We start from the raw sequence: 102,366 nt of genomic DNA, 5'->3' as shown, positions 1-102,366 counted from the left end.
TTATGCACCGGCCTTTTTTTGTTTTTTAGTATTTGTAAAAGGCTTGTGAAAAACGATAATTAACATAGTCAGAATCTAGCATAAATTTAAAGAATAATGCTAAAATAAGATGATGCGAAAATGTATTTAATATAACAGCATTGAACCTTTGAAGGAGGAACCCCATTGGCTAAGGTATTAATAAAAGAAGTAATGGAAGAGTTTGATTTAGAACTAATCAGCGGTGAAGAAGGAATTAATAGACCGATTACGGTAAGCGATATATCTAGACCTGGACTGGAGCTTGCAGGTTATTTTGATTATTATCCTGCAGAAAGGGTGCAGCTTCTTGGCAAAACGGAGCTTACGTTTGCGGAAAAGCTAAGTGAAGAAGAGCGGGAAACAAGACTTACAAGACTGTGTAATGACATCACGCCGGGAATTATTATTACAAGAAATAAAGAGGTTCCGGCTGAACTAATTGAAGCATCGGAAAGAAATGCGGTGCCTGTTATGCGTTCAAAACAAAAAACATCTTTATTCTCAAGCAGACTGACTAATTTCTTAGAGCGCAAGCTTGCACCGACTACTGCCGTTCATGGCGTACTCGTTGACATCTATGGTGTGGGCGTACTGATAACTGGAAAAAGCGGTGTTGGTAAAAGTGAAACAGCTCTGGAACTTGTTAAAAGAGGACATCGCCTAGTAGCTGATGACTGTGTGGAAATCCGCCAGGAGGATGAAGGTGTAATTGTTGGAAGATCACCTGAGTTAATTGAGCATCTTCTAGAAATCCGCGGACTTGGTATCATTAATGTAATGACATTGTTTGGGGCTGGAGCAGTGCGAAGCGACAAAAAGATCTCCATCGTTATGTCACTTGAGCTGTGGGAACAGAACAAGCAGTATGACCGTTTAGGCTTGGATGAAGAGAAGATGAAAATCATTGATACAGATGTGACAAAGCTGACAATTCCTGTACGTCCTGGACGAAACTTGGCAGTTATCATTGAGGTTGCTGCGATGAATTTCCGCCTGAAACGAATGGGTGTTAATGCTGCACAGCAATTTACGAATAAGCTTGCAAACGTGATATCTCACGAAAATGAATGATAGCCTAATAGAGATAAATACACAGGGGAAAGGTGAGGAATAATAGTGGAGAATATACAGCCAATTGATCCTATTGCATTTTCAATAGGAGGCCTTGATGTCCGGTGGTATGGAGTAATCATCGGTACCGGACTCGTTCTGGCTTTGATTTTGGCCATTCGCGAAGGAAGCAGAAGAGGGCTTGGGAAGGATGATTTCCCTGACCTAATGCTATGGGCCATTCCAATTTCTATCATATCAGCACGTATTTATTATGTTATTTTTGAATGGGACTACTATAGTAACCATTTAGGCGATATACCGAAAATTTGGAATGGCGGTATTGCTATTCACGGTGCATTGATTGGAGCAGTTGTTACCACATACATATTTACAAAGAAAAGAGGCATTTCTTTCTGGAAAATGGCGGATATTGCAGCTCCAAGTATTATTTTAGGTCAAGCAATTGGCCGCTGGGGCAATTTTATGAACCAGGAAGCTCATGGTGGGGAAGTCAGCAGATCATTTTTAGAAGGACTTCATTTACCTCCATTCATCATTGATCAAATGTATATCAATGGTACGTATTACCATCCGACATTTTTGTATGAATCGCTATGGAATATCGTTGGATTTATCATTTTAATTGTTTTAAGAAGAGTTAACTTGCGAAGAGGCGAAATCTTCTTAAGCTATGTTATTTGGTATTCAATCGGCCGCTTCTTTATTGAAGGTATGAGAACAGACAGCTTAATGGTTGGCGACCTTAGAATGGCACAGCTTATTTCCCTGGCGCTCATTGTGTTGTCGGCACTTGTCATTGTTTACAGAAGAAAATCAGGATTAGCAAGCGAGCGTTATTTGGAGAATAGTAATTAGAAGTGAAGAAAGGAAGATAAGATGAACGGAAAAATTAATACACTGTTGTTTGATTTAGATGGAACACTTATCGACACAAATGAACTAATTATATCCTCCTTTTTGCATACATTGGATTTCTACTATCCTGGCAAATACATTCGTGAGGATGTTATTCCTTTCATGGGTCCAACGTTAATGGAAACGTTCGGAAGTATTGATGCCCAGAGAGCAGAAGAGATGGCAGCTAAATACAGGGCGTATAATTTAGAAAACCATGATAGAATCGTGACAATATTTGATGGTGTTTATGACACGATAAAGATTTTAAAGGAAAACGGCTATAAGATTGCGATTGTGACCACAAAGCTGTCTGATGTAGTTGATATGGGACTAAAATTGACGAAGCTGGATGAGTTTTTTGATGTGATTGTCGCACTTGACCATGTAACAAAAGCGAAGCCGGACCCAGAGCCTGTTTTAATGGCTTTGGAGAAGCTCGGTTCTTCTCCTGAAGAAGCAATTATGGTAGGTGACAATTCTCATGATATTCTGGCAGGGAAAAATGCCGGAACAAAAACGGCAGGGGTAGCATGGACATTAAAGGGAAGAGAGTTCTTGGCATCATTGGAGCCTGATTATCTTTTGGATAATATGAGAGATTTGCTCTCTATCGTTGAAGTGGAAGTAAAATGAGAAAAACGACGCGCTATCCGGTGAGCGGGCCGAACTCTTTATGGCATGTCTATAAGACAGTCCCTTTTCTGAAGGTAATTAAGAACTTTATCGTCATCCAGCTTGCTAGATACACTCCTTTTTTGAAAATGAAGAATTGGATGTATCGAAAATTATTGAAAATGACAGTTGGCAAAGAAACTTCCTTTGCCTTGATGGTTATGCTGGATATCATGTACCCGGAAAAGATAAAAGTGGGCAAAAATACGGTCATCGGTTATAACACCACGATTTTGGCACATGAGTATTTGATTGAGGAGTACCGGCTTGGCGAAGTCATTATTGGTGATGAAGTCATGATTGGTGCGAACACGACGATACTCCCCGGCGTGGAGATCGGCTCTCATGCTGTTGTTTCAGCAGGTACACTTGTACATAAAGATGTTCCTGCCGGCAGCTTTGTCGGCGGCAATCCGATGCAAATCATCTATACAGCAGAAGAGATGGAGCAACGGAAACAAAATAGTCCAAGCTATGTAGTAGAAGAATAATGCAGGGCGACTCTAATGATGAGTCTTATTTCAAAGATATTGGCTAACCGTCATGTTGTTTTGAAAAAGAATCATATGCTAGAGTTGCCTTTTTTATAAGCGGAAAAGTCAGAAAAAACGGCTTTTTTACTTGACCAAAAAGAAATGGAAGAGTAAACTACAAATAACCTTTAATTTGTTAGCATGTTAGCGAACTAAAGCATTCGGAATATTCTTCTTTATGAGGTGTATATAATGAGCAGCTTATTTATGTTTGAAAAGCCGTTAGGCATGAGAGACAGCTTACCTGAAATTTATGAAACGAAATATATGATAAAACAAAAAATGGATAAAGAGATTAAGCAATGGGGCTATCAATTCATTGAAACACCAACATTGGAATACTACGAAACAGTCGGTGCAGCCTCAGCCATTTTAGATCAGCAGCTTTTTAAACTGTTGGACCAGCAAGGGCATACATTAGTGCTGCGACCGGACATGACAGCACCGATTGCGAGGGTGGCTGCTTCAAAGCTGCTGAATGAAGACTTGCCGTTGCGCCTTGCGTATAACGCTTCGGTTTTCCGAGCACAGCAAAGAGAGGGCGGCAGACCGGCAGAGTTTGAACAGATTGGTGTTGAGTATATCGGCGACAAGACTGTAAGTGCAGATGGTGAAGGTATTGCCCTGATGATTTCTTCATTAGAAAAGGCAGGTCTGAAAAAATACCAACTGTCTGTCGGCCATGTTGGCTTTGTTCAAGCGTTCTTTGAACAAATTCTCGGAACGAAGGAAAGAGCCGATGCGTTGACTAAATACTTATATGAAAAGAATTATGTTGGCTATCGTCAGCATGTCGCAAGTCTTTCCTTATCCAGCATTGATAAGCAAAGGCTGAATGACTTTCTCAAGCTGAGGGGTGGAGAGGAAATTATCCCGCTTGCATACGATTTAATCGAAAATGGCAGTGGAAGCAAAGCGATTGATGACTTAAAGCAACTATGGGAAATTCTTGTAGACTACGGAGTGGAGAATCAAGTGAAGTTTGATTTGACGCTTGTCAGTCATATGAGCTATTACACGGGTATCCTTTATGAGGCTTATGCAGAAGGAGTCGGGTTTCCGATCGGAAGCGGAGGCAGATATGATCTTCTTCTTGCCAAGTTCGGCAAAAACACCGGTGCTACCGGATTTGCTATCCGCATGGATCACTTGCTCGAGGCTTTAGGCAGCCTTGTTAACAAAAGCGATATTCACTGCATTCTGTTTAGTGCGGACAGAAGAAAAGAAGCATTTGAATTAGCTAAACAAAAAAGAGCAGACGGTCTTAAAGTAATTACCCAAGATATAAATGGTGTCGGCAATGTGGATGCATGTACTAAGCAGTATGACGAAATTACTTTGCTTGTCGGGAAAGCAGGAATGGAGGTTGTCAAATGAACGATGTTTTAACAATTGCCATGCCAAAGGGCAGAATTTTTGAAGAAGCAGCAAAGCTGTTGCGGGAAGCAGGCTTCCAACTTCCTCAGGAATTTGACGACTCCAGAAAGCTGATCATCGACGTGGAGGAAGAAAATTTTAGGTTCATTTTGTCGAAACCAATGGATGTTCCGACATATGTTGAACATGGTGTAGCTGATTTGGGCATTGCAGGCAAGGACGTTATGCTCGAAGAGGAAAGAGATGTTTATGAGCTTTTAGATTTGCAAATAAGTGCCTGTTATTTGGCAGTGGCAGGCTTGCCGAATACGGAATTAAATGAAATTGCCCCAAGAATTGCAACGAAATATCCGAATGTGGCAGCAGCCTATTTTCGGGAACAAGGCTCACAAGTAGAAATCATTAAACTAAATGGCTCCATTGAGCTTGCTCCAATCATTGGCTTGTCAGACCGAATCGTCGATATCGTATCCACTGGCAAAACACTTGTGGAAAATGGGCTTGTCGAGTACGAGAAAATTGTTGATATCACCTCCCGTCTTATTGTCAATCCAGCAAGCTACCGGATGAAGGATAAGAGAATAAGCGAGTTAGTTGATCGTGTCAGCAAGGTAGTGAAAGCAACAGTGCAAAACTAGTATTTTTGGAGGGGAGACCCGAAGGTGAAAATAGTAAATGGTGTAGACAGTTCCTATTTAAAACGCTCAGTTGACGCAGGAACAGAGGAACAGCGACAGATTGTAAAAGACATAATAGCTACAGTGAAAAGCGAAGGCGATAGCGCATTAAAGGAGTATACACTCCAATTCGATAAAGCAGATTTATCTAACCTCCGAGTCAGCACAGAGGAATTAGAGGCTGCGTATGAAGATGTTGACAAAGACATGGTCCAGATCATCCAAGAGGCCGCCGAAAATATTCGTGCATATCATCAAAACCAGCTTAAAACATCTTGGATGATAACAAAGGAAGACGGCACCATTCTCGGTCAGAAAATAACATCTTTGGATTCTGTTGGTGTTTACGTTCCCGGCGGAACAGCAGCATATCCATCCTCTGTACTGATGAATGTTGTTCCTGCCCAAGTTGCCGGAGTCGACAGAATCGTGATGGTATCACCTCCAAATGCAGACGGCAAACTGCCAAGTGCAGTTTTAGTAGCTGCTCATATTGCCGGTGTGAAAGAGATTTATAAGGCAGGCGGAGCACAAGCAGTTGCTGCACTTGCGTATGGTACAGAAACGATTAAAAGTGTTGATAAAATTGTGGGACCTGGCAATATTTTTGTCGCATTAGCTAAACGAGAAGTATATGGCGATGTTGATATCGATATGATTGCAGGACCGAGTGAGATTGCTGTTCTTGCAGATGATACAGCAAATGCAAATGAAGTGGCTGCAGACTTATTATCACAGGCAGAGCATGATACAAGAGCATCTGCAGTGTTAGTGACAACCTCTCGTAAGCTTGCTGAACAAGTAGCAGCAGAAGTGGAAAAGCAGCTAAGTGACTTGCCGCGCAAGGAAATAGCTGAAAAATCAATCAATGATTATGGCTTAATTGTATTAACAGATACAATGGATCAAGCGATTGAATCTATTAATGCTATTGCCCCAGAGCATTTAGAAATTATCACAGACAATGCCTTTGAATTGCTTGGCAGAATCAAGCATGCAGGCGCTATTTTTATCGGCCGTTACAGTTCAGAGCCGGTTGGAGATTATTTTGCCGGTACAAACCATGTGTTGCCAACAAATGGAACGGCTAGGTTCTCCAGTCCGTTGAATGTCGACGATTTCCAGAAAAAATCCAGCATTATTTCATACAGTGAAAAAGCATTTGAACAAAATGGACATAAAATAGCTGCCTTTGCCCGTCTGGAAGGCTTAGAAGCGCATGCCAGAGCAATCGAAGCAAGAAATAAAAACAGGTAGCATCTTTTACAGGAGGGTTAAAAATGGGAAGAACAGCAGCGGTAAGCAGGAAAACAGGAGAAACAAATATCCAATTGTCCTACAATATTGATGGCGAAGGCATCTCCGAAATTGATTCAGGTGTACCTTTTATGAACCATATGCTTGATCTTTTTACGAAGCATGGCCAATTTAACTTGACCGTTCAGGCTAATGGAGACATAGAGGTCGATGATCACCACACAACAGAAGATATCGGCATATGCCTTGGGTTGGCACTAAAGGATGCACTTGGCGACAAGAAGGGCATTAAACGTTACGGTAACAGCTTTGTGCCGATGGATGAGACATTGGCTCAAGTAGTTGTCGATTTAAGCAATCGCCCGCATCTGGAGTTTCGGGCAGAATTCCCAAGCAATAAGGTAGGTACATTCGATACAGAGCTTGTCCATGAATTTCTGTGGAAGTTTGCATTAGAAGCACGTATCAATCTGCATGTTATCCTTCACTATGGCAAAAATACGCATCACATGATTGAAGCAATCTTTAAGGCGTTGGCAAGAGCCCTTGATGAGGCGACAACCATTGATCCTAGAGTAAAAGGAATTCCATCTACGAAAGGAATGCTGTAAATGCTTGGAATCATCGATTATGGCATGGGCAACTTATTTAGTGTGAGCAAAGCACTGGAAAGATTGGACATCCCTTACTTTATTTCTGAGGACAAAGAAAAGCTGATGGAAGCAGATGCTTTAATTCTTCCTGGTGTAGGGGCGTTTAAGGATGCGATGGTGAAGCTGAACGAAACTGGCCTGTCTGACATGATCCGTGAATATGCGAAAAGTGATAAACCGCTGCTCGGCATATGCCTTGGCATGCAGCTGCTTTTTGAAGAAAGTGAGGAGCATGGCCATGCAGAAGGATTGCACTTACTGCCAGGAAAAATCGTTCGTTTTCCAGGGGAATCGGCAGAAGGTGTGAAGTATAAAGTGCCTCATATGGGCTGGAATCGTCTCCATTTCAAAAAGAATTCTGATGCTACAACAGGTCTAGAAGATGACTATGTTTATTTTGTTCATTCTTATTATGCAGAAACAGATGATGAAATCATTATCGCCAGCAGTGAGTATGACAAGGAAGTACCAGCAGTTGTCGGAAAAGGCAATGTGTATGGCATGCAGTTCCACCCAGAAAAAAGCAGCAAGCTTGGGATGGAATTATTGAGCGGCTTTACGAAGCTTATAAAGAAAGGATGAACAATATGAGCTTTACCTTATATCCTGCCATTGATATGAGAGGCGGCAAGTGTGTCCGTCTCCTTCAAGGAGATTACGATAAGGAAACTGTTTACGGCGATTCTCCCTTTGATATGGCCAAAAGCTTCGCAGACCAAGGAGCAAAATGGATACATATGGTCGATTTGGATGGAGCAAAAGACGGCAAAAGAGTGAATGATTCCTTTGTAATAGAAGCAGCAAAAAAACTTGGTGTTTCTGTGCAAATCGGCGGAGGGATTCGGACTGAGGAGGATATTGTTCATTATTTGGATAATGGGGTTACACGTGTCATTATCGGCAGCATTGCTATCTCCAATCCTGATTTCGCAATAGAGATGATAAAGAAATACGGCAGTGCCATCGCCCTTGGCATTGATGCAAAGAATGGCTTTGTCGCCACACATGGCTGGATTGAAACCTCCGAAATAAGAGCAGTTGATTTAGGGAAAAGATTTGCCGATGCAGGTGCTGAAACCTTTATTTTTACAGACATTGCTACAGATGGAATGCTCAGTGGTCCTAATTTACTAGCAGTCAAAGAATTGGCGGCAGTGACGAAGAAGGATGTTATTGCTTCTGGAGGAGTCAGCAGCTTGGAGGATTTAGTTGCCCTAAAGCAATATTCCAAGGACGGTGTCGCTGGAGCAATTATTGGCAAAGCATTATATGAAGGGCGCTTTACATTGCGAGATGCGCTTAATGAGGTGGAAAGATAATGCTGACGAAAAGAATCATTCCATGCCTGGATGTTAAGGACGGGCGTGTCGTAAAGGGTGTGCAATTCGTGCAATTGCGAGATGCTGGCGATCCTGTTGAGCTTGCTCGGTTTTATGATGAACAGGGAGCAGACGAGCTGGTATTTCTCGACATTTCAGCATCACACGAAGGCCGCAAGACGATGGTTGAGGTGGTTAAGGAAGTTGCTTCTGAGCTTGCAATTCCCTTCACTGTCGGCGGAGGAATTAATTCTCTTGATGATATGAAAAGGACTTTGCGTGCAGGAGCTGATAAGGTTTCACTGAACACAGCAGCTGTTACAAATCCCAGCCTTATCAAAGAAGGAGCAAACTTTTTCGGTTCTCAATGCATCGTTGTTGCCATCGATGCAAAATATGATCAAGAATTGGGAACATGGAGAGTATACACACATGGCGGACGCACCCCTGTTGATAAAGATGTTATTTCATGGGCGAAAGAAGCGGTAGAGCTTGGAGCAGGCGAGATATTGCTGACGAGCATGGATTCAGATGGAGAGAAAAGGGGATTCGACTTAGCCTTAACGAAAGCCGTAAGTGATGCAGTTTCTGTTCCTGTTATTGCTTCTGGCGGTGCCGGTGATGCAGAGGATTTTCTTGATGTGTTCCAAGAAGCAAATGCAGATGCAGCACTTGCTGCTAGTATTTTCCATTATAAAGAAACCTCCGTGCATGAAGTCAAAGGATATTTACATGAAAGAGGAGTGCTTGTGAGATGACAGTAGACGAGCTGAAGTTTGATGAAAAAGGACTAATACCAGCAATTGTTCAAGATGCCGCAACAAAAGAAGTGTTAACTTTGGCATACATGAATAAAGAATCTTTGGAAAAATCATTAGCAACAGGAGAAACATGGTTTTACAGCAGATCAAGGAATGAGCTTTGGCATAAAGGAGCAACAAGCGGAAACACACAGCAAATTGCCGAAATTAAATTTGACTGTGACAAAGATGCCCTTGTAGTGCTAGTTAAACCAAATGGGCCTGCTTGCCATAATGGAACGGTTAGCTGCTTTGCTGAAAGTTTATATCAAAATAAGGAAGCCGCGATTGAGGAATTGGCAAACTATCAAATTTTGAAAGACTTGGAAGCTGTTATTCAAGAAAGAGAATTAAATCGTCCTGAAGGAGCATACACGACTTACCTGTTTGAAAAAGGGGTCGACAAGATCCTGAAGAAAGTCGGTGAAGAGGCAGCTGAGGTTATCATTGCAGCCAAAAACCGTGATACAGAGGAACTCAAATGGGAAGCGTCTGATCTTCTCTACCATCTGTTTGTATTGCTGAGGGAACAAAATCTTCCTTTTGCCGAAATACTGAAGGTTTTGGAAAATCGTCATCAAGAGAAATAATCATACAACTGTCTGATGGATTTTGAGCACTCAGCTTTATTCCTGAGGGCAGTTTTTTGTATGTTAGAATAATAATTGCTTCGGTATCATGGAAAGAAACATAGAAGTGTCATATTTCCAGTTATGTATATGTATTTTCTAGAAACAGCCTTCTCCGCATCCTTTGAAGTATGGTATACTACATAAGTTGAAGCAAAAGAATTGCTCTACGTGAGTTTAAATAGATTGTGGAGGATTATATGAATAAAGACTCAAATACTTTACAACCAATGGGTAAACTTATTACATTTAATCCTACAGGCGAATATTATTTTTCCAAAGGCATTAAAGCATATCATCAAAGAGATTATAATAAATCATTGAAATATTTGCAAAGAGCGATGCAGCTTGACCCAGGAGAACCGACAATTCTTTGTCAGCTTGCGATTGTTTATGCAGATATTGGAGAATATCAAAAATCCAATGAACTGCTTCATCTGATTATTGAAGAACTGGATGAAGAAATGGTGGAATGTTATTATTTCCTTGCAAATAATTATGCGCATTTAGGATTTTTCAAAGATGCTTATTATCACGCGAAATTATATTTAAAGCTGGAACCGGACGGAGAGTTCCGGGAAGATACAGAGGATTTGCTTGAGGTGCTAACATTAGAGTCTGATGATCTGGAAGAAGAGGAGCCTTATGAAGAGGAAGACCTAATCACCAGGCAGGAACAGGCAAGAGAACTTCTGGAATCAGGCAATTTCAACAGAGCTGTTGAAATGCTGAATAAAGTGATTTCTGATTACCCCGAATACTGGTCTGCTTATAATAACCTGGCACTGGCTTACTTTTATCTAGGTGAAGTAAAAAAGGCGAATGGCATTTTAGAGGATGTGCTCGAAAAGAATGCTGGAAATCTGCACGCCTTATGCAATAAGCTAGTATTTGCTTATTATGAAGGCAATAGTGAGAATATCAGTCAGCTTACGGAGATTTTGAAGAAAATCAAACCGATTTCTGTCGACCACCAATTTAAGCTTGGCACGACTTTTGCTCTTGTAGGGGAATATGAAGCAGCTTATTTCCTACTGAGAAAGCTGCAAAAACAAGGTTATACAGAAGATGCTACTTTTTATTATTGGCTGTCTGCCTCCGCTTACTTTGTCGGCAGGACGAAATTTGCACAAACGGTGTGGGCAAAAGTCCTTGAGCTGAATCCGGAAAAAGCGGGACATGAACCTTGGAAAGAAAAAGAAGACAGAGTTAACGGCTTCGAAGATCATATGCCTTCCATTTTAAAGAGATATTCCAGCATACACCAAGAGGAAAGACTGTTTGCTGTGTTCCTTACTTCCATTTCGAAAAATAAGGATGCAATCCTTTCTTCGGAACAAATGAAAGACAACAGTACGTTCACTTCATTAGAGAACGAGTATCTTTCATTTGTAAAGACAGGTGCAAGCACTAATCCTATCCTGCTGAATGCACACAATACTGCTGAGATTATTTACAGCAAGCACCGCCCGATTGGAACGATTGAGGCTGGCCTTTATTTAATGTGGTTTTCTGTTTTCATTCAAATCTTTCAAGCAGGTGAGAAAATGGATAACAGCAGTGCTTTGGCAGCGGCAATGGATTATATTTGGAGCAAGTACAGAAATGAAAAGACTTCCCAAAAAGAAATGGCAAGCCTTTACGGTCTGTCTACAGCAACGTTGCAAAAATATATTAAAATCATTAAAAAATATAATGATTGATAAAGAGAATTCCGCCATTGGAGAGACAATGGTGGAAGTTTTTCTTTTGTGAGCAAATATTTGGACTAAAGAGACTGTGTCTAATAGGATAGTATTAGATGGTAATACTACAAAGAGTGAGCTAGTATTTAAAGCGTGCGGTCCTGACGCGTGCGTTAATGAATATAGAGTGTTTAGATAAAGGAGTGTTTAAAAGTGGCGGAAGAAAAAATTTATGACGTAATTATTATTGGTGCCGGTCCAGCTGGTATGACAGCAGCTGTTTATACTTCCCGTGCCAACCTTTCCACATTGATGATTGAAAGAGGTATTCCAGGCGGACAAATGGCAAATACAGAAGAAGTAGAAAACTTCCCTGGATTTGAAAGCATTCTTGGCCCGGACCTTTCTAATAAAATGTTCAACCATGCAAAAAAATTCGGTGCAGAATATGCATATGGCGATATTAAGGAAATTATTGACGGGAAAGAATATAAAACAGTCAAAGCAGGTTCAAAGGAATATAAAGCAAGATCCATTATCATTTCGACTGGTGCTGAATACAAAAAAGTCGGTGTTCCTGGCGAAAAAGAATTGGGCGGCCGCGGAGTTTCCTATTGTGCAGTTTGTGACGGTGCATTCTTTAAAGAAAAAAGGCTGTTCGTCATCGGCGGAGGAGATTCAGCTGTAGAAGAGGGCGTTTATTTAACACGTTTTGCTTCACAAGTAACAATTGTTCATCGCCGCGATGAATTAAGAGCACAAAAAATTCTGCAAGACAGAGCGTTTGCTAACGATAAAGTTGATTTCATCTGGAATCACACAATTAAAGCAATTAATGAAAAAGACGGAAAAGTCGGCAGTGTAACACTTGTTTCTACAACGGACGGCACAGAGCAGGAACTTGCTGCTGACGGTGTGTTCATCTATATCGGAATGGTGCCTCTGTCTAAACCGTTTGAGAACTTAGGCATTACGAACGAAAATGGTTATATCGAAACAAATGACCGTATGGAAACGAAAGTACCAGGTATTTTCGCGGCAGGAGACATTCGTGAAAAAACACTTCGTCAAATCGTTACAGCTACGGGAGACGGCAGTATCGCTGCTCAAGCTGCACAGCATTATGTGGAAGAGCTTGCTGAATCATTACAACAAAAGGTGTAATGAAAAAGCTTTCAAAGTGTTACTCTCTTTTAATTGTACTGTAACAGTAGTGAAATATAATTCGGGTAACATAATAATAGAAATTGACCCCCTTTTAAGATATATATTTTGGTGCATAGGCATAAAGCCTATGCTTTTTTTTTGCGCTTTATTTAAAGAGAAATAGCAGAACTTATTTGAAGAAGGCATTTTATTGTGGGTGTTTCACAATAATAGTATAATATAAGAACTAAGCAGTAGTTTCATGCTACATAGAGATTACAGAATGTTTGAGGTGATAATAGTGCAGCGTGTGACGAACTGCCTGTTACTGAAGGATAATAAGGTGCTCCTTTTGCAAAAGCCAAGAAGAGGCTGGTGGGTTGCTCCAGGCGGTAAGATGGAGCCAGGGGAGTCTGTAAGAGACTCATGCATCAGAGAATTCCGAGAAGAAACAGGTATATACTTAAGAAATCCCAATATTAAAGGAATATTCACGTTCATTATCAAGGATGGCGACAAAATAACTTCTGAATGGATGATGTTCACCTTCTTCTCCACAAACGCTGACGGAGTTCATGTGGATGAGTCTGAAGAAGGAAAAATAGTTTGGCATGATATTGAAAATATCAAAAATCTGCCGATGGCAGAAGGAGACTATCACATCTTGGATTATATGATTCACGGCAATGGAATTATATATGGAACATTCACATATACGCCTGATTTTGAACTGATTAGCTACCGGTTGGATCCAAGCTAAAACATTAAAGGGGGAATGAGCATGGGTGCGAGTGTGGTGAACGAGCCGCAAGTTGTTATTATTACAGGTATGTCTGGGGCTGGTAAAACAGTGGCCATACAAAGCTTTGAGGACTTAGGGTTTTTCTGTGTAGACAACTTGCCGCCTACTCTTTTGCCAAAGTTTCTTGAACTTATGAAGGAATCAGAGAATAAGATGAATAAGGTTGCCCTTGTGATGGATTTGCGGGGCAGAGAGTTTTTTGACAATTTATTCAGTGCATTGGATGATTTGGCAAAATCCTGGGTAGTGCCGAAAGTGCTCTTTCTGGATGCAGATGACAGTACTTTAGTCAGAAGATATAAGGAAACAAGAAGATCGCATCCTCTTGCACCCTCAGGCCTTCCCCTTGAAGGAATTGAAATGGAGCGAGAATTGCTTGAGGAGCTAAAAGGCAGAGCACAAATCATTTACAATACATCGAAAAGCTCTCCAAGAGAATTGCGAGAAAAAATATTAATGGAGTTTTCAGCGAATAAAGATACGATTTTTACGGTGAATGTCATGAGCTTCGGCTTTAAGCATGGCATCCCGATTGATGCTGATTTAGTATTTGATGTTCGTTTCTTACCAAACCCTCATTACGTTGAGCATATGAGACCAAAAACAGGATTAGATGCTGATGTGTCCAGCTATGTATTGAAATGGACAGAAACAGGCCAATTTCTTGAAAAAGTCATTGATCTGCTTACCTTTATGCTTCCGCAGTATAAAAGGGAAGGGAAGTCCCAACTCGTTGTAGCAATTGGCTGCACTGGCGGCCAGCATCGTTCTGTTGCCTTATCGGAGTATATTGGCAAACATTTCGAAGGTGATTATCATGTCGAAATAACTCATCGTGACATGGAGAGGAGAAAGGACCAAAAAGCATGAATGAAGTGGAGCATCCGAGAATTGTAATTATCGGTGGCGGCACCGGCTTGTCTGTCCTTGTGAGAGGATTAAAGAAGTATCCTTTGGACATTACAGCTATTGTCACTGTTGCAGATGATGGAGGAAGTTCGGGCCGGCTGCGTGATGATTTGGACATTCCTGCACCAGGTGATATTAGAAATGTACTGGCTGCATTATCCGATGTCGAACCGTTGGTGGAGGAAATGTTTCAGCACCGGTTTTCGAACAGCAAGGATTTAAATGGACACTCTTTAGGCAACTTGATTATTGCAGCGATGACATCGATTACTGGTAATTTCACCTATGCCATTCAGGAAATGAGCAAAGTGCTTAATGTGCGCGGAAAAGTATTGCCGGCTACAAGCCACAGTGTAGTTTTAAATGCAAGAATGGAAGATGGTTCAATCGTTACAGGTGAGTCAAGAATTCCCGAGAGCGGGAAGAAAATAAAAGAGGTGTTTTTAACACCGGAACATGCGACGCCGCTGCCTGAAGCAATTCAGGCAATCCGTCATGCAGACTTGATTGTGATTGGACCGGGAAGTCTTTATACGAGCATCCTTCCAAATCTTGTTGTGCCTGAAATAAGCAGGGAAATCATGACAGCAGCTGCAAAGAAAGTTTATATTTGCAACATCATGACACAAGCCGGCGAAACTCTTGATTACTCAGCGAGCGATCATGTTAAGGCTATTTATGAGCATATGCCAGAGCCTTTTTTAAACACAATATTGGTAAATAAAGAAAATATCCCAGCGAACGTTCTGGAACGGTATAATGAAGAGAAAGCAAAACCTGTCTTTTTTGATACAGAGAAATTAGAGAAGCTTGGACTAGAAGTCATTCTTGGAGAAATTATCAGCCTGGAGGAAAAGGTCATCCGCCATAACACGTTGGAAGTGGCGAAAATCCTCTATTCTATGCTTGATCCAGAACTGAAAGCCGATCAATAACAGGGAATAGGGTTTGCGTTTTAAAATGGGGGTGAAGGTATGTCTTTCGCTTCAGAGACGAAAAAAGAATTAACGACTATTGAAGTTAAAGATTGCTGCGGCAGGGCAGAGCTGTCTGCCCTGATCCAGATGAATGGCACTTTATCCTTTTCCAACCAAAAGCTGGTGGTGGACATTCAGACAGAAAATGCCGCGATTGCAAGAAGAATATATACACTCATCAAAAAGTATTACGACATACCTGTCGAGCTGTTGGTGAGAAAGAAGATGCGACTCAAAAAAAACAATGTGTATATTGTAAGACTTTCCACGAAAGCGAAGGAAATTTTGGAAAGTTTGAGCATTTTAACAGAGGGCTTTATGTTTACACATGAAATTGCAGAAGACCTTGTTAAGAAAAAATGCTGCAAACGCTCCTATTTGAGAGGGGCCTTTCTTGCGGGAGGCTCTGTCAATAACCCGGAAACATCCTCCTATCATTTGGAAATAACATCACTTTACAAAGAGCATATTGTTGCATTGAGCAATCTGATGAATACTTTCGATTTAAACAGCAAAGTGCTGGAGAGAAAGAAAGGCTTCATCACATATTTGAAAGAAGCGGAAAAAATTACAGAATTCCTAAATATCATCGGTGCTCACGGAGCTTTGCTTCGCTTTGAGGATATCCGGATTGTCAGGGATATGAGAAATTCTGTTAACAGGCTTGTTAACTGTGAGACTGCCAACCTGAACAAAACAATTGGCGCCGCATTGAGACAGGTGGAAAATATCCGCTTTATTGAACGGACGGTTGGACTTCAAGTGCTCCCAGACAGGCTGCGTGAAATTGCCGAGCTGAGAGTAGCTTATCAGGATGTGACTTTAAAGGAGCTTGGCGAAATGGTTTCCTCCGGGAATATCAGTAAATCCGGTATTAACCACAGGCTGAGAAAAATAGATGAAATTGCTGATGCGCTACGCAGAGGAGAACAAGTATAATAAGTATAGAGGGATAATATATCTTAAAACTTTAAGTTGTAAGGGTATATTATCCTCCTTGTATATTTTAAATCGGGGAGGAGATTTCAGGTGGTAGAAAGAGATATTAAAGTAACATTGAAATCAGGCTTACAAGCAAGACCTGCAGCGATATTTGTTCAAGAAGCGACAAACTATGTTTCTGAAGTTTATATTGAGAAAGAAGGAAGAAGAGTAAACGCGAAGAGTATCATGGGAATTATGGGCCTGGCGATACACTCAGGTGCGGACATTAAACTTATTATTGATGGCAGCGATGAATTGGAAGCGCTTAAAACATTGGAAAAATTATTATAAAAACACCTCGCGCTTTATTGCGAGGTGTTCCTTTTTTTATTATTTATCTTTTTTGTCTGACAGTTCATTGCGAGTGATAATATTGTCAATTAAACCATACTCTTTCGCTCTTTCTGCTGTCATGAAATTATCACGCTCTGTGTCTTTTGCGATAATATCGATTGGCTGGCCAGTACGCTCTGCAAGGATACCATTCAGCTTGTCACGCAAGAACAGGATGCGTTTTGCAGCAATTTCGATTTCTGTAGCTTGACCTTGTGCTCCGCCAAGTGGCTGATGAATCATAACTTCAGCGTTTGGAAGGGCATAACGTTTGCCTTTTTCACCAGCTGCAAGCAAGAAAGCACCCATAGAAGCAGCCATACCGATGCAGATTGTTTGTACATTCGGCTTGATGAACTGCATTGTGTCATAAATAGCCATCCCAGCAGTAATGCTACCGCCAGGGCTGTTAATGTATAGGGAAACGTCCTTTTCAGGATTTTCAGCATCTAGGAACAAGAGCTGTGAAACGATAGAGTTAGCAACATTATCGTCAATCGCACTTCCAAGCATGATGATGCGGTCTTTTAACAGACGGGAATAAATATCATAAGCGCGTTCCCCTCTATTCGTTTGTTCGATAACTGTAGGGATTAAGTTCATAAAAAAATCCTCCTTTAAAAATAAATTTTGCTTTATAAGTATGTGTTTCTTCAGTAGTGAAATAAATTCATTACTGTATGTAATCCTAATGATACACGGATGGTCAATTAAGGTCAAACGTTTACGTTCGGATACAGCAAAATATCCTTCGACACTTTATGTCACTGTCATTCCATTCATGTTTTTACAATAAGATTTTATCCTTACCATGATACCCAGACTGGATATTTTTAAACAATTATTCCTTGCATTAAAGCGAAACATATCATATAATCAAAACGTTCTTTAAAAAATTCTGCCCTCGTGGTGTAATGGATAGCACGCAAGATTCCGGTTCTTGAAATAGGGGTTCGATTCCCTTCGAGGGCGCTATTTGAAAAAAAGACTGTTGACAATCTCTTTTTGGGATTTTCGACAGTCTTTTTTTGTTTGAATTCCTTTGAGAGTGAGGATATAGAATTCCGCTCCTATTACAGGGACGAGCTATCTAACCATTTCTAAATCTTTATCCTTTTTTGCTGCTGTTCCTGTTTATATAGAATGAAAGCAATGAAAACGTGATGAAATTCACATGCGAACCATCTTCGAATTTTCGTCAAATTTCTTGAAAAATGGACGTTTATAAGTTGAATTTGCTATTCGCTGGTGATAGAATGAGTTTGTAGCAGGAAATGATTTTTTTTGGAGATTGTGGGACATAATATGTCTATGCGGGACTTCAAATGACCACTGTAAGTGAAGGGGCACCAAGAATGAATTCATTTATCGAGATTCAAAAAAGATTATTGCCTGATTTACTCGTAATTATGCAAAAAAGATATTACATTCTTCATCACATCAGCAATATGCAGCCTGTCGGCAGAAGAAGCTTGGCGGGAAGCCTTGGATTGACGGAACGAGTGCTCAGGAGCGAAGTGGAGTTCTTAAAAGATCAGAAGCTTATACATATTACGAACATTGGCATGACACTCACTCCAATTGGCGAAGAAACTTTGGAAAGTCTTTCTAGTGTAATGAGGGAAGTAACGGGTATTAACGAAATGGAGAAAGAGCTTGAAAAGAAGCTGCATATCAAAAGGGTGATTATTGTAGCTGGAGACAGCGATCATTCTCCATGGTTGAAAAAAGAACTGGGACTTGCAACAGCTAATAGTATGAAATCACTATTAAAAGGCAATAATATCATCGCAGTTAATGGTGGAACCACGATGGCTGCAGTGGCAGAGATGCTTACGCCTAACATAGTGGACGGTGAATGGCTGTTTGTTCCGGCGCGTGGCGGCATTGGGGAAGATGTTAAAAACCAGGCCAATACGATCTGTTCCATGATGGCTGATCGCACAGACAGCAAGCATCGTGTCCTGTATGCTCCTGATGAAGTGAGCAAGGAGATGTACAAAAGCATTGTCAAAGATGCCCGCATCAATGAAGTTTTACAGTTGATTAAATCAGCTAGCCTGCTTATTCATGGAATTGGAGATGCCATTACAATGGCAGAACGCCGCAGTACAAGTGCAAGTGACCTGGAAAAAATCGTGCAGGCAAATGCTGTCGGTGAAGCATTTGGTTATTACTTTAATGAAGACGGAGAGGTTGTCCATAAGGTTCAGACGATCGGCCTTAGACTTGAAAATCTTTCTACTGTTCCAAATGTAATCGCAGTTGCCGGAGGATCGTCAAAATCAAAGGCTATTAGAGCCTATTTAAAAAAAGCGCCACCCTCTACCATTCTGATCACAGATGAAGGAGCGGCAAAAAACTTGATATAATGGGAAATCCCTTTATATATAATTATCTCTAAATTTAGAGGAGGAAATAATAATGACAGTAAAAGTTGGTATTAACGGATTTGGACGTATCGGACGTTTAGCATTCAGAAAAATCATGGAAAACCCAGAATTGGAAGTAGTGGCTATCAATGATTTAACTGATACTAAAATGCTGGCACATCTTTTAAAATATGATTCATCTCAAGGTACTTTCCAAGGTGAAATCGAAGTACACGAAGGTTACTTCCTAGTAAACGGTAAAAAAGTAGTAACTACTGCTGAAAGAAACCCAGCTGACCTTAAATGGGGCGAGCTTAACGTAGATACAGTTATCGAATCTACTGGTTTCTTCACAACTAAAGAAAGTGCTGAAGCTCATATCCAAGCTGGCGCTAAAAACGTTGTTATCTCTGCACCTGCAACTGGTGAAATGAAAACAATCGTTTACAACGTAAACCATGACATTCTTGATGGTACTGAAACAGTTATCTCTGGTGCTTCTTGTACTACAAACTGCCTAGCTCCAATGGCAAAAGCACTTCAAGACAACTTCGGTATCGTTGAAGGACTAATGACAACTATCCATGCTTACACTGGAGATCAAAACACTCTTGACGCTCCACATCCAAAAGGTGACTTCCGCCGCGCTCGTGCTGCTGCAGAAAACATCATCCCTAACTCAACTGGTGCTGCTAAAGCTATCGGTCTAGTATTGCCAGAACTTAACGGTAAATTAGACGGAGCTGCACAACGTGTACCTGTTAAAACTGGTTCATTAACTGAGCTTGTAACAGTTCTTGACAAAAAAGTAACAGTTGAAGAAGTTAACGCAGCAATGAAAGCAGCTGCTGACGAGTCTTACGGTTACACTGAAGACGAAATCGTTTCTTCTGACATCATCGGAATCAGCTATGGTTCATTGTTCGATGCAACTCAAACTAAAGTTATGACAGTTGGCGACAAGCAATTGGTTAAAACTGTTGCTTGGTATGACAACGAAATGTCTTACACAAACCAACTTGTAAGAACAGTTAAACACTTTGCACAATTAGCTACAAAATAATTTTGTTAAGCTAAAGCCCTTAATCAAACAGCGGAAACAGCTTTGTTTCCGCTCTTTTAAAAATAGCTTTGCAATCTTTAGTGGATACGGATTAAAAGCTTAAAATAATGCAAGTGGAGGGTCTCATTTAATGAACAAGAAAACGATTCGCGATATCGATTTAAAAGGCAAAAAAGTATTTGTTCGTGTTGACTTCAACGTTCCGATGAAGGATCAAAAAATCACGGATGAAACAAGAATTCAAGCAGCACTACCAACTATTAACGAGTTAGTAGAAAAAGGTGCTATCGTAATTTTAGCAAGTCACTTAGGCCGTCCAAATGGTGAAGTGGTAGAAGAATTGCGTTTAACTCCAGTTGCTGCACGTCTTTCTGAGCTACTTGGCAAAAATGTTGTAAAAACAGATGAGTCTTATGGTGAAGCTGTTAAAGCTGAAATCAGCAAGCTGTCTGAAGGCGATGTGCTATTGCTTGAAAACGTACGTTTCAATGCTGGTGAAGAGAAAAACGATGCAGAATTAGCAAAAAGCTATGCTGAACTAGCTGATGTATTCGTAAACGATGCATTTGGTGCAGCACACCGTGCACATGCTTCAACTGAAGGTATTGCACACCATATCCCAGCTGTATCTGGTCTATTAATGGAAAAAGAGCTTGATGTATTAGGAAAAGCACTTTCAAATCCAGACCGTCCATTCACAGCTATCGTCGGTGGAGCTAAAGTAAAAGACAAAATCGGCGTAATCGATAACCTTCTTGATAAAGTAGATAACTTGATCATCGGTGGCGGATTAGCTTATACATTCGTAAAAGCACTTGGCCATGAAATCGGATTGTCTCTTCTTGAAGAAGATAAAATCGAACTAGCGAAATCTTATATGGAAAAAGCGAAAGAAAAAGGTGTTAAATTCTACATGCCTGTAGATGTAACAGTTGCAGACGACTTCTCTAACGATGCTAACACACAAACTGTTTCCATCGAAGAAATCCCTTCTGATTGGGAAGCGTTGGACATCGGTCCAAAAACAAGAGAAATCTATGCAGATGTTATCAAAAACTCTAAATTGGTTATCTGGAACGGACCAATGGGTGTGTTTGAATTAGATACATTTGCTAAAGGAACAAAAGCAGTAGCAACAGCTCTTGCTGAATCACAAGATACATACTCTGTCATCGGTGGTGGAGATTCTGCAGCAGCAGTTGAGAAGTTTGACCTTGCAAACAAAATGAGCCATATTTCAACAGGTGGCGGTGCTTCGTTGGAATTCATGGAAGGCAAAGAACTTCCAGGTGTAGTAGCTCTTAACGATAAATAATAATTAACCAAGCATGAAAGGATGTTATACATGCGCAAACCTATTATCGCTGGAAACTGGAAGATGAACAAAACACTTCCTGAAGCAGTGGACTTTATCCAAGAAATTAAAGAATCAATTCCTTCTAGTGAACAGGTTGATGCAGTAGTTGTCGCTCCTGCTCTATTCATCGGTCAATTAGTAGAATTGACTGACGGCACAGAAGTGAAAATTGGTGCACAAAACATGCACTTCGAAAAAAATGGTGCTTTCACAGGTGAAATCAGCCCTGTAGCTTTGGAAAACATCGGTGCTAAATATGTTGTCCTTGGACACTCTGAACGCCGTGAGTTCTTCAATGAAACAGACGAAGCTGTTAACAAAAAAACGATTGCAGCTTTTGAAAACAACTTAACTCCAATCGTTTGCTGTGGTGAAACGCTTGAGCAAAGAGAAAACGGCGAAACAAACGAATTCGTTGCTTCTCAAGTTTCAAAAGCTCTAGCTGGTCTTACAGATGAGCAAGCTAAAGCAACAGTTGTAGCTTATGAGCCAATCTGGGCAATCGGAACAGGCAAATCTTCTACATCAGCTGATGCTAACGAAGTTTGCGCACATATCCGTAAAACAGTAAGCGAACAGTTTTCTCCAGAAGTGGCAGAAAGCATCCGCATTCAATACGGCGGCAGCGTTAAGCCTGAGAACATCAAAGAATATATGGCACAGCCTGATATCGATGGTGCTCTTGTAGGAGGAGCTAGCTTAGAAGCACAAAGCTTCCTGCAATTATTGGAGGAAGGTAAGGCATGAGTAAATCTCCTGTAGCATTGATCATTTTGGATGGCTTTGCATTGAGAGACGAACGTATGGGAAATGCTGTTGCTCAAGCAAAAAAGCCAAACTTTGATAAATACTGGAATCAATATCCTCACACAACACTTGTTGCGAGCGGTGAAGATGTAGGTCTTCCAGAAGGACAAATGGGTAACTCTGAAGTTGGCCATTTGAACATTGGAGCAGGACGTATTGTTTACCAAAGCTTGACAAGAGTGAATGTGGCAATCAGAGAAGGTCAGTTCGCTAAGAACGAAACTTTCGTAAATGCCATCAAGCATGTGAAGGAAAAAGGCAAGAATCTTCATCTGTTCGGTCTTTTATCAGATGGAGGGGTTCACAGCCATATTGAACATATGTATGCCCTTCTTCGCCTTGCAAAAGACGAGGGTGTAAAAAATGTATATATTCACGGAATTCTAGACGGCCGAGACGTCGGTCAAAAGACTGCGGAAAAATACATTAAGGCTACACAAGAAAAAATAGAAGAATACGGTGTAGGTGAATTTGCGACAATCTCAGGACGCTACTATTCTATGGATAGAGATAAGCGCTGGGACCGTGTTGAAAAATCCTACCGTGCAATGGCCTATGGTGAAGGACCTAGCTACTCCAACCCATTGGATGTTGTAGAAGATAACTACAGAAATGGTATCTTTGACGAATTCGTACTTCCGTCTGTTATTACTAAAGAAGACGGTAAGCCGGTTGCAACCATTCAAGACGAAGATGCAGTAATTTTCTATAACTTCCGTCCAGACCGTGCAATCCAAATCTCTAATGTATTCACAAATGAGGACTTCCGTTCATTCGATCGCGGAGAAAATCATCCGAAAGATTTATATTTCGTATGCTTAACTCATTTCAGTGAAACAGTAAAAGGGTATGTTGCTTTCAAGCCAACAAACTTGGATAACACATTAGGTGAAGTTATTTCCCAAAATGGATTAACTCAGCTCCGCATTGCGGAAACGGAAAAATACCCACACGTAACGTTCTTCATGAGCGGTGGACGTGAAGCGGAATTCCCTGGTGAAAAGCGTATTTTGATCAACTCTCCTAAAGTTGCAACATACGACTTGCAGCCAGAAATGAGCGCTTATGAAGTGACAGATGCACTTCTAAAAGAGATTGAAGCAGATAATTTTGATGCTATCATCTTAAACTTTGCAAACCCTGATATGGTTGGGCACTCCGGAATGCTTGAACCTACTATCAAGGCTATCGAGACTGTTGATGAATGCTTAGGCAAAATCATCACACTGATTGAAGAAAAAGGCGGCAAAGCTATCATTACAGCAGACCATGGTAACTCAGATGAAGTGGTAACACTTGATGGAAAACCAATGACTGCACATACAACAAACCCTGTGCCTGTCATTGTGACAGTGCCTGGTGTCGAGCTTCAAGAAGGAAAGCTTGGAGATTTGGCTCCAACTATGCTTGAGTTATTAGGACTTGAACAACCAGCAGAAATGACTGGTACATCTATCATTAAAAAATAATTGATTTATTAAAAGGAGAGAATTTATTATGCCATACATTCAACATGTATATGCTCGCGAAGTATTAGACTCACGCGGTAACCCAACAGTAGAAGTAGAAGTTTTAACAGAATCAGGTTTCTTCGGTCGTGCACTTGTTCCATCTGGTGCATCAACTGGTGAATACGAAGCAGTAGAATTGCGTGACGGCGACAAATCACGCTACCTTGGCAAAGGTGTTCTTAAAGCAGTAGAAAACGTAAACGAAGTTATCGCTGAAGCAATCATCGGTATGGACGTTACTGACCAAGCTGGAATCGACAGAACTATGATCGAGCTTGACGGAACTGAAAACAAAGGTAAATTAGGTGCTAACGCTATCCTTGGTGTATCTATGGCTGCAGCTCACGCTGCTTCTGAAGTTGTTGGTCTTCCATTGTACCGTTACCTTGGCGGATTCAATGCTAAGCAATTGCCAACTCCAATGATGAACATCATCAACGGTGGTTCTCACGCTGACAACAACGTGGACTTCCAAGAGTTCATGATCTTGCCAGTAGGTGCTCCAACATTCAAAGAAGCATTGCGTTATGGTGCTGAAGTGTTCCATGCACTTAAATCAGTTCTATCTGCAAAAGGCTTGAACACAGCTGTAGGTGACGAAGGTGGATTCGCTCCAAACCTTGGTTCAAACCGTGAAGCTCTTGAAGTTATCATCGAAGCAATCAAAAAAGCTGGCTATGAGCCTGGTAAAGACATCTTGCTTGGAATGGACGTTGCTTCTTCTGAGTTCTACAACAAAGAAACTGGTAAATACGATCTTGCTGGAGAAGGCCGCACTGGCTTAACTTCTGAAGAGCTAGTATCTTTCTACGAAGAGCTAGTTAACGAATTCCCAATCATCTCTATTGAAGATGGTCTTGACGAAAACGACTGGGAAGGTCACAAATTGTTGACTGACCGCATCGGTTCTAAAGTACAATTGGTTGGTGACGATCTATTCGTTACAAACACTAAAAAATTGGCTGAAGGTATCGAAAAAGGAATTGCTAACTCAATCCTTATCAAAGTTAACCAAATCGGTACTTTGACTGAAACTTTCGAAGCTATCGAAATGGCTAAACGTGCAGGTTACACTGCAGTAGTATCTCACCGTTCTGGTGAAACAGAAGATGCAACAATCGCTGACATCGCTGTTGCTACTAACGCTGGCCAAATCAAAACTGGTTCACTTTCTCGTACAGACCGTATTGCTAAGTACAACCAACTTCTTCGCATCGAAGACGAGCTTGGCGACCTAGCTGTATACGATGGTCTTAAATCTTTCTACAACCTTACTAAATAAGGTTTGAACTTCAAGCACCTGACATTTTTGTGTCAGGTGCTTTTTTGTTGCCACAACTTGGATAAAACCGTTGTAATGCTATTGTGGGACAAGATAAATTATGGTACATTAAGAGTAATGTATGTTCGTTTTAATGGAGGTGCTTGTATGTTACACACAATCTTATTAACATTACTGATTATTGTTGCTCTTGCTCTTATTGTAGTAGTGCTTCTGCAATCAGGAAAAAGTGCAGGTCTATCCGGGGCCATTTCAGGTGGGGCAGAACAGCTTTTCGGTAAACAAAAAGCTCGCGGTTTAGACTTAATACTTCATAATACAACAATCGTACTGTCAATTTTGTTCTTTGCTTTAACGATTGCAGTCAGCTATTTCGATATTTAATAGCTGAACGGTATAGATGAAAAACCTGGCCGGATGCGGTCAGGTTTTTTTTCTGCAAGAGGGGTTTTGGAATCTTTTTGCTGGATTCTTATCCTTTTTTCTGCCTAAAATAGGATGAGATTTACTAAAAAGAAAATCAGCTATACATATGTTAATCCGATGGAAATGGGAAAAGATAAGGCAAGGAGTGTTTTTAAAATGAAATTAGTGGAACAAAAGCCGTTGTATTTTGAAGGAAGTAATAAACGTGCTGTATTGCTGCTGCACGGCTTCACAGGCAACACATCAGATGTAAGAATGCTTGGACGCTATTTGAATACTAAAGGATACAGCTGCTATATTCCGTTGTATAAAGGCCATGGAGTGCCGCCAGAGGACCTTGTGCAGTATGGGCCAGAAGATTGGTGGAAAGATGTTCAGGCAGGCTATAATTTCTTGAAAGAAAAAGGTTATGAAGAAATTGCAGTGGGCGGACTTTCTCTAGGCGGGGTATTTTCTCTTAAGTTAGGTTACACTGTACCTGTAAAGGGTATCGTAACAATGTGTTCTCCAATGTATATTAAAAGCGAAGAAGTCATGTATGAGGGCGTCCTTGAATATGCTCGTAACTATAAGGTTAGGGAAGGAAAATCGGAGGAAGTCATTGAACAAGAAATGGCAGAATTCGCCCCGATGAATACGTTAAAAGAGCTGCAAGGCTTGATTGCAGATGTCCGTCAATCAGTGGATTTAATTTATTCCCCTGTTTTTGTTATACAAGCAAGACATGACCACATGATTAATACAGATAGTGCAAATATTATCTATAATGAAGTGGAAAGTGATGATAAAGAGATCAAATGGTATGAGAATTCTGGCCATGTTATTACACATGATAAAGAAAAGGACGAGGTTTTTGAGGACTTCTACCAGTTTATTGATCGATTAGATTGGATTAATTAATTAAAAGGAGGTTGTTTGTTTGGATATAATTCAAGAGCATATAGAAAAGCTGCTGCATTATATGAAGGACGAGGCGTATAAGCCCCTGACAGTACAGGAGCTGGAGGAAGCGTTTGGAATTGAGGATTCTTCTAACTTTAAGGAGTTCGTCAAGGCATTAGTGCAGATGGAAGAAAAAGGGTTGGTTGTAAGAACGAGAAGCAATCGTTACGGTCTGCCTGAAAAGATGAATTTAGTGAAAGGGAAGATATCCGGCCATGCAAAGGGTTTTGCCTTTGTTATTCCAGAGGAGCCTGGTCTAGACGATATCTTTATCCCGCCAAATGAAGTGAAGACAGCGATGAATGGCGATATCGTGCTTGCCCGTGTCACTTCAGAAAGCTCTGGTCAAAGACGGGAAGGAACCATCGTCCGTATTCTGGAACGAGGTGTGCAGCAAATTGTCGGTACATATTCCGAAAGCAAGAATTTTGGGTTTGTTATTCCCGATGATAAAAAAATTGCCACAGATGTGTTCATTCCTAAAGGCAGCACAAAGGGTGCTGTAGAAGGCCATAAAGTAGTTGTAAACTTAACTGCTTATCCAGAAGGAAGAAAGAATGCAGAAGGGGAGATTATCAAGATACTGGGCCATAAAAATGATCCTGGTGTGGATATTCTATCTGTTATTCATAAGCATGGACTGCCGCTTGCTTTTCCTGACGAAGTGATGGCACAGGCTGACAGTGTTCCAGATGAAATTGATGAAAGTGAAATCAAAAACAGACGTGATTTAAGGGATCAGCAGATTGTCACAATTGATGGTGCTGATGCAAAGGACTTGGACGATGCGGTAACCGTTACAAGGCTGGAAAATGGCAACTACAAGCTTGGGGTTCACATTGCAGACGTTTCTTATTATGTGACGGAAGATTCACCAATTGATGTAGAGGCACAAGACAGAGGCACAAGTGTTTATTTAGTAGACCGAGTTATTCCAATGATTCCACATCGCCTGTCAAATGGGATTTGCTCTTTGAATCCAAAAGTAAATCGTCTGACATTGTCTTGTGAAATGGAAATCAGCCCGAGCGGTGAAGTGGTTAGCCATGAGATATTCCAAAGTGTCATTAAGACAACAGAACGAATGACTTATGCCGATGTTAACTCAATCTTAAATGACAAAGATGAAGAGCTGCGAGAAAGATATGCTGAGCTTGTTCCAATGTTTGAGAGAATGGAAGAGCTTGCGCAGATTCTTCGCACAAAACGGATGGGCCGAGGAGCAATCGACTTTGATTTCAAAGAATCAAAGGTTCTTGTTGAAGAAAATGGAAAGCCAAAGGATGTTGTCCTTCGTGAACGTTCTGTTGCAGAACGCCTTATTGAAGAGTTCATGCTTGTTGCCAATGAAACAGTAGCAGAACATTTCCACTGGCTGCAAGTACCGTTTATTTATCGTATTCACGAAGACCCGAAAGAAGAAAAGCTGCGCAGGTTTTTTGAGTTTATTACAAACTTCGGCTATATCGTGAAAGGTACTGCGAATGAAGTTCATCCGAGAGCTCTTCAGGAAATTATTGAAGAGGTGCAAGGCACACCAGAAGAAATGGTTATTTCAACTGTTATGCTCCGCTCCATGCAGCAGGCAAAATATTATCCAGAAAGTCTAGGGCATTTCGGGTTGTCAACAGAGTTCTATACGCACTTCACGTCTCCAATCAGACGCTATCCCGATTTAATTGTGCACAGACTTATTCGCACATATCTAGTAGAAGGTGACATTAGCGCTCCTACTCAAGAGAAATGGAACAGCAAGCTGACAGACATAGCAGAGCATTCGTCCAATATGGAAAGACGCTCTGTTGAAGCAGAACGTGAGACTGACGAACTCAAAAAAGCAGAATATATGCTGGATAAAATCGGCGAAGAATATGACGGCATCATCAGCTCTGTCACAAACTTTGGAATGTTTGTGGAGCTTAAGAATACAATTGAAGGTCTTGTACATGTCAGCTATATGACAGACGACTATTATCGCTATGATGAACGCCATTTTGCGATGATTGGTGAAAGAACAGGCAAAGTATTCCGTATTGGTGATGAGATCACAGTTCGTGTTGTTAATGTTAATAAAGAAGAGCGTGCCATTGACTTCGAAATTGTCGGCATGAAAGGAACTCGCCGCAGAGATCCGAAAAAAGAGGGCAAAGTATTTTCAACTGGCAGCACATCTCGCGCGCCACGGAAAGGAAAGTCTGGGGCCGGCAAAGATGGACGCAATGGCAATGGCAATGGCAGCAACGGGGAAGGAAAACGCAAGGGCAAAAAAGAAAGAAAGTTTTATGAAAATGCCCCAAAAGCAAAAAGAAAGAAAAAGAAACGCTAAAATGTTTTTGAGAAAGGGAAGCATATCTTGCTTCCCTTTGATAAACTTCATCAAAATTGTCCGAACAGAGATAATTTGATACAATTAGGTTATAAAGGTAGGGGATTTTAATGCCAAAAGGTGAAGGGAAAGTAGTCGCTCAAAACAAAAAAGCGAACCACGATTATTTTATTGAGGAAACATATGAAGCAGGCATCGTGCTGCAAGGAACAGAGATTAAGGCAATCCGTGCTGGCAGGGTTAACCTGAAGGAATCATATGCCCGTGTTCATAACGGTGAAGTATTTTTGTATGGCATGCATATAAGCCCATATGAACAAGGAAACCGTTATAATCATGAGCCGCTGAGAACACGCAAGCTGCTGCTTCACAAAAAGCAGATAAACCAGCTGATTGGCGACACGAAGGAAATCGGTTATGCACTAGTTCCATTGAAGCTTTATATGAAAAACGGCTTTGCCAAGGTTTTAATCGGGCTCGGTAAGGGTAAGAAAAACTATGACAAGCGTGAGACATTAAAGCGCAAAGAAGCAAACCGCAGCATCGAGCGTGCCTTAAGAGATAGACAAAAAATGTAATCCAAAAACTTACAATTGAAATCTAGGATGTTTATGTTATAATAAATTATGTCGTTAAGACAAGCATAACTTAAAGCTCCTATTTTTGAGCTTCCTAACGTTAACGCAAATAGCGTGAATCCAGTGATGTAACAATCACTAGATTTTATCCTTATGGGGACGTTACGGATTCGACAGGGATAGTTCGAGCTTAGGTTGCGAGTCGAGGGGATCGGCCTCGTTAAAACGTCAAAGCCTATAACTGGCAAACAACAAAACAACTTCGCTTTAGCTGCTTAATAGCGCTTAGCGGTTCCTCCCTCCATCGCCCATGTGGTAGGGTAAGGGACTCACTTTAAGTGGGCTACGCCGGATTCCACCGTCTGAGGAAGAAGGAAGAGAACAACCAGGCTAGCTCATCGGACGCCCGTCAGCAGGCATAAGAATGAGCGAATCGCGAATATGTTGACTACACTCGTAGAAGCTTAAGTGCCGATGTTTCTGGACGTGGGTTCGACTCCCACCGTCTCCACCAAATACATATGTTTGGTGGTTTTTTACTACTTAGAGATATGAAGCATCAAATTCCCGGTTGGGGGTTTGGTGCTTTTTTATTTATGCTGCTGTCTTGCTTCTAAAAATAAACCGAGAAATATACATATAAATTGATTAACAATAATTGTAATTGTTATATTGTTAAATAAAGGGGATAAAAGGAGGAACGTCATTCACTTCCATAAAAGGAGGACTTTCATAATGAAAACTTTTGAGGTGATTTTCTCTTTAGTTGCGGTACTGATTTTGGCTGCTTGTAATAACTCATCCACAGAATCAAGCAATTCAGCAGATAAACAAGCTGAACATAACAGCAGTTCTCAAACAGCAAATGGTGAGGCACCTAAAGAAAATACTGGTACAAATAAAACGGAAAAAAACACAGCTGCTAATGATACTGCAGAGAGTCAAAAGGAAGTGTATCTCAAGAAATTAAATGATACAAAAAAAGAAATGGATGAACGGCGGAACAATCCAGAAGATGACTCAACATATGCCATGAAAAAGGTTGAAGGTGACAGATATGACACGTGGGATGGCTTAGTAAATGAAATTTATGGTGTCTTACAGAAGCAACTGCCTTCTGACGAAATGGAGCAGTTGAGAAATGAACAGCGTAAGTGGATTGAATACAGAGATAGTACTGCAAAAGCGGCTTCTTTAAAATATGAAGGCGGTACGATGGAAGAGTTGGAATACGTGGCTGTGCTAGGAAATCTTACGGAAGAAAGATGCTTTGAATTAGTGGAGAAGTATATGCAGTAATAAGATTATTATGTGAATGAAAGGGAGAGGCCTATTATTCGTTAATAGGTCTTTTCTCAATATGAACATATTTATAGGAATATGCTTTTAATTGCGGAAATAAATAGATATAAAGTAAAATACATGAAAATAGAATGAGGTATAAGAGGAGGGGCCATATGGGGCTTACGATAAGCGAGGTTGCTGAAAAAACAGGAATATCTCCGCACACACTGCGTTTTTATGAAAAAGAAGGACTTGTTCCTGCTGTTAATAGAGATCATAATGGAATTCGAATTTATGAGGATTATCACTTAGAGTGGCTAAGCTTTATGGTGTGTTTGCGTGCAACGAATATGCCGCTGAGTGAAATGAAGAAATATGTGGAATTAACACAGTATGGCAAGGCCTCTATTAGGGAAAGAAAAGAAATGATGCTTAAGCATAAGAAAAAAGTAGAAGAACAGCTGCAAGAAACTTATAGCTATCTGGAGAAAATAAATTATAAATTAGCTTTTTATGATATTCATGAAAAAGATTTAAAGATACTGCCATAATAAAAGGGCACTGCGTAAAAGAGTAGTGCCCATAAAAACTTACAGACTAAGATCCTTCATATTATTATCATCATAGCGATTTCCATAGACCGTATTTTTGGGATTTATACTGTCAAGACGTACTAAATCTTGAGGAGTTAATTCGACTTCTAAAGCGCCGACATTTTCCTCTAAGTATTTTTGACGCTTTGTCCCAGGGATTGGCAGGGCACCATTTGCAATTGTCCAAGCGATAGCTAATTGAGAAGGTGTAACATTCTTTTCTTTAGCCATATTCTGAATTTCACTGACTATATCAAGATTTTTTTGGAAGTTCTCCCCTTGGAACCGCGGCATAAATCTGCGCAAATCATCATCGCCAAAATCTTTGAAATTACTTATTTCTCCGGTTATAAACCCTCTGCTTAATGGACTGTAAGCTACATGTGTAATTCCTAGATATCTTACAACAGGTAAGATTTCCTCCTCAATATCTCTGCTCCACAAGGAGTATTCTGTTTGTAATGCAGAAATAGGATGTATGTTGTGTGCCCGTTTTATGGTATCAACTGATGCTTCGGATAATCCAATTGCTCGAACTTTTCCTGCCGTAACTAAATCGGACATTGCGCCGATTGTCTCCTCAATCGGAACATTTGGATCGACACGATGTTGATAATAAAGGTCAATATAGTCAATATTTAATCGGCGCAGACTGTCATCAACAGCTTTTTGGATATAATCAGGGTGACCGACGATTTTTTCATAATTTGTTGTATAAGCAAACTTAGTAGCAACAATTGCTTTATCTCGTTTACCTTGCAAAGCCTTGCCGAGCAAACTTTCATTATGACCATTTCCATAAACATCTGCCGTATCTAATAATGTCACACCCAATTCCATTGCAGTATGAATCGTTCTAATTGATTCCTCATCATTTGTCTGACCATATATTCCTGGTGACATCCCCATCAACCCTAGGCCAATGGATGATACTTCCAACTCACTATTTCCAAGTCTTCTTACTTTCATGTTCTTCACTCCAATAATAGATTTTTTTGTACTTTTTAATCATATGACTTAGAGTTTTCTTGAGGTCAAGCAAAAATTTATGTTCACGATTTTCCCGCTTATCATCCTTGATTTAGAGTTTAATGTAATATTTAGTTTAAAATTACACTTCGTTTTTTGAGTTTGAGCTTAATTTTAGTTAAAGTAGCTTTAACGAAATTGATATAATGAACATAGATTTTTTCTCTTGGCGTCTTTGACTAATTGATTGTCGTTCCCTGCTAATTACAGTAAGACAATATAAAAGTAAAATGAAATAACTATCCCGTTAACAGAATTAGCTGTAATGTGCTGATAGATAGAGAGGTGTAAATAAATATGACTGCAAATACTCGTATTAGAATACCGGATGGACTTTGGACTGGATTAAAAAAACTAGGATTTAATGCGCAGGATTTAGTTCGAAAAGCAAAAATGCCGCTGACTGTAATCAGTGAATCAGTTGTCACTGTTGAACAATATTATGCATTATGGCAAGCATATTCCGATATGATCGGTGATAGTGAAGCTGGCATGTTGCAGCTTCCGACAGTATTTGAAACAACACAGTATCCCCCATCTGTACTGGCTGCTTACCATGCCCGTGATTATCGGGATGCGCTTAACAGAATGGCGCGTTACAAAGAAATGTGCCCTCCTGAAAAATTACGCATTGTGGAACAAGATACAAATTGTGTAATTGAACTGAAATGGTTGGAAACCGAGCAAGCAGGACCAGCCCTGCTTGTCGGAACAACACTTGCGTTTTTACTGGAACTAGGACGAAGAGGCACCGGATATCCTATAAAAGCGAGCTTAGTAGAATTTACACATTATTTTGGTCAAGTCCAAGCACTGGAAGATTATTTTGGTTGCCCGATCCATATCGGAGCAAAACATAATAGACTGATATTGCAAAGAGAAGATCTTGATCGTCCTTTTACTTCCTATAATGCTGAATTACTGCAGATACTAACACCAGTATTGGAGCAAACATTGGAGGAGCAGCGCCACAGTCACTCAATAACGGAGATAGTTAAGTGGATTTTAAAACGCAATTTAACAGGAGAACGACTTGACATACAAGATGTTGCAAGTGAGTTGGGCATGAGCGAACGTACCTTACAGCGACGGCTTACTGATGAAAAAACCAGCTTTAAGGATCTCTTAAAGGAAGTCCGTCATGAACAGGCACGACAGTACTTGGCTGATCCTGACCTAGATATTAAAGAAGTCGCTTTTCTCGTTGGATATAAAGACCATAGCTCGTTCTATCGTGCCTTCCGTTGTTGGGAAGGTGACACTCCTTTAAATTGGCGTACTGAACATGCACTTATAGACGAACGACAAGGATAACCTACTTAAAGGAGAAATGTATCTTGGAAATGGAATTAGTAAATAAAACCGCTTTAGTTACAGGCTCAACAAAAGGAATCGGGAAAGCAATAGCAAAAGAATTGGCTAAAGAAGGAGTTAATGTTCTCATCAATGGCCGCAACTATGACGAGGTAGAACGAACTGTACAGGAAATTAAATCAGAATTCCCGTTAACTTCCCCTCAAAATGCTGCAGCTGATATTGTCGATGTGCAACAAAGAGAGGAACTATTTAGGAAATATCCTAATGTCGATATTTTAGTTAACAATATGGGGATATACGAAATCATGCAATACGAAGATGTTACAGATGAAGTCTGGCAAAAATACTTTGAAACGAATGTATTAGCTGCAAATGGGCTTTGTAAACATTATCTTCCAAAAATGCTGAATAAAAATGATGGCCGAATCATTTTTATTGCTAGTGAAGAAGCCGTAATGCCTTCTGGACAAATGCCACAGTATTGTATGACAAAATCAATGCTGCTATCATTAGCAAAAAGCTTGTCTTTTCTAACAAAAGGTACAGAAGTTACAGTCAATACCATTATGCCTGGACCAACACTTTCTGAAAATGTGCAAGCTATAATTGAGGGTATTTACAGTGATGAAAACATGACCTTTACAGAAAAAGAAACACAATTTATGGTCACTAATTTGCCTCAATCAGAAATACAGCGATTTATCAGACCGATTGAAATAGGACGATTAGCCACATTCCTATGCAGTCCCTATGCATCTGCATTTAGAGGATCACCAATCCGTATGGATGGCGGAATGGTTCCGACCATTTTTTAAACAAAAGAGCTGCCGTTTGGCGGCTCTTTTTTGCTAGATTTACATTTTTTAAGGGCAAAGGGAGCCTAGAATAAAACCTTCCGAAAAAGGAGGTCTTTGAGTTTATTAGATTTCGTGGTTTCAGTACGGATTATACCTATCAACAAAACACGCAAAAGCTGACCTAAGATCATCAGCTAAATACTCGTCTTCTTCTGTGGTTTTTCGTTCCTGACTGAGAGTTTCCATTAATTCCAGAGTGTCTCGATAAATTTGTTGATCGTGTTCGTCCGTTATTTCGGCTATCTTTTGGCCATAGTCATATTGGTAAAAACCATCATATACTTCACTGTTTGCTGCAGCTAAGGCAATCTTTCGTTGGAAGCAAGCTGTGCAAATGCCACAAGGAGTATTTGCAGCCGCTAATGCTGTTTTTCTTTTCATTCTCAAACATTCATTTGTATTTTTAATTTGTAATTTATGCTCTTTAGGCATTTCTTTGAGGACAGTTATCCTCGTTTTATGCAAGAGGGGTGTCTCAATCTGCATATCTGCAGAAATGCATTGATAAAGTGCATTCAGCAGTTGATATGTTTTCGGATGAGCAGTCTTAGCTAGGTTTAGAGAATCTGCATCTATCTTTTGGCTTTGATAATAATATACTTTTGTTCCGCCGTTAAAATAGGCTTTGGCAGCAGCTATCGCCAATACTAAGGAAATGGCCGCAGGAGTAGTTTTGGATTTTCTTTTGTTGAGTAATTTAATATCTATATTTATTATTTCGCTCGAATCGGATGCTGTCTTTCTTAAAAAAGCAGCTAGTTTCTGCTGTTTTGTTTTTTCATTATTTTTGTTGGGAATGCGTATATAATCACATACTAACTGGTGATTTATGCCGGCAATTGATTCGATATCATCATAGAACAATGCAATGTTTTGATAGGCTGGCAATGACAATAAGAATCCTTCTTCCGTATCTGGCGGAATGTTATTTGTAAATTGAAGTGACACATGCGTGTCTGTCATCCAGGAAAAAAACGCTTCTGCCGCAGCTTTTTCCTTCTCCCAAACAGAATAATGAAAAACGGGAATGGTAATGGAAAGATCTTTTTGGCCTTTTTTTATCTCTGGCGCAAATAAGAATAGACTGGTTGTAATCGTAATAATGTCTAGAAATTTCGTGCTGGTATCATCATAGTCAAAATACATTCCGTGAAGCAGTTCTTTATGTAAATGAGGCAATACATTGTTTACATTCATACAAAAACTCCTGTTATCTTGTCAAAATGAAAATAGCAATATATTAAATTATAGCATTTAATGAGCGTACAGGAGAATTTTAAATATGGAGGGCAGCTGACGTAATTAATTATAACTCGCGGGCTGCACTTACCTTTGAAGTAAACTTCCGAATTTGTCCAAGTCTTTCAAAGTTTTCGGCAAAGTTCGGAGCGTTTACTTTTATTAACCCTTCATTAAAGTCTTTTTTGAAGTGAAAAACTCCAGATGGAAGCATTGCGATTAGATGGATTTGATTCCATGCGGGATAATCAGCCTTATGGAATAATACTTCTGCCGTTTCAAGGGCGATAAATTCCTTGCACCACTTTTTTGATTGGATAATATGCTCCATAGCAGGGCCATTATTGTGAATCATTATTTCTTTAAATTCTGCTAGATAATCGGGTTGAACATGAACGTATTCAACGATATGTATGAAGCCGTTCTTTTCGTTAGAAGGGAGGAAGGAGCCTGGTGTTGGCAGCATGCTTTCTTGTCTGATTAACAGTGTATGATAGTCCTTGAAAACATTTTTAAAATGTTCATATTGCTTCCCATCTGCTGCTTTCATCATCACAAGGACATTCCATAGCTGACTCTTTTCTTCAGTGGAGAAAGTCAGTTTCCGCCGGTAAATTCTATTGAATAAGAACTGACTATTATATTGATGGAAGTATGTATGCAGTTTACTGATAAGTTCCTTAGATTCCTTTTTCGTTGCTGTGTATGTTTCAACGTAATACAAGTTAGCCACCTTCTCTTCAAATTATTTACAACAAACGTATCATAAATGAGAATTGTTTTCAATTAGAAGAGGAAGTCTGTATAAAGAAAAGATAGAGCACTACCTCTATCTTTTCTTTTCAATATTCTAAATCATACCGCCATTAACACGGATTGTTTGTCCTGTAATCCAGCGGGATTCGTCACTTACTAAAAAGGCTAATGCATCGGCGATATCGTTTGTTTCTCCGAATCTTCCGAAGGCGTTGTTTCCTTTTAATGCCTGCAATTGTTCGGGAGTTTTTCCTTCCAAGAATAGTTCTGTTGTTGTCGGACCTGGGGCGATTGTATTTATCGTTATATTCTTTGGTCCAAATTCTCTGGCCAGCTGTCTGCTGATTTGTTCAACAGCCCCTTTAGTAGCTGCATAAATGCTGTAGCCTGGGAACATTACTCCTGCAACAGAAGTAGAGAAATTAACGATTCGTCCGTTCGGTGCCATATGCTTAAAGGCTTGTTGGCAGGCGAAATAGGTGCCTTTAACATTAATCGCAAAATGTTGGTCAAATTGTTCCTCTGTCACTTCACTGATTGGAATGGTATGCATGATACCTGCATTATTCACAAGGATATCGACCTTGCCGAAATGGCTAATGGTCGTTTCAAATAAATACTCTATTTCCTTAAGGCTGCTCACATCTGCTTTAACAGCTATCGCCTGGCCGCCCTTTTCCATGATAGATGAGGTCACTGCCTCTGCTGCTTGTGGGCTGTTAGCATAATTAACAACAACCTTAGCTCCCAGTTCTGCTAATTTTATTGCACTTTGAGCGCCTATTCCTCTTGATGCGCCTGTAATTATTGCGACTTTATCCTGTAAGTTTGTCATCATTTATTCCTCCAAGCTCTATTTTCCTCTAAATTATAAATAAAGTTACGAATAACGAGATAGCTGAATCGTCTATTATTTTTGCCTATTTCTCCAAATAAACGTTAAAATATATAAAAAAGGCGGTGAATGGCATGAAAGACAGGCAGCAGCAGTTAGTGACTTTAATTGAAAAACATACAAATAGGGATGGGACATTTGATGCGGAAATTGATACATTGAGCTTTATCCGCTCATCGACTTTATCAGAGCCTCTTCATTCCTTGTTCGAGCCGTCTGTCTGCTTTATTGCCCAAGGCTCAAAAATCGTGATGCTGGAGGATGACATCTTTCATTATGACCCCAATCACTACCTTATTGCCTCTGTCCATCTGCCGATAACAGGGAAAATCATGAAGGCGACGAGTGACAGCCCCTATCTAGGAGTCAAACTCCGCTTCACAACAGAAGAGATTCTCGATGTTATTAAGATGAAGCAAGATCACTCATTTCCCGCACAAAGAGCCATCATGGTGAATAAGACAACATCCAATATACTCGATGCAGTTATCAGGCTGATAGGCTTGCTTGATACGCCCCAAGACATTTCAGCACTGGCACCTCTTTATAAAAAAGAAATTCTTTATAGAATTTGGAATAATGAAGACGGAGATCAAATGAGAGAGTTTGCAGTAATGGGAAGTCAAGCGCAGGCAATCAAAGAGGTAATCCGCATAATCAATGAGGAATATAACCAGCCGCTTCGGATAGATATGCTTGCAAAAATAGCTAAAATGAGTGTTTCCTCTTTCCATCATTATTTTAAACAAGTGACAGCAATGAGCCCATTAAAGTATCAAAAGATGATTCGGCTGCAGGAAGCACGGAAGCTTTTGTTATCTGAACCGATGGAAGCAGGTGAAGCGGCTTTTCAAGTCGGCTATGAAAGTCCATCCCAATTCAGCAGAGAATACAGCAGAATGTTTGGAGCTCCTCCAGTCAGTGATATAAAAAGATTTCGTGAATCAATTAACAGGCAGTAATGTAGGGGTCTAGGCTTAAATTTGAAACAGCTGCCCAAAAAGCTTGAATAAGTAGTATATAATATAACCATAAATACAATTATGAGGTTGGTAAATTAATGATTCGGACCATTGCGGATATTGCTAAAATCGCCGGAGTCGCCAAAAGCACGGTATCCCGCTACCTGAATGGAGGCTCTGTCGGAGAGGCAACAAGGAAGAAGATTGAAAAGGCAATTCGAGAGACTGGCTACACGCCAAACCCTTTTGCTCAAAGTTTAAAAGCAAAAAAGACAAATATCATTGGCACGATTGTTCCAAGGCTGGATTCTTTTGCGTCATCACAGACGTTGATTGGAATCGATGAGCGCTTGAAAGAACTGAACTATCAGATGTTAATATCCAATACGAGCCAAGATTTAGACAGGGAAATTGAGAGTATATACAGCCTGGCAAACCAGAAGATGGCGGGTATTATCTTGCTTGCGACCGTGATTACGGACAGGCATCTTCAAGCAATAGCTGATGTGAATATTCCAGTTTTATTAATAGGTCAGGAGCATGAGGAAATTCATAGTGTTATTCATGATGATTATCATGCCGGTATGGCAATAGGGCAATATGTGCTGGAAAAGGGGCATCGCAACATTGCTTACTTAGGAGTGACAGAGCTTGATATTGCTGTTGGAATAAAACGAAAACAAGGCTTTACAAAAGCATTGGAGGGGAAGGAAGATATTGATGTCCATTATTATGAGACAGAATTTAATATTCCTGCTGCCCAAGCTGCCGCCATGGAAATCTTAAGAAATTCCAACCAGAGTATTGTCGTTTGTGCTACAGACAATATTGCCCTTGGCTGTCTGAAGGCAGCATACAAACTGGGGATAGCTGTACCAGATACTTTGTCTGTTACTGGCTTTGGCGGTTATGATGTCACGGAAGCCATTCATCCTGGCATTACAACAGCAAAATTTCATTATAAAGAAGCAGGGAAAAAGGCCGCAGTTAATATGGTGGAGCTAGTACATGAGCGGCCAGTAGAAATACTGACAACAATGAATTTTGAAATAATTAAAAGAGAAAGCGTTGACACAATCTAGCATGATGAATTATAATTCTAATGAAATCGATTCCAATGAAATTTATAATCGGTTTCGTTAGAATCATATTTTTTTAAGCTTTTATTTGGAACCGGTTCCTTAAACGGTTTTACTTTTTGTGTAATTTTGGAACCGGTTCTATATTGCCGGATATAATAGGGAGGAACGTAAAATGAACCATAAAAAAATCGCAGAAGAAATTCTCGCGGCAATCGGCGGAAAAGAGAATGTGTCTGCAGCAGCTCACTGTGCAACACGGCTTCGTTTAGTACTGCATGATGAATCAGCAGTTAATCAAGATGTGCTTGATAAGATGGATGTGGTGAAGGGAACATTCTCTACAGGCGGTCAATATCAAATTATTTTAGGATCAGGCACTGTTAATGAAGTGTATAAGCATTTTGCAGGGATGACAGGTCTTTCAGAAATGTCGACGAAGGAAGTAAAAGAGGCTGGAGCAAAGAAGCTTAATCCGATTCAGCGATTTGTGAAAATGCTGTCTGATATTTTTGTGCCGATTATTCCAGCTATTGTTGCCGGCGGTTTACTAATGGGACTAAATAATGTCCTGACTGCTCAAGATTTATTTATAGAGAGCAAATCATTGGTTGATGCATATCCAAACATGGCAGATTTAGCTGCACTTATTAATACTTTTGCAAACGCTGCCTTTGTATTTCTGCCAATTCTGATTGGCTTTTCTGCTACCCAGCGGTTTGGAGGAAATCCTTATCTCGGAGCAGCACTTGGTATGCTGATGGTTCATCCGGATTTGCTGAATGGCTATAATTATGCAGATGCCATGCTGAAAAATGAAGTGCCTGTCTGGAATATATTCGGTTTGGAGATTGAGAAGGTAGCTTACCAAGGAACAGTGCTGCCTGTACTTGCAGCATCGTTTATTTTGGCTAAGATTGAAACATATCTCAGAAGGATTGTGCCCTCGGCTTTGGATAACTTATTGACACCGCTTTTATCTATTTTTATTACTGGTTTTTTGACATTTACGTTAGTCGGCCCGTTAACAAGAACGGCTGGAAATCTTCTTACTGATGGCATTGTCTGGATGTATGACACAACAGGAGTAATCGGCGGGTTAATTTTCGGCCTCTTGTATGCACCGATCGTTATCACTGGCATGCATCACAGCTTTATTGCTGTTGAAACTCAACTGTTAGCAGATATCGCAAAAACAGGCGGCTCCTTCTTGTTTGCGATTGCTACCATGTCTAACATCGCTCAAGGTGCAGCAACATTGGCTGTCTTGAAGCTAACAAAGGATGCAAAAGTTAAGGGAACAGCTTCTGCTGCGGGCATCTCTGCATTGCTTGGTATTACAGAGCCGGCGATGTTTGGGGTAAACCTGAAATTAAGGTATCCGTTTATTGGTGCTATCGTAGGGTCTGCAGTTGGTTCTGGTTTTGTTACTTTGTTTAAAGTGAAGGCAGTCGCATTAGGTGCTGCTGGATTGCCTGGCATCATCTCCATTCGTCCAGATAAAATTGTGCCTTATATTATTGGAATGGCAGTCGCATTTGTAGTCGGATTTACGGTAACCATCGTATTGGCGAAAAGAGCGGCTAAAAAGGAAGCGAGTGTAAAAAAAGAAGGCATCGTTGCATAAAAAATCGATAAGCATAGGAGGGGACTCTTGTCTCCTTTCTTTTTAGGGAGTGAAGCATCAATGAATTGGAGCAGAGAACAACGGTACAGAAGATGGGAGGATGCCTCAAAGACAGAACGGAGGAAACTTGAAAATCTCGTCAAGCAGTGTAACTGGAGACAAACCTTTCATATTCAGCCTGTGACAGGGCTTCTCAATGATCCAAACGGTTTCTCCTATTATAATGGTGAATATCATTTGTTCTATCAATGGTTTCCCCTTGGTCCTGTTCATGGATTAAAGAACTGGTATCATACTAAATCAAAGGACCTCGTTCACTGGGAAAATGTCGGCGTTGCGCTTGAGCCGACAAATGAGTTTGACAGTCACGGTGTTTACTCAGGCAGCGGAATCGAGCATAACGGCGAATTATTCCTTATGTATACTGGAAACAACCGTGACGAGAACTGGGTAAGACATCCTTATCAGATATTAGCTGTCATGAATAAGGAGGGACAAATTAAAAAGCTTGAAAAACCAGTGATTCCTGCAGTTCCTAACGGGTATACGGATCATTACCGTGATCCTAAGGTTTGGAAAGATAATGATTGTTTTTTTGCTGTGATTGGAGCACAGCGTAAAAACGAGACAGGTACAATTATGCTGTATCGTTCGCAGAATTTGCTGGAATGGGACTTAGAAGGCGAAGTAGATATAGGCCTTAATGAATTCGGATATATGTGGGAGTGTCCGGATTATTTCGAATTAGATAATCATGGTGTGCTGCTGTTTTGTCCACAGGGCTTGGAGAGAGACAGAGACAGCTATCATAATATTTATCAATCAGGCTATGTGCTCGGCAGCAGGCTGAATGTTCAAGAGCGGACGCTTGTGCACAGTGGGTTTCGTGAATTAGACAGAGGGTTTGACTTTTATGCACCACAGACAATGGAAGCACCTGACGGCAGAAGAATATTAGTAGGGTGGATGGGTCTGCCTGAAATAGAGTATCCGACAGACAGTAACGGCTGGGCCCATTGTTTAACATTGCCGCGCGAACTGACTGTTAAGAACGGGCGACTATGGCAAAATCCAGTTAAGGAATTGGAGCTGCTTAGAGGGGAAGAAACAGAAGCTCATATAACAATAGATAACGAGACGAAGGGGATAGAAGGATTTGCTGGTGATGTCTATGAATTATCTGCAGAGTTTTCCAATTTTACGGCAGAGCAGTTCGGTATAGAGCTTCGAGCTAGTGACAAGGAGAAAACAGTCCTGAAATATGACATGCAGGAGAAAAAAGTGATTTTTGACAGAAGCGAGTCTGGGCAAGCAGCAGGCATACAATATGGAGCGGTCCGAAAATGTTTAGTAGAAACAGACAAAATTTCCTTCCGAATATTTGTGGATGTTTCTTCTGTTGAGGTATTTGTGAACGACGGAGCAGAAGTGTTCACTGCAAGAATATTCCCAGATCAAAACAGTCAGGATATCCGTTTTTTTGCTTATAACGGGAAAACAGACATACAGGCTGTAAAATATAAACTAACTAGCAAAGAAAGAGCCAGTTCATGATGACTGGCTCTTTTCTGCGATATTTTTCACCATCAACACGTGAGCGATGCCATCTTCCATAAATACATCGGAAGAAGTTTCGTAGCCTAGCTTATTATAAAAGCCCTCTGCGTGTGTTTGGCCATGCAGCTTTACCTTTAAATCTCCTCGGTCTGCGGCGATTTCTTCAAGCTTGGCAATAATAACTTTCCCAAGACCAAATTTACGGTATTCCTGTAAGATACAGATTCTTTCTAGTTTGCCGTAGCCTTCAACCGATCTAACCCGTCCAGTGCCGACTGGCTCATTATGATAATAAACAAGAATATGCTCACATTTACCATCAAGTTTATCGAATTCATCGTATTCGTCGTCTAACGGAACACCCTGTTCCTCCACAAATACTGTCCTTCTTATATGTAATGCCTGCTCTAGTTCGTCTGTTGTTGTAATTTTTTTTGCTTCCATCGCTATTCATTCCTTTCTGGATTTATTATGAGAAACAAGTCATAATTTATTTATCATCTTTAAACAGTGTATAGGAAAAATATATTGTTGTAAATACAACAATTATTGGAGGTTTATTATTTTTATGAAGGAAATTCTTCGTGAAGTTGGCATGATTGCCAGAGCACTTGATTCTATCAGCAATATTGAATTTAAGGAATACGATTTGACGAAGGGCCAATATTTATACCTTGTCCGAATATACGAGAATCCGGGAATCATTCAAGAAAAGCTGGCAGAAATGATAAAAGTTGACCGCACGACTGCAGCCAGAGCTATTAAAAAGCTTGAAATGAACGGCTTTATAGAAAAAAGACAGGATGAGACAAATAAAAAAAACAAGCTGCTGTTTCCTACAGAAAAAGGAATGGAGGTATATCCATTTCTAAAAAGGGAGGCAGATCATTCAGACAAAACTGCACTTGCTGGATTGTCTCATGAACAAACAGAGGTTCTTTATGAACTCCTGAAAAAGGTCAGAGAAAATATTGAGGTAGATTGGGAGAACGTCAAAAAAGGAAATCGACGCGGCTACTAAATTTAACTTATAAAGCAAATAAAAAAAGAATTAACGTTATTTCGTGACAGGTTAATTCTTTTTTTATGAGATATTCATTAGCGGTTTCTCGGCGGAGGACCTTGCAGTCTTCCTGTACTGTTATTGCTGTTGTTTGTTTCTTTCATCAGTCTGTCTAAATGCTTTATTGCTTCATCAAATTCTGGTCTTGTTATTTGTCTAGTAGCCAATAAGGAACATAGCATTGCGTAGGCAATCGGGTTTGTATTAACCTCAACATTTACATAAACATCTACATCTGAGTTTCCGCTTTCCCCAATTTGCGCCGCATTCGCATCAAGCTCTGTATGACCGTTGTTGCGAAACTCATAGTTCATGTTATCTCTGCCTCTTGGCTTGCGGTTTGGATACATGATTACCCCTCCTTTACTGCGAAAGAACGAGAATGGGCTTGACCATTCTCGTCTCACAATTATTAATCTTCGTCTTGATCTTGGCTGTTGTCTTGATCGTTGTCCTGATCCTGATCAGAATCAGCATTCGCTTTTGAACGAGAACGAACGCGAGCTTTTGAATCAGATTCAACATCGATGCAAAGATCAATTTTTGCATTGCCAGAACGGCTGACTTTAGCGACATTCGTATTTTTGTCGATGTTTTTTAAATCATTGTCGTTGTCTACATTTGTGTCTGATTTTAAGCGATTGTCACTTTCGAAATCCACATTCGCATCAGAGCGGCTGTCACTGTCACCAGAACGAGATTTGGATTTATTGCTTTGGTCATTATCCCCTTCACCTGGATACCATACTTTGCTCATAAGAAATCCTCCTTTTTCATTATTCACTTATCATTTTATTCAAGTAATAAAGAATGACATGGGTAGCTGTAGGAGGACAAGCATGGATTTTATGTTAAAAAACCGCATCCCAATAAGGAGGCGGCTAGGTTATCCAGGATAGTATATAGTCATGCTGAGCTTTGTCAGCTTATCTCCTGAGTTATGATACGTATGAGGTTTGTCTGCATTAAACTGGATGGAGTCACCGGCAGATATTAAGTAATCATTGTCATTTACCCGAACTGTCAGCTCTCCATCAAAAACGGTAATATACTCTACCGTACCTTCCTGATGTGCCTCGGCACTTATATAGCCGCCCTTTTTGATTTCTACTGAGTAAATCTCAAAGCGTTTATCTTCTTCAAATGGAAAGTAAGGATAGATGTTGTACTTGCCATCATCCTCTGATAGGACTTGCACTTCGTCTCTTTTCACAACCTTTGCTTCAGGCTGCTGGTGCTGAATAAGAGAGGTGAAGGAGATTTTTAAGCCATTGGCGATTTTCCAAATAGTATTAAGTGTTGGACTAGATTCCCCTCTTTCAATCTGGCCAATCATCGTTTTGCTTACTCCGGTCAAGTCTGCGGTTTTTTCAAGACTAAGCTTTTTCTTTTCCCGAATCGCTTTTAAGTTTTTTGCCAAAATAAGCTGAATTTCTTCCATAAAAAACACTCCTGTCATATGTACAATATAGCGACCGTATTGTACAATAAAACGTAAATCGTTATATTGTCTAATATGTACATTATAACATACATATAAAGGGGGAGAAAAAGTATGCCGTTGTTATCGTTTTTGCTGTACGTGACTGTAACTAGTTTTACTCCTGGCCCTAATAATATAATGGCAATGGCTTTTGCCAACAAATATGGGCTGAAGAAAACCATTGGCTTCTGTGCAGGTGTAAGTGCCGGTTTCTTTGTGATTATGCTTATCTGCAGCTATTTTAATTTAATGCTGAAAAGCTTTATGCCTAAGATTGAGTTTGTAATGACGATACTTGGTGCAGTCTATATGTTGTATCTAGCCTATAAAATTGTTTCCAGCAAGGATAATGGAGGTGAAAAGGAAGAAGACAAGAATAACAGCTTCCTGGCAGGAATGCTGCTGCAGTTCATTAACCCAAAAGGGATACTGTACGGGATAACGGTCATCGCAACATTTATTCTTCCATACTATCAATCTCAGCTTAGTTTGCTGCTGTTTGCTGTGATACTTGCTTTTGTTGGGTTTTTAAGCACATTCAGCTGGAGTTTGTTTGGCAGCATGTTTCAAAGGTTCTTGTCCAAATATAAGAGCCAGTTCAATATCGTGATGGCATTGCTGCTTGTTTACAGTGCTATTTCCATCTTTTTTTAAAAGAGAACGCTTTGCAGCGTTCTCTAGTCTTCTGACATTGTAATAACAACTTTTCCCTTGGCGTGACCTTCTGCAAAATACCGAAATGCTTCAGGTACTTCGCTCAGCTTAAATTGTTTATCAATAATCGGTTGCAGCTTTTCCTCTTCAAGAAGCTCCTTGAGTAAATGCAAATCTTCCTGGTTTGCCCGCTGCAGCATATTGCCCAGCTTTTTACTGCTTGTGACGGAAAGACAAGGACCAAGCATCATGGCTTCACTCATCTGTTTCCCTTGGCCGCCGACCATAATATATCTTCCATGGTCCTTCAATGCCCGCATATAAGAAAGAATTGGCTGATATCCATTTACTGCAAGGATAAGATCATATTTGTCGGAGCTTTGAGTAAAATCTTCCTTGTTATAATCAATAACATGATCTGCACCAATTGCTTGGAGTATCTCCACATTTCCAGTGCTGCATACACCTGTAACTTCTGCACCAAATGCTTTGGCGATTTGCACAGCAAAGGTGCCTACACCGCCAGATGCCCCATTAATTAACACCTTTTGCCCTGGCTGAATTACTCCCTTATGTCGCAACGCCTGTAATGCGGTCGTTCCTGCCATCGGAACAGCAGCAGCCTCCGCAAAGGAGATATTTGCTGGCTTATGTACCAATGCTTTGACTGGAACTGAGACATATTCTGCAAAGCCGCCCCAACCACTTTGAGAAAGATCGCCGAATACTTCATCTCCCTTCTTAAATTGTGTAACTCCCATGCCAACAGCTTCCACAATCCCTGCAATATCTCCCCCAGGAATCGTATATTTTGGTTTAAACAAACCGAAGGCGAAGCGGGCAAGAAAGGGAGTGCCACTCAGTAAAACAAGATTGCCGTAATTGAGAGAGGCAGCTTGAATCTTTACAAGCACTTCCCCTTCCTTAGGAACAGCTCGTTCTACTTCTAATAATTGGAGACTATCTGGTGTACCATATTTGTTTGAAACAATAGCTTTCATTCATTTCCCTCCCTTAGACATAATCAATTAAAGATATGAACAGGATTGGAAGGAAAGACACAAAAAAACCGCATCTTTTAGATAGATGCAGTTTGTTAGCCTTCAATCAACCAAATATATTTCATCTCCAACATGAATTTTTCCTGTTTTAATTACAGAAGCATAGATGCCAAAATTATTTTTTCTTTCCTTATAAACGGTTTTAAGAAGAGAAGGAGCTTTTTCTGAACTGTCAGGGTCCACTGTAATAATCATGCATCTTTCACAATGCCTGTTCAATCTCAGTACGACCTCTGAGCCGATTTTTATCTGTTTGCCGAACCAGCTTTCTTCAATGAACGGAATCTTGTCCTTCAAAGAAAGTACAAGATTAGGACGGAAGCGGCGCTGATCAACTGATTCTCCCCATAGCTCATGGAGTTTATCAAGGGAGGCGTCTGTCACAAGCTGAACATGCTCCTCTTCAATGGCTCCTAGTGGGACATTCTCAGGTGTATAGGATAAAAAAGAAACCTTTCGTTTGGATTTCTCCTCCAGTTCAGAGAGAAGAGCTGGGTCTCCCCATTCCAACACTTTTCCTTCAGGTGTTGTTATTTCCACTTTTGGGTACTCTTGAGTCGATTCCACGCCTGCAAATTTGGCTGCATAACGGACCATCTCTGGAAATTGCGTGATGGTTAAATATTTGTCGTTTCTTGTGTCATCTCTAAAAGTGTGACTCCTGTCCCCATACAAGCCGTATTCCATCACATTTGTTGCTTGTACACTTTCGCCACGAAAGGATTTGACAGGATGACGGACAATTTCTTCAATATGACCTATTAACATGGACTTAACCTCCATTTAAGAATTTTTATCCTAAAAGCCTGTTATTATGTCTTATTCGCCGACTGGATTATTTGGTCCTGGCAGGTGTAATTGATAGAAAGCAAGATCCAGCCATCTATCGAATTTAAAACCAGCTTTCTCAATCGTGCCTGAGTGGACAAAACCGAAATGCTCATGCAATGCTATGCTTTTATCGTTCGCTGCATCTATACCCGCAATCAATGTGGCATATTCCTTTTCAGTAGCAATTGAGATAATCTCCTTCAATAGTGCTGCGCCAATACCCTTTCTTCGATAATTATTGTCAACATATACCGAATGTTCGATAGAGTACTTATAAGCAGGCCAAGCTCGGAATGGTCCAAAGGTTGCGAAACCAACTGCCTTATCGTCAAGTTCATACACAATCACCGGATAGCCGTCTTTCATCTTTTGTTCGTACCATATGCGTCTGTTTTCTAAAGTATCTGGTTTATATGTATACACTGCAGTTGTATTAAGGATTGCATCATTATAGATGTTTAGAATCTGGGGCAAATCCTTTTCTTGAATAGGTCTTATCACGATTTGTTACCCTCCTGTATTAAGCTATTAAAAAGTTTATTTCATTAACTATAACAAAAAAACAGGATTATAAGAAAAAAAGTTAGTTGTAGGTCTTTTTATTCAGGAGTTTATAACTAGCTTAAGGGAATTTTAAGATTTCTCTTCTATAGTAAGTCCTATAACAAACCGACAATAAAAAGATTAGGGGAAATTACTGTGAAAAAGATATCTACAAAAATTATTATATTATCATTAATTAATTCGATGTTTGTGGCAGCGATCAATGTTTGTGCCTCACTCTTTATGAGCAGCAGCCAAGGAAGCAATACAGAGGGAACAGGTGCTGAGCAAGCGCAAAGCGGGCTGCTTGGCCATTTGCCGCCAACGCAAGTACTCATAGGACTTGCCGTTTCTATCGTGCTTGGTGTTATCTTGTCTTACTTCTTTGGGAAATTGATTTCGAAGCCAATTGTCCAACTGACAGAAATAGCCCAAAAAACATCAGAGCTTGAATTGAGTGAGGATGAAAGTATTTTTGGCCGTACACTTGCATCAAAGGATGAAACCGGAGAAATGGCAAGAGCCCTGCTTGAAACCAGAAATTCGCTAAAGTCAATGGCAACTCAATTGAAGTATGTTTCGTCAACAGTTGCAGCTCATTCGAGCAGTCTTACGAAAAACACAGAGGAAAATGCGAGAAATATTAATCAAGTAGTAGCAACTATTGAAGAAATTGCAGTTGGAAACAATAGTCAAGCTCAAACAATAAGTGAAGTGAACTCGACATTGCTTGAGGTGGTCGGTCTGATGGAAACTATAACGACGGAGGCTTCTGCAGGTGCCGATAAGGCAGCAGCATCCATTGATTCAATTGTCGAAGGTCAAAACACTGTTGAACTGCAAGGCAATAAGATGGATGAAAATATCTCTGTGTCAGCAGAAGCAACATCCTCTATCCATGAATTAAGCACAATGATTGGACAAGTTGGCAATTTCGTAGCAGTCATTAAGAATATTGCGGAACAGACGAACTTGCTTGCATTGAATGCAGCCATTGAAGCAGCAAGAGCAGGAGAAGCTGGCAGAGGGTTTGGTGTGGTAGCCGAGGAAATCAGAAATCTAGCCGAGGAATCCTCAAGAGCAGCGAAGGAAATTACAGGTATTATTCATGATACAACAGAAAAAACAAACGAAGCTGTTTCACATATTAATAAAGCACATACTTTAATTGATGAGCAAAAAGATGCATTAAAGATAACGGAAGAAGCATTCACTAACATTAAAATCACCTATGACGGGATTGTTCATAACTTCAAGCAGACAGCTGCTCATATAAATTCAATAAATAGCAAATCGAGAGGTATTTCAGAGCAAATCCAGCAGATGACGGACTCAGCCGAGGAATTTGCTGCTAATACAGAAGAAATATCTGCTTCAGGTCAAGAACAGCTAGCATCCACAGAGCTGATTGCTGCCTCTTCAAAAGACTTGCAAATGCTCGCAGAAGAATTAACTGCAGAGGTAAATAAATTTAAAGTTAAGAGTAAAGACAATTAATGATTAGAGCGGCTCCTAAAAGCCGTTCTTTTATATTGTACATAAATTGTTACTATTAATAACCATTATTAAAAAAGTGACTTAAACGGAAACTATGTTAGAAAGCAGCTTCATTTTGCAGAAAAAAACTTCCTTTAATTTCTAATGGGAATTATTTGTTAATATTACTTGATAAGTAAGCAATATCTTACCAAGAATGAGGAAGTGTCCGTTTGGGGAAAATACTTCGCGTAGCGAAGTTGTTGTAATTGACATGAAAAACTAACAGGCTTATTATTGTTATGATAAATAACTAAGGTAATAAAAAGTAACTCATATAACCAATCAATGGTTTTAGATATGGAGGTTTAAGTGATGGAATCAATGACATTTGTGTTGTTTGGTGCGACAGGTGATCTTGCGAAGAGAAAAATATATCCTGCACTTTTCAATTTATATTTAGACAATAAGCTGCCGCAGGCCATCTCCGTTTTCGGATTAGGAAGAAAAGAATTCACGGATGCTACTTTCCAAGAGCATGTGCGAAACTCAATCGAAACTTTTTCGAGAAGAAAAGCTGCGGACGAAGAACAATTGGAGGCATTTATTGAAAGCTTCCGTTACAGCATCCTGGATGCAACGAAAATAGAGGATTATCAAACACTGTTGGAAAAGGTGGAAAAGCGGGAAGCTGAACTGAACATACCACAAAATCGCATGTTCTATCTGTCTGTTGGGCCAGAGTTCTTTGATCTCATCGCCTTAAACCTGAAGGAAAGCGGTTTGGGTAATACGGCTGGATGGAAGAAATTGATTATTGAAAAGCCATTCGGTCATGACCTTGCGTCAGCTAGAGAGTTGAATGAGAGATTGAGTAAAGCATTCCAAGAGGAAGAAATCTATCGCATTGACCATTATTTAGGGAAGCCTATGGTTCAAAATCTTGAAGCATTGGAATTTGCGAATCCTGTTTTGCAGGCATTATGGAATAAACAGCATATTGCAAATGTCCAAATAACAGCAAGTGAGATGGTAGGAGTAGAAGAAAGGGCTGGCTATTACGATCATGTCGGTGCTCTTCGTGATATGGTGCAAAACCATATGCTGCAAATGCTGATGATGACTGCTATGCATACTCCAGAAAAGGTAGGTCCAGAGCAAATTCGTGCAGAGAAGCGAAAAGTAATGGAAGCTCTTCGTCCAGTCAAGGGAGAGGATATTGCCGAAAATATTGTCAGGGGACAATACAGCAGTGGCGAAGTGAATGGCCAAGCTTCTGTGAGCTATCGAGATGAGCCGAATATTAAAGAAAATTCTCATACAGATACATTTATAGCAGCGCGGATTTGGATTGACAATGAGATGTGGGAAGGGGTCCCATTCTATATTAGAACAGGGAAGAAGATGCAGGAAAAATCAACCCGTATTGTCATTGAATTCAAGGATACCCTTAAAAATCTCTATGAAGAGAAAAAGGATCAAGTTGCACCTAATCTGTTGATTATTGAAATCAGCCCGAATGAAAATATTAAATTAACACTTAACAGCAAGAGCCCATTCGAAAATGGAAAAATGGATCAGGTTGAAATTGATCTCTCAGATGTTCCAAAAGACGTTCCAGAGGCATATGAACGGTTGATTTTTGATGCAATTAAGGGAGATTCTACTTTCTTTGCTCATTGGAATGAAGTGGAATTATCTTGGGAATGGGTACAGCCGATTTTAGATGCATTTGAACAAAATGAGGTTCCGCTTCATTTCTATCCAGCTGGCTCAAATGGACCAGAAGCATCTGATAAACTGCTTGCCGAAAATGGATATAAATGGTGGTTGGACAGCAAGCCGGAAAGCTTAAGTAAATTAGTTTCGATGACATAACATAGCGGCATTGGAATTGGAACATGATATAGGTATTATCAACTGTCTCACATTGTTCGTATAAGGTTTCAAACATTGCCAATATGTTAGGCTTCGTAATAATACATTTTTTTCACAGTTAATCAGGAGGGGTTTAATAATGAAAGTTGGTTTAATTGGTTTAGGGAAGATGGGTCTAAATTTAGGGAAAAATTTATTGGATAATAAACATCAAGTTTCAGCCTTCGATTTAAATCCAAGCGCTGTATCCGAAATGAAGGAATATGGTGCGGATGGAACGACTAGCTTAACAGAGCTTGTTCAATCATTGGAAACACCGAGAGTGCTTTGGATTATGGTACCTCATAATGTGGTCGATTCTGTAATAGGTGAGATGGCTCCATTATTAGCTAAAGGAGATATTGTAATTGAGGCTGGAAATTCCCATTACAAAGAATCAATCCGCAGATATAATGAGCTGAAGGAATTTGGTGTGCACTTTATGGATGTTGGTACATCCGGCGGTATGGCAGGAGCAAGAAACGGCGCATGCTACATGATTGGCGGCGATCAAGCTGCATGGGATGTAGTTGAACCGATATTCCGTGATACTGCTGTTGAAAATGGCTATTTCTTTGCTGGTAAAGCCGGCAGCGGACACTTCTTGAAAATGGTCCATAATGGAATTGAATACGGCATGATGGCAGCTATCGGAGAAGGATTTGAAGTACTGGAGAAAAGTGAATTCGACTACGATTATGAAAAGGTTGCAAAGGTTTGGAACAACGGTTCTGTTATTCGCTCATGGCTGATGGAATTGACAGAGAATGCATTCTCTAAAGATGCTAAATTAGATGAGATTAAAGGGATTATGCATTCTTCAGGAGAAGGAAAATGGACAGTTGAAACAGCACTTGATTTACAAGCAGCAACTCCTGTTATTGCCATGTCGCTTCTAATGCGCTACCGTTCACTTGAGAACGATACATTTACAGGTAAAGTTGTAGCGGCACTTCGCAATGAGTTCGGCGGGCATGCGGTCGAAAAGAAATAAGAAAAAGTTTAAACCTTTAAGCAGGCTTGCTTAAGGGTTTTTTTACATGAGCACGTTTTAAGTATATCCCTGCAAATCAGTTTATAATAATAGAAGCAAATAAAAGTTGATCGGAGGAGCAGGGAGATTGAGATTAAGTGTATTAGATCAATCCGTGATCAGCAGTGGGTCGACAGCTCATACTGCCTTAAAGAATACAGCAGCATTAGCACAAATAACGGAAGAACTAGGATTTGAACGTTTTTGGGTGGCAGAGCATCATAATGCGAACGGCATTGCAGGCACCTCACCAGAAGTGCTGATTTCCCATATAGCCGCAAAGACAAAGCGTATTAAAGTAGGCTCAGGCGGTGTACTGCTGCCCCAATACAGTCCTTATAAAGTAGCAGAGAACTTTATGGTGCTCGAAGCTTTGTATCCAAATCGTATCGATTTAGGAATTGGCAGGTCCCCAGGAGGATCTCCTGAGACACGGCTAGCCTTAACGGATGGCATTCGGAAAAGCTTAAATGAATTCCCAAGGCAAGTGCAGGATTTGCAGAAATTCATTGTCGGCAATCAACAGGATAAGCATACTGTTACTGCTTACCCTGTTCATGAAAGCTTTCCTGAAATGTGGATGCTTGGAGTGTCCCATCGCGGTGCAAGACTAGCAGCAGAACTGGGGTTAGCTTTTACCTTTGGTCATTTCATTGCACCATTGAATGGAAGAAGGGCAATGGATTATTATTACAAATATTTTCAGCCGTCTGTTCATGCAAGCAAGCCGAAAGCCAATATTTGCACTTTTGTTATATGTGCAGATACTACTGAAAAAGCAGAACAAATGGCTGCGAGTCTAGATTTATGGCTGCTGGCACTTGGTAAAGGGGAAGCGAATGCAGAAATTCTCAGTCCGGAACAGGTTAACCGCAAAGTTCTGTCACCAGACGATAAAAAAGCGATAAAGGAAAATCGCCGGAGAATGATTATCGGTACTAAAGAAACTGTTCGGTCAGAGCTTCTTCGTCTTAGTGAGCTTTATAACACAGAGGAATTTATGGTTTTGACTAATGTTTACGAGTTTGAAGATAAGGTGAGATCTTATGAACTGTTGGCAGAAATAGACTTTTAAGGGAGTAAAAAACCTGAAAGAAAAATTTTTTCAGGTTTTTTCTGTCTGTAAGAAGAAAAAGTTGACATTATTTTCTAGAGTGTTATAATAATTTTATCTTGAAGTAGAGATATGTTATGTTGAGATATCTCGCTGAGTAATTATGAATGATAACCGTTATTTACATTTACATAGTTAAAGGTAGTAACGAAATAACTTTTGGAGGGTAATCAAAATGAGTATTTTAGAAACAATTAAAAACCGCCGTTCTTATTATGCAATCAGCAAAGAACAGGTTGTATCTGATGAAAAAATTCAACAAATTGTGAATGAAGCAGTACTTCATACTCCTTCTTCTTTCAATTCTCAAAGCACAAGAGTGGTTGTTCTTTTGAACGATAATCATGATAAAGTTTGGGATATTACAGCAGCAGAGCTAAAGAAAATTGTACCTGCAGAGAACTTTGCATCAACAGAAGAAAAGCTGAACAGCTTTAAGGCTGGCTACGGAACAGTATTGTTCTTCGAAGACCAAGAAGTTATTGAAGGCTTGCAAAAAGCATTTGAATTGTATGCAGAAAACTTCCCAGTATGGGCAAACCAAACAAATGCAATGCATCAATTAGTAATTTGGACAGCGCTTGAAGAGGTTGGATTTGGTGCATCCTTGCAGCACTACAACCCATTGATTGACGAAGCTGTTGCAGCAGAGTGGAATATACCTTCTACATGGAAGCTTATCGCTCAAATGCCATTCGGTAAACCAACTGCACAACCAGGTGAAAAAGAATTCAAGCCATTAGAAGATCGTGTGAAATTCTACAAATAATAAAAGAAGAGTGTGCAGAGTCTCTGCACACTTTTTTGCTTCTTACTTTAAGATGATATCGGGTGATGAATGAAAAAAGAGGTCCAATTCTCGTCAGACTTACAATAAATAGTGCCGCCGATTTTTTCAATAATTTGTTTACATACGAATAAGCCAATCCCTGTCCCAAGCTCTTTTGTTGTGTAGAACGGTTCGAAAATAGTCTTTGTGTTTTCCTCTTCAATCATCGGGCCATTATTGGAAATAACAAAGATTACTTCTTTAGCATTCTTTGTGGTGCTTATCCTTAATTCTCTGCTGGAGGACCTTTGCTTTAATGCATCAATTGAATTCATTATCAGGTTGAGCAACACCTGTTTTAATTCGTCTTTAAACGTATAAAGGAAGAGCGGCTTCGCTTTATCGATTGTCAGATTAATTTTGTTATCAACTGTGCTCGCATAGCAAAGCTGCTTTAAATTATCAAAAAGCAGATCAATCGCAACATTCTCCTTCCCTTTTTTAACGATTTCCGTTTTGGAGGTATGAAGAAATTGTGTAATTCTGAAATTCAATTCGTTCAGTTCATGTTGAATAATATCCAAGTATTTTAAATCAGGGTATTCATCGCGCAAGATTTTATTGAACCCGATTATGGCTGTAAGGGGGTTTCTAAATTCATGAACAAAGCTGGAGGAAATTTGTCCAAGAATCGCAAGCTTATCCATATGGTTTTCATTGATATATTTAGTTTTCGTATGCAGTTCCCGATTTTTTAGCTGGGTGTACCTTTTCACTGCATGATAGCAGAAAGAATCAAATAGACTGTTTAGATTGTTGACGAAAGATTCTAATTCATGGTGCGGCAGCTGTGCTTGAAAGCAATATTTAATCAGAATGCTTCTGCCTGTATTTACGTTAAAGATGAAATCGCCAATATTAATGCCGGCTTCAAGCCGTTGTTTGCCAACCTTATAGGCAAACTCTTGGAGCTCAGCTTCGGAATAAGTATCTGACAATGCCTTTATGAGAAGTCCATACATCGTCACAGCATTTTTCTCAATTTCCGCCTTATGAGGATCATCGTTTTCAAAGACGGACATATTAATCCATTCATTGATAAATGTAGACTGGTGTTCTATTAGAAATAACATAAGCTTATTTTGTTGGTCGTTTATTAGCAAAACAAACCCTCACTTTGCTTTTTTTTAAGGATAATGATTGTTTTAAGTAACTTATTCGACGCACCAAAAGAAATACCTTTTTGAAATTCTTTTTGCGTTCTTCTAAATGATTAGTGGAATAATTTAGAAGGGAAAAAGCGGTTTTTTCTAGTAATATTGATGCATAATATTCTTGCAATAGAAAACGTTATCATCTATAATAGGTTTAGTAAGGATTGTTACTGTTAGGCAGGCAAAACCTGAATCAACTAAACTTATGGAGCAAAGCAGTTTATCTATGAGTTTATTTGGTTCGGGTTTTTTTATGATAAAATTCGAAGGAAAAGTGATTAGAATGAAAATTTTAAAAGTATTTAATAATAACGTCGCTTTGACTAGAGACCTTAATTCTACGGAAATGGTAGTGATGGGCAAGGGACTTGCATTTCAGAAAAAGGTCGGAGATGAAATAGATGAAGAGAAAGTGCAAAAGGTATTTGTCTCGCCTTCGGAAAACTTCGCGGCCAAGCTTTCTGAGCTTTTAAATGAAATTCCTTATGAGATTATGTCACTTTCAAAAGACATTATTGAGCTTGCAGAGAGGGAATTGCATACAGAGCTGAACGATTCGTTGTATTTATCGTTATCGGATCATATCCACTTTGCCATTACGAGAATTAAAAATGACATCCCCATCAAAAACGCATTAATGTGGGAAGTGAAGAAGTTTTATAAAGCCGAATATCATGTTGCCCGCATTGCTCTTGGACTGATTAAGGAAAGAACAGGTATGGAGCTCCCGGAAGATGAGGTTGCCTCCATCGCACTGCATATCTTTAATGCAAGGCAAGATAATACTGGCTTGGAAGAAACCGTAACGATGACAAATATCGTTAAAGATGTGACGAATATCGTTAAATATCATTATGGAATAGACTTTAATGAGGAATCAGTCAATTACAGCCGGTTCGTTACACATTTGCGCTATTTTGCCTACCGTATGCTGCGCGGAGAAATAAATGATGAGCATAATGACGCTCTTTATAACCAAGTCAAAAGACAATATGCCGAAGCATATAAATGTACAATGAAGGTTGCCGATTACTTGGAAAAGGAATATTCCATGAAAATGACGAAGGATGAGCTTGCCTACTTCATGATTCATATCCACCGAGTGTCAATAAGAGAGAAAAAGATTTAACAGCAAAAGGACCACTGTTTCTGTACAGTGGTCCCTTTCTGCTTTTTAGCCTTGTTGATTTAATTTCGAATCGGTAATTTTTTCTTTGCTCATGAACAGGATAAACACAAATGACAGCAGCAGGGGAACAAAGGTCCACAGGAAAGTTGTGCTGATTGAGTCTGCGAGTACATCTGTAATCTGCTTCAGAATATCTTCAGGGATATGTGCTCTTGCTTCAGGTGAGAGAATACTTCCGCTTTCTGCGCTGCCTGCTCCTTCCTGTATTGCTGCCGGAAGTCCGTCTGTAAAGCTGTTTCTTTGAATTACTCCGAAAACAGTAATTCCCAGTGTCATGCCAAGTGACCGGAGAAAATTGCTTGTCGAGCTGGCAATTCCGCGCTGCTGCGGTAAAGCTTTCTGCAGCGCAGCCATCCCAAGCACCGAGAATGACGGTCCTACTCCAAGTCCAATTACCATCATATAGATAGTAACAGCTAAGCGTGGTGTGCTTGGTTCAAGGGTGCTTAACAAATATGTTCCGACAGCCATGATGATTCCGGAAGTAAGCATGATGGATCGATAGCTGAATTTATTGGCAAGTGATCCGCCAAGTGCTGCTGCAATACTTGATGTTACCATCATTGGCAAAAGAAGCAGCCCTGAGTTGGTAGCCGTTCCACCAGTTACTCCTTGGATATAAAGGGGGATATAGATAGTTGAGACCATAAATACACCGCCGTAAAACATGCCTGTTAATACAGTTGTTGTATAAAGACGTTCTTTAAATAAGTTGAATGGCAAAATCGGATCTTTCGCCAATCTTTCCACTACAAGAAAGATGATAAAGCAGACAGCAGATAGACAAAACAGGGAAATGATTTGCCATGAAATCCATGAATAGGATTCTCCGCCTAGTTCCAGTCCAAACATTAAAGCTATTGTAAAGCCGAGCAAAAATATGAATCCGAACCAATCAATGAATTGTTTCGTATGTGTTTTAGATTCTTTATAAAAAATAACGATTAATGCTAATGCGATAATTCCGATTGGAATGTTAATAAAGAAGATCCAGCGCCAATCGAATTGCTCTGTAATAAAGGATCCTAATAAAGGACCGGCGATGCTCGATAACCCAAAGACAGCTCCGAAAATACCGCTCATTTTACCGCGGACCTCACGAGGCACGACATCCCAGATAATAGTGAAAGCGATAGGCATCAAGGCGCTTCCGCCAATTCCTTGAATTGCCCTGTAAATACATAGCTGTATCATCGAGTCTGCCATTCCGCAAAGGACAGAGCCAGCTAGAAATAGGAGAATTCCAAATACAAAAAACTTCTTTCTGCCATACATATCTGATAATTTCCCGAATATCGGCATACCTGCCATCTCTGCAACTAAATAAGCGGAAGTAACCCAAACATATTTATCCATTCCGCCTAAGTCACCGATAATGGAACCCATGCTAGTGGCTACGATTGTGTTGTCAAGAGACGCAACAAAAATACCAAGCATTAAAGCAATCATAACAGGAACTAATTTTGTCTGATTAGAAGACATACAGTATAACCCTCTTTTCTTATTTAACAGTGTTAAATGAACAATATGCAGTTTAACATGGTTAAATAGGTTAGTAAAGAATTATTGCCACAAATAATATACAATATAAGTATAAGAGGTGACTTTCATGACGAGAAAAAATGTCAGCAAAGAAACGATAACAGATGCGGCCCTTGAGCTGCTTCATGAAAACGGCTTATCGCATGTGACGATGCGAAATGTTGCAGCTAAGCTGAAAATAAAGGCCCCAGCCTTATATTGGTATATAAAAAATAAACAGGAGCTATTGCAGCTGCTTGCTGAATACATATCAAGCCAATTTGAATTTCCGGAAGAATGCAAAAGCTGGGAGGAAGAAATTGAGTTATTCTCCCTTGAATTAAGGAGAGTATTATTGTCTGTTCCCGATGGAGCAGAAATAATGATGGATACATTGCCTGTAACAAGGCAGCGGTTGCTGCTGATTGACAGGACATTCGCCATTTTTCACCGAGCAGGCTTGCAAGAGGACAAAATTTTTCAGGCCGTTAACAATATCAATACATATGTGACGGCATACGTACTCGACGAGCAAAAACAGCAAAGACTGCTTGAAGAAATTGGATTTGAAGCAATCCAAGAGAAGTTCTCCCAAGCTATTGCCGAAATTTCAAAAGAAGAAGCTCCATATATTTATCACCATTTTCTTTCGCCAAATGAAGGTTTGAAGTCAAAGGATGACTTCCTATTAAGTTTACGGGTGATGATAAAAGGACTGCAGCAGATACAATAGGAAGAAAGAGAACTACAGAAGGTGCCATCTTGGCATCTTTTTTTTGTCTATTTTCAAATAATGAAAATGATTACATTTTATTTTTTAAATGTATAGACAAATAGTATTAAATGATTATAATAATAAATGTAAGCGGTTTTTGAAAACGATTTAGTGAAATAGAATATATAAAAGATAAAGGAGCATGATCGATATGAAAAAGATATTACTAGCTTGCAGTGCAGGAATGTCTACTAGTTTACTAGTTACAAAGATGGAAGAACATGCAAAATCAGTTGGAGCAGATGCAAAAATTTGGGCTGTCGGTCAGGACAAAGCTAAGCAAGATATGGCTGAAGCAGATGTAGTTTTGATTGGGCCGCAAATGAGCTTCTTGAAGGGTGAACTTCAAAAAGCAGCAGATCAATATGGAATTAAAGTAGATGTTATCGACATGATGGCATATGGCTTGGCAGACGGTAAAAAAGCGTATGAACAAGCACTTGCTTTAATGGGTGATAAGTAATGGAAAAGATTGATGTTAATACATTAACGGCAGAACAAATCAATTTCATGCTTATCCTTCACAGCGGCAATGCAAGAAGCAAAATCATTGAAGCACTCCGTGAGTATCGTTCTGGGAACCCGGAAGCAGCAGACGAGCTGCTTGTACAGGCAGAGGCAGATTTAAGTGTTGCTCATGAAATTCACTTTAAGCTTGTTCAGCAGGAGGCATCTGGAAACAAGGTGGAATTCGCTCTTCTTCTAATGCATGCAGAAGACCATTTAATGTCTACGCTTTCCATGAAGGAGCTTGTTAAGGAATTGCTGGAAATTTTTAAAGAAAAGAAATTATAAACATTACTGTATATCCAAAGGGGGAGAATCCTGTGTTTGAAAAATTAAGCAAATATTTGGTGCCAATAGCAGGGAAATTAAATAACAACCGTTATTTAACTGTTCTGCGTGACGCATTTATGCTGTCATTTCCGTTGACAATTTTCGGGTCCATTTTTGTCGTACTGACAAACCTGCCATTCTTGAAAAAATTCATGAGTGCTGATTCTATTGCAACCTTCCAATCATTATTTGGAATTGCCAACTCTGCAACAATGGGCATCATGTCTGTGTTCGTCGTGTTTGGTATCGGTTATTACCTGTCCAAAAGCTATAATGTGGAGGCTGTGTTTGGCGGTGCAATCGCACTTGTTTCTTTCTTATTATTAACGCCATTCGTCGTTCAGCCTGAGACAGGTGATGCTATTTCCGGGGTTATTCCTGTCGATCGCCTCGGTGCGAAGGGCATGTTCCTTGGTATGATTACAGCATTTATTGCCGGTGAAATTTATCGTACAATCGTGCAAAAGAATATCACTATTAAGATGCCTCCTGGTGTACCGCCAGCAGTGGCAAAATCGTTTGCAGCATTGATTCCTGCCGTTCTTACATTGACTTTCTTCTTGCTTGTGAATGTTATTGTAACAGCAGCTTTCGATACAAATCTGCATGATGTTATTTATAAAGCAATTCAAGCACCGCTTGTAGGCTTGGGCAGCGGCATCATTCCGACACTTATTGCCGTATTCTTCATTCAGATTCTATGGTTCTTTGGTCTTCATGGTCAAATTATCATCAACTCTGTAATGGATCCAATTTGGAACACACTTCAAGTGGAAAACTTGACTGCATATACGAGCGGACAAGAAATCCCTCATATCATTTCAAAACCGTTCATGGAGATTTATACAGTCGGCATGGGTGGTACAGGTATGACACTTGCAGTAGTATTTGCAATCCTTGTATTCATGAAGAGCAAGCAGATGAAGCAAGTAGCAAAACTTGGACTTGGACCTGGTATTTTCAACGTAAATGAACCGATTATCTTCGGTTTGCCAATAGTTATGAACCCATTGATTGTAGTGCCTTGGATTATTTCGCCAATGATTGTTACATTAGTAACCTATTTTGCAATGTCAACTGGAATTGTTCCGCCGCCTACTGGCGTTACCGTGCCATGGACTGTGCCATTCTTCATCAACGGCATCATGGCTACTAACTCCCTTGCAGGAGGACTGATGCAGCTTGTCAATATGGCGATTGTATTTGCAATCTGGTTCCCATTCCTGAAAGTCATTGACCGTGTCAATGTGAAGAAGGAAGAAGAAGAAATGAATAAAGCATCTTAATATAACTCAATTGTAGAAGGGAGGAAGCAGAGTATTGGCTTTAGCGGCAGCAAAGCGCAGTATTCCTGCTTTTTCCTATAAGCAATACATCTTAGATAGGTTTTTGAAAGGGGAATTACGCAATGACTGTAAATAATGAAGTGAAATATCGTTTTCCAGATAATTTTTGGTGGGGATCTGCTGCATCTGCAACACAAACAGAGGGAGCAGCTAATGTTGACGGAAAAGGACAAAATATATGGGATTACTGGTACGAACAACAGCCAGAACGTTTTTTTGATGGAGTTGGGCCATCAGATACATCACAATTTTATGTAAAGTATAAGGAAGATATTAAACTAATGAAGGAAATTGGCCATAACTCCTTCCGCATGTCTATTTCTTGGTCAAGGCTTTTCCCAGAGGGTAAAGGAGAAATAAACCCGAAAGCAGTTGAATTCTACAATAATGTTATTAATGAATTCATTGAAAATGGCGTAGAGCCATTTGTCGGCTTGTTTCACTTCGATATGCCAATGGAACTGCAGAAAATCGGAGGTTGGGCAAACCGAGAAGTGGTTGATGCATATGTAGCTTATACTGGCACTTGCTTCGAGCTGTTTGGGGACCGTGTGAAAAAATGGTTTACTCATAATGAACCAATCGTTCCAGTAGAAGGCGGTTATTTGTATGACTTCCACTATCCAAATGAAGTAGACTTTAAGAAGGCTGTCCAAGTCGGCTATCATACAATACTTGCAAGTGCAAAAGCAATTCAAGCCTATAAAAAACAAGGACAAGATGGAAAAATTGGTATCGTTCTAAACTTAACACCATCATATCCGCGCAGCCAAAATCCGGCAGATGTAAAAGCCTCTGTGCTTGCTGATGCCTTCTTTAACAGATCGTTTCTTGATCCGTCTGTGAAAGGGGAATTCCCGCAGGAGCTTGTTGATATTCTTAAAGAGGAAGGCTTTATGCCTGAAATAGAGGATGGAGATTTGGAAATCATCCGCAACAATACAGTCGACTTGCTTGGTGTCAATTACTACCAGCCAAGACGAGTGAAAGCAAAAGAGCATCTTCCAAATCCAGAAGCTCCGTTTATGCCAGATCGCTATTTTGATAACTATGTGATGCCAGGCAGAAAAATGAATCCTCACCGCGGCTGGGAAATCTATGAAAAAGGAATATATGATATTCTTATTAATTTGAAAGATAACTACGGCAATATTGAATGCTTTATCTCAGAAAATGGGATGGGTGTTGAAGGAGAAGAAAAGTTCCGTGATCCTAATGGAATCATTCAGGATGATTACCGGATTGAATTCATTTCAGGCCATCTTAAATGGGTTCATCAAGCAATCGAGGAAGGTTCTAACGTAAAAGGATATCATCTATGGACATTCATGGATAACTGGTCTTGGACAAATGCTTACAAGAACAGATATGGCTTTGTGTCTGTTAATCTTGAAAAAGACGGAGAACGCACAATTAAAAAGAGTGGACAATGGTTTAAAACAGTCGCAGAAAATAACGGCTTCTAATATGGTTGAAAAAAGTGGTTTCGTATAGAAATCACCTCGTATAGTAGAAAAGCCCCAGTCGAATTAAACATTCGACTGGGGCTTTTTAGCTTTAAGCCTAAAATACAAACAGGTGTATTATGTCATAAATGGAAGTTCTTTTAATCTTATTGAACGGTATTAAAATATAACATGTTAAAGTGATTAATTTATATCCAGCCTTGGTCTAAATTAATATGACTTATTTGTGAAACCAAGCTTACGAAACATTATGACCTTTTTGTGAACGCAAAGGATTTGGGTAGGGAGAGAAAGAAACTATTTGATATGAAAGAGTCAATAAGGAAATGGAAAAAAGCTATTAAAGTATTTCTTCTAATTAAAGTAACAAATAATTTTATAGGAGTTACTGATACTATTGAAAATAAGGCATACCGTGGAATCAATACATTGGTATCTAGTATGCCTAATTGGGTGGCAAACGGAAATTGCAAAAACGTTAACGATGGTTATTCTCATTTAATTTTTAATAAAATATAGTTTATTGGAAGGATTTGCATGGTGGAAAAATCTCCTTGGTATTTAAGAAAAAAATTTCTATATTGCATTTGCATTCTTACGCCACCAATTGGCTATATTGTATTGGTGACAAATTTAAAAAAATTGAAACAAGAGGAAAAAATTAATCTTCTAACCATATCTACTATTATGATGTCTATATGGGTATTGAAATTTTTGCCTAAAAATATTGAGTTATATGTTTGTAGTTTTATTCTAGCTATATTATTTGGAAATGATATTTTAGAGAGATTTAAAGGGAAAAAATAATAGAATGCACAATGAAGTAAAAAAGGCCCCTTGAAGCAGAAAGTTTGCCGAGAAGCGGTGCTTATCCGCGGAAAGCGAGCGTAGACTTCAGAGAACTTTCAACCGCTTTAAAATAAAAATAACTTAAAAACACTAGGTTTGTCGGCAGTCAGAAGTGATTTCACATAGAAATCACTTTTTTATTTTGCATTCTAGGAAACTTTCTCTCTATTGACGGTTAACTTCATAACGTTTTATAATTAAGTTATCGTTTAAGTTAAACAAAATGATAACGCATACATAAAATCGCGAAAAATAAAATGGAGGAATGCCTGATGAAATTCGATATGCCCTTGGATGCACTAAATCAATACAAAGGAATAAATCCAAAGCCAGCTGATTTTGATGCTTATTGGAACTTAGGCCTGCAAGAATTAAATGAGCACTCGTTAGAATACGAGTTAATCCCAGCTGCATTCGAAAGCAGGGTGGCAGAATGTTATCATTTATACTTTACAGGTATCAATGGTGCGAAAGTGCATTGCCAGCTTGTCCGACCAAAAGGGCAAACAGAGAAAGGTCCTGGTTTGCTTTGGTTTCATGGCTATCATGTGAACAGCGGTGACTGGATTGATAAAATCGGCTATGCTGCTGAAGGCTATACGATTCTGGCGATGGATTGCCGCGGACAAGGCGGGCTTTCTGAAGATACTCTTCAAGTAAAGGGCACAACATTAAAAGGGCATATCATCAGAGGGATAGACGAAGAGGATACAGCCAAACTGTATTACCGCAATGTTTATTTAGATACGGTTCAGGCAGCTAGAATTTTGTTTGCGATGGAGAAGGTTGATGAATCAAGAGTGGGCGCTTACGGTGCCTCACAAGGCGGAGCCCTGGCGGTTGCTTGTTCAAGTCTTGAGCCTCGAATCAGGAAAACAGCTGCTGTCTACCCGTTTCTTTCCGACTTTAAAAGGGCATGGGAGCTTGATATAGCGAGTTCTGCTTATGAAGAAATTCATTATTACTTCAAATTTATTGATCCTAATCATGAGCGGGAGGAAGCGGTATTCGAAAAATTAGGGTATATAGATATCCAGCATCTTGCTGACAGAATCAAGGCGGATGTATTGTGGGCAACAGGGATGGAGGATGAGATTTGTCCGCCTTCTACGCAATTTGCAGCCTACAATAAAATTCAATCAGATAAGAAGATGCTGATCTATTTTGAGTATGGCCATGAGTATATAAGGACATTAGGAGACAAAGTACATGCCTTTTTTGCGGATATGTAGTCTGCATGATTTGCTTTTGGATGTAGAAAATGCGAATCTTATAGTATAGTATTTCCATGAATGTATTATGTTGTTAGAACTATTTTATATCGGAGGAATTTTTGTGAGAAGCAATGTTACGATGCGTGACATCGCCAATAAATTAGGTGTCAGCAGTGTGACTGTCTCCAAAGCGCTAAATGATAAAGATGGGGTCAGTGAAGAATTAAAAGAGAAAATAAAGCAATTGGCAGATGAGATGGGCTACCGTTTTAATACACATGCAAAGTCAATCAAGGATGGGCTGTCTTACAATTTAGGTATTGTCATTCCAGAGCGCTTCACAGGGAAGACACAATCATTCTATCTGCAATTTTATCAAATGTTGACAAGAATCCTTGATGGCTATCATTACTCTGGCATCCTTTATATTTTGGGTCAGGAGGATGAGGACCAGCTAGTATTGCCGCGAATCTACAGTGAGAAAAAGGTCGACGGCTTCATTATTCTTGGGCAGATCGGCAACGATTATGTGAAAGAGATACAGAAGATTGACAGTCCTGTAATCTTTTTAGACTTTTACACAGATCAAAACGAAATTGATTCTGTGCTGACAGACAATTTCTTCGGCGGTTTTGAATTAACGAATTACCTTGTGGAAAACGGCCACAAAAAAATTGCCTATGTCGGCAACATATATGCGACTAGCAGCATACAAGACAGATTTCTAGGCTACTACAAGTCGCTGTTAGAGCATCGAATTGAATTGAGGCAGGATTATATTATTAATGATCGTGATGAGCGAGGCAGATATATTGATATAAGCTTTCCTGATGACATGCCGACAGCGTTTGTATGCAATAATGATGAGATTGCCTATAATCTGATTAACAACCTGCAAAAAAACGGCTATCAAGTACCGGATGACTGCTCAGTTGTCGGCTTTGATAATTCGATTTACGCTGCTTTAACGGAGCCGCTGCTCACAACGGTTGAGGTAAATATTAAAGAAATGTCAAAGGCTGCTGTAAAAATAATAATGGAAAAGCTTCATAATCCTAATGAAAAATACGGCAGAACCTTAATTAATGGCAAGATTATTCATCGCAATTCAGTGAAAAGCCTTAAGTAAACAAAAAGAGGGGAGTCTGTAAGCTATCGCTTATAAACCCCCTCTTTTTGTTATGCTTCCACCGATTCAGGTGCTTGGCATTGCAAATAGTGATATAGTGCTCCAAGCAGGTTAGCATCATTTTTAAATTGGCAGGACTCAATGATTGGTCTAATTTTTGCAGCCTGCACAGATTCGAGCAGAAGATCGATTTTTTTGTAGATTTGCTCAATCAAATCATCTCTATTGCTGATGGCTCCGCCGAGGATAATCTTTTCTGGATCGTACACATACTGGATATTATAAATACCTTGCGCCAAGCGGAGATAAAATTCATCAATTTCTTCTAGGCAAATCTCATCCCCTTCTGCAGCTTTCTCGAAGATTACTTTTCCATTCAGTTCACTTGGCTTCATGCCTTTGCGTTTGGCGACATTTTTAACTAAAGCGCCTGTGGCAGCTAGCTGGCTCCATGTTTGGAAGGCTGTTTTTCCGTCTTCCTTTACTACTTGCAGCACCATATAGCCTATTTCTCCGCCATGGAGATTGGCGCCTTTATGAATGCGGCGGTTTTTAATAATCGCTCCGCCTATCCCTGTGCCAATGATTGTAAACAGCACATTTTCGTTTTCCTTTGCCGCACCCTTCCAGACTTCTCCTAATGCAGCGCAATTCGCATCATTTTCCAGCTCAACAGGAAGTCCTGTCGCCTCACTGAAAATGGTTTTAAAATTAGGTCCGTGAATACAGGGAAGTGCGCTGGAACCGCCGATAATGCCTGTATCGCTTTCGACTCCACCTGGACAGCTGAAGGCAATCCCTGCAACGTGATGCTTTACCTTGTTCTCCAGCACTGTCTCAATGATTGTTTCCTGGAACAGGCTGAAATCTGAGTCGGAAACTGGCAGTTCGCCTTTTTCGATAAATTCGCCATCGTCCTTCATAACAGCGAATTTAATCATACTGCCTCCAACGTCGAAAACCATATAATTCGTCATGTGATGTCCTCCTAAAAATCGAGTTGTTTATTTTAAGCTTCAGTCAAGATAAACAAGCAGGAAGCAAAGTCGCTAGGCTTCTCCCGCTGCCAGTAGTCTTGTGCACGGTCAGTATAATCCTCGGAAAGCAGAATGCCGACATTCATGAGCTCATCCCCATAATGCTGTGTGTTTCTGCCTTCAATGGAATATAGTTTGTCAGGATCAAGTCCTGTCAGCTTAAGCCTGTGATAACGTTCGTTTGGCTTAGCGAGGATTTTATAATAGCCGACAATTGCTTTTTTCTTATCGTTTGCGACAACCATCCAAGATACCTCGTTGGAATCAAACGGTGATAATATACGGTGGAAATTTCCCTTTTGGATAAAATCTCTGTGTTCTTTCATGAAAGCAGTCTGCTGTTTGACTTTTTCTTTCTCTTCATCGTTAAGCTTGGTTATGTCCAATTCGTAACCAAATGTGCCAAAGTAAGCGACATTCGCCCGTGTGTCCAATGGTGTCATCCGTCCAACTTGGTGGTTTGGAACAGTAGACACATGGCTGCCAATGGAAGAGAGCGGATAGACGAAGCTTGTGCCATACTGAATTTTTAAACGCTCGACAGCGTCTGTATTATCGCTCGCCCAAGCTTGCGGTGCATAATAAAGCAAACCGGGATCAAATCGGGCGCCTCCGCCGGCACAAGATTCAAACAGGATTTTTGGGTATTTCGCCAGAAGCATCTCGTACAGTTTGTATACACCAAGGATGTAGCGATGGCTCACTTCTCCTTGCTGATCAATTGGCAGGTTAGTTGAGTAGGCTTCTGTCATGTATCTGTTCATATCCCATTTGATATAGCTAATTTCAGCATTTTCAATTATCTCATCCATGAGTTTGAAAATATGCTGCACCACTTCATCTCTGCTGAAATCTAGAATAAATTGGTTGCGCCCATGTGAAGACATGCGGCCAGGTGTTGCAATAATCCAGTCAGGATGTTCTTTAAACAGCTTAGTATCTTTACATACCATTTCTGGTTCGAACCATAAACCGAATTTCATTCCCAGTAGGTTAATTTTCTCAGACAATCCTTTAATACCGCCGGGAAGCTTCTGATCATTTGCAAACCAGTCACCAAGAGAGGAGGTATCGTCATTCCTGTTGCCAAACCACCCATCATCAAGGACAAACAGCTCAATACCCAACTTTTGGGCTGTTTCAGCTATAGAAAGAATCTTTTCTTCATTGAAATCAAAATAAGTAGCTTCCCAATTGTTAATAAGAATAGGTCTGGCACGATCCCGCCAATAACCTCTCGCCAGACGCTCGCGATATAACTGATGAAATGTTTGGCTCATTCCATTTAAGCCTTCATCTGTATATACCATAATACATTCTGGTGTCTGGAATGTTTCGCCAGGATTAAGCTTCCAGCTGAATTGGAACGGATTAATGCCCATCATAATACGGGAAACTCCATATGTATCAACCTCTGCTTGTGCAAGGAAATTACCGCTGTAACAAAGGCTGAAACCATAAACATCCCCTGTATGCTCTGTCGTGTCGAAGCGCTTAAATGCGGCAAAGGGATTATGGGCATGACTGCTTGCACCTCTTGAGCTGTACACCGATTGAATCCCGGGGGATAAAGGACGGATTTCCATATGTGCCTCTCTTGCCCATGCACCTGCAAGACTAATCATCTCGAATTGGTCATCAGGCAAATCGACAGATGCACTCATCGCTGAATCGAGAAAGAAGGGACTGCCAGATGTATTATGGAACCTCGCACTTCTGCAAATAACATTGCGATCACGAAATATCGTATAGCTGAGGAGGAGACTTGCCTGAAGCACGCTGTCGTAAAGAGTTATTTCTAATGTGTCTGCTTCGGCTTCTGCCTCTGTATACACAGCAGGGAGGTTTTCAAGTGCTGGTTTACCTTTGATAAGCTTATAGCTTTCATAACAAAAGTTTGTTACCTTGCTGCCGATGTTATCTGTAATCATATGGGCTGGCTGCCTGTAGTCAGTTGTCCCAAAGCTCGGATATTCCTGCTTAATATGCTCGAAGGAGGAAGTATGATCATGTTCAAATAAATTGCAGGATGGCCGTATCTCCCTTTCAATTAAATGCCTAAAAGACGCACGGTGACGAATTCTTTTTCCATAATACAAATGCTCAAGCTGGTTGGATTTCTCTAGCACTCTGAAAATATAGCTGATTTTGTCGTTACACAAATGAAATTCCTTCGTTTCTAGATTTACATGGATTGCCATTATCACTGCACCTCGCCATTTGGAATGAAAACCCTTACAACATTATATGTTTGATTGTATCAATTATAAATATGGAAGACAATAAGTATTTGAATTAATTTAAGTAATCGGTAATCTTATAGAAAGTATCATTAACTTAACTGTAGAAATTGGTTTAAGTGTATAGATAATCTCCTATATATAAAAGCTTTTTTGTTATAGGTATAAATACGCATGTTGGAGAAGTACGAGAGTTGTACTGACTATTTTAGGTTACTAAACTAATTTAATTACTTAATAAGTTTAAAAATTTTAGGTAAAATACTTTAAAAATATATTGATAATTTTGAATTAAGAAGTTAATATGTAATTGTAGTTGAAAAGGCTTACATAACTTTATTTGTAAGTTAAATAACTGACAAAAAGTAGTTACATGATGGTTAAAGTATTGCGTTTTTTAAGATAAAGAAAAAGGGGGGAGTGATTTAGCAAGCAAGAATTGCAGTTGGTGATTTTATCAAATGGAAGGTGAAGCAAATGAATAAATCGAGAACTTTATTGTTTTACTTATTTATTTTGCCATGGCTGATCGGCTTTTTCGTCTTTACGGCTGGCCCGATGGTGTATTCCCTATACATGTCCTTTACTGATTACTCAGGACTTGGGGCAGCGAATTGGGTCGGATTAGAAAACTATAAAAAGCTGTTTACTGAAGATCCGCTGTTTTGGCAGTCATTATGGAATACCTTCTTTTATACAATTGTCGGCGTTCCTCTTGGTTTAGTTGTCGGTTACATGCTTGCTGTCTTGCTGAACACAAAGGTGAGATTTATGGGGGTATTCCGGACAATCTTTTATCTACCTTCCTTAGTGCCAACAGTTGCCAGCTCGTTGCTATGGATATTAATCTTTCAGCCGGATTTCGGTATTGCGAACAGCATCCTGTCCTTTTTTCATTTGCCGACATCAAATTGGCTGTTAAGTGAAAGCATGGTAAAGCCGACACTGATTATTATGAGCTTATGGGGTGCTGGCGGCGGTATGGTTATTTATCTCGCAGGACTTCAAAGTGTTCCCGCATCTCTGTATGAAGCAGCCGAACTGGATGGGGCAGGTAAATTCCATAAGTTCTGGAATATTACCATCCCGATGACTTCTAATGTTATCTTCTTCAATCTGATTATGGGGCTGATTGGTTCTTTTCAGATATTCACACAAGCCTATGTTGTCAGCAGCGGCAATGGCGGACCAAACTATAAATCTCTGTTTTATGTATTCTATTTATACCAGGATGCCTTTAAGTTCTTTAAGATGGGGTATGCGTCTGCACTCGCCTGGATTTTATTCATTATCATTCTTATCTTCACATTAATTCAGTTTAAAGTATTTGGGAAAAAGGTGTATTACGAATACGATGAATAAGGAAAGTGAGGGGCAGTTATGGAAATAACACCTGCGAAGCCGACTGCTGCAATGAAAGCAAAGAAACTGCGCAGCATGAAGAAAGGAAGAAAAGCGGAAAAGGCACTTACTTACTTTTTACTTATTGCACTTTCTATTCTCTTTTTATTCCCTTTTTTGTGGCTGATTGGAACTTCTGTAAAACCGGAAAATGAAGCAATGGCATTTCCACCGACATTGCTGCCAAAGGAATGGGATTTAGCGAACTATAAAGAAGTATTTACACTAGTGGACTTTGGGCAGTATTACATGAACTCTATTATTGTCACTGTATGTGTAGTTATTGGGACAGTTGTTTCTTCTACAATCGTCGCATACGGTTTTGCAAGGATAAAAGGGAAAGGACGGAATTTCTGGTTTGTGCTTTTGCTTGGAACAATGATGCTTCCGCCACAAGTAACGATGATTCCTGTCTATATGATTTTTTCTAAGCTGGGGTGGGTTAATACGTTCCTGCCGCTAATTGTTCCATCTTTCTTTGGTAGCGCTTACTTCATCTTTTTACTGCGTCAATTTTTTAAGACAATCCCAAAGGAGCTAGAAGAGAGTGCCTATCTCGATGGCTGTGGTCCTTTCGGTATTTTCTGGAGAATTATCGTTCCGTTATCAGTTCCTTCTATTATTACTGTCGCTTTGTTGAGCTTTATGTGGACGTGGAATGACTTTCTTAATCCATTAATCTATTTAAATGATGATTCCAAATATACGCTTGCACTGGGAATTCTGCAATTTAAAGGGGCTCTCTTAATTCAATGGGGACCGATGATGGCAGCGAGCGTCTTTATTATCTTACCGCTTATTATCATTTTCTTTGTTGGTCAAAAGTACTTTGTCCAAGGAATTGCTACAACAGGCGGAAAGGGCTAATCTATGGTATCACTTGGATAAATGAATCTCATTTATCCGTTATCCATACAAAAACATTACCTAAGGGGGTAAATCACGTGAGAAAGAAAAAGAAATTAAGTGCTTTACTGTTAACTTTTGTATTAGCTCTATCTGCATTTTTAGCAGGCTGTTCTGGCTCAGATTCTGAGTCTGCTAGCGGGGAATCAGGAGATGTAACACTGCGCATTCTCGTATGGAATAATAATCCAGAAGGAACAAAGCTGGAAGGGGAAATTTTTAAGGAATTTGAAAAAGAGAACCCTGGAATTAAAGTAAAGCAAGTCTATGCACCATATGATAAATTCAATGATAAATTCCTGACAATGTCTGCTGGCGGCGATCAGCCTGATTTAGTTTGGCTTCAGCCTTCTGCATTCGGTCAATTTGTGGGTAAAGATGTGTTGATGGATTTATCTGATAAAGAAATCAATGAAGAAGAGTATATGCCAAATGTTCTTTCACTAGGCCAAGTGGATGGAAAACAGTATGCACTTATTCGTGATGCATCTGCCTTCATGCTTGGATACAACAAGGATATGTTTGATGCTGCTGGTCTTGAATATCCTAAGGATGACTGGACATGGGATGATTTCCTTGCAGCAGCTCAAAAGCTGACAGTCGAGAAAAACGGCAAAACAGTTCAGTTCGGTATGGAAAACTTCTATACAAATGAATTGCTTGTTGAAAATGGCGGAGGTTTTGTCAGCCAGGATGGCAAGGAAGTTATCGTTGATTCGCCTGAATCTATTGAGGCAATTAAATTTGGGGCAGACTTGATCAATAAATATCATGTGCAGCCAACTTCTGCTCAAAGCCAAGGTTTATCCAATATGTTCCTCGCTGGTCAAGCAGCAATGAAAATGATGGGACCATGGGATTGGTCTGATACATCGAAAAACGCTAACTTCAAATGGGATGTTGTTCCACTTCCGGCAGGAAAAGCAGGAAATGTAGCAGCAGCTTCTTATCTTCCAATCGGAATTGGCTCAAAGACGAAGCATCCTGACGAAGCATATAAGCTTCTTGAATTCTTGACTACTGGAAAAGGTCAAGACCTGCAGGTAGACACAATATCAGCAGTGCCTGTCGTAAAAAGGAATGCAGATAAAATTGAGTCAATGGCAAATGCGCCTGAAAATGCGAAAGCATTGTCAACAATTTTAGCAGAAGGCAGAACGGTTATGAACGCTCCTTACATTCCTGAGTATGCTGAAATTGTAAGTAAAATCCAGCCTGTCATTGATAACATCAATCTTAATGGCAGCAAGGATGCAGAGAAACAGCTGAAGGAAGTAGCAGATCAAATCCGCAAAGAATATGGCTTGAAATAACAATAAAGAGGCTGTCTGGAAATGCTTTGACCTAATACGGGAAACCTTGTATTGGTCGGCCTGGTTTCAGGCAGCCTTTTTTTATAAGGAGGGAGTATCTTGTATAAAAGCCGATTCATCGACAGCAAGTTTTTTTCTTTTATGGACATTACATACCGTTTAGTCAGGGCAAGTTTATTATTTTGGTTTTATGCAGGAAAAGGCTTTTTTGTATGCGGATTGATTTCTTCCACATCCACATTACTGGCGGTTATTGATGAGATATTCAAAGGAAACGGCACTTCTGTGCGCAAGCTGTTTCAAGAGATCAGCCCTAAATATGCCAACAATAAAAGACTGTCTGCGATTATGTTTGGTTTATTTATCTATATCGGAACCTTCATCATTCTGCCGTTTCCACAAACAATTGACTCGTTTGCGGCAGCAGTCCTTAAATTTGTGTGCATATATGCTTTTTTGCTATCCATTATTTTCTTTACTTACTTAGCTTGGAATTTAGTGCACCTGCAATTGCCAATAAAGAGCACTGTGCTGGTCAGTCTTTTTCTAGTTGTGAAGAAACCCTTTCGTTCCTTTATCTTGCTTTTAGTGATTTTAATTATCAATTTGTTGATTTATGTTAATTTCATTTTTTTCCTATTCTTCGCTCCTGCCATCTACGGGACGTGTGCGAGATTTATATTTACATTTAAATGGAAGAAAAAGAAAGCAGAGGTTGCTGTGTAATTTGGTCTATTAAAAAAATGATAGATTTTATTTGGAGGACATACATAGAAAGCAAGTAACGCTAATATGATTATTCGGTAATGTTTGTTTTAAGGGAGGGAGCTAAAAAATACATGCTGCTGTAAAGGAAAAAAAGATAGAAGGGGGAGCCGACTAGATGCATAGTCTGCGATGGATATGGGGGTTTCTACATACTTATCGTCTTAAGATAGCTATCGGCCTTTTTTGCGCAGTCATCGTATCAGCTTTAAGTGTGTTAAACCCTTATTTGGCTGGGAAGATGGTGGATGATGTTATGTATGGCAAGCAGCTTCATTTGCTGTGGCCGATACTTGGTATCATGATTGCTGGAACATTTATTAGGACGATAATCCGCTATACGTATCAGATGATTTTTGAGAATGTTTCACAAAATGTTATTTACAATATACGAGAACAATTGTATGACCGCCTGCACAGATTGGATTTCAGCTTTTACGACCGTACTAAAACAGGCGATATTATGGCAAGAATGACAGGGGATATGGAAGCGGTCAGGCATTTCACAGCATGGACGATTTACATGATTTTTGAAAACGCCACCATTTTACTGTTTGCAGTTGCCTTTATGTTTTATATACATCCGCCCTTGGCGCTTACTCTCCTGATTGTAACACCAGTGATTGGCTTCTTCGCTTTCAGGCTGACAAGGGATGTCCGGCCGACCTTTACGGAGATTCGCAACCAGTTTGCGAAATTAAATTCAGTCGTTCAAGAGAATATCAGTGGAAACAGGGTAGTAAAGGCTTTTGCGAAAGAAGATTATGAAATCGCTAAATTTTCGATTGCCAATGAAGGATTTAAAGATAAGAACTTAAAATCATCAAAAATTTGGGAAAAATATTTGCCGATTTTGGATTCCTTGGCTGGTGTGCTGACAGTGCTGATGATTTTTGCCGGTGGTGTGATGGTTATTAAAGGCACACTCACATTTGGAGAGCTAGTAATGTTTAATTCATTCATATGGGCGTTAAGCAACCCAATGAAAATGGCTGGCTGGCTGCTAAATGATGTACAGCGCTTTATAGCATCTGCCGAAAAGGTGGAGGATCTCCTAGAGACAAAGCCAAAAATAGCCAGTCTCGATAACGTTGTTCCAATTGGCGACTATAAAGGCGTCGTGGAGTTTAATAAGGTGTCCTTTAGCTATGGAGAGGAACCCATCTTGAAGGATATCAGCTTTAAAGTGAAGCCAGGTCAAACACTAGCCATCATTGGACCGACAGGAGCAGGCAAGTCAACAATGGTTAATTTGCTTAGCCGCTTTTATGATGCGACAAGCGGTGAGGTCAAGATTGACGGCAGAAATGTGAAGGACTGGGAGCTGCAGCAGCTCCGCACAGGAATGGCAATGGTTATGCAAGATATCTTCCTGTTTTCTGATACGATTGAAGGCAATATTGCTTACGGTGATCCCAATACATCTAATGAAGCAGTTAAACTTGCTGCAAAATTAGCAGATGCCCATGATTTTATTAAAGATTTGCCAGAAGGCTATGACACCATTGTCGGGGAAAGAGGTGTCGGACTGTCTGGCGGACAAAGGCAGCGGATTGCACTGGCAAGAGCTATCTTAAAAGATCCGTCCATCCTGATTCTTGATGATACAACATCAAGCCTTGACATGGAAACAGAGCACCGAATTCAGCAAACATTGAAATCTATTCAAAAAAACAAAACATGCTTTATCATTGCCCATAGAATTTCTTCTGTAAAAGATGCAGATCAAATACTGGTGATGAATAATGGCGCAATTATGGAGCGAGGCACACATGATGAACTCCTGCGGAAGAAGGGTTATTACTTTAATGTGTATAAAAATCAATATGGAAACTTCGAACAAAAGCACAGAGATGAGGATGTGATCTAGTGGCACGGAATAAGTTCGATGTGGATGAGGAGTTAGAAACCCCGTTTAGTTTTGCTCATCTAAAGCGCTTGTTTGGTTATATAAAGCCATATAAGAAAAAAATCATCGTCACGATTCTTATCATGCTTGTGGCAAGCGGTGCTAACCTAATTGGTCCTTATCTCATCAAGCAGGCAATCGATAAAGAAATTCCAGAAGGGAATATCGGCGGACTGTCGCTGCTTGCAGGTATATATTTAGGAGCGCTGATTATCACAGGAATTTGTATGAAGTACCGGATCAGGATGATGGCCCAGATTGGTCAGGATGTTATTAAGACCATTCGCAAGGACTTGTTTACACATATTCAATCACTGTCCTTTTCCTTTTATGATAATCGTCCCCACGGAAAAATATTGGTGCGGGTCGTCAATTATGTGAATTCACTTAGTGATCTTCTTTCTAATGGGCTTATCAACTTGATTACGGATATATTTAGCTTGATTGTCATTATCGGGTTTATGTTTGCCATCGACGTACGTTTGGCTATTTATGCAATGGTTGGTTTCCCTCTGTTAGCCATTGTTATCTTTTTTATAAAAAATGCTCAACGCAAGGCTTGGCAGGACTTAAGCAATAAACAGTCTAATATGAACGCCTATATCCATGAAAGCATCAATGGCATGAAGGTAACCCAAGCATTCGCAAGGGAGGAAGAGAACAAGAAAATCTTTGAAGATGTATCTAAAGGCTACAAAAAGTCATGGATGAAAGCTGTCTATATTCAGTTTCTTCTTTGGCCATCGATTGAAAACATCTCTGTTTTGACAGTATCTTTCATCTATGTTGCAGGGATTTCGATGATTGGGCAAGGAGTAACCGTCGGTGCTTTAGTAGCGTTCGTCGGATATATTTGGATGTTCTGGACGCCGATCTCCAATATCGGCAACTTCTATAATGCAATCATTAATGCAATGGCTTATTTGGAGCGAATTTTTGAAATGATGGATGAAAAGCCGACAGTGCGCAATAATCCAGATGGAAAAGTGCTTCAGCAAATTAACGGAAAAGTCGAGTTTGAGCATGTTGAGTTTGGTTATGAAGGAGAGGAAAGGGTTTTGAAGGATGTGCATTTCAGGGCTGAGCCTGGAGAGACGATTGCGCTTGTCGGGGCGACAGGATCTGGGAAAACATCCATTGTTAGTTTAATCAGCCGCTTCTATGACTTGAATGGAGGCAAAATTAAAATAGACGGGGTGGATATCAGCACAGTAACAATCCCTTCACTCAGAAGGCAAATGGGCATTATGCTTCAGGATCCGTTTATCTTTTCGGGAACAATTATGGATAATATCCGCTACGGACGTCTCGATGCAAGCGATGAGGAAGTAATAGAAGCAGCAAAAGCGGTTCAGGCCGATGCTTTCATTATGACATTAAAGGATGGCTATGAAACAGAGGTAAATGAGCGAGGAACAAGGCTTTCTGCAGGACAAAGGCAGCTTATTTCCTTTGCAAGAGCACTGCTGGCAGACCCAAGAATTTTAATATTAGATGAAGCAACTTCTTCCATTGATACAGAAACAGAGCTTGCTCTCCAAAAAGGCTTAGGAACACTGCTTGCAGGAAGAACGTCCTTCATTATTGCTCACCGCCTTTCTACCATTCAAAGTGCAACAAGAATTTTGTTCATTGATAAGGGACGAATTGCAGAGGAAGGCACACATGATGAATTAATGGAAAGAAAAGGACAATATTGGCATCTTTATACGTCTCAGCATACATCTTTGGAAGTAGGATGAAACTTAAATGTCTATTCTAATTTATATAAAGTATAGACATTTATTTTGAACCCTTTATAATATAATTGTAAGCGTTTCTAATTTGATGATCTAAAACTTTGTGGGAAGCTGTCACATTTGTGGCAGATTCTCACATAAGCATGGCTAAAAAAAACGAATAGGTTGGGTGATTAGAAATGAAGTACAGAAAACTAGGAAACTCTGGCTTAAGAGTAAGTGAAATTGGACTAGGCAGCTGGCTTACATATGGAAGCGCAGTGGAAAAGGAGCAGTCCATAGCTTGTATTCACAGGGCATATGATCTTGGCATCAACTTTTTCGATACGGCAAATGCTTATAATAAGGGAGCTGCAGAAACAGTCCTTGGGGAAGCATTAAAAGATTATTCCCGCTCAAGCTACGTGCTGGCAACAAAGGTTTTCTTCCCGATGGGAGATGGTCCGAATGACAGGGGACTGTCGAGAAAGCATATTATGGAGCAATGTGATGCAAGCTTGAAGAGATTAGGTGTAGACTATATAGATTTGTATCAATTCCATCGCTTTGACTCGGAAACTCCGGTAGAGGAGAGCTTAAGAGCACTCGATGATCTAACTGCACAAGGAAAGATTCTTTATGCAGGTGTAAGCGAATGGACGGCAGCGCAAATAACCGATGCTGCACATATTGCCAAAGAGAAGAATTTAAGACCGCTCATCTCTAATCAGCCAATCTACAATATGATGGTCCGCTATATTGAGAAAGAAGTGATTCCTGTCAGTGAGAAGGAGGGAATTGGCCAAGTTGTATTCTCCCCGCTTGCACAAGGTATTTTAACAGGAAAATACAAGCCGAACGAGCAAGTGCCATCTGAAAGCCGTGCAGCAAATGAAGAAACAAATAAATGGATTACAAGCTACTTGAATGACGAAGTGCTGACACGTGTTCAGAAACTTTCAGCCATTGCGAATGGTCTAGGAGTGGAATTATCACAGCTTGCATTAGCGTGGGTGTTAAGACAGCCTAATGTCAGCTCAGCCATTATAGGGGCAAGCAGACCTGGACAGGTAGAAGAAAATGTGAAGGCATCCGGCCTAGAGTTAAACGCTTCTGTTTTAGAGGAAATAGAAGCAGTGCTGGAAGAAATCAATACTTTTGTGCCAATCTGGTAAGTTAGCAGTTTCATATAAAAATAACTAGTAGGAAGAGGAGAGGTTAATATGACAAAGAAATCTGTTATTCCTGAAGGCTTTTTATGGGGTGGAGCGGTGACAAGCTTCCAGACAGAAGGTGCATGGGATGAGGGCGGAAAAGGTCCTTCCATTGTTGATGCAAGACCTGTGAAAGAGGGGCAGTCTGATTGGAAAACTGCAGTTGATTTTTATCACCGCTATAAGGAGGATATTGCTCTTTTTAAAGAAATGGGCTTTAATGCATATCGTACAAGCATTTCATGGGCAAGGATTTTCCCTGATGGAGAAGGAGAGCCGAACGAGGAAGGCTTGCAATTCTATGATGATTTATTTGATGAAATGATTGCAAACGGCATTCAGCCTGTTATTACTTTATATCATTTTGATCTTCCTCTAAAACTTGCACAAAAATACAACGGGTTTGCATCAAGGAAGGTTGTTGACCTGTTCGAAAAATATGCACGCACAGTCTTTGCCCGTTATGGGGAAAAGGTCAAATATTGGCTTACATTTAATGAGCAGAATCTTGTATTAACAAATCTTCAATTTTGGGGCGTTTCTACTGATGAAGCAGACAATGAAGAGGCGTTGCGCTATCAAGTTACACATAATTCCTTTATTGCACATGCAAAAGCAGTCAAAGCACTGCATGAACTTGTGCCAGGTGGTCAAATGGCAGGAATGGTCACGTATATGACGACATACCCGAACAGCTGTCTTCCAGAAGACGTTATTGCCAACATGAAAGCAAAAGAACTGCTGGTTGATTTCTATCTAGATGTGTTTGCAAACGGTGAATATCCAAGCTATGTGACAAGCAATCTTGAGCGAAAAGGCATTATGCCTCATTTTGAAGAAGGCGATGCAGAACTTCTTAAAGAAAATACTGTTGATTATATTAGTATCAGCTATTATCAAAGTCAGACTGTCAGCAGTGAGAAAGTCAAAGAGGATGCAATCATTTCAGGTATCACGCCTAACCCGAACTTAAAGGCGAATGAATGGGGCTGGGCGATCGACCCTATTGGTTTTAGAGTTAGTCTGAAGGATATGTACGCGCGATACAGGCTGCCGATTTTTATTACAGAAAACGGGATTGGCGTTAGAGAAGAATTGAATGAGCAAAACACAGTTGAAGATGATTACCGCATCGATTATTTGCGAGAACATATTAAACAGATGAAGCTAGCGATGGAAGAAGGAGTGGAAGTGTTCGGCTACCTGACATGGGGCTCGACAGACTTAATAAGCTCAGGCGGACAATTCGAGAAGCGCTATGGTTTTATATTCGTCAACAGAGGAGAGACAGATTTAAGAGACTTAAAACGCTACAAAAAGAAGAGCTTCAACTGGTACAAAGAAGTTATTGCAGCAAACGGCGAAAATCTGGAGGAATCAGAAACAGTCTCATTATCATAATGTAGTTGATGAATGGTTGGAAGAATAGTTGGACAGAAATAAGAAAGATGCCCTTTACTAGAATTTCTTACAGGAGGATTTACGCTGCTCGGGAGCAGTGAATCCCTGCAGCGTATCCCTTACATGTGTTTTCGCCATTCTGGACTATAAAGCCATCTTTCAAAAAAACACTGGGATAGCTAACAATTTCAAACCAATAAATTTATAATATAACTATCTATTTTTTAAGGTGGTTCCATCATGAACAAGTACGAAGCAATCTCAGCAGAAATGAAGAAAAGAATTAAAGAGTCCTACTATGCTTTCGATCAGCCAATTCCTGATGAAATAACTCTTTCGAAAGAGTTTTCCTGCAGCAGGATGACGATGAAAAGAGCGCTTGACACATTGGTCCTTGAAGGGCTTCTTTACCGGAAAAGAGGACATGGCACATTTATTGTCAAATCAGCCATTCAAGACAGCCGCGTAAATGTATTGAGCAATGAGGTCACAGGTTTGTCCAGACTGATGGAGGGGCAGCAGGTGACAAGCAAGGTCATTAAGTTTGAAGTTGGTTTTCCATCAGAAGACGTTGCTGAACATCTTGCTATCGACCTGAAAACACCTGTTTACTATTTGATTCGGTTAAGGCTTGTAAACGGGGAGCCTTACGTTATGGAGATAACGTATATGCCGACAACCCTTATTACAGGCATTACGGATGAGATATTGGACGGTTCCATTTATGAGCATATCACGAAAAGCTTAGGTCTCACGATTGCCGGCTCACATCGTAAGATACGGGCATGCAAGTCCAATGAGTTAGATCAAGCTCATCTTGTATGTATGAAGGATGACCCTATCTTGGAAGTAGAGCATGTGGGTTTTTTAAACAATGGAGTTCCGTTCGAGTATTCCTTTTCAAGGCATCGATATGATAAGTTTGAGGTAACAACAGTAAATATTAAGCGCTGAAATATTTAAAAGGCTTTGGAGGTTTCCGGCCTTTTTTTTTTGTGCCATAATAAAATAAAAATTATAATATTTTTTTCAAAATACCTATTTACATTAACGCTGCGTAAACCTTTAAGATGAAATAGTCAGGAGGAGATGCTTAGTGGAATACACGATTAAAAGCTTAAGTCAAATAGCTGGAATCAGCACCAGAACATTAAGGTATTATGATGAAATTGGTCTGCTTAAGCCGGCAAGGGTCAATTCATCAGGCTACCGTATATATGGAAAAAAAGAGGTAGAGCTGCTTCAACAAATCTTGATTTATCGAGAGCTTGAAGTCAGTTTAGAGGATATTAAACAAATTATTTCTTCCCCTTCCTTTGATATTAAAGGAGCGTTAGAGGAACATAGGGCGAATCTCCTGGCAAAACGAAACCGTATAGACATGATTATTCAAAATGTCGACAAAACGTTAGAAGAGACGAAAGGAAGAGTGAGAATGAGCGATAAAGACAGGTTTGAAGGTTTAAAGCAAAAAATGGTCGAAGAAAACGAACAGAAGTATGGCGAAGAGCTTCGACAAAAGTATGGGGAGGACACAATCGATCAGTCTAACAAGAAATTGCTGAAGATGACAGAAGCCGAATTCACAGAAGCAGAAAGGCTTGGGGAAGAGGTGTTGGAAAGATTAAAAGAAGCAATGAAAACAGGAGATCCACAAAGTGCGGCAGCACAAAGGACTGCAGAGCTTCATAAGCGCTGGCTCACGTTTTATTGGAATTCCTACAGCAAAGAAGCTCATGCTAATCTTGCCAGAATGTATGTGGACGATGAGCGGTTTACTGCCTATTACGATAAGGTTGAACAAGGTGCGGCTGTTTTTTTAAGAGATGCTATTCTCCACTATACTAGCTTATGAGGGGTAAACGAAAAGACCAGCGTGATTGAGGTATTTCAATCATCTGGTCTTTTTATACTTTTGTTAAGTAGGATGCCAGACTCAGCCAGTTTTCTTCCACAAGCTTTGAAAGCTCCTGGTGGTTTCCGTTTTCGAGACAGGCAATTATTTCGTTATGTTGGCGGATGGATGAAAGACCGTCCACCTTATTAAATTTAAGCAACTCAAGTCTTCTAATTTTCGGAAGAAGGCGCTCAAGCGCCATTTCAATCTCTGGATTATTGGATGCATGCAATAGCACAGAGTGAAATTGATCGTCTTTTTTAATTGCTTCATATTTATCTTCTTTCATTATTGCTTTTTCAAAATCTTCATTTAAGGTGATTAGTTCCTTGCAGTGTGCTTCCGTTAAATAAGGCAGAGCGAGTTTTGCAGCTAAAGCATTTAAGGCTGCAACGACTGTAAAGGCATGTTTAGCCTGTTCAATGTCAATCAAGCTAACCTTTGTTTCTGAACCAGGAGAAGATATGACTAGTCCCTCATCCTCCAATCTTTTCAACGCTTCTCTTACTGGTGTCCTGCTGACGCCGAATTGTTCAGCAAGAAGCTTGTCGCTGATCTTTTCGCCAGGGGCGAGTTCGAGATGAATTACGGCCTGCTTTAACTGTTGGTATACTTGATCTCTTAAGGAAATTCTGCTGATTTGAGAAATATTTTTCATACAAACAATATATCATAATTTTCAATTTGACACATAATAGGGTCAAGTAAATTTTAATTAAATAAGTGCATGTAAAAGAATATGGAAAAATTGAAATGCTGACACCAGTTGCTTTACAGAACAGCAACTTTATCTAGGAGACATATGCGATGAACATGGTAGTTTGTGTTTGTTGCGAAATTGCTTGTGATTGTTCATAATCTGCTCTTTTTTATCTCATACTAATTATGCATCACTATATCATTAGCATGGGAGGCAAAATCATGGCGAAGGAAAAAAAGACAAAAACAAATAATCAATGGGCTGCAGCTAATGCAGAAGTTACAAGTAAAAGAGAAGAAAAAACAGCTACTGATAACCAGTGGGCGTCTACGAACAAAAAATCAGTAGAATAGCAAAAAAAGAATGCAGCGGCTTTTTAGCCATTGCATTCTTTATTTTTATTGCTGCTGTAAGGCAGTTAATCTTTCAATATCATCAGGATCACCGAAAACACGTGAACCAGTATCAAGCTGCTCAATCGCTTTCATATCTTCATCAGTTAAAGTAAAGTCGAACAGATTGGCATTTTCAATAATGCGATGCTCATGAACAGACTTCGGAATGATGATTGTATCTCTTTGAAGATGCCATCTTAGCATAACTTGCGCTGTTGATTTTCCGTATTTATCTCCGATACCTTGCAATGTCGGATTTTCAAAAAGTCCATCTCTGCCTTGAGCTAACGGTGCCCATGCTTCATGTGCAATCCCATGCTTTTCCATATATTCGCGTAATTCTTTTTGCTGGAATAAAGGATGTGTTTCAATCTGATTCAGCATCGGTGTAATTCTTGCCGTTTCTGCAAGCTTTTCAAGATGGTGAATTTGGAAGTTACACACACCGATGGCCTTCACAAGTCCTTCCTCGTACAAATCCTCCATTGCCCGCCATGTTTCGGCATAGTTTGGAGCAGCCCAGTGAATAAGATAAAGATCAAGATATTCAAGCTGCATTTCTTGCAATGATCGGCGCAGTGCTTGTTTCGTTTCTTCATAGCCAAAGTCGCTCAGCCATACCTTTGTTGTAATGAATAATTCCTCCCTCGGCACATCAACTGCTTGTAGTGCATTGCCAACGAAGCTTTCGTTTTCATACCGGGTTGCCGTATCAATGGAACGGTAGCCGTTTTTAATCGCAGCTTTCACTGCATTTTCACATTCTGCAGGATCTTTCACAAGAAAGACTCCTAAGCCTAAATAAGGGATTTCTACACCATTGCTAAGTTTTTTTGTACTGCTAAGTGTTAATGACAATCTTATCAGCTCCTCTAAAGGTTTAAATTGGCCATGTTAAAAGCCCTTACATATTTAAAGAGTATAGCTTGTACCAGATTTTTTCAATGAATATGTATTAAGTTGACTTAGAAAAAATGCAAAAAGCCCTTAACAAATAAATGTTAAGGGCTTATATGAGAGAAATTAATTATTTTACTGCTTCAGGAACAGCTAAGCCAAGTCCTTCTGCAATGCGTGTTCCGTATTCTGGATCTGCTTTGTAGAAGTGTCCGATTTGACGAAGTTTGATTTCTTCTAATTCTACTGGTTTCATTGCACCAACAATGTTTTCTACCAATCTAGCACGCTCTTCTTCTGATAATAAGCGGTATAAATCGCCAGCTTGTGTGTAATGGTCATTGTGATCATATGCAACACTGTCAGCTACTCCAGAAACTGCGAATGAAGATGTTTTGTCCTCGGCAGATTCTTTAGGACCGCTGAAGCTGTTTGGCTCATAATATACAGAGCCTCCGCCATTGCCGTCAAAGCGCATTTGACCATCACGTTGATAGTTATTCACAGGGCTTTGCGGACGGTTGATTGGAAGTGCATTGTGGTTAACACCAACACGGTAGCGGTGTGCATCAGCATATGCAAACAGACGGCCTTGAAGCATTTTATCTGGTGATGCTTCAACTCCTGGTACGAATGTTCCAGGTGAGAATGTTGCTTGCTCAACCTCAGCAAAATAGTTTTCTGGGTTGCGGTTAAGCACCATGCGACCAACTTCAATTAATGGATAGTCTTTTTGAGACCATACTTTTGTTACATCAAATGGATCGAAGCGGTATGTGTTAGCATCTTCAACAGGCATGATTTGTACATATAATGTCCAAGCAGGGAAGTCGCCAGCTTCAATAGCATTGAATAAATCTTCTGTATGATAATCTGGGTTTTCACCAGCTAATTTTGCTGCAGTTGCAACATCAAGATTTTTCACACCTTGCTCTGTCTTGAAGTGATATTTCACCCAAACAGCTTCGCCTTCTTTGTTTACCCATTTAAAGGTATGGCTTCCGAAACCATGCATATGGCGAAGTGTTGCAGGGATACCGCGGTCAGACATCAAGATTGAAACTTGGTGCAGTGATTCTGGTGAATGAGACCAGAAATCCCAAACTGCAGTAGGGTTTTTCAAATGTGTTTTTGGATCTCTTTTTTGTGTATGAATAAAGTCAGGGAACTTGATTGCATCACGGATAAAGAATACAGGCGTATTGTTACCAACGATATCATAGTTACCTTCTTCTGTATAAAACTTAACAGCGAAACCGCGTGGGTCACGAACTGTATCAGCAGAACCTAGCTCACCTGCAACTGTAGAGAAGCGAATGAACATTGGAGTTCTTTTACCTACTTCATTAAGGAAGTTAGCTTTTGTATATTTTGTTAAGTCATTTGTCACTTCGAAGTAGCCGTGTGCGCCAGCTCCTTTTGCGTGAACAACACGCTCAGGTACACGTTCTCTGTTAAAATGAGCTAATTTCTCAAGCAAATGAACATCTTGGATTAATGTTGGTCCGCGGTCGCCAGCAGTCATAGAGTTTTGGTTGTCTCCTACTGGTGCACCCCAGCTAGTAGTTAGTTTATTGTTTGACATATAATCACCTCATAATTTGTTGGTTCTTTATCTTATGTACATAATAATATCATCTATAATTAAAAAATCAATACTATTTTATAATTATTATAAATAACTTTTTTTGAATGATAGAATGCTAAAATGAAAGATTCTTGTAATGATAAGAAAGGAAGGGGTTACACAGCAGAGAAAATAGAACAGCTATTACAGGGAATTGAATGATAAAGGAGAAAATTTTACAACGATTGAGAAAGAGGCAGTTCTTTTCATCATCATCCAATCAATCATATGTATGCATGCAGACAATAGAATATTCAGAAGAATAAACTAGGATTAGCCCTATAATTATTTTATAATGAGTAGTAGAATACGACGTAAAAAATATTTTGCTGTCACGAAAATAGTAGGAGGCATCATCTTGGAAAACAATCGGGTACCATTAAGGGAAAAAAGTGTAGTTTTCATTGGCTTTATGGGCGTTGGCAAAACAAGTATAGGGAAGATAGTTGCCAAAAAGCTGTATCGCGACTTTTTGGATGTAGATCATGTTATTGAAGAAGAGTATGGCATGCCTGTTTCAAAAATCTTCGAACAGGTTGGAGAAAAAGCATTCAGAGAAAAAGAAAAGCAAGTGGTGACAGAGCTGAGCAAAAAAAAGCTCCTTGTTCTTTCACTTGGCGGCGGTTCCTTCTTGCAGGAAGAAATTAAGCAGGCTTGCTTAGACAACTGTATTGTTATCCATCTAGACCTATCTTGGGATTCTTGGAAGGATCGAATTAATCTTATCATTGACAGCAGACCTGTCCTTAAGGATAAATCGCTTGATGATATGGAGGAGCTGTTCAACAGCAGGAAACAAATTTATGCTGACCACCATTCGAAGGTAGATACAGACAGCAAGGATATGGAAGAAATTGCAGATTATATTGTTGATTCTTTAAAATATGCTTGGGATTTATATGAACCAAGGTAATTAAAACGAAGATCAACAATAACAATAGAGGTGCATAAATGGTTAGACCGTTAAAAATTAGAGCTGTTACAATCGGTGAAGGCATACCCAAAATCTGTGTTTCATTAATTGGTGAAACAGCAAGCCAGCTTAAGGAAGAAGCAGAATTTTTGATGAGCGAAGGAGTCGATGTAATTGAATGGCGCGTTGACTTTTTTGAAAATGGAGACGATGTAAACGAAGTACTTCGTACGCTCACATATATTAGAAATTGGATCGGTGATACGCCTCTTGTTTTTACCTTCCGAAGCAAGAAGGAAGGCGGCGAAAGAGAGATTGAGCGGGAAGCTTATAGTATGATAAATAAAGCGGCAGCAAGTTCAGGAGCTGCTGATTTAATAGATGTGGAGCTGTTTGGGCAAGAAGAAGATGTAGTGGAGCTTATTAAGTTTGCTCATGACCACCAAGTTGCGGTCATCCTTTCCAATCATGATTTTGGTCAGACACCGGCGAAAGAAGAAATCATTGCCCGGCTGAAAAAGGCACAGGAATTGGGCGGGGACCTGCCTAAGATTGCACTCATGCCGCAAAGCATGCAAGATGTGATTACACTGTTGGATGCAGTAAATACGATGAAAGAGAAATATGCGGACAGACCAATCATAGCTATGTCAATGGGAGGACAAGGAGCTATAAGCCGTATTGCCGGCGAAGCTTTTGGTTCGGCTCTTACATTTGGCGCCGCAAAAAAAGCCTCTGCTCCTGGACAAATACCGATCGGGAAATTAAAACAAGCAATGGCTATCTTGCATGACAGCATATGACAACATAGAGAATCTGTTAAGGATTCTCCTTTTTTTATAATCTAATTTCAGAAAGGGACCTGATATGAACGAAAAAGACATTGAATTGTATGAAGTGGAAGAAATCATAAAAAAGAGTAAAGAGTTTTTTGAAACAAAACAAACATTAGATGTTAGCTTCCGAATAAACCAGCTTAAAAAATTACGGCAGGCTATTCTTGATAATGAAGGAAAGCTTATAGATGCTTTGCAATCAGATTTAGGCAAGCATCCATTTGAGTCCTATGCAACAGAAATAGGCTTTGTATTGCAAAGCATCACCTATACGATAAAAAACTTATCAAAATGGACAAAAATAAAAAAAGTAAGCTCGCCAATAGCGCTTTTTCCAGCCAAAAGCTATATCCGTCACGAGCCGTATGGCACAGTGCTGATTATTGGTCCCTTCAACTATCCGTTTCAGCTTCTGATTGAACCGCTCATTGGCGCAATCGCAGCAGGAAACTGTGCTGTCTTAAAACCGTCCGAACTAGTACCTGCTGTAGCAAAGACTGTAACAGAAATGATTTCAGCCACATTTGATCCAAGTTTTGTGTGTATAGTCGAAGGAGGAGTAGAAACGAACAAGGCACTCCTTCAAGGGAAATTCGATTATATATTTTTTACGGGAAGTCCAGCTGTTGGGAAGCTTGTTATGAAGGCAGCCGCAGAAAACCTCGTTCCTGTAACGTTAGAATTAGGAGGCAAAAGTCCGGCAATTGTTGATGAAACGGCAGATATAAAGCTGGCTGCTGACAAGATTATATGGGGAAAGACAGTCAATGCAGGACAAACCTGTGTCGCTCCAGATTATGTGTTAGCACATGAACGTATAAAGGATGAACTTATCGAGGAAATGAAAAAGACGATAACTCGTTTTTATGGAGAATCAGTTGAAAGAAGTGAGCATTTCGGAAGAATTGTTAATATGAGGCATTTTGCGCGGCTTCAGCAAATTATGAAAGCGGAAGAAGGAAGCATTGTGCATGGCGGTGGCGGGAAGGAAGACGAAAGGTTCCTTGAGCCAACAATAATAAGTGCTGACTGGGATTCACCTTCCATGCAGGATGAAATCTTTGGACCAATCTTGCCGATTATCGGCTATTCAGAAAAAAGGGCAGCAGTAAAAAAGGTAACAAGCATGCCAAAGGCTCTCGCGATGTATATTTTCACACAAAATAAGATGGAGGAAGAGTATTGGCTAAACACTGTCCCATCTGGCGGTGTCAGCATAAATGATACACTGACACATTTGGCAAATCCTAATTTGCCGTTCGGAGGCGTTGGAACCTCAGGTATTGGTTCCTATCATGGTATCTACAGCTTTGAGGCTTTTTCCCATAAGAGAAGTGTTTTAAAAAGGGGAAAAAGCTTAAAGATGACAGACCTCTTTCCTCCATATACAGATCAGCAGCTCAAGCTTGTCCGACGGTTTTTGAAATGATGGTTTTTCTCCATAAAATTGTAAAATATAAAAAAGACTTTTTAAAACAGGAGGACTTTCGTTGGAAATTGATTTATTCGAGGAAGCTTCAGCCTTTATTCAATTATGCTACTCTGAATGGGAGCAAAATGATCGGATTGAAGGTAGATTGGCAGAAATAAAATCGCAAATTTTATCCCAAGGATACTATGAGCATACATATGAAGAACTGGCATATGGTGCAATGCTTGCCTGGAGAAACAGCAATCGCTGTATCGGCAGATTATTTTGGAAGAATCTCCATGTAATCGATAGGAGATCTGTACGATCGGAAGAGGAAATGATTAATTCATTATTTGAACATATGGAGTATGCAACTAATGGGGGAAAAATAAGGCCGACTATCACTGTATTTCCGCAAGAGAAAGCAGGCGAGTCTTTCCATATTTTGAATCATCAATTGCTTCGTTATGCTGGCTATAATACAAAATATGGAATAGTAGGAGATCCTGATTCCATCTCCTTTACAGAATACTGTGAGACACTTGGCTGGAAAGGGCAGGGAACGAATTTTGATATATTGCCGCTCGTCGTGCAAATCAATCAAAATAAACCGAAGCTGGTTGAAATCCCGGCAGAGCTTGTATTACAAGTGCCCATCTGCCATCCGGAATATAGCTGGTTCGCCGACTTAGAGCTGCAGTGGTATGCTGTGCCGATCATTTCGAGCATGAGGCTGGAGATTGGCGGCATTTCTTATACTGCAGCCCCATTTAACGGCTGGTATATGGGAACAGAAATCGGCGCAAGAAACCTTGCTGATGAAAACCGTTATAATATGCTTCCAGCTATTGGGGAAGCAATGGGACTTCAAACGAAAAAGTCTGCCTCTTTATGGAAAGACAAGGCGCTTGTCGAATTGAATATTGCCGTTTTGGAATCATTTCGGCAATTAGGTGTGACCATTGTTGATCATCATACAGCGGCACAGCAGTTTAAAATATTTGAAGGCAAGGAGGAGGAGGCAGGCCGGGATATAACTGGAAATTGGGCTTGGCTGATTCCGCCTCTGTCTCCTGCTGCGACGCACATCTTTCATAAACGCTATAACAATGAAATAAAAAAGCCTAATTTCTTCAACAGGCGAAAAAATTAGGCATTGTTCGTTATTCTCCTTTAAAGGAAGTAACACCAAAAGTTTGGGTATAATCGTAGCCATTAAAATATATGTCTAAGTCGTGAAAGTATCGATGGAGGCTGCGCATAGCATCTCGATTGTCGTTTGCTGCTACAAGGTTTGCCGCTTCTTTAATAAGGTCTAAATCAGCAGAGATTTGACTGTTATTAATGACCATATTCTCAGCTTGGGACAGTATGCTTTCTGCCGCTTCTTTTTGTTCTGTATAATCCGCTGTCTCAAGTTTACCCCAGCCTAGTGTTTCATTATAGAAATCATGCCAATCAGAGATAAAGTCATGGCCGCTTGAGCCGTCAGCCAATGTAACGATGCTTTCATCCATTGGTTCATGGACTGGTTCTGTGCTCATATCTTCTGACCCTGCCGACTGAGAAGAAGCTGCACTCACGGCAGGCTTTTCACTCTTTGATTCTAAAGGTTTATCTTTTTCTAAGAATATCAAGACAGCGAAAACGACGGAGGCAGTCAACCCCCCAATGCCAATCACTATCCCGATAAGCCAGATAATCATTTTTTTCCATTGCAATCTAAATCAACCCCTTATGTTGATGTTTCGTTATGTCTTGTCTATCATTTCGCTAATAGAGTGGAAAATCCTTCATAAGAAAGGTAAATATGCTAAAAAACCAAATTTATTAGGAGAATTTCATTCCTTCACCAACAAGCAGCTGCTGAATAGAAAGGCAATAGAGTGGAAATAGTATAGAAAAAGGAGCATGAGGAAAAAGGAGTGTTAGCTTGTCTGCAGAGGATATGAATATGCCGCTTTTTATTAAGAGTCAGCTTAAAGCAGATTTGCATTCTCTATTAGCAAATCTCCATAGCCTGTATGACTCCATTGGTGAACGAGATTGCTGTGTTTTAAATGATTTTGAAAAAATGAACAAGCAGTTTAAAAGCATTCACAGCTTCGCAGCCTCTTACTATTTGCAATCCTATTTGGAGCCGTTCACAGATTATATGGAGATGCTTACGGCATCTGCCCAGCAATTTTCGGAGAAGCGGCATGGTGCGCTGATTGCTATGAAAAGAAAGGATAATTTAGAGGATTTCGTCCATTCCGGGATTACCTTAAATGCACAACTGTCTTCCAACCTACTTGAAGCCATTTTCTATCCAGGGAACCCGCTACATGATGGCGGTGTATTGATTGATAAAGATATGATTGTGTCGGCTGCTAATATTTTTCCTACGTCTCAATTTTATAATGGGAAAGATAAACTCGGTACAAGACATAGAGCAGCTATCGGCATTACAGAGCAGACAGATGCATTGGTTATCGTTGTTTCAGAAGAAACAGGGAGAATCTCCTTCTCCATTGACGGTCAGCTCTTTCCTGTCCAAACAAGTACCTTTATGTAGTGATGAAAAGCTTGAAGCGTTTTGTTCAAGCTTTTTTTGCTGTGCTTTTAGCATGTTAGGCAGCAGTTCGGAGCAAGATTAACAGTCCGATAAAGAAAAAGAAGATGGTCATGTAATAAAGAGTACGAAATCCTCGGTTGGAAATATTGACAGGTGTTCTTCCATCCATCGGGACCAATCGTTTGCCGATATGACTAAATATTCTTGCATAAATCCAATAAAGGCTGTAAGAATCCCAAAAATCCCAGCCATTTCTAAAACGGATAAAGCCGAAGTATTCCAGCACAATTTCAAGGCTGAAGGTCCAGGTAATTAAGACAAAATAGAAGCGGAATGTATCTCCCTTCGGTTCAAATCGAATTAGAAATGTAATAAACAGCCCGAAATTTATTACGACAGCTGGCAGAATATAGCTGACGGGAAGTGCATAGCGGTAAAAGCCATTAAAATAAAAGAATAAACAAAGCAGGATGGAAAGCACCGCATGAATGAGAAGGGTTGTTTTATAGTACTGGAACTTTTTCCAAAGCACGAGTGTACATCCTGCTGCCCCTGACAGAATTGCCGCACACAGTATATACCAATTTATGTCCACATTTTTCTCTCCTTCATAACGATAAGGATTCTGTTTTAGCTTTTGCAAAAACAGAAAAAAATATGTTTAATTAAGCCTGCTTGTATTTCTCTTTTAGGAAAGGGATGGAAAGAGCAGATGAATTCCCAAACAGGAAAAAAACGGCTATAATTCCCTTATGTGAAAGCGTTTAAATAATAGGAGAGGTGACAGGCAATATGGCATTGATTAAATGTGATTTTTTCTCTGAAAGCTTGCAATTGAGCACTTCGATGACAGTAATTCTGCCGCAGGAAACAAACGCACAAATTGGCATGAAAAATACTGTCAGCGGGAATAAGCACCAGACACTCTATTTACTTCACGGGCTGAGTGATGACCACACGATATGGACAAGAAGGACATCTATTGAGCGCTATGCGGCACCCCTTGGCTTAGCAGTAGTTATGCCGCAGGTTGACAGAAGTTTTTATACAAATATGGCTTACGGCAACAAATATTGGACTTTTTTGACAGAGGAGCTGCCTATGGTCGCAAGGTCTTTTTTTCCTTTATCAGAAGCAAGGGAAGATAATTTTGTGGCAGGCCTGTCGATGGGCGGCTATGGAGCATTCAAATGGGCTCTGAATAAGCCCGATAGTTTTATCGCAGCAGCCAGCCTTTCAGGTGCAATGGATGTAGAAACACTTCAAGATAGATCAGAAGGTGGCCTTTATCAGCTTATCTTTGGAGAAAACAGCATTAGAGGGACAGAGCATGATCTATTTTCTCTTGTAGAAAAGGTAAAGGATCAGAACGTGAAACCTTCCCTTTACCAATGCTGCGGCACAGAGGACTTTCTATTTGAAGATAATAAGCGGTTTAAGCAGGCTTGTGAACATACTGCATTTGACTATACGTATGAATTCTCTCCAGGAGAACATGAATGGGGATATTGGGATAAAAAAATTCAGGATGTGCTTGAGTGGCTTCCTTTAAGGAAATGACAATACAGCTGGAGGTTGATCCTCCAGCTGTATATCATAGTTCTTGCTTTAGTAAATCGATGAGATCAGTGTAGCTGTCAGGCATAGTCTGTTTAAAACGTTCAGAGAAAGCAGCTGCTGTGGTAAGCACATGAATGCTTTCTAGCGGATGCTTTCCGACAGCGCTCTCTGCTGAAAGCATTACACCATTTGTGCCGTCTAAAACAGCTTGGAATACATCTGTTACTTCTGCTCTTGTAGGAACAGCATTTTCTGTCATAGACTGAAGCATTTGTGTAGCAGTCACAACGAATTTTCCGCTTTTATTACATTCAGCAAGTATCGCTTTTTGCAAGAGAGGTATCCAATAATAAGGAAGCTCCACACCTAAGTCACCCCTTGCCAGCATGATAGCATCTGCTGCTTCACAAATATCAATAAAGCTGGATACTGCCTCTAATGTCTCAATTTTTGCCATCAGCTTTGGCGGAGTGTTGGTGAATGTTTTTATATATTCTCTTATTTCCTGTAAATGATTTGCTTTTCGAATAAAGGAGCATGCGATAATATCTATATCATGCTTTAACAGAAACTCAATATCCCCTTTGTCTTTTTCTGTAATAGCAGGTAACGATAGGGATGTTCCTGGAACGTTGACACCTTTTCGAGATGCGATGCTTCCCCCTGCTTTAACAATCGTTTTGGCGGTGCTTTCCCCTGTTTCAACAACATGAAGCTCTACCTCACCATCATTAATAAGGACTCTGCTTCCAACCTTTATATCTTGGATAAACCCCTTGTAATCAACACTTGCCTGTGTGTTATCTCCATCTATTTCATCAACGGTCAGCATGAAGCTGTCCCCATCCTTCAACAATACCTTATCTCCCGTTATTTTTCCTAAGCGGATTTTCGGCCCTTGCAAATCTCCTAGTATCTTGATGGCAATTCCTGTTGTCTTGCTTATGCTTCGAACCGCTTCTATAACAGCGAGATGATCTGTTTGGCTGCCATGTGACATGTTTAACCTAATAATAGTCATTCCTTTTTCGACAAGCCCTTGGAGGATGTCTTCTTTGCTGCTTGCAGGTCCAATGGTGCAGACTTTATCAATCATAGGTGATGCCTCCTTAAAAAATTTTTACAGATAGTATAACCTGATCTGAATTTATAAGTCCCCGTGTTGAAAAAGAGCAACTCCCCATGAGTGAGCAGCAGCCGATTAGAGGTTTTTTTGAAATTGCGTATTCTATGTATGAAAATACAGAGAATGTTAACAGTAACACTTCTTAATTCAAAGGCTAGGCTCGTTCGTTTGCTAACTGCCAGCTTGATTTATATTGTTCCATTCTTAGAATTTGAAACTGAACAATGGGGAAAGGGGCTGATTGCACATTAGTTGTGCAGGAACTTGATGTGTTATTTTATTCAACGTACAACTTCAGTGCTCCTCATTAAATGGCACAAGACATTTCTATTTTTATGATTGCTATTAAAGCGGCTGAAATGGGTAGTGCTTATTGGCCCTGCTTTTTTTCTGGCTTATTTCAGCGATGATAATGATGTTATCTGTTCTAACTCCCCAAAGATCATCATTGCCAATGAATTCAAACCCAAGCAGTCGTAAAAGGCTCTCCAAGCTTTCTTTATTCTCTGTTGCCTGCTGATTTACATGAGTATCGATTAGTTTGACATTGTCCTCCATAATCTTATAAAAACTGAAGTTGACTAGGTAAATTGTATTGTACATGCTCCAAGCTCCTCAATGATGGACTAAGTAAACTCTAATCATTATATATATATATTTTGGAGAGGAAATCTCAATATTGAAATGGATCATCCCATGCAGACTCATAATCTCTGCATAACTTTGACATTAAAAATGTGTTCTTGAAAGAAAACGGAAAAATTGGGCAGACTGCATGTTATAATGACAATCGATTATAGGAAAGAAAAAGGAGGAGAAAGATTGGCCAATAAAACGCATGAATTATTAAATGGCTGGACGCTTCTAGCGGACAGATCCTACAAAATGTTCGCAAATCAGAATTCTTATGTCCTGCTGGATGAAGAAAATGATGTAGTAATGCAATTTTCTGTCACAGACCAGGAGTTTGAAGTAGTTTCTTCCAATTGGAACCTGAATTTTAAGATTATACCTGCATTTAAGACAGTTAAGATTTTAAATATTCCATCTGAAGAATAACAGCTGTATAGAAGTGTTAAGCTAGCCGGAAAATGATTAGGCTAGTTTTTTTATGGAATAAAAAAGGGGAATTTATTATATTGCTAAAAAAACTTAGTGATTTTGTCTTGAAAGGAGTAAGCTGTGAATGAAGAGGTTTACAAATAATGTAAAATATATATTGTCGATAAATTGGTAGTTTTGTAGAGGTAACAATGACAAATTATAGGAAAAATTAATCATTTTAATCAAAATAATACAAATTATCTAATATTTTTACAGAATTCTAGTGTGAATTTTACAATATTAAGATATCTTTAATTGGTAAGGCAATTTATGGACCAAGGAGGATATAGATGAAGGGGAAACAAAGTTTTAAAATTTTGTCAATATTGCTAATTTTCACTTTAGTTATACCGAACTTCTTAGGCAATTTTACTCCAAGTGTTTCTGCTGCAAGCCAAACGGCTGATGACTTATTTATTTCTGAATACATAGAAGGCAGCTCAAACAATAAAGCAATTGAAATTTTTAATGGGACTGGCAGTGAAGTAGATCTTGCCAGCTATAGTCTGGTACTTTATGCCAATGGTAAGACAGAACCTAATACAACATTAAAGCTTGAAGGGAAGCTTGCAGATGGAGATGTGTATGTTATCACACATAGCTCTGCCAGCGCCGCAATAAAGGAAAAGGCTGATATTCAGCATGGTGTCGTCAACTTTAATGGTGACGATGTAATTGAGCTCAAAAAAAATGATGCAGTCATCGATGTGTTTGGCACTGTTGGTGTGCAAGAAAAATGGGGAGATGGTGCTGCTGAAAACCATACTCTTATTCGCAAAAGCTCTGTAACGAAAGGAAGCATTGGAAGTGAGAGCTTTGATCCAGCATTAGAATGGGATATCTATGATATTGATCATTTTGCTGATCTTGGCAAGCATACTTTTGGAGATACAGACAATGGAAGTGAAAACCCAGGACAAGAGGAAGAGGAAACTCCTTCCACTCCAACAGACAAAATCTCTATTTCTGATGCACGAGCAAAAAATGGACAAGTTGTAACAGTTGAAGGTGTTGTAACTGCTGATAATGAAGGAATCGGCGGCGGCAAGCTATCAACATATATTCAAGATGATACAGCAGGTATCAATCTATATGCAAATAATGCTGGCAGTTTCCCGGCCCTAAAAGAGGGACAAAAAGTAAAAGTAACAGGAAAAGTCACAGAATATAACAAATTGCTGGAAATAGCACCAACTGCTGATGGAATTGAAATCATATCAGAAGGAAACGCAGTACCAGCACCAATTGAATTTTCACTAGAAAACATGGCAGATGCTAGTCTTGCTGAGCAAAAAGAAGGCCAGTTAGTTAAGTTTAAAGGGTATGTACAATCCATTCCTGCCACTCCAGCTGGAGGGGGCTATAATGTTTCCGTAATTGATGAGAACTTTAATGGAACAACATTGCGAGTAATGGAAGGAACACAGGCTATATCTGCTATTGAAGCAGGAAAATGGTATGAGTTTACAGGTGTATTGAGTCAATATAATACTTACCAAGTGTTGCCAAGAAAGGCATCTGACGTAACATTGCTTGCTGAGCAGCCTGATGCACCAACTTCAGCAGGAGAATATGAATCTACTGTTAGCAGTGTAGTAGACGGAGATACTATTCATCTTGAATCACCAGTTCTTGGGGCGACAAAGGTGCGTTACGTGAATATTGATACACCGGAAACGTATCATACTCCAAAAAATGCTGCTGATGAAAGTCAGCTAGAGCATGGACAAGAAGCAAAGGCATATTTAAATTCCCTATTAAAACCAGGTGATAAAGTAATCGTTAAGGTCGGAGAAGAGGCAACAGATGACTATGGAAGACTGCTTGCTCAAATCATCCGCAAGAGCGATAACTTGAATACAAACTTGGAAATGGTTAAACAAGGGTATGCATCGACTTACTTCATTTGGCCAATCGGAGAGGAAGCTGAATATAATCAGTTTCAATCTGCGGTAAAAGAAGCAAAGGACAATGGCAAAGGTATCTGGAATGCAGAGAATCCTCTAGAAGAATTGCCATTTGAATTCCGGGCAAGAGAGCAAGGTAAAGGATTAACGAGATATGTCGGAAATTCTGAGACAAAGGAATATGTGGAGCCTTCTAAATTTGCAGAGGTGCCTGTTGAAAAACGCATCTTCTTTGCAAGTGCAGAAGAAGCAGAAACAAATGGCTATAAAGCTAAAAATCAAGGAAGCAAGGAAAATATTAAACTGCAGCTTTTAAGCGTTAATGATTTGCATGGGAAGATCAGCGAAGAATATGCAGATGGTTCAAACACAATTGGCAGAATGGATTATTTAGCTGCATATTTACGTGAACGAGAAGCTGAAAATCCTAATACACTGCTTGTACATGCTGGTGATATGGTAGGCGGTAGTCCTCCTGTATCTGCATTGCTGCAAGATGAGCCAACTGTAGAAATTATGGAATCATTAGGGTTCGATGTTGGGACAGTCGGAAACCATGAGTTCGATGAAGGTGTGGACGAAATGCTGCGCCTCATTAATGGCGGAGAGCATCCAAACGGAACGGAAAACTATGATGGCATTAATTTCCCAATGGTAGCGGCAAATGTAGAATACAAGGATACAGGTAAGCTAGTGCTTGATCCATACACAATTAAGGAAGTTGAAGGCGTGAAAGTTGGATTTATCGGTGTTGCAACGACTGATACGCCAAATATGATTATCAGTAAAGGAAATGAAAATATTCGCTTCACAGATGAAACAGCAGCAATCAACAAATTCGTACCAGAGCTGCAAAATCAAGGTGTTGAAGCAATCATCGTCCTTGCTCACGTTCCTGGCAATCAATCAGGTGACAGTGCGACAGGTGATATTGCTAATATTGCGAAAAACGTAGACGATGCAGTCGATGTTCTATTTGCAGCCCATAATCATGTGAAGATTGATGCAGTTGTTGATAATAAGCTGATTGTTCAAGCTGGAGAATATGGCAAAGCATTCGCAGATGTAGAGCTTGAAATTGACCCAGCAACTGGTGATATCGTTAAAAAATCTGCTGATATTGTTGATGTAGTGCAGGCGGGTGTCACACCTGATCCAGAGGTTTCTGCAATCTTAAACAAGTATTCGGAGGAAGTTGGTCCGAAGCTGAATGAGGTAATTGGAGAAGCAGCAACGATTATGGAAGGTGGCTATGCTACAAAAGGTGCAGTTGGCGATAATGCGCTCGGAAACTTGATTGCAGACGGCATGCTTACTGCAATGGATAGTGACTTTGCGCTGATGAACGGCGGCGGCATTCGTGATGACTTAAATGCTGGTGACATTACTTGGAATGAATTGTTCAATATTCAGCCATTTGGCAATACTTTAGTTAAGCTGGAAATAAGTGGTGATGACTTACGGGAAATTTTGAACAGCCAATTCAGCAGCTATGGTCCTGATGTCAGTATTGGCGGCTTCTCCTATACATGGGACAGCAAGCAAGGATCATTTGGTAAAGTTGTTGATATCTTCTTGCCAAATGGAGAAAAAATTGATCCAGATGGCAAATACACAATAACAGTGAATAACTATATGTACCCACATAGCAGCGATAAGTATTTGCTTGCTAAGCTTGGTGAAAACCCTGTTCAAGGGGGAGAAGACCTGCAAGCGACTGTTGATTATGTGAAAAGCTTCAATGGTCCAATTTCTTACAATACGGGAAGAATCTCAGAAGTGAATGCTACTGATGGTCCAACAGGCAATATTTCAGCACAGCTATTAGGTGTAAATGACCTACACGGTAAAATAGATGTTACTGGAACAGTAGATGGCGTTAATTATGGTTATGCTTCTTACTTGGCAACCTATTTAAAACAGCATGAAGCAGAAAATGAAAACACATTACTTGTTCATGCAGGCGATATGATTGGCGGCAGCTCACCAGTTTCTGCATTGCTTCAAGATGAGCCGACAGTTGAGATAATGGAAGCATTAGGCTTTGATGTCGGAACTGTTGGGAACCATGAGTTTGACGAAGGTGTGGACGAGATGCTCCGCATGATTAATGGCGGCGAGCACCCGAATGGCACTGCCGGTTATGACGGCATGAACTTCCCAATTGTTGCAGCAAATGTGGAATATAAGGATACAGGTAAGCTTGTGCTTGATCCATATACAATTAAAGATGTGGATGGCGTAAAAGTAGGCTTTATCGGTGTGGCAAATATTGATACACCAAGCCAGATTATTGCAAAAGGAAATGAAAATGTTCGTTTCACAGATGAAACAGAAGCGATCAATAAATATGTTCCTGAGCTTCAAAAGCAAGGAATAGAGGCAATTGTAGTGGTTACTCATGTTCCTGGAAATCAAGATGCAAACAGTGGAGAAATTACAGGAACTATCGCTGATATCGCGAACAAAGTGGATGATGCGGTTGATGTTATCTTTGCAGCACATAATCATGTTAAAATAAACGGTTTAGTTGATAATAAGCTGATTGTTCAAGCATGGGAATATGGCAAGGCGTTTTCTGATATTGATTTAGAAATCGATCCAGTTACGAAGGACATTGTGAAGAAATCTGCTGAAATAGTAGATGTGAAACAAGAGGGAGTTACACCAGATGCAAAAGTGCAAGCAATTCTTGATAAATATCAAGACATAGTTGGCCCTAAGCTGAAGGAAGTTGTTGGAGTAGCGGCAACGGATATTTTAGGTGGTTACGCTTCTAAAGGGGAAGTCGGTGACAATGCACTTGGTAACTTAATTGCTGATGGCATGGTAGCAGCAATGGACAGTGATTTTGCTTTAATGAACGGCGGAGGAATTCGTGATGACTTGCTTCAAGGTGAAATCACATGGGAGGAATTGTTTAATATTCAACCATTCGGTAACACGTTAGTTAAATTAGAGCTGACAGGTGCTGAATTAAAAGAAGTGCTTAATACTCAATTCAGCTCATACGGTCCAGATGTAAGCATTGCAGGCTTTAAGTATACGTGGGATGCATCACTTGGTGAATTTGGAGAAGTAGTTGATTTAATGCTGCCAGACGGCTCAAAATTAGACTTGTCTAAAACATATACAGTTGTTGTTAATAACTATATGTACCCACATACTACGGACAAATACCGTTTAACTGAATTCGGTGAAAATCCTGTACAAGGACCGGATGATCTGCAGGCGACAGTAGATTTTGTTAAGTCATTTACAGAGCCGATTTCATACAGTGCAGAAAAACGAATTTCTGAAATCACTGATGAAGACACAGAAACACCAGGTGAGAATCCAGAAACACCAGGTGAAAGTCCAGAAACACCAGGTGAGAATCCAGAAACACCAGGTGAAAGTCCAGAAACACCAGGTGAAAGTCCAGAAACACCAGGTGAGAATCCAGAAACACCAGGTGAGAATCCAGAAACACCAGGTGAAAATCCAGAAACACCAGGTGAGAATCCAGAAACACCAGGTGAAAATCCAGAAACACCAGGTGAGAGTCCAGAAACACCAGGTGAAAATCCAGAAACACCAGGTGAGAATCCAGAACCAGGTGAGAATCCAGAAACGCCTGATAAAGAGACAAATCCAACACCTGTGCTGCCGAATACAGCAACAATGGACTATAATTATCTTCTGATTGGGTGTATGATGCTAGTAGTAGGAAGTGTTGTACTATTCGTAAAAAGAAGAAAGGCGTAAGCTGATAATGAAAAAATTGAAATGGTTTGCCCTCCTGCTTATAGTAGGAGGAGCGGTTTTTCTCGGATTGGGAGCATGGAATATAGCTGAAACAAAGGTGAAAACAGAGCAATCATTATCAAAGGCAGAAGCTGTGGTTAAAGAGAAAAAGGACGATTGGGTGGATGAGGAGCAGGATAATCGTTTCGTGCCTCCTACAGGGGAATCGGTCGGCATTCTGGAAATACCAAAAATCGAAGGGAACTTGCCGATTGTAGAAGGAACAGATCCGGATGATTTGGAAAAAGGTGTCGGACACTTTAAGGGCAGCTATTATCCGAACGAAAATGGTCAAATTGTCTTATCAGGACATCGTGATACGGTGTTCAGAAGGGCTGGTGAATTAGAACTCGGTGATGAGCTGAGAGTGGTGCTTCCATATGGAAGCTTCTCCTATGAAATCACGTCCACAAAGATTGTTGAAGCAGATGATCAGACTATTATTACGTTGGATAATACGAAAGAAGAGCTCGTCTTGACCACTTGCTATCCTTTCAGCTTTGTTGGCAATGCGCCGCAGCGCTATATTATTTATGCGAAAAAGGTGTGAAAAAAAGCAAACTCGTCCGCCGAGTTTGCTTTTTTCTTATGGATTAGTAGACCACATACCAGAAGTCTTAATAAATACACGAGAGTTAAGCTTTAATTGTGCAACCATGTATTCAGCCAAATCTTCTGGCTGCATTACTTTTTCTGGATTTCCGTCTGTCAGGTTTGTATCGATGGCAAGATCTGTAGCCACTGTGCTTGGTGTTAACGCCGTTACACGGATATTATGCTTGCGCACTTCCATCATTAACGATTCAGTCAATCCCAATACAGCAAACTTAGAAGCACTGTATGCACTTGTAACAGGTGCGCCCTTTTGTCCAGCTGTTGAGGAAATATTAATGATATCTCCAGCTTTTCTGTCAATCATTCCTGGAAGCACCGCTCTTGTTACATAGTAAGTACCCATTAGATTTACCTTAATGATATTCTCCCATTCTTCAGCAGATAGGTCGAGGAAGCCGCCGAATTTAGCAGTGCCAGCGTTGTTAATTAAGATATCTATTTGCTTTAACTCAAGATTGATACTGTTTACAGCATCAATAACAGATTGGTTGTCAGATACATCTGCTGTTGCAATTGCAACAGATACACCATACTGCTTTACTTCTTCTGCAACTTTTTTTAAATTGCCTTCTGTTAACCCAATTAATCCTAGGTTTACGCCTTCCTGTGCAAGTGCAATAGCAGTCGCACGTCCGATGCCTCTGCCAGCACCTGTAATTAATGCCGTTTTTCCTTTAAGTGATTGCATAATTTATTTACTCCTTTATCAAGTTAGTTAAGTCTACAAGAGACAGACTAAATAAAGCCAAAGCCAATATACTATATAATGGAACCATTATACAATCAATTGGCTTTGGCTTATAAGGCAGCCTATATAAGTTTATTCCAAATTGGCATGTTTACCATACATTGTATTGGAATCAAGATTTCTTACTTCCATATATTTCAGGATGACACTGTCCAGTGTAAGCAGCATAAGCTGTTCAAATAAGGAGCCCATTGGCTGAATTGTTTTAAAGTCACTGTTTGTTTTATCCTTTGGTGATCCAGGCAGTTTAATCGCTGCATCAGCAATTTTGCCGATTGTGGATTCTGGAAAAATC

At 40.0% G+C, this 102,366-nt stretch carries 98 protein-coding genes, 1 tRNA gene and 1 other RNA gene (1 of these 100 running past the window's edge); 75 read left to right on the top strand and 25 right to left on the bottom strand.

The features are described 5' to 3' along the window. Window positions 1–165 precede the first annotated feature (165 nt). The 19 genes from hprK to LXM54_RS17890 all read left to right on the top strand — a co-directional run bounded on the left by hprK (window position 166) and on the right by LXM54_RS17890 (window position 16,703). Window positions 166–1,092, top strand: a complete 927-nt coding sequence (hprK, locus tag LXM54_RS17980) for an HPr(Ser) kinase/phosphatase (RefSeq protein ID WP_233316620.1) — start codon at window positions 166–168, stop codon at window positions 1,090–1,092. Between the two features lie 42 nt (window positions 1,093–1,134). After that, window positions 1,135–1,950, top strand: a complete 816-nt coding sequence (gene lgt / locus LXM54_RS17975) for a prolipoprotein diacylglyceryl transferase (protein ID WP_233316631.1) — start codon at window positions 1,135–1,137, stop codon at window positions 1,948–1,950. 21 nt (window positions 1,951–1,971) lie between these two features. Continuing rightward, window positions 1,972–2,625 (top strand): pyrophosphatase PpaX, encoded by a 654-nt coding sequence (gene ppaX, locus LXM54_RS17970; protein ID WP_233316619.1) that lies wholly within the window; start codon window positions 1,972–1,974, stop codon window positions 2,623–2,625. Further along, on the top strand, window positions 2,622–3,155 hold the full coding sequence (locus LXM54_RS17965) for an acyltransferase (protein ID WP_233316618.1): 534 nt from the start codon (window positions 2,622–2,624) through the stop codon (window positions 3,153–3,155). Before ppaX ends, LXM54_RS17965 begins: the two co-directional genes overlap by 4 nt. Window positions 3,156–3,389: 234 nt before the next feature. Further along, window positions 3,390–4,574, top strand: a complete 1,185-nt coding sequence (locus tag LXM54_RS17960) for an ATP phosphoribosyltransferase regulatory subunit (RefSeq protein WP_233316617.1) — start codon at window positions 3,390–3,392, stop codon at window positions 4,572–4,574. Next, window positions 4,571–5,212, top strand: a complete 642-nt coding sequence (gene hisG, locus LXM54_RS17955) for an ATP phosphoribosyltransferase (protein WP_233316616.1) — start codon at window positions 4,571–4,573, stop codon at window positions 5,210–5,212. Before LXM54_RS17960 ends, hisG begins: the two co-directional genes overlap by 4 nt. A gap of 24 nt (window positions 5,213–5,236) precedes the next feature. Then, window positions 5,237–6,508 (top strand): histidinol dehydrogenase, encoded by a 1,272-nt coding sequence (gene hisD, locus LXM54_RS17950; protein ID WP_192486576.1) that lies wholly within the window; start codon window positions 5,237–5,239, stop codon window positions 6,506–6,508. Window positions 6,509–6,531: 23 nt separating this feature from the next. After that, window positions 6,532–7,119 carry an imidazoleglycerol-phosphate dehydratase HisB gene (hisB, locus tag LXM54_RS17945; protein ID WP_192486577.1) on the top strand — a complete coding sequence of 196 codons (588 nt, stop codon included), beginning with the start codon at window positions 6,532–6,534 and terminating at the stop codon, window positions 7,117–7,119. Beyond that, complete coding sequence (gene hisH, locus LXM54_RS17940) at window positions 7,120–7,743, top strand: imidazole glycerol phosphate synthase subunit HisH (RefSeq protein ID WP_192486578.1); 624 nt, start codon at window positions 7,120–7,122, stop codon at window positions 7,741–7,743. A gap of 5 nt (window positions 7,744–7,748) precedes the next feature. After that, window positions 7,749–8,480, top strand: a complete 732-nt coding sequence (hisA, locus tag LXM54_RS17935) for a 1-(5-phosphoribosyl)-5-[(5-phosphoribosylamino)methylideneamino]imidazole-4-carboxamide isomerase (RefSeq protein WP_192486579.1) — start codon at window positions 7,749–7,751, stop codon at window positions 8,478–8,480. Beyond that, the gene (gene hisF, locus LXM54_RS17930) at window positions 8,480–9,238 is read left to right on the top strand and encodes an imidazole glycerol phosphate synthase subunit HisF (protein WP_233316615.1); all 759 of its coding nucleotides are present in this window, start codon (window positions 8,480–8,482) and stop codon (window positions 9,236–9,238) included. Before hisA ends, hisF begins: the two co-directional genes overlap by 1 nt. Continuing rightward, the gene (gene hisIE / locus LXM54_RS17925) at window positions 9,235–9,870 is read left to right on the top strand and encodes a bifunctional phosphoribosyl-AMP cyclohydrolase/phosphoribosyl-ATP diphosphatase HisIE (protein ID WP_192486581.1); all 636 of its coding nucleotides are present in this window, start codon (window positions 9,235–9,237) and stop codon (window positions 9,868–9,870) included. The genes hisF and hisIE overlap by 4 nt, the downstream gene beginning before the upstream one ends. A gap of 239 nt (window positions 9,871–10,109) precedes the next feature. Continuing rightward, window positions 10,110–11,612 (top strand): tetratricopeptide repeat protein, encoded by a 1,503-nt coding sequence (locus LXM54_RS17920; protein ID WP_233316614.1) that lies wholly within the window; start codon window positions 10,110–10,112, stop codon window positions 11,610–11,612. A gap of 195 nt (window positions 11,613–11,807) precedes the next feature. Continuing rightward, window positions 11,808–12,758, top strand: coding sequence for a thioredoxin-disulfide reductase (gene trxB, locus LXM54_RS17915; RefSeq protein ID WP_233316613.1), 951 nt, complete (start codon window positions 11,808–11,810; stop codon window positions 12,756–12,758). A gap of 283 nt (window positions 12,759–13,041) precedes the next feature. Then, complete coding sequence (locus LXM54_RS17910; RefSeq protein ID WP_192486584.1) at window positions 13,042–13,500, top strand: NUDIX hydrolase; 459 nt, start codon at window positions 13,042–13,044, stop codon at window positions 13,498–13,500. 15 nt (window positions 13,501–13,515) lie between these two features. Then, window positions 13,516–14,412 (top strand): RNase adapter RapZ, encoded by an 897-nt coding sequence (gene rapZ, locus LXM54_RS17905; RefSeq protein WP_233316612.1) that lies wholly within the window; start codon window positions 13,516–13,518, stop codon window positions 14,410–14,412. Next, a complete protein-coding gene (locus tag LXM54_RS17900) occupies window positions 14,409–15,386 on the top strand; it encodes a gluconeogenesis factor YvcK family protein (protein ID WP_233316611.1) in 978 nt (325 codons plus the stop codon). Before rapZ ends, LXM54_RS17900 begins: the two co-directional genes overlap by 4 nt. Before the next feature lie 39 nt (window positions 15,387–15,425). Beyond that, a complete protein-coding gene (gene whiA / locus LXM54_RS17895) occupies window positions 15,426–16,367 on the top strand; it encodes a DNA-binding protein WhiA (RefSeq protein ID WP_233316610.1) in 942 nt (313 codons plus the stop codon). A 90-nt stretch (window positions 16,368–16,457) separates the two neighbouring features. Next, on the top strand, window positions 16,458–16,703 hold the full coding sequence (locus tag LXM54_RS17890) for an HPr family phosphocarrier protein (RefSeq protein ID WP_233316609.1): 246 nt from the start codon (window positions 16,458–16,460) through the stop codon (window positions 16,701–16,703). Window positions 16,704–16,742: 39 nt separating this feature from the next. On the opposite strand, the gene clpP is transcribed toward LXM54_RS17890, so the two are convergent. Next, window positions 16,743–17,348: an ATP-dependent Clp endopeptidase proteolytic subunit ClpP gene (gene clpP, locus LXM54_RS17885; RefSeq protein ID WP_233316608.1), complete on the bottom strand. Its 606-nt coding sequence runs from the start codon at window positions 17,346–17,348 to the stop codon at window positions 16,743–16,745. 297 nt (window positions 17,349–17,645) lie between these two features. Between clpP and LXM54_RS17880 the strand changes: the two genes are divergently transcribed. The 14 genes from LXM54_RS17880 to LXM54_RS17815 all read left to right on the top strand — a co-directional run bounded on the left by LXM54_RS17880 (window position 17,646) and on the right by LXM54_RS17815 (window position 31,244). Next, a tRNA-Arg gene (locus tag LXM54_RS17880) sits at window positions 17,646–17,717 on the top strand. A 383-nt stretch (window positions 17,718–18,100) separates the two neighbouring features. Beyond that, window positions 18,101–19,117: a sugar-binding transcriptional regulator gene (locus LXM54_RS17875; protein WP_233316607.1), complete on the top strand. Its 1,017-nt coding sequence runs from the start codon at window positions 18,101–18,103 to the stop codon at window positions 19,115–19,117. A gap of 52 nt (window positions 19,118–19,169) precedes the next feature. Further along, on the top strand, window positions 19,170–20,180 hold the full coding sequence (gene gap, locus LXM54_RS17870; protein ID WP_127738140.1) for a type I glyceraldehyde-3-phosphate dehydrogenase: 1,011 nt from the start codon (window positions 19,170–19,172) through the stop codon (window positions 20,178–20,180). 130 nt (window positions 20,181–20,310) lie between these two features. Beyond that, window positions 20,311–21,495, top strand: coding sequence for a phosphoglycerate kinase (locus LXM54_RS17865; protein WP_233316606.1), 1,185 nt, complete (start codon window positions 20,311–20,313; stop codon window positions 21,493–21,495). Between the two features lie 30 nt (window positions 21,496–21,525). Next, the gene (gene tpiA / locus LXM54_RS17860) at window positions 21,526–22,284 is read left to right on the top strand and encodes a triose-phosphate isomerase (RefSeq protein WP_233316605.1); all 759 of its coding nucleotides are present in this window, start codon (window positions 21,526–21,528) and stop codon (window positions 22,282–22,284) included. Further along, on the top strand, window positions 22,281–23,813 hold the full coding sequence (gene gpmI, locus LXM54_RS17855; RefSeq protein WP_233316604.1) for a 2,3-bisphosphoglycerate-independent phosphoglycerate mutase: 1,533 nt from the start codon (window positions 22,281–22,283) through the stop codon (window positions 23,811–23,813). Before tpiA ends, gpmI begins: the two co-directional genes overlap by 4 nt. A 28-nt stretch (window positions 23,814–23,841) precedes the next feature. Beyond that, window positions 23,842–25,137 carry a phosphopyruvate hydratase gene (gene eno, locus LXM54_RS17850; RefSeq protein WP_233316603.1) on the top strand — a complete coding sequence of 432 codons (1,296 nt, stop codon included), beginning with the start codon at window positions 23,842–23,844 and terminating at the stop codon, window positions 25,135–25,137. Between the two features lie 147 nt (window positions 25,138–25,284). After that, window positions 25,285–25,521, top strand: a complete 237-nt coding sequence (gene secG / locus LXM54_RS17845) for a preprotein translocase subunit SecG (RefSeq protein ID WP_233316602.1) — start codon at window positions 25,285–25,287, stop codon at window positions 25,519–25,521. A 198-nt stretch (window positions 25,522–25,719) separates the two neighbouring features. Then, window positions 25,720–26,463: an alpha/beta hydrolase gene (locus LXM54_RS17840; RefSeq protein WP_233316601.1), complete on the top strand. Its 744-nt coding sequence runs from the start codon at window positions 25,720–25,722 to the stop codon at window positions 26,461–26,463. 61 nt (window positions 26,464–26,524) lie between these two features. Next, window positions 26,525–28,831: a ribonuclease R gene (rnr, locus tag LXM54_RS17835; protein WP_233316630.1), complete on the top strand. Its 2,307-nt coding sequence runs from the start codon at window positions 26,525–26,527 to the stop codon at window positions 28,829–28,831. A gap of 110 nt (window positions 28,832–28,941) precedes the next feature. Beyond that, window positions 28,942–29,409: an SsrA-binding protein SmpB gene (gene smpB, locus LXM54_RS17830; protein ID WP_127738132.1), complete on the top strand. Its 468-nt coding sequence runs from the start codon at window positions 28,942–28,944 to the stop codon at window positions 29,407–29,409. Window positions 29,410–29,564: 155 nt separating this feature from the next. After that, window positions 29,565–29,923: a transfer-messenger RNA gene (gene ssrA / locus LXM54_RS17825) on the top strand. Between the two features lie 221 nt (window positions 29,924–30,144). Then, window positions 30,145–30,708 (top strand): lysozyme inhibitor LprI family protein, encoded by a 564-nt coding sequence (locus tag LXM54_RS17820; protein WP_233316600.1) that lies wholly within the window; start codon window positions 30,145–30,147, stop codon window positions 30,706–30,708. A gap of 158 nt (window positions 30,709–30,866) precedes the next feature. Beyond that, window positions 30,867–31,244 (top strand): MerR family transcriptional regulator, encoded by a 378-nt coding sequence (locus LXM54_RS17815; protein WP_233316599.1) that lies wholly within the window; start codon window positions 30,867–30,869, stop codon window positions 31,242–31,244. 39 nt (window positions 31,245–31,283) lie between these two features. Here LXM54_RS17815 and LXM54_RS17810 read toward each other — a convergent pair whose 3' ends face one another. Continuing rightward, entirely contained in the window at window positions 31,284–32,255 is a 972-nt protein-coding gene (locus LXM54_RS17810; RefSeq protein WP_233316598.1) for an aldo/keto reductase, read from the bottom strand. 357 nt (window positions 32,256–32,612) lie between these two features. Here LXM54_RS17810 and LXM54_RS17805 point away from each other — a divergent pair, with 357 nt between their 5' ends. Further along, window positions 32,613–33,629 (top strand): AraC family transcriptional regulator, encoded by a 1,017-nt coding sequence (locus tag LXM54_RS17805; protein WP_233316597.1) that lies wholly within the window; start codon window positions 32,613–32,615, stop codon window positions 33,627–33,629. Between the two features lie 23 nt (window positions 33,630–33,652). Beyond that, the gene (locus tag LXM54_RS17800) at window positions 33,653–34,447 is read left to right on the top strand and encodes an SDR family NAD(P)-dependent oxidoreductase (RefSeq protein ID WP_233316596.1); all 795 of its coding nucleotides are present in this window, start codon (window positions 33,653–33,655) and stop codon (window positions 34,445–34,447) included. Window positions 34,448–34,567: 120 nt separating this feature from the next. Here the strand turns inward: LXM54_RS17800 and LXM54_RS17795 are convergent, their stop codons facing one another. The 3 genes from LXM54_RS17795 to LXM54_RS17785 form a co-directional block, all read right to left on the bottom strand. Beyond that, window positions 34,568–35,686, bottom strand: a complete 1,119-nt coding sequence (locus LXM54_RS17795) for a 7-cyano-7-deazaguanine synthase (RefSeq protein WP_233316595.1) — start codon at window positions 35,684–35,686, stop codon at window positions 34,568–34,570. Window positions 35,687–35,795: 109 nt separating this feature from the next. Further along, window positions 35,796–36,452, bottom strand: a complete 657-nt coding sequence (locus LXM54_RS17790; RefSeq protein ID WP_233316594.1) for a hypothetical protein — start codon at window positions 36,450–36,452, stop codon at window positions 35,796–35,798. Between the two features lie 126 nt (window positions 36,453–36,578). Continuing rightward, complete coding sequence (locus tag LXM54_RS17785) at window positions 36,579–37,319, bottom strand: SDR family oxidoreductase (protein ID WP_233316629.1); 741 nt, start codon at window positions 37,317–37,319, stop codon at window positions 36,579–36,581. A 134-nt stretch (window positions 37,320–37,453) separates the two neighbouring features. Between LXM54_RS17785 and LXM54_RS17780 the strand changes: the two genes are divergently transcribed. The 4 genes from LXM54_RS17780 to LXM54_RS17765 all read left to right on the top strand — a co-directional run bounded on the left by LXM54_RS17780 (window position 37,454) and on the right by LXM54_RS17765 (window position 42,601). Beyond that, window positions 37,454–38,341: an AraC family transcriptional regulator gene (locus tag LXM54_RS17780; protein ID WP_233316593.1), complete on the top strand. Its 888-nt coding sequence runs from the start codon at window positions 37,454–37,456 to the stop codon at window positions 38,339–38,341. Window positions 38,342–38,439: 98 nt separating this feature from the next. After that, window positions 38,440–39,423 carry a LacI family DNA-binding transcriptional regulator gene (locus LXM54_RS17775; RefSeq protein ID WP_233316592.1) on the top strand — a complete coding sequence of 328 codons (984 nt, stop codon included), beginning with the start codon at window positions 38,440–38,442 and terminating at the stop codon, window positions 39,421–39,423. A 172-nt stretch (window positions 39,424–39,595) separates the two neighbouring features. Next, a complete protein-coding gene (locus tag LXM54_RS17770; protein ID WP_233316591.1) occupies window positions 39,596–41,047 on the top strand; it encodes a sucrose-specific PTS transporter subunit IIBC in 1,452 nt (483 codons plus the stop codon). 60 nt (window positions 41,048–41,107) lie between these two features. Beyond that, window positions 41,108–42,601 carry a glycoside hydrolase family 32 protein gene (locus tag LXM54_RS17765; RefSeq protein ID WP_233316590.1) on the top strand — a complete coding sequence of 498 codons (1,494 nt, stop codon included), beginning with the start codon at window positions 41,108–41,110 and terminating at the stop codon, window positions 42,599–42,601. Here the strand turns inward: LXM54_RS17765 and LXM54_RS17760 are convergent. Continuing rightward, on the bottom strand, window positions 42,596–43,048 hold the full coding sequence (locus LXM54_RS17760) for a GNAT family N-acetyltransferase (protein WP_233316589.1): 453 nt from the start codon (window positions 43,046–43,048) through the stop codon (window positions 42,596–42,598). The two genes, LXM54_RS17765 and LXM54_RS17760, sit on opposite strands and share 6 nt — an antisense overlap. 124 nt (window positions 43,049–43,172) lie before the next feature. On the opposite strand from LXM54_RS17760, the gene LXM54_RS17755 reads away from it, so the two are divergent. Beyond that, window positions 43,173–43,625 (top strand): MarR family winged helix-turn-helix transcriptional regulator, encoded by a 453-nt coding sequence (locus tag LXM54_RS17755; RefSeq protein WP_233316588.1) that lies wholly within the window; start codon window positions 43,173–43,175, stop codon window positions 43,623–43,625. 77 nt (window positions 43,626–43,702) lie between these two features. Here the strand turns inward: LXM54_RS17755 and LXM54_RS17750 are convergent, their stop codons facing one another. From LXM54_RS17750 to LXM54_RS17740, 3 genes are all read right to left on the bottom strand, one after another. Beyond that, window positions 43,703–44,017 (bottom strand): hypothetical protein, encoded by a 315-nt coding sequence (locus LXM54_RS17750; protein WP_233316587.1) that lies wholly within the window; start codon window positions 44,015–44,017, stop codon window positions 43,703–43,705. Window positions 44,018–44,079: 62 nt separating this feature from the next. Beyond that, window positions 44,080–44,424, bottom strand: a complete 345-nt coding sequence (locus tag LXM54_RS17745; protein ID WP_233316586.1) for a hypothetical protein — start codon at window positions 44,422–44,424, stop codon at window positions 44,080–44,082. Window positions 44,425–44,553: 129 nt separating this feature from the next. Next, window positions 44,554–45,108: a helix-turn-helix domain-containing protein gene (locus LXM54_RS17740; protein ID WP_233316585.1), complete on the bottom strand. Its 555-nt coding sequence runs from the start codon at window positions 45,106–45,108 to the stop codon at window positions 44,554–44,556. Between the two features lie 114 nt (window positions 45,109–45,222). Between LXM54_RS17740 and LXM54_RS17735 the strand changes: the two genes are divergently transcribed. Continuing rightward, window positions 45,223–45,804 carry a LysE family transporter gene (locus tag LXM54_RS17735; RefSeq protein WP_233316584.1) on the top strand — a complete coding sequence of 194 codons (582 nt, stop codon included), beginning with the start codon at window positions 45,223–45,225 and terminating at the stop codon, window positions 45,802–45,804. 23 nt (window positions 45,805–45,827) lie between these two features. On the opposite strand, the gene LXM54_RS17730 is transcribed toward LXM54_RS17735, so the two are convergent. The 3 genes from LXM54_RS17730 to LXM54_RS17720 form a co-directional block, all read right to left on the bottom strand. After that, entirely contained in the window at window positions 45,828–46,805 is a 978-nt protein-coding gene (locus tag LXM54_RS17730) for an NAD(P)-dependent alcohol dehydrogenase (protein WP_233316583.1), read from the bottom strand. Between the two features lie 102 nt (window positions 46,806–46,907). Next, the gene (locus LXM54_RS17725) at window positions 46,908–47,633 is read right to left on the bottom strand and encodes an MOSC domain-containing protein (protein WP_233316582.1); all 726 of its coding nucleotides are present in this window, start codon (window positions 47,631–47,633) and stop codon (window positions 46,908–46,910) included. A 51-nt stretch (window positions 47,634–47,684) separates the two neighbouring features. Then, entirely contained in the window at window positions 47,685–48,197 is a 513-nt protein-coding gene (locus tag LXM54_RS17720) for a GNAT family N-acetyltransferase (RefSeq protein ID WP_233316581.1), read from the bottom strand. A gap of 198 nt (window positions 48,198–48,395) precedes the next feature. Between LXM54_RS17720 and LXM54_RS17715 the strand changes: the two genes are divergently transcribed. From LXM54_RS17715 to LXM54_RS17695, 5 genes are all read left to right on the top strand, one after another. Beyond that, window positions 48,396–49,736, top strand: a complete 1,341-nt coding sequence (locus LXM54_RS17715) for a methyl-accepting chemotaxis protein (protein ID WP_233316580.1) — start codon at window positions 48,396–48,398, stop codon at window positions 49,734–49,736. A gap of 354 nt (window positions 49,737–50,090) precedes the next feature. Further along, the gene (zwf, locus tag LXM54_RS17710; protein ID WP_233316579.1) at window positions 50,091–51,593 is read left to right on the top strand and encodes a glucose-6-phosphate dehydrogenase; all 1,503 of its coding nucleotides are present in this window, start codon (window positions 50,091–50,093) and stop codon (window positions 51,591–51,593) included. A gap of 139 nt (window positions 51,594–51,732) precedes the next feature. Further along, a complete protein-coding gene (gene gnd / locus LXM54_RS17705; RefSeq protein WP_233316578.1) occupies window positions 51,733–52,626 on the top strand; it encodes a phosphogluconate dehydrogenase (NAD(+)-dependent, decarboxylating) in 894 nt (297 codons plus the stop codon). Window positions 52,627–52,753: 127 nt separating this feature from the next. Then, window positions 52,754–53,740 (top strand): LLM class flavin-dependent oxidoreductase, encoded by a 987-nt coding sequence (locus tag LXM54_RS17700; protein WP_233316577.1) that lies wholly within the window; start codon window positions 52,754–52,756, stop codon window positions 53,738–53,740. A 214-nt stretch (window positions 53,741–53,954) separates the two neighbouring features. After that, entirely contained in the window at window positions 53,955–54,548 is a 594-nt protein-coding gene (locus tag LXM54_RS17695) for a nitroreductase family protein (RefSeq protein ID WP_233316576.1), read from the top strand. A gap of 47 nt (window positions 54,549–54,595) precedes the next feature. Here the strand turns inward: LXM54_RS17695 and LXM54_RS17690 are convergent, their stop codons facing one another. Beyond that, window positions 54,596–55,711 carry a histidine kinase N-terminal domain-containing protein gene (locus LXM54_RS17690; protein ID WP_233316575.1) on the bottom strand — a complete coding sequence of 372 codons (1,116 nt, stop codon included), beginning with the start codon at window positions 55,709–55,711 and terminating at the stop codon, window positions 54,596–54,598. Window positions 55,712–56,045: 334 nt separating this feature from the next. Between LXM54_RS17690 and licT the strand changes: the two genes are divergently transcribed. Further along, entirely contained in the window at window positions 56,046–56,891 is an 846-nt protein-coding gene (licT, locus tag LXM54_RS17685; protein WP_233316574.1) for a BglG family transcription antiterminator LicT, read from the top strand. A gap of 45 nt (window positions 56,892–56,936) precedes the next feature. On the opposite strand, the gene LXM54_RS17680 is transcribed toward licT, so the two are convergent. After that, window positions 56,937–58,433 carry an MDR family MFS transporter gene (locus LXM54_RS17680; protein WP_233316573.1) on the bottom strand — a complete coding sequence of 499 codons (1,497 nt, stop codon included), beginning with the start codon at window positions 58,431–58,433 and terminating at the stop codon, window positions 56,937–56,939. Between the two features lie 127 nt (window positions 58,434–58,560). Here LXM54_RS17680 and LXM54_RS17675 point away from each other — a divergent pair, with 127 nt between their 5' ends. From LXM54_RS17675 to LXM54_RS17640, 8 genes are all read left to right on the top strand, one after another. Beyond that, entirely contained in the window at window positions 58,561–59,205 is a 645-nt protein-coding gene (locus LXM54_RS17675; protein ID WP_233316572.1) for a TetR/AcrR family transcriptional regulator C-terminal domain-containing protein, read from the top strand. Between the two features lie 193 nt (window positions 59,206–59,398). After that, entirely contained in the window at window positions 59,399–59,710 is a 312-nt protein-coding gene (locus tag LXM54_RS17670) for a PTS sugar transporter subunit IIB (protein ID WP_233316571.1), read from the top strand. Further along, window positions 59,710–60,042 (top strand): PTS lactose/cellobiose transporter subunit IIA, encoded by a 333-nt coding sequence (locus LXM54_RS17665; protein ID WP_233316570.1) that lies wholly within the window; start codon window positions 59,710–59,712, stop codon window positions 60,040–60,042. The genes LXM54_RS17670 and LXM54_RS17665 overlap by 1 nt, the downstream gene beginning before the upstream one ends. Window positions 60,043–60,074: 32 nt before the next feature. Then, the gene (gene celB / locus LXM54_RS17660; protein WP_233316569.1) at window positions 60,075–61,370 is read left to right on the top strand and encodes a PTS cellobiose transporter subunit IIC; all 1,296 of its coding nucleotides are present in this window, start codon (window positions 60,075–60,077) and stop codon (window positions 61,368–61,370) included. 122 nt (window positions 61,371–61,492) lie between these two features. After that, window positions 61,493–62,896, top strand: a complete 1,404-nt coding sequence (locus LXM54_RS17655) for a glycoside hydrolase family 1 protein (RefSeq protein WP_233316568.1) — start codon at window positions 61,493–61,495, stop codon at window positions 62,894–62,896. 537 nt (window positions 62,897–63,433) lie between these two features. Next, on the top strand, window positions 63,434–63,703 hold the full coding sequence (locus tag LXM54_RS17650; RefSeq protein ID WP_233316567.1) for a hypothetical protein: 270 nt from the start codon (window positions 63,434–63,436) through the stop codon (window positions 63,701–63,703). A 314-nt stretch (window positions 63,704–64,017) separates the two neighbouring features. Then, the gene (locus LXM54_RS17645) at window positions 64,018–64,977 is read left to right on the top strand and encodes an acetylxylan esterase (protein ID WP_233316566.1); all 960 of its coding nucleotides are present in this window, start codon (window positions 64,018–64,020) and stop codon (window positions 64,975–64,977) included. Window positions 64,978–65,080: 103 nt separating this feature from the next. Then, the gene (locus LXM54_RS17640) at window positions 65,081–66,088 is read left to right on the top strand and encodes a LacI family DNA-binding transcriptional regulator (RefSeq protein ID WP_233316565.1); all 1,008 of its coding nucleotides are present in this window, start codon (window positions 65,081–65,083) and stop codon (window positions 66,086–66,088) included. Between the two features lie 50 nt (window positions 66,089–66,138). On the opposite strand, the gene LXM54_RS17635 is transcribed toward LXM54_RS17640, so the two are convergent. Both LXM54_RS17635 and LXM54_RS17630 read right to left on the bottom strand, forming a co-directional pair. Beyond that, on the bottom strand, window positions 66,139–67,065 hold the full coding sequence (locus LXM54_RS17635) for an ROK family protein (protein ID WP_233316564.1): 927 nt from the start codon (window positions 67,063–67,065) through the stop codon (window positions 66,139–66,141). Window positions 67,066–67,097: 32 nt separating this feature from the next. After that, the gene (locus LXM54_RS17630) at window positions 67,098–69,326 is read right to left on the bottom strand and encodes an alpha-galactosidase (protein WP_233316563.1); all 2,229 of its coding nucleotides are present in this window, start codon (window positions 69,324–69,326) and stop codon (window positions 67,098–67,100) included. A 516-nt stretch (window positions 69,327–69,842) separates the two neighbouring features. On the opposite strand from LXM54_RS17630, the gene LXM54_RS17625 reads away from it, so the two are divergent. The 10 genes from LXM54_RS17625 (at window position 69,843) to LXM54_RS17580 (ending at window position 81,847) form a co-directional block, all read left to right on the top strand. Further along, window positions 69,843–70,727: a carbohydrate ABC transporter permease gene (locus tag LXM54_RS17625; RefSeq protein ID WP_233316562.1), complete on the top strand. Its 885-nt coding sequence runs from the start codon at window positions 69,843–69,845 to the stop codon at window positions 70,725–70,727. An 18-nt stretch (window positions 70,728–70,745) separates the two neighbouring features. Then, window positions 70,746–71,633 carry a carbohydrate ABC transporter permease gene (locus LXM54_RS17620; RefSeq protein WP_233316561.1) on the top strand — a complete coding sequence of 296 codons (888 nt, stop codon included), beginning with the start codon at window positions 70,746–70,748 and terminating at the stop codon, window positions 71,631–71,633. Between the two features lie 77 nt (window positions 71,634–71,710). Further along, the gene (locus tag LXM54_RS17615; RefSeq protein ID WP_233316560.1) at window positions 71,711–72,985 is read left to right on the top strand and encodes an ABC transporter substrate-binding protein; all 1,275 of its coding nucleotides are present in this window, start codon (window positions 71,711–71,713) and stop codon (window positions 72,983–72,985) included. A 99-nt stretch (window positions 72,986–73,084) separates the two neighbouring features. Continuing rightward, the gene (locus tag LXM54_RS17610; RefSeq protein WP_233316559.1) at window positions 73,085–73,711 is read left to right on the top strand and encodes a hypothetical protein; all 627 of its coding nucleotides are present in this window, start codon (window positions 73,085–73,087) and stop codon (window positions 73,709–73,711) included. A 157-nt stretch (window positions 73,712–73,868) separates the two neighbouring features. Beyond that, complete coding sequence (locus LXM54_RS17605) at window positions 73,869–75,620, top strand: ABC transporter ATP-binding protein (protein ID WP_233316558.1); 1,752 nt, start codon at window positions 73,869–73,871, stop codon at window positions 75,618–75,620. Further along, the gene (locus LXM54_RS17600) at window positions 75,620–77,401 is read left to right on the top strand and encodes an ABC transporter ATP-binding protein (RefSeq protein WP_233316557.1); all 1,782 of its coding nucleotides are present in this window, start codon (window positions 75,620–75,622) and stop codon (window positions 77,399–77,401) included. The genes LXM54_RS17605 and LXM54_RS17600 overlap by 1 nt, the downstream gene beginning before the upstream one ends. Window positions 77,402–77,577: 176 nt before the next feature. Continuing rightward, on the top strand, window positions 77,578–78,552 hold the full coding sequence (locus LXM54_RS17595; RefSeq protein WP_233316556.1) for an aldo/keto reductase family protein: 975 nt from the start codon (window positions 77,578–77,580) through the stop codon (window positions 78,550–78,552). Window positions 78,553–78,600: 48 nt separating this feature from the next. Next, window positions 78,601–79,992 (top strand): glycoside hydrolase family 1 protein, encoded by a 1,392-nt coding sequence (locus tag LXM54_RS17590; protein ID WP_233316555.1) that lies wholly within the window; start codon window positions 78,601–78,603, stop codon window positions 79,990–79,992. A gap of 240 nt (window positions 79,993–80,232) precedes the next feature. Next, window positions 80,233–80,946 (top strand): GntR family transcriptional regulator, encoded by a 714-nt coding sequence (locus LXM54_RS17585; RefSeq protein ID WP_233316554.1) that lies wholly within the window; start codon window positions 80,233–80,235, stop codon window positions 80,944–80,946. Window positions 80,947–81,088: 142 nt separating this feature from the next. Next, on the top strand, window positions 81,089–81,847 hold the full coding sequence (locus LXM54_RS17580) for a MerR family transcriptional regulator (protein ID WP_233316553.1): 759 nt from the start codon (window positions 81,089–81,091) through the stop codon (window positions 81,845–81,847). Window positions 81,848–81,899: 52 nt separating this feature from the next. On the opposite strand, the gene LXM54_RS17575 is transcribed toward LXM54_RS17580, so the two are convergent. Beyond that, entirely contained in the window at window positions 81,900–82,547 is a 648-nt protein-coding gene (locus LXM54_RS17575; protein ID WP_233316552.1) for a GntR family transcriptional regulator, read from the bottom strand. Window positions 82,548–82,810: 263 nt separating this feature from the next. Between LXM54_RS17575 and LXM54_RS28045 the strand changes: the two genes are divergently transcribed. Next, on the top strand, window positions 82,811–82,942 hold the full coding sequence (locus tag LXM54_RS28045) for a hypothetical protein (RefSeq protein WP_267913432.1): 132 nt from the start codon (window positions 82,811–82,813) through the stop codon (window positions 82,940–82,942). 45 nt (window positions 82,943–82,987) lie between these two features. Here LXM54_RS28045 and LXM54_RS17570 read toward each other — a convergent pair whose 3' ends face one another. Both LXM54_RS17570 and katA read right to left on the bottom strand, forming a co-directional pair. Then, window positions 82,988–83,842, bottom strand: coding sequence for an aldo/keto reductase (locus LXM54_RS17570; protein WP_233316551.1), 855 nt, complete (start codon window positions 83,840–83,842; stop codon window positions 82,988–82,990). Between the two features lie 169 nt (window positions 83,843–84,011). After that, complete coding sequence (katA, locus tag LXM54_RS17565; protein ID WP_233316550.1) at window positions 84,012–85,466, bottom strand: catalase KatA; 1,455 nt, start codon at window positions 85,464–85,466, stop codon at window positions 84,012–84,014. A gap of 400 nt (window positions 85,467–85,866) precedes the next feature. Here katA and LXM54_RS17560 point away from each other — a divergent pair, with 400 nt between their 5' ends. The 4 genes from LXM54_RS17560 to LXM54_RS17545 all read left to right on the top strand — a co-directional run bounded on the left by LXM54_RS17560 (window position 85,867) and on the right by LXM54_RS17545 (window position 89,821). After that, window positions 85,867–86,421 (top strand): shikimate kinase, encoded by a 555-nt coding sequence (locus LXM54_RS17560; protein WP_396953777.1) that lies wholly within the window; start codon window positions 85,867–85,869, stop codon window positions 86,419–86,421. Window positions 86,422–86,459: 38 nt separating this feature from the next. Then, window positions 86,460–87,224 (top strand): type I 3-dehydroquinate dehydratase, encoded by a 765-nt coding sequence (gene aroD, locus LXM54_RS17555; RefSeq protein WP_233316549.1) that lies wholly within the window; start codon window positions 86,460–86,462, stop codon window positions 87,222–87,224. A gap of 64 nt (window positions 87,225–87,288) precedes the next feature. Next, window positions 87,289–88,686: an aldehyde dehydrogenase gene (locus LXM54_RS17550; RefSeq protein WP_233316548.1), complete on the top strand. Its 1,398-nt coding sequence runs from the start codon at window positions 87,289–87,291 to the stop codon at window positions 88,684–88,686. A 61-nt stretch (window positions 88,687–88,747) separates the two neighbouring features. Further along, entirely contained in the window at window positions 88,748–89,821 is a 1,074-nt protein-coding gene (locus LXM54_RS17545) for a nitric oxide synthase oxygenase (RefSeq protein WP_233316547.1), read from the top strand. A 10-nt stretch (window positions 89,822–89,831) separates the two neighbouring features. Here LXM54_RS17545 and LXM54_RS17540 read toward each other — a convergent pair whose 3' ends face one another. Next, the gene (locus LXM54_RS17540; protein WP_233316546.1) at window positions 89,832–90,389 is read right to left on the bottom strand and encodes a hypothetical protein; all 558 of its coding nucleotides are present in this window, start codon (window positions 90,387–90,389) and stop codon (window positions 89,832–89,834) included. 212 nt (window positions 90,390–90,601) lie between these two features. Here LXM54_RS17540 and cdaS point away from each other — a divergent pair, with 212 nt between their 5' ends. Next, the gene (cdaS, locus tag LXM54_RS17535) at window positions 90,602–91,225 is read left to right on the top strand and encodes a sporulation-specific diadenylate cyclase CdaS (protein WP_233316545.1); all 624 of its coding nucleotides are present in this window, start codon (window positions 90,602–90,604) and stop codon (window positions 91,223–91,225) included. Between the two features lie 55 nt (window positions 91,226–91,280). Here the strand turns inward: cdaS and LXM54_RS17530 are convergent, their stop codons facing one another. Further along, window positions 91,281–91,820: a hypothetical protein gene (locus tag LXM54_RS17530; RefSeq protein WP_233316544.1), complete on the bottom strand. Its 540-nt coding sequence runs from the start codon at window positions 91,818–91,820 to the stop codon at window positions 91,281–91,283. A 197-nt stretch (window positions 91,821–92,017) separates the two neighbouring features. Here LXM54_RS17530 and LXM54_RS17525 point away from each other — a divergent pair, with 197 nt between their 5' ends. Further along, on the top strand, window positions 92,018–92,785 hold the full coding sequence (locus tag LXM54_RS17525) for an alpha/beta hydrolase (protein WP_233316543.1): 768 nt from the start codon (window positions 92,018–92,020) through the stop codon (window positions 92,783–92,785). Window positions 92,786–92,819: 34 nt separating this feature from the next. Here the strand turns inward: LXM54_RS17525 and pyk are convergent, their stop codons facing one another. Continuing rightward, on the bottom strand, window positions 92,820–93,881 hold the full coding sequence (gene pyk / locus LXM54_RS17520; protein ID WP_233316542.1) for a pyruvate kinase: 1,062 nt from the start codon (window positions 93,879–93,881) through the stop codon (window positions 92,820–92,822). A 375-nt stretch (window positions 93,882–94,256) separates the two neighbouring features. Further along, window positions 94,257–94,514: a hypothetical protein gene (locus LXM54_RS17515; RefSeq protein ID WP_233316541.1), complete on the bottom strand. Its 258-nt coding sequence runs from the start codon at window positions 94,512–94,514 to the stop codon at window positions 94,257–94,259. Window positions 94,515–94,733: 219 nt separating this feature from the next. Here LXM54_RS17515 and LXM54_RS17510 point away from each other — a divergent pair, with 219 nt between their 5' ends. The 3 genes from LXM54_RS17510 (at window position 94,734) to LXM54_RS17490 (ending at window position 101,258) form a co-directional block, all read left to right on the top strand. Continuing rightward, window positions 94,734–94,970, top strand: a complete 237-nt coding sequence (locus tag LXM54_RS17510) for a hypothetical protein (protein WP_233316540.1) — start codon at window positions 94,734–94,736, stop codon at window positions 94,968–94,970. Window positions 94,971–95,305: 335 nt separating this feature from the next. Further along, a complete protein-coding gene (locus tag LXM54_RS28310; RefSeq protein WP_325169586.1) occupies window positions 95,306–100,669 on the top strand; it encodes a 5'-nucleotidase C-terminal domain-containing protein in 5,364 nt (1,787 codons plus the stop codon). Window positions 100,670–100,676: 7 nt separating this feature from the next. Further along, a complete protein-coding gene (locus LXM54_RS17490) occupies window positions 100,677–101,258 on the top strand; it encodes a class D sortase (protein ID WP_233316539.1) in 582 nt (193 codons plus the stop codon). A gap of 36 nt (window positions 101,259–101,294) precedes the next feature. Here LXM54_RS17490 and LXM54_RS17485 read toward each other — a convergent pair whose 3' ends face one another. Both LXM54_RS17485 and hxlB read right to left on the bottom strand, forming a co-directional pair. After that, window positions 101,295–102,011, bottom strand: coding sequence for a 3-ketoacyl-ACP reductase (locus tag LXM54_RS17485; RefSeq protein ID WP_233316538.1), 717 nt, complete (start codon window positions 102,009–102,011; stop codon window positions 101,295–101,297). A 132-nt stretch (window positions 102,012–102,143) separates the two neighbouring features. After that, window positions 102,144–102,366, bottom strand: the 3' portion of a protein-coding gene (gene hxlB / locus LXM54_RS17480) for a 6-phospho-3-hexuloisomerase (RefSeq protein WP_233316537.1). It continues 335 nt past the right edge of the window; the window shows 223 of its 558 coding nt (coding positions 336–558); the start codon falls outside the window, past its right edge; it ends in the stop codon at window positions 102,144–102,146.

It is taken from the genome of Bacillus sp. Au-Bac7, assembly GCF_021341655.1.
Lineage (GTDB): Bacteria > Bacillota > Bacilli > Bacillales > Cytobacillaceae > Niallia.
The sequence above is the reverse complement of the archived record's forward strand: the minus strand, read 5'-3'. Positions and strand labels throughout refer to the sequence as shown.

Excerpts from the sequence above, each read along its gene's own strand:
- ppaX (WP_233316619.1), top strand. The coding sequence starts at position 1,972 with ATGAACGGAAAAATTAATACACTGTTGTTTGATTTAGATGGAACACTT.
- LXM54_RS17965 (WP_233316618.1), top strand. The coding sequence starts at position 2,622 with ATGAGAAAAACGACGCGCTATCCGGTGAGCGGGCCGAACTCTTTATGG.
- LXM54_RS17960 (WP_233316617.1), top strand. The coding sequence starts at position 3,390 with ATGAGCAGCTTATTTATGTTTGAAAAGCCGTTAGGCATGAGAGACAGC.
- hisG (WP_233316616.1), top strand. The coding sequence starts at position 4,571 with ATGAACGATGTTTTAACAATTGCCATGCCAAAGGGCAGAATTTTTGAA.
- hisB (WP_192486577.1), top strand. The coding sequence starts at position 6,532 with ATGGGAAGAACAGCAGCGGTAAGCAGGAAAACAGGAGAAACAAATATC.
- hisH (WP_192486578.1), top strand. The coding sequence starts at position 7,120 with ATGCTTGGAATCATCGATTATGGCATGGGCAACTTATTTAGTGTGAGC.
- hisA (WP_192486579.1), top strand. The coding sequence starts at position 7,749 with ATGAGCTTTACCTTATATCCTGCCATTGATATGAGAGGCGGCAAGTGT.
- hisF (WP_233316615.1), top strand. The coding sequence starts at position 8,480 with ATGCTGACGAAAAGAATCATTCCATGCCTGGATGTTAAGGACGGGCGT.
- hisIE (WP_192486581.1), top strand. The coding sequence starts at position 9,235 with ATGACAGTAGACGAGCTGAAGTTTGATGAAAAAGGACTAATACCAGCA.
- LXM54_RS17920 (WP_233316614.1), top strand. The coding sequence starts at position 10,110 with ATGAATAAAGACTCAAATACTTTACAACCAATGGGTAAACTTATTACA.
- rapZ (WP_233316612.1), top strand. The coding sequence starts at position 13,516 with ATGAGCATGGGTGCGAGTGTGGTGAACGAGCCGCAAGTTGTTATTATT.
- LXM54_RS17900 (WP_233316611.1), top strand. The coding sequence starts at position 14,409 with ATGAATGAAGTGGAGCATCCGAGAATTGTAATTATCGGTGGCGGCACC.
- whiA (WP_233316610.1), top strand. The coding sequence starts at position 15,426 with ATGTCTTTCGCTTCAGAGACGAAAAAAGAATTAACGACTATTGAAGTT.
- clpP (WP_233316608.1), bottom strand. The coding sequence starts at position 17,348 with ATGAACTTAATCCCTACAGTTATCGAACAAACGAATAGAGGGGAACGC.
- LXM54_RS17875 (WP_233316607.1), top strand. The coding sequence starts at position 18,101 with ATGAATTCATTTATCGAGATTCAAAAAAGATTATTGCCTGATTTACTC.
- gap (WP_127738140.1), top strand. The coding sequence starts at position 19,170 with ATGACAGTAAAAGTTGGTATTAACGGATTTGGACGTATCGGACGTTTA.
- LXM54_RS17865 (WP_233316606.1), top strand. The coding sequence starts at position 20,311 with ATGAACAAGAAAACGATTCGCGATATCGATTTAAAAGGCAAAAAAGTA.
- tpiA (WP_233316605.1), top strand. The coding sequence starts at position 21,526 with ATGCGCAAACCTATTATCGCTGGAAACTGGAAGATGAACAAAACACTT.
- gpmI (WP_233316604.1), top strand. The coding sequence starts at position 22,281 with ATGAGTAAATCTCCTGTAGCATTGATCATTTTGGATGGCTTTGCATTG.
- eno (WP_233316603.1), top strand. The coding sequence starts at position 23,842 with ATGCCATACATTCAACATGTATATGCTCGCGAAGTATTAGACTCACGC.
- secG (WP_233316602.1), top strand. The coding sequence starts at position 25,285 with ATGTTACACACAATCTTATTAACATTACTGATTATTGTTGCTCTTGCT.
- LXM54_RS17840 (WP_233316601.1), top strand. The coding sequence starts at position 25,720 with ATGAAATTAGTGGAACAAAAGCCGTTGTATTTTGAAGGAAGTAATAAA.
- rnr (WP_233316630.1), top strand. The coding sequence starts at position 26,525 with ATGAAGGACGAGGCGTATAAGCCCCTGACAGTACAGGAGCTGGAGGAA.
- smpB (WP_127738132.1), top strand. The coding sequence starts at position 28,942 with ATGCCAAAAGGTGAAGGGAAAGTAGTCGCTCAAAACAAAAAAGCGAAC.
- LXM54_RS17820 (WP_233316600.1), top strand. The coding sequence starts at position 30,145 with ATGAAAACTTTTGAGGTGATTTTCTCTTTAGTTGCGGTACTGATTTTG.
- LXM54_RS17815 (WP_233316599.1), top strand. The coding sequence starts at position 30,867 with ATGGGGCTTACGATAAGCGAGGTTGCTGAAAAAACAGGAATATCTCCG.
- LXM54_RS17810 (WP_233316598.1), bottom strand. The coding sequence starts at position 32,255 with ATGAAAGTAAGAAGACTTGGAAATAGTGAGTTGGAAGTATCATCCATT.
- LXM54_RS17805 (WP_233316597.1), top strand. The coding sequence starts at position 32,613 with ATGACTGCAAATACTCGTATTAGAATACCGGATGGACTTTGGACTGGA.
- LXM54_RS17795 (WP_233316595.1), bottom strand. The coding sequence starts at position 35,686 with ATGAATGTAAACAATGTATTGCCTCATTTACATAAAGAACTGCTTCAC.
- LXM54_RS17785 (WP_233316629.1), bottom strand. The coding sequence starts at position 37,319 with ATGACAAACTTACAGGATAAAGTCGCAATAATTACAGGCGCATCAAGA.
- LXM54_RS17780 (WP_233316593.1), top strand. The coding sequence starts at position 37,454 with ATGAAAGACAGGCAGCAGCAGTTAGTGACTTTAATTGAAAAACATACA.
- LXM54_RS17775 (WP_233316592.1), top strand. The coding sequence starts at position 38,440 with ATGATTCGGACCATTGCGGATATTGCTAAAATCGCCGGAGTCGCCAAA.
- LXM54_RS17770 (WP_233316591.1), top strand. The coding sequence starts at position 39,596 with ATGAACCATAAAAAAATCGCAGAAGAAATTCTCGCGGCAATCGGCGGA.
- LXM54_RS17765 (WP_233316590.1), top strand. The coding sequence starts at position 41,108 with ATGAATTGGAGCAGAGAACAACGGTACAGAAGATGGGAGGATGCCTCA.
- LXM54_RS17760 (WP_233316589.1), bottom strand. The coding sequence starts at position 43,048 with ATGGAAGCAAAAAAAATTACAACAACAGACGAACTAGAGCAGGCATTA.
- LXM54_RS17755 (WP_233316588.1), top strand. The coding sequence starts at position 43,173 with ATGAAGGAAATTCTTCGTGAAGTTGGCATGATTGCCAGAGCACTTGAT.
- LXM54_RS17750 (WP_233316587.1), bottom strand. The coding sequence starts at position 44,017 with ATGTATCCAAACCGCAAGCCAAGAGGCAGAGATAACATGAACTATGAG.
- LXM54_RS17745 (WP_233316586.1), bottom strand. The coding sequence starts at position 44,424 with ATGAGCAAAGTATGGTATCCAGGTGAAGGGGATAATGACCAAAGCAAT.
- LXM54_RS17740 (WP_233316585.1), bottom strand. The coding sequence starts at position 45,108 with ATGGAAGAAATTCAGCTTATTTTGGCAAAAAACTTAAAAGCGATTCGG.
- LXM54_RS17735 (WP_233316584.1), top strand. The coding sequence starts at position 45,223 with ATGCCGTTGTTATCGTTTTTGCTGTACGTGACTGTAACTAGTTTTACT.
- LXM54_RS17730 (WP_233316583.1), bottom strand. The coding sequence starts at position 46,805 with ATGAAAGCTATTGTTTCAAACAAATATGGTACACCAGATAGTCTCCAA.
- LXM54_RS17725 (WP_233316582.1), bottom strand. The coding sequence starts at position 47,633 with ATGTTAATAGGTCATATTGAAGAAATTGTCCGTCATCCTGTCAAATCC.
- zwf (WP_233316579.1), top strand. The coding sequence starts at position 50,091 with ATGGAATCAATGACATTTGTGTTGTTTGGTGCGACAGGTGATCTTGCG.
- gnd (WP_233316578.1), top strand. The coding sequence starts at position 51,733 with ATGAAAGTTGGTTTAATTGGTTTAGGGAAGATGGGTCTAAATTTAGGG.
- LXM54_RS17695 (WP_233316576.1), top strand. The coding sequence starts at position 53,955 with ATGAGTATTTTAGAAACAATTAAAAACCGCCGTTCTTATTATGCAATC.
- licT (WP_233316574.1), top strand. The coding sequence starts at position 56,046 with ATGAAAATTTTAAAAGTATTTAATAATAACGTCGCTTTGACTAGAGAC.
- LXM54_RS17680 (WP_233316573.1), bottom strand. The coding sequence starts at position 58,433 with ATGTCTTCTAATCAGACAAAATTAGTTCCTGTTATGATTGCTTTAATG.
- LXM54_RS17675 (WP_233316572.1), top strand. The coding sequence starts at position 58,561 with ATGACGAGAAAAAATGTCAGCAAAGAAACGATAACAGATGCGGCCCTT.
- LXM54_RS17670 (WP_233316571.1), top strand. The coding sequence starts at position 59,399 with ATGAAAAAGATATTACTAGCTTGCAGTGCAGGAATGTCTACTAGTTTA.
- LXM54_RS17665 (WP_233316570.1), top strand. The coding sequence starts at position 59,710 with ATGGAAAAGATTGATGTTAATACATTAACGGCAGAACAAATCAATTTC.
- LXM54_RS17655 (WP_233316568.1), top strand. The coding sequence starts at position 61,493 with ATGACTGTAAATAATGAAGTGAAATATCGTTTTCCAGATAATTTTTGG.
- LXM54_RS17650 (WP_233316567.1), top strand. The coding sequence starts at position 63,434 with ATGGTGGAAAAATCTCCTTGGTATTTAAGAAAAAAATTTCTATATTGC.
- LXM54_RS17645 (WP_233316566.1), top strand. The coding sequence starts at position 64,018 with ATGAAATTCGATATGCCCTTGGATGCACTAAATCAATACAAAGGAATA.
- LXM54_RS17635 (WP_233316564.1), bottom strand. The coding sequence starts at position 67,065 with ATGACGAATTATATGGTTTTCGACGTTGGAGGCAGTATGATTAAATTC.
- LXM54_RS17630 (WP_233316563.1), bottom strand. The coding sequence starts at position 69,326 with ATGGCAATCCATGTAAATCTAGAAACGAAGGAATTTCATTTGTGTAAC.
- LXM54_RS17625 (WP_233316562.1), top strand. The coding sequence starts at position 69,843 with ATGAATAAATCGAGAACTTTATTGTTTTACTTATTTATTTTGCCATGG.
- LXM54_RS17620 (WP_233316561.1), top strand. The coding sequence starts at position 70,746 with ATGGAAATAACACCTGCGAAGCCGACTGCTGCAATGAAAGCAAAGAAA.
- LXM54_RS17605 (WP_233316558.1), top strand. The coding sequence starts at position 73,869 with ATGCATAGTCTGCGATGGATATGGGGGTTTCTACATACTTATCGTCTT.
- LXM54_RS17595 (WP_233316556.1), top strand. The coding sequence starts at position 77,578 with ATGAAGTACAGAAAACTAGGAAACTCTGGCTTAAGAGTAAGTGAAATT.
- LXM54_RS17590 (WP_233316555.1), top strand. The coding sequence starts at position 78,601 with ATGACAAAGAAATCTGTTATTCCTGAAGGCTTTTTATGGGGTGGAGCG.
- LXM54_RS17585 (WP_233316554.1), top strand. The coding sequence starts at position 80,233 with ATGAACAAGTACGAAGCAATCTCAGCAGAAATGAAGAAAAGAATTAAA.
- LXM54_RS17575 (WP_233316552.1), bottom strand. The coding sequence starts at position 82,547 with ATGAAAAATATTTCTCAAATCAGCAGAATTTCCTTAAGAGATCAAGTA.
- LXM54_RS28045 (WP_267913432.1), top strand. The coding sequence starts at position 82,811 with ATGGCGAAGGAAAAAAAGACAAAAACAAATAATCAATGGGCTGCAGCT.
- katA (WP_233316550.1), bottom strand. The coding sequence starts at position 85,466 with ATGTCAAACAATAAACTAACTACTAGCTGGGGTGCACCAGTAGGAGAC.
- aroD (WP_233316549.1), top strand. The coding sequence starts at position 86,460 with ATGGTTAGACCGTTAAAAATTAGAGCTGTTACAATCGGTGAAGGCATA.
- LXM54_RS17550 (WP_233316548.1), top strand. The coding sequence starts at position 87,289 with ATGAACGAAAAAGACATTGAATTGTATGAAGTGGAAGAAATCATAAAA.
- LXM54_RS17525 (WP_233316543.1), top strand. The coding sequence starts at position 92,018 with ATGGCATTGATTAAATGTGATTTTTTCTCTGAAAGCTTGCAATTGAGC.
- pyk (WP_233316542.1), bottom strand. The coding sequence starts at position 93,881 with ATGATTGATAAAGTCTGCACCATTGGACCTGCAAGCAGCAAAGAAGAC.
- LXM54_RS17515 (WP_233316541.1), bottom strand. The coding sequence starts at position 94,514 with ATGTACAATACAATTTACCTAGTCAACTTCAGTTTTTATAAGATTATG.
- LXM54_RS28310 (WP_325169586.1), top strand. The coding sequence starts at position 95,306 with ATGAAGGGGAAACAAAGTTTTAAAATTTTGTCAATATTGCTAATTTTC.
- LXM54_RS17490 (WP_233316539.1), top strand. The coding sequence starts at position 100,677 with ATGAAAAAATTGAAATGGTTTGCCCTCCTGCTTATAGTAGGAGGAGCG.
- LXM54_RS17485 (WP_233316538.1), bottom strand. The coding sequence starts at position 102,011 with ATGCAATCACTTAAAGGAAAAACGGCATTAATTACAGGTGCTGGCAGA.